Source organism: Chryseobacterium carnipullorum, from assembly GCF_900142785.1.
In the GTDB taxonomy this organism is placed as follows: domain Bacteria; phylum Bacteroidota; class Bacteroidia; order Flavobacteriales; family Weeksellaceae; genus Chryseobacterium; species Chryseobacterium carnipullorum.
On the sequence record NZ_FRCD01000001.1, the window covers coordinates 1 to 115,343 of the forward strand.

A 115,343-nucleotide genomic window follows, 5' to 3' on the forward strand; every position below is an offset into this window, starting at 1 on the left:
AGCTCTAAGATACAAATTCTTGCAATAAAAAACAAGCTATTTTAAACCCAAAATACTAATAATCAGTAAATTATAGGTGGTTTAAGGAGAGACTAAGTAAGGATTTTTCGTTACAAAAATATACATATAATTTTTGTTAAAAAAATAATCACCTCTCTTTGAAATATTAAAATCATTATTTAATGCATTAAAAATAGATAAGTTACTCTCAAAAAAAGCAATAAAAAGAGTAAAATGAACTTATGAAAACTTAAAATATTTTATCGTTAGGCAACTAAAAAAGCACCTCATACTGAAGTGCTTTTATATTGGAATTACAAACTGTAATCTATTTTTTTATCCACCATTGACTGTCTTTCCGGTCAGAACGCTTTACACCATTATTCAGTATATAGGCAAATCCTATCCCAAGGGTCTGTTTAAGCTGAGTTTTCTGGACCTGATTATGATCATAAAGAAGATCTAATGTTATATTGGATGAAATAAACTTATTGACTTTAAAATTCACAGCCGCTCCATACGCAAGAACGAGTCTTTCAGGATGATCCAGATAATTGGAAAAAACAGAGGCTGTATTTGTGATATGAACATTCTCCATCAATTTTACTTTATACAGCGCCGTTCCCAGAAAACCGAACTGTAACAAGGAAGTATCACCATCACTTTTCAATCCGTAGCTTCCTGCAAACTGAAGTTCTTTATCCAGAACAAAGGTCCATCTGGCGTTGGTAGGACGCAGAGTCACCGTCAGATTATCGTTAGGCCTGTACGTGATCCCCATCCCGAGGTTAAGATAACCCGGAGCCATAAAATTGGATGTTTTTTTTGCCGCAGGATTATTTCCATCTTCATATCCGGCAGCAAACTGTGACTGTAAACCAGCCCCTAGAGAGAAATACCAGCTTTGAGAAAATTTTCGCCCATAATTGGTAGAAATATTGATAACATCCTGTGTTTTCCTTACCCCAAGACCTTTCGTATCATTCTGCCCATAATCTATTGCAATAATATTTTCCCAGAGGTCATTGTCTTTTTCATAGGTGATATTGTAATTCACTCCGGCAAGCCATCCTACATTGTTGGCTCCCCCACCAGCCCAGTTTGAAAAGGCTGCCTGATTGATCATTAAACTGTTTTTTCCTAATACCGACCAGTATTTTACCGTATCCACGACTACTGAATCTTTTTTCAATTCTTCTTGTGCACTTGCATAAATCCCCATAGAAAAGGAAAGAATCAATAAAAACTTCTTCATTATTTTACATGATTTTCATTACAAAAATATTAATATAATTTTTTTTAAAGCAAATTCAGGGTTATAAAAACCTTTAAATAAGCAAAATTCATTTCAGACAACCAAAAACAAGCCAGTTTAATACATTCAATGTCAAAATATTAAGTTCTGTACTTTAAAATTGGAACCTTTTGTCTCAAAATAAAGGGTCCTGATCATTATACATCGACAAATTTTCCGAAATTGATCATTGGCTTTTGATTTGACGTACCCTCCACATGTTTAAAAATATAATTTCCAAAAGAGCTGTTTTAACTCCATTGCTGATGCTTTCTGCGATGTGGTTCGGCTACTTTCTGCAGAGGCAGGGCTTTTTCCAAAGCTGTTTTGGGGCCATTATACCGCTATTACCGGAAGGCTTGCTGGGCATCATCACGGCTCCCCTTCTGCATGGAAATATTGATCATATTATAGGAAACTCTATTCCAGTAGCCGTTCTTCTTTTTCTTCTCTATCAGTTCTATCCGCTCGTTGCCAATAAGGTCTTTATGATCGGCTGGCTGGCTACTGGACTTCTTGTATGGATGTTGCCTCCAATAGACATCCTTACGGGCGATTATATGTATACCTGCACCATTGGGGCCAGCGGAGTGGTGTACGTCCTTGCTTTCTTCCTGTTTTTCAGTGGCGTCTTCAAATGGAACATGAAGCTGCTTACGATATCTCTTCTTGTCGTTTTATACTATGGGAGTTTGATCTGGGGGATGTTTCCGGAGGAATTATTCTATAATCTTCAGGAACCGAGTAAAATTTCCTGGCAAGCCCATCTTTCCGGAGCTGTTGTGGGAAGTATTATTGCTTTTGCTTTTAAAAATGTCGGGGAAAAGAAGAAAAAATACATCTGGGAATTTCCCAATTATTATAGTGAGAAGGACGATAAACTGTGGCAGGAATACAAGGAAAATCATCCTGATGACTTCCTGGAGCTTCCTTATAAGAAAAGAGATGACATTTGGGATCACCTGGACGAATTAAGAAGAAAGTAAAAAAAATTTAAGTTCAGAGAGAAAGGAAGGTTCAAAGCTGCCAGTCCATTTTTAATCTCTGAATTTTATAAAGAAGTAATACAATAAAACCAAGCCTCTGACTATCAATTGGAGAATCAATTATCTCCTATGTAAGCTTAAGGCTTCCAGACAATATTCAACTCAGGTTATTTTATTACATTTGAACAAAAAACACACATGATCTCCGAAGAACATCTTTATGCCATCGCTTTGCGCGAATGCAGCCTGATTGGCGACATTAATTTTCATAAGCTAATAAGAACCTTTGGAACTGCGGAGGAAGTCTGGAAAAGGGCAAAAAAAGAATACACTAAAACAGATGGTATCGGCAGAAAAACAGTTTCTGATATCGGAAATGAAGACTATTTGAAATTTGCCGAAAAAGAAATACAGTTCTGCGAAAAAAACAATATTAGGATTTTGCTTCGATACTTTAATGAGCTCCCTCATCTGCTCAACGAATGTGATGACTCCCCTGCAATTCTCTATCAAAAAGGAAATTTTGACGATTCATTACAGAAAATCAGCATTGTAGGAACCCGAAATATGACTTCCTATGGCCAACAGTTTATCGGGGATTTCTTAGAAGCTGCTTCCTCCTCCAAATGCATATCAGTGAGCGGATTAGCTCTTGGTGTAGATAAGGAGGTTCATGAACAATCTATTCACTATAAAATACCGACCGTCGCCGTGCTGGCTCATGGTTTCCATATGCTGTATCCTTCCAAAAATAAAAAGCTCTCCGAAAAGATTCTGGAAGAAGGCGGCGCAATGTTCACCGAATTCAATTCATCCAGAAAGCCCGACCGCGAAAATTTCATTCAAAGAAACAGAATTATAGCTGGAATGTCTCCCTCAACCATCGTTGTTGAGACCGGATTTGGAGGTGGATCTGTAAGCACGGCAGCTTTTGCCAATGATTATAACCGCGAAGTTTTTGCATTGCCGGGTAAGATCACAGATCCTTACAGTCAGGGGTGTAATCAATTGATTTTTCAGAATAAAGCAGCAGCTATTTCTACTGTAAAAGATCTTGTGGATTCATTGGGATTCAATCATTCAAAAGAGAAAGTAGCCGAGTTGTTCCCTTACAGTGAAATAAGTATACAACTTACTGAAAATCAAGAATCCATTTATCAGTCGATCAAAGCCAATCCTCAGGTGTCTCTGGATGATCTGGCGCAGATGGTTTCAGTGCCTTCTTATAAAATTCTTCCTGTAATCTTGGAATTAGAGCTTTTGGGGAAAGTAAAATCATTTTCCGGGAGGCAATTTAGTGCAATTTGATAATTAACGATTTCTTAATATTGCATTATTTGAGACGTAACTTTTAATTTTCAACAAAATTTGACTACTAATTATCAATTTAATAATATTTCGGGACATTATTATTTAATTTTCAGCAATGTTGAAATACAGTATTGTGAATCTTGAAAAAAAAATTAAATTTGTTGACAATAATATTCAACCCTAATATATGGAACAATATAATATTGACCAGAAAATCCAGGAGTTTATTGCCAAGATTGAAGCAAAAAATCCTAATGAACCAGAATTTTTACAAGCCGTAAAAGAAGTAGCTGTGACTGTAATTCCGTTTATTATGACCAAAAAGGAATATACAGGAATGAAGCTTCTAGAGAGAATGGCTGAACCTGAAAGAGTTATAATTTTCAGAGTTCCATGGGTTGATGACAAAGGAGAGATCCAGGTAAACAGAGGATTCAGAATCCAGATGAACTCTGCGATCGGACCATACAAAGGAGGAATTCGTTTCCACCCTACTGTAAACCTTTCAGTTCTTAAATTCCTTGCTTTCGAGCAGGTATTTAAAAACTCATTGACTACTCTTCCAATGGGAGGAGGTAAAGGAGGTTCAGATTTCGACCCACAAGGAAAATCTGATATGGAAGTAATGCGTTTCTGCCAGGCTTTCATGACTGAATTATGCAAGCATATCGGTCCTGAAACAGACGTACCTGCAGGAGACATTGGTGTAGGCGCTAGAGAGATCGGATATCTTTTCGGACAATACAAAAAAGTAAGAAACGAATTTACAGGAGTACTTACAGGAAAAGGTCTTGCCTACGGAGGTTCACTTATCCGTCCTGAAGCTACAGGATACGGGGTGGTATACTTCGCAGAGCAGATGCTTAAGACGATCAATGAAACTTTCAAAGATAAAATTGTAAGTGTTTCAGGTTTCGGAAATGTAGCCTGGGGCGTGATCAAGAAAGCGACTGAGCTTGGCGCTAAAGTAGTAACGATTTCTGGTCCTGACGGATACATCTATGATAAAGACGGTATCAGCGGAGAAAAAATCGATTATTTATTAGAACTGAGATCTTCCGGAAACAACAGAGCCGAAGACTATGCGAAAAAATATCCTTCTGCTGAGTTCCATGCCGGAAAACGTCCTTGGGAAGTTAAATGTGATGTGGCATTCCCTTCTGCTACACAAAACGAACTTGATCTTGAAGATGCTAAAGTTTTGGTAGAAAACGGATGTGTTTGCGTTACTGAAGCAGCTAATATGCCATCTACTTTAGATGCCATCAATTATTTCCTGGATAATAAAATATTATTCTCGCCTGGTAAAGCTTCCAATGCCGGAGGTGTAGCTACTTCAGGTCTTGAGATGACGCAGAACTCTATCCGTCTTAACTGGACTTCTGAAGAAGTTGACGCAAGACTGAAAGAGATCATGATCGGAATCCACAAGGCTTGCAGAGATTATGGTAAAGATGAAAACGGATACGTAAACTACGTGAAAGGCGCAAACATTGCCGGCTTCGTGAAAGTTGCAGAAGCAATGCTAGCTCAGGGTGTAGTATAGAAATAATAAAGGTTGGGAAAGTTCTCAGCCTTTTTTGATAAAGCCTGTTCCCGGGATAATGGGAAAAAAGTAAAAAGTGAAAGGAGAAAGCGCTGTACCTGTACAGCGCTTTTTTTATTTTTAAAGAAGGAAAGATATATTCAAAAATATTGACGAGTATATATATTAAAAGTGATAAAAAATCCTGAGACACTATGCCCCAGGACTCCCTTTCTACTTTGTTCAATATTTACTTCGGCGACTTTGATTTTTTCTTGGCTTTTCTTTCTTCTTTGGTGGCTTCTGAAGGTTTTGCAGCATCTGTCGTAGTTTCAGCATTCACCGTTGCTGTAGCATCAGCTGTAGTGGCAGGAGTTGCAGCACCGTCTACTGTAGCAGTTGCCGTTGTATTTTGTTTCTGAGCATCTGCAGAGCTGCCCGTTGGTGTATTCTGCTGTTGAGTTTGAGTGGTATCGGCTGGTTTTTGAGGTGTTGTCTGTGTTTGTGCCGATACTGCGATTACACCGACTAAAGTAAATACTGCTGTTAAAACTAACTTTTTCATACTATTAATATTTAAATGGTTGTTTAATTTAAACGACGCATTTTTTATTAAATTATATGTAATCGTCTTATTTAACGTACTTTATCATTATTTAAGAGATTTTACAAAGTAGTGTTACTTTGAAATATTCTTCATCATCTTTTCCACGAATTCAAATGCGGCCGGACAGATAACAGTGTTTTTCAACATAAGATCATTGATCTGATAGATCTTTTTACGGTCAGTATGCGGATACTCGCGACAGGCTTTCGGCCTTACTTCATAGATGGAGCAGGTATTGTCATTATTCAGAAAAAAGCAGGGAAGATTCTGGAGTACCTTATCATTATCTTCATCTACCCTCAAAAACTTTGACTCAAAATCAGCCTGTTTCATACGCAGGTGCTTGGAAATGCGTTCAATGTCTTTTTCTGTGTATAAAGGGCCGGTTGTTTTACAGCAATTGGCACACTGCAGGCAATCTACTTCATCAAAAACTTCGTCATGGGTTTCCTGAACTACATAATCGAGGTTTTTGGGAGGCTTCTTTTTCAATCCGTCCAGAAATTTTTTATGTTCTTTATGCTTCTGTAAAGCCTGCTTTCTATAGAGGTCTAAATTCATTTATTCATGATCTGCAGCCGTAGCCGGAAGATCCGTTTTTTGATATTCGTTAATTTTATCGAGATCCAAAATGGTTGTCTGATCATTATTATCAGGATAGTACATGGGGGCAAATTTAGCTCCATAAACAATTTCTTTTGAGACATACGAAGATCGCTGTACCACCGTATTGGAAAAGACTTCATCAAAAGCACGGACCTGAACAATAATTTCAATATCTGTATTTTGAAAATCTTCTTCAGAAAAGCCATAAAATGGTGAGTCTTCTGTGATCTCATGCACCACCGTCCAGTTCAGCGCAAGCGTATTAATTTTGCTTAAGTGCGTCTTTAAGGAATAAAAATTACTTTTCGGAGCTCCATTTTCAATCACTTCAATCGCTGCGGAAACAATCACATCAGCATCAGTTAACGCATTATTTTTGAAAGGCGCAAGCCTGAACATTAGAGCCCTTGAATCTTTAAATGGTGCTATCACTGCAATATCCGAAAATCTTAGGTAAGCTCTGGGACGTGAAAATCTTCCGTAAAAAAGCCCGGTTGCAATAGCAAAGGTAAGCAACCCCAGAAAAGCTTCAAATGTTGCCACCAGACTTGCTGTAAATCCTACCGGCGCAATTCTTCCATAACCCACCGTAGTGAAAGTTTGTGAGCTGAAGAAAAACACATCAATAAACTCATTGAGAGGATCACTTTTATCGATTCCGGTAAGGTGCTCTACTCCAATGAGGTAATAAATCAATGCAAATACGAGATTAATCAGAATATACGCGATCACCAGATAGGAAAGAAAACGGAAAGTCGACAGGTTAAGCATCGTGTGATACCAGCTCAGCCTATTGAATACATTTACGCCTCTTCGCTTGACATTCGGAAGTCCATCTTTGTTAATAAATCTTCCGGATGCATTGCTTCCGAAACCACTGTTTTCGGTATTTTTCTGACGGATCTTCTGTCTGAAGCCTCTTGCCATTTTTATATCATTTAATAATTGTCCGGATCACTAAAAAAACAAATTTGTCTTTAGCTAATCATCTTATTTATACTGCAAAGATAAAATATTGTTTTCATGAAATTTATCAAAAGCTTCTGATAAAGTGCACTACCACAACTTAAAAATAATCATAGATCTAAATTCGACTTATTCTGATTTAGGACCAAGTCTAAATTTTGATGATAAGAACCCCTTCAACAATAGGCTTATATATAGGAAAAGGAAACCAAAAAGGTCTCCTTTTGTCATATCAAAAATATTTTTTATCATATAAAATTTAATAACAAATTCCAGGTGAAATTATTGATTTTAAGGAAGATGATTCTATAAGGGAATACAATCTCCTTATCTGATTTGATTTATATATTTTCCAGAATTAAATTTCCAAAGAGTCTTTCTATTGACGGAGAGGGGGATTTCATTTTTCAGTTTAAAACGGATTGTATAAATAACAGAGAAGGCAACCGTTAACAATCTGCAAATATTAGAACCCCATGACCCTATCACCGTATCATCAAAATTAAAGACCATCCAGATTAGGTTCATGAAAGAGTGAAGGATAACCGGAATCCAAAGATTGAAATCCCATTCTGTATAAAGCCAGGCATATAATATAGAAGCAAGGAAAGTAAGTGTAAAAATTTCTACAAGATCAATAACCTGTGTTCCTTGATAAAGATGCCCGAGTGCAAAAATAAATGAAGCAACAGCCACAGAAGGTAAAAATCCCAATCTGACAAACCTGAATAAGATTCCAAAAATAAATGCCCTGTAGATTGTCTCCTCAAATAATCCTGCCAAAAAACTTTTGGCAAAAAGATTAGCTGGATCTATCTGAGTATTCAGCTTACTGAAAAATATTCCGTATAATGCCATAGGAAGGATAAATAATAATGAAAGTCCTATGCCTTTAGTCAGTCCACGAGGAGCCAACCCTATCACCTGCAAAGTATTTCCGCCGGCTATGATCCGTATAGAAACCAATAATGGGATCACAGACAGAACGTAAACCAGAAAATAAGACAGCAAAGGAAAATGGATATATGCATCAAAAAACTTCATAACTACCTCGAAATGATACGATACCAAGAAATACAAAGCATATGAAAATATAGGGATAAGAAATAATTTAAAGCTGTTTTTCATATTTTACGTTTGAATAATAAAGATAAAAAATTATCACAATGATCAATACACCTCAAGAGCATTTCTCAGTACATTATCATCATTACTTAAAAAGCTTTCAACATCTGTTTCCAATTCAAAATCCGGGGTAATCCCCTGTCTTTGAGTGGAGTTTCTGTCCAAAACAATTCTGTATAAAGGGATTTTCACCTCTATTTTGGTTTCCGGCAGAGTAACTGTGGGAAATGCCCCACCGTTATTACCGTTGTATCCTCCTGAAGGTCTGGTTCCGATAATTTTTACGTTTTCAAATTTTCTTTTTAAAATGGTCACACACATAGTGGATGATGAGGCGGTACCTTCATCAGTAAGAATTTTTATTGATTTTATATTATTATTCTTTAAAGATCTGTACCGGTAACGGTACGCCCTTGTATCTGAATTTATTTTTTTAGATGAAAAAATATTTTCAAAAGTGTACTTTACTTTAGACAAACAAAAGTATAGCTTTCCTTTTGTATTCAAATGTCTGAACAGGTCGCTTTTTCTGTAATCAATATCATATCCAAAAGGCTCTGATACCAGATTCTGGCACAGAAACATCGCAGATCTCATGCTACCACCTAAATTCCCCCTTAAATCAATAATCAGATTTTCCGTATTGTTGTCCTTAAAAAACCTGAACACCTTTGTGAAGAATCTCTTTGATGGACCATCGAAACCTGAAATCTTAAGTATTCCTGTATTTCCGGCCATCTGCAAACTGTTAGTGCCCATAGATACCGCAGAATACGTTTTCTTTTTCTCCGGTGAGGTGGCATCAATTCTTTCCGGAACCGGAACTTTATAAAGATCAAAAGTTCCTGTTCCAGTCAGAACGGTTACGGCATCACTTTTTGCAAAGTATTCTGCCAGAAGAACGGAAAAATTTCTAATAAAAAAATATTCTCCAAAACCGCTTCCTCCTCCATCACTTCCCACCATTTGATTGAGATTACTAAAAATTTTTTCGATGGGAATATTGTTAATGCTAATAATTCTGCTGCCTATCCACTTTTTGTCATTTGCCATGGTGATGAAAAAACCATTATTTATCATTATCTCCAAAGGAACTTTATGTTCAGGGGTAAACCTTGGTTTTGTAACTCCGGTATGAATACAGCCCAGCTTATAAAATATTTTTCCGAGAATAATTCTATACTGAAAAAATGATATTGAATCTGTCTGAATTTCTTCCCTGCCTGCAGAAATGACCTCTGAAATTTCTGAACTGTCCAGATAGTCGCTGTATAAAGGATGTCCCTTTATAACAGTTTCAAAATAGTTCAGATCATTCAGAACAGCTTTCTTTGAATAGTTTTGTGCTGGAATCATTTGCATAACAAAGGTTAAAAAGCAAAATAAAACGGTATTCCTTACAGAAAATTTCAGTCTTTCTGCAACTCTATTACTCATTTTTACAAGTGCAGCTTTGAATGATCTTATTGGCTACTACAGAGCCTCCCCATGTAGGATAGATATTGCTAAGCCTTTTTACTTCCCCCAGATCTTCGGCAAAGTATTTATTGGCAAGGAAAAGCTCTTTACACAGATCCGGATATTTAGATTTAAGAAACTGTGCCATTCCTTCTTTGAATAAAGTGTTCAGGAATAGTGCTCTGGGATTGTTGTTGATTTTTATAGCCTTTTCAAATGCGCTGTTCACTTCTCCGGAATATTGCGGTCCGTTTTTCATAGGATCCATGCTTACAGCTGATAAAAACAGAAAACCCTTTAATGCATAGGCCTCGCTTTTCTCTTTATTATCCTTACTCATATCGATCAGTTGACTGATGTTCTGGGAACAAAAACTGAAAATACTGTTTTTTTCCTCTTCACTTTTACTATCTCTCAGAATCAATAATTTAAAGTAAATAAGGTAATACTTAGCACCCCAGTCATTCTTGTATTTACTGCTAAGCCTCTCCATCATTTGCGATTCTTTACGGAGAGATTCTACAGAATATTCTTTTTCCAGATTTTCAAGAGATTTCAAAACCACCTCCTGGGTTTCTTTTTCAATGGATGAATTTTGAGCATGTACAGCGATACCTGCAAAAATTAAAACCAGTATAAGATAAATTCGTACTTTCATTATTTTAGATTTATTGTTATTGAATTGTTGGTTTTCACAGTAAATGAGGCTTCTTCAAATTTCGGAGGACCGAATGACCCTCTTGCATTTTGAGAAAATCCGTAAGGTTCAAGGGGTATTCCGAGAAAATTTTTATCCAGTTTGGCATTAGTATTTTCGTCCAGGTAAGCAGACACTGAAATCGATTTACCCACTCCCATATTTTTTATTACAAAGTGTTTTTTGCTTCCGCTGTAGCTGGTACTGAATCGGGCAACCGCAGTCTGAAGAAACTTTTCTGAATTATCATACACAGCAATATACAATGTCCCTGTTTTAGACTCAGAAGTGGTAAAAGAAATAGATACATTTTTCTTCTGCTGGGAATTACAAAAGTTAAAAATTAAAATACATAAAAAAATGAGCTGTTTCATATTCTTGTTTTTTTGATATTATACTGATCGATGACCAGGCTGTTTTTATAAATCTTTTACTTTATCTTTTGTTGATCTGGAACCTCCGATGGTGTAAAACACACCCAGGAAATAGAACCTGTCGGATACTGGCAAAATCATCTGTTCCTGGCGCATTCCGTTGCTGTCTAAATCGCCATAGTTATACCCCGCTATATTTTTGAAATTAAAAATATTGGAAACTGATCCATGGATATAAAATTTGTTTGAAAACAGGTAGGTAAGATTCAAGTTTACAGAATTATAAGGTTTTATTCTAGAGTTTTGAAATCCGTCTTTACTATTCGGATTGGTATAAGGTTCTCCACTGGAAAACAAATAGGATAATCCTACCATACTGTTGACCGCATCCAGCCAAAACTGGGTATTAACGGTGAAGTTATGCTTGGAATAAAAAGGCGGTGTGGCCAGTGAAGGATAATTCTGATAATCTCTTTTGGAGTTCAGAAAGGTATAAGATATCCTGTAATCAAAATTATTGAATGTTTTTTTGTCGTAGAAGAATATATCCACGCCTTCTGCATATCCGTACCCGTCATTGTTAAAATTAATCGGCTGTCTTGAGTTCGGTGCATAGACAAACTTGGTCAAGTCACTATATTTTTTCTTGAATGCATCGATGAAGATGGTTCTGTTGTTTTTTTCATAGTAAATGTTCACACCATACTGCTCTGCTCTTTCGCTTTTAAGATTGCTCTTGAAATCGAATACAAGGTCACCATTACGGGGGCTTTGATAGTACTGTCCGTAGTACAGGGAATATTTAATTCCGTTTGGACTCTTGTATTCTCCCCTAATTCTGGGAGAGATCTTAATGTCTTTTGTATAAGAATAATAATCCTGTCTGATACCGGCATTCAAAGTAAATCCTTTTTTGAATTTATAGGAATTTTCAGAAAAGAAGGCAATAATATTGTTATCGATGGATCTATCCAGTCTGTTTTTGGTATTCGTTGCGTCCACATAATCTATGAAATAATGTACATTAATGAATTCTGTCCCGAATGTACTGCTCAGGTTCTTTACAGGTGTGAAAGAAAGCTGGGATTTGATGTGAAGCATGTTATTATCCACCTTGGATTTATCATTTTCAGAGAATATTCCGGCAATATTTCTTTTATTGAAATTATAAGCTATTCCTGAAAAAAACTTCACCTTATCCAGGTTCAGGTTAATGGTTTGATTGGAGTAGATATTTCCTTCATACAATACGGTATTGACCATATTATTTGAAATAGCGATGTCATCTCGCTGATAATCAAAAGTGGTATAATCAAACCTATTATATGATTTTATATATCCGTTTTTAATCTTATAGGTGGCGGCCAGTTCGCTGCCTGCCATATTATAATCTTTGTTCCAGTGGTATCTTGAAGGAAATACAGCTCTGTAAGGCTGGAGATTCAGATATTCCACCTTCGTCATCAGCGTAAGGTTATCACTAATTTTATTCGTCATAGAAACATCTGCCCCAACGCTTTTTACAGAAAGCTCAAGTTCTTTATCTACGTCATTAGATTTTGTATTGAGTGATAAAACGCTAGACAGCGCCTGCCCGTACTCTGAAGAAAACCCGGATGTTGCAAAAGAAACACCACTGAAAATCATTGGTGAAAAACGGCTTCTTGCAGGTATGCTTGGTCCTGCGGTTCCAAAGGGACTGCTCATCAGCATATTGTTAATCATTACTGCGGATTCTGTCTGGTCGCCTCCCCTTACGAATAATCGCCCGTCATTGGGGTTAAGCTGCACTCCGGGATATGATTTGATAACAGCCGCCATTACATCTCCCAGAGAATTGGGGGTCAGGATAAGGTCCATGGGATTTAGTGCAGACAGCTGCCCATCTCCGTTTCTTTTTCCTTTTATGATATTGATTCCTTCTATTCCTGTAGTCCGGCTTTTATACAAGGTAGTCTTGCCCAGATCGATTTCACCTGGTTTCACTTTGTATTCTCCCTCTCCATGGTCATAGCCGTCTTTCTGAAAAATAATTTTAAACTGACCCGGTTTATCCGAATCCGCTTCAAAAGCAAAAATACCTTTCTGATCTGAGGAAGTTCCAAAGAGTGTTCCGTCTATAAAAACATTTACGTTTTCAATGGGTTTGTTATATTCATCCACAACAACTCCTGAAATATGAGTTTGTGCGTAATAATAATTTTGTATAAAAACCGCTATTATCAATAATTTCTTATACATATTTACTGGTTTTTCAGAAGGGTAAACTGTTCTTGGCTTATCGGATATACAACGTAGTACAGTCTGTCGAACAGGTAAGCATTATCATCAATTTTAAAAACCGCAAATTTGCCGTTCTCCATATCTTTTTTTTCAAGTTTAAGGATATCTATGGTCTGGTCTTTATTCAAAAGAATATCATTTGAAAGATATTTATGAAGATAAAACCAGGCTTCCCACTGATTCGGATATTTTTTAATATACTTTTCGAAATGTGAATAGATCAGCCTGATCGCTCTGTCTGAAAAGTCATCGATATTTGCTGTGATGTCCACAGGAATCTCTTCAAAGAAATGAACATGCGGATGAAGTTTATCTTCTGAATAATAGGTAATAAACGGCACGATCGGCGTTTTTGTAAAGTAGGCTATTTTGGCAAGCCCAGTCCGTGAATAAAGATGATCTGCAAGGAAATCTACTTTAATGGTTTTTTCTTTATTGTATACCCCTTTATATCCTGAATTTCCGTCCAAATAGGCATATAATGAATATCCCTTTTTAATTAACTGGGATATTTCTATTACAGTATTGGCTTTTTCTACATTGATAACTTTAAGGCTGTTGGTGACCTGGAACAGCTTGCAAAAACGCTCGTTAATTTCCAGAATTGTTTTTGCCTGTTTGTTGTAGGTATTTTCATCAACAATCAGGGCTATTTTATCAATCCCGTTCAGGATCAGAACGCTGATAGCCGCTTTGCAGAATCCAAGATGGCACGTTATGTAGATCTTAGGTTTGGAATCCATTTCAGTATCAAGGTTTTTTCCTACCTGATCAGAAAACTGCTGGATTTCTGTGAGGTCAAATTCTCTCAGTCTCATGGTTGTTATAATATCCAGATAAAGCTCCCAATGGTCTTCTTTCGGAATTTCGGGCATGAAGCGGCTTAAATTTGCGGACATAAAGTGAAAGTCCTTCGTCTGCTCTTCTTCTCTTTTTTTTATTTCTTTCTGTGCAGTGACTTCTTTTATAGATTTCCTTACTTCGTATACTCGGTTTGTATTATTGCTCATGGTGCAGTGCTTTTTTGATTATCTCTATTGCTTTTGGGTTGTTATTGAGTGTAAAATGCCCAAAATCTTCATACTCTTTAAAATGGCAGGATGGGTATATCTGCAAAATTTTTTTTTTGTACTCTTTTTTCAGTGTCACGTCCTGTTTACCTACGATGATCAGAGGATGTAATCTGTTGTTTACGATCTTAGTCGTGTCTGTGAGATGCTTCAACTGCCTGATGATTGCTTCTCTAAGGTTGTGTCTTTTCACGTAAAATAAAAACATGATAGCCAGGAACGGGTTTTCTTTTCTTTCTTTTTCAGTATAACAATACTCTATCAATTTCACCGAAAACTCATTCAGATCTTTACGTAAGACCTCAGCAAGGGATTTATAATACACTAGATCTTCCTCTTCTACATTGGGAGGTGTTCCTATGAGGATCAGGTTTCTCACTTCGTATATCTCGGCCAGGTGCATGGCTACCTTCCCGCCGTAGCTACAACCTATTAGGAAGGTTTCTTTCTGTTCAAGCTGTTCAAGTTCGATTTTCAAATTTTCAACCAGATTTAAAAAATGGTCTTCAGGCTCTGCCTTGTTATCCAGATATCCCGGGTAATCGACAAAAATTAGCTCATATTCTGCAAATTCTTCTTTAACATGCACAATATCTGTCCAGTAAGAGCTATCCATTCCCATAGGATTCAGAAAAACGATCCTCTGTGTATAATGGCTGTTATATACTTCTTTGATCAGCATTTTTCTTGATGCTATTAATCAGATCGAATATCATCTGACAAACAATCTGAGGAGATTGGTCATTACTATCAGGATAGACTTCTACAATATCACAACCTACTATATCCCTATCTGTCAGAACATTCCGGATCAATTGCTGGCACTCTTCAAAGGTTAACCCATTAATAACTGGTGTAGAGGTATTATTAAAATAAGCAGGATCCAGAACATCAAAATCAAACGTCACGTAGAATTTTTTTCCGGCAGGTAGATTAGCCAATGATAGATTATTTTTCAGGGCCTTTTTTATTTCATGTGCCCATATGATGGTTCGGTTTTCATTTGAAGTCTGACGGTTATTTACAATTCCGCGGATTCCGAATTGAAATGCATGCTTGAGTCCATCATCAAAACATTTGGTCATAAAGTTTCCATGATGATGCACTGTATCAGTATTTTTGATGGTATCATAGCTGGAGGTGTAGGTATCGGTGTGTGCATCAAAATGCAAAACACAAAGATCATCTCCGTATTTATCTATAGCACCTTTAATAAGGGGATAACTTATTGAATGATCTCCTCCGATAAAGAAAGGAACCAGATTACATGTGCTGAAACATGTTCTGGAAATTTCATAAATTTTTTCATACATAAATCCGGGAGATTCATGGGTATTGAAAAATATATTTCCGTAGTCGAAAATTTCGCCGTGTTTAATAGCGGTCATCAGCTGATGATAGTCTTCCTCCGTTCCTCCGAAAACATCAGGTTTTATCTGTGACGTAGCAGAAAGATCCAACCCATATTTTTTGGTATAAGCTCTCAATGAATTAGCTAACTGAGACGATTGAATATTCTCTTTGTTACCAATTCCCAGCGGCACTCCTATGAAGCCAAATGATTTCTTGTCAAGAGGAGCCGCAATACTTTTATACGGCAAATTAAATAAATGCGGTGTATGCGGTGTGATCTGGGTAACGGTGTCTTTATAGTTGTTATCAAGAACAATGTAACTTTTGGCAGCCAGTGTTTTCAGAATTCCCCCCAGGTCTTCATTGATATCTTCAAATCTTTCTTCCAGTTCCCGGTATGGCTTGGGTATTTTCAGGAAATCTATAATTTCAAAAATACGGTCTCCACACAGGAGCTTTTCGCCGGTAATTGAATTGACTAATTTATTTTCTTCTTTATGAACGTATGGATTGGTGTGTAGTGTATTCATGTTAGTATATTTTTGATCTTACAGTTTTGTATAATGTTTTAAGAAGTTTGGTAAAATAAATCATCAGCAAGGTCAGAATTGCAAATTTATAGATCAGCTTAAGGATAGAACAAGCATCCATATTCTCCACTTTGAGAATACTTCCGAAAGTATTGATATAAGTTCCCAGGAAATTAATAATAGCCAGTGCAAGCATAATATTAACTCCCACTTTCAACACTGAATAGATGATCAGTGGCGGGTTATAAGGATTCATATATTTTCTCTCATCCTCAATAAAAAAAGAGGAAAGTGGCCAGATGATCTTTTTCATCCAGAACCGGATACACATCTGGTATTTTTTGCTGAGATTGGGCAGATTGAACAAATCACTGTAAAGCCAGTATCCATCAAACTTGAAAAACGGAAATAAGTTGACAAGCATGGTAATTCCGTTGATAATAAAAACATTGTGAAGTATGTATCTTATATTATCATTAAGATCTATATAGGTATAACAGCAAAACAGAAGAACTCCTAATATAGACTGAAAGAAAATTCCTCCCAGATTAACCACGACCCTTTTGTATCTGCTTAATGCCCACACATTCGTTACATCTGCATAAAAAACAGGAAATATAAGATACAGCCCAAAGCCGATAGAATATGTTTTCTGTTTAAAAAACTGTGTTGCGGTCACATGTCCCAGCTCATGGATAATAAGAATAAAAAATAAACAGAGATAGGTGACAAAATATACCCCCAGCGTATCAGTACAATACTCTCCGCCCATATCATGTTGTGGCAGAAATGCCAGCTTATACAAATTGAACAGAAGAAATAAGACCAGGACCGGCCAGAATATATAAGGCTTTATCAGGAATCGTAAGGCATCTGCTATTTTCTTATAATGTTTCGGAAAAAGAAGATCTACCTTGTACCACATAAAAGACAGGTTGTGCACTTTTTCTTTTTTCAGCAGTGGGGTCACAATATCCGTTATACTTTTTTGAAGCTCTTCCGGAGTTGAGGTAATATCATACTTTTGATAAAGCAGCTTACTGATTTCATCAAAAGTATGGCCTTCCTTCACTTCCAGAAAGATGGTGTAGGTCACTTCATTTATTTCGTAATATTTCTCATTGATAATCAACAGATATCTACCGTTATCCTTTATGATATCAAAATCACTTGTATTCATGTAATCAACAACTAAAATTAAATCTGAATTTTTATTACAGCAATGTGATCCTGAAGTTATATAAGTGATTATCTTATGAATCACAGACCACTCAAAAGCTTCCATTCCGAAGCTATTCTGTCAATACTCTTATTTATATACTTACCTATATGATCAGATCATTATGGTAAAAATGTAAGGCGGGGCTTTCACCCCGCTTTACAATAGCCAGGTCTTAAAGAACTGATGCTTCCAGTCTAACATCTGCTCTGTTTCCATTGCATCTGTCAACATCCAGAGAAACTACTGAAGTTTCGAATCTTTCTTCCAGCTCGATGATAGAGATAGAATTAGTTAAATTCTTGTTTTCCATGAGAATTGAATTTTAAAGGTTAATATTTAATTTTTATTAAAGGTGACTTTCATCAAGTCTTACTAGCTAATTGAAGCTTCCAATCTAACATCTGCTCTGTTATCATTGCATCTGTCCATATCTAAAGAAACAACCGAAGTTTCGAATCTCTCTTCCAGCTCAACGATAGAGATAGAATTAGTTAAATTCTTGTTTTTCATCAGAATTAAATTTTAAGGATTAATATTAGTTTTTTAATCAGAAGACTATGATCATCTTAAAGTGCAGATGCCTCCAGTCTTACGTCTGCTGTGTTACGGCTGCATCTTTCAGCATCCAGAGAAACAACAGAAGTTTCGAATCTTTCTTCCAGCTCAACGATAGAGATAGAATTAGACAAATTCTTGTTTTTCATGAGAATTTAAATTTTAAGGTTAATATTAGTTTTTGATCAGAAGACGATGATCATCTTAAAGTGCAGATGCCTCTAATCTTACGTCTGCTGTGTTACGGCTGCATCTTTCAGCATCCAGAGAAACAACAGAAGTTTCGAATCTTTCTTCCAGCTCAACGATAGAGATAGAATTAGTTAAATTTTTGTTTTCCATGAGAAATTAAATTTAAATGGGGTTAATAATATTCTTGAAGTCAAACATGACTTGTAAAAAGTCCTTCAATTTTAAAATTGATAGCATATCTATATCCGTCCCATGCTAAAAAGCATAGAGAAATACAATTCTTAAAATATAAATGAGGGTGATTTCCGCTTATGGAAATATTGAATTTTGAACTTCCGTCTTCAACTTAATGGGCAAGCTGAATATTTTCCGGAAAGAGATTGCAAGAGTGGCAGTCTAGTTTTCAACCTTCTCTTCTATCAGGTTTCCTTTTTCGATAACCAGATCAGCCAAAGAATTAATATTCATGAATGTCTGCTCATTAAATTCCGAAGGATCTATATTATACTTTTCAGACAATACGGTCGCTATTTCCAGAACAACCAGCGAATCCTGAATGATCCCGGTTTCAGGATCGTCTTCACTCCCGAAAAGGCTTTTTTCGTTGTCAATCTGATCCGATGTCATATCCAGTTTCAGCACATCAATGATAATCTCTTTAATTTCTTTTTTGATTAAATCTGTTTCCATATTCTTAATTTTTTTTTAATATTAAACTTGTCATACATCCACCGAATGCAAATGAATTAGAGATGGCTGTATTGATTTTTTCTTTTACGGCTTTGCGTGGAATCACTACATTTTCAGGGGTATCGATCATCATGTGATCATCCGGCAGTAAATTGGGCGGAACAAATGAATGGTTCATGGCCAGTATCGTAAGGGCTGCTTCCATAGCTCCGGCAGCTCCGAGGCAATGACCGGTCTGGCTTTTGGTGGAACTGATGAAGAGAACATCCTTTTTATCTCCCTGATCCAGCAGTTTGCTGATCCCGAGAAGCTCACTTCCATCGTTGGTAGGTGTTGCGGTACCGTGGGCATTAATATAATCTATATCATTGATGGTGATGCCCCCTCTCTTCAAGGCGCCATCCATACAGTTATACACTGTGCTTCCATCAGATTTTAAAGCTGTAGGATGATGTGCTTCATTCATAAAGTAATAAGACAATACTTCTGCGTAGATCTCTTTTTTATTTTCTATAGCGTGATCGTAATCTTCAAGAACCAAAAATACAGAACCATCTCCCAGCATCAGTCCGTCTCTTGTTTTGGAGAAAGGGGTACAGTATGTTTTAGATAAGGCATGAAGGCAGTTGAATCCAGAAAAAGCGAGTTCTGAAAAAATATCAACTCCTCCTGCTATCACTGTCTTATACTTTCCGGTTCTTATAAGATCCAGCCCTCTCCCTATGGAATTGGCACTGGCCGAGCAGGCTGTAGAAATGGTAGAAGACTGACCTCTGATCCCGAAATGCTTGCATATATCTCCGGTAATTGTCTGCACGGAATGAGATGAGAGGTAAAGCAGTTCGTCGGTAAGTTCAAGAGTAGAGATAAATTCTTTATAATACTCTGTAAAACTATGTCCTGAGCCTATTGAAGAGCCTACAACCAGGGCAGCGTCTTTCAGCTCCGCCTTGGTAAGCCGTGCATCTTTTACGGCTTCATCAATACTGTGTACAGCACAGCTGAATTGAATAGTCTTGTCGTCTTTTGATATTTCATTCAGGTACTCATGATCTATACAGAAGGCTTTATCATTTCTGTAAAACTTATGATTGACATCAAATCTCTTTATATTTCTTGTACAAAGCTCGTTATCCGTGAGAGCATTGATGTGATCTGCCTTATTCTTTCCTAAAGAACTTAGCATTCCTATTCCCGTAACTACAACTCTTTTTTTATTAATTTCGCTCATATGGTCATATCAATAGATTACTTACCCTTCTAATTTTTATCCTGTAATACCTCCGTCCACAATGATTTCCTGTCCGGTAAGGTATTCCGGAGAAGAACTTCCCAGATAGTGTGCTACGTCTGCAATCTCTTCCGGCATTCCCATTCTTTTATAGATGCTGTTGTCTATTCTCATTTTCAGGTATTTTTCCGGAACGTCATTGGTGCTTTCTGTGCTTACAAAGCCTGGTGCTACAGAGTTGATAATAATTCCCATCCCTCCTACTTCTTTTACGATCGATTTAGAGAAACCGATGATCGCTCCTTTAGAGGCTGCGTAAGGTGAATGTCCTGGATTACCCTTTGTTCCTGCAATAGAGGTAATGTTGACAATACGCCCTCCTTTGTTTCGGATAAATATGGGCAGTACTTCCCTCACCGCGTTCACTACAGACATCAGATTCATTGACAGTATTTCCTGGAAATATTCATTGCTGCAGAACATAAAAGGTTTAAGTTTCCCGTGACCCCCTACATTATTGATCAGGGCAGAGAGGGAAGAAAATTCTTCTTTGTTCTCTTTAAAAAGTCTTTTAACATCAGCAGCATCAGCCATATCACATTTGTAGCTTTTTGCCGGTGGGCATTTGTAATTCTCATTAATATATTTAACAAGTTCAAGCGCTTCCTGATCACTACTTTTATATGTAAATAAAACTTCACATCCTTCCTTTGCAAATTTCAGGGCTATACTCTTCCCTATTCCTCTGGAACCACCAGATATCAGTACTTTTTTTGCTGTCATTGGTATTTTTTTAATAGTAAAACTGTATTATTTCCTCCTAATGAATAGTTGTGAACCAGCGTAAAACTGTTTTCGTGGTCCGGTGATACGCCAAGTGAAATATTATGGGGAATATCTTCTATGCTTACATATTCTGAAGGCTTGTAAGGTTCGGTAACAAACGGAGCGATAACATTCAGGTTGCTGAAACCTGACAGCCCTTCTCCCAGGAGCAATTTAATATTGCTGTAATTGAATTTGTAAGGAAGAGGTTTTAATGCCATAAATTCATATTTTTTAATCTGCCAGGGGAGACATGATGTTCCCAGGATATTAATGGAGGCTTCTTTTTTGATTTCATTGTTCTGCAATATCTTCTCTACGTTGAACCTGAGCTCTTCCGCATCTCTTTCGAAAATAGTATACGAAGAGGTAGAGTCCATATAAGAATGATAATCAATTATTTCACCATATATTTTAGCATTTCTCTTCAGAGCGGACTCCAGCGTTTCTATCACTACAAATCCTGCAGATTCGCTGAAAATATTCTTATTGTCTGCATTCATCATATCTTCCTGCATGGAAGCACCGGTAGCTTCTACTGCCTTCTTTTTCTTTTCAAGATTAAAAAGAGTAAGCTCCTTGATCTCATCCACTCCTCCGCAAATCACAATATCACAATGTCCGTTCCTGATGAGGTCAATTCCATATACCATACTTTCTTCTCCGTACACGAAAGAGCTTGGACCTTTTATTTTAAATGCTCTCGAAACATCTCCCAGCACACTGTTTGATGTTGCCTTCGAAAAATTAAACGGGCTAAGCCTGTCCGGACCCTTGGTAAAAAGGGTGGTAAGAAAGTTCTGGATTTCGGCGCTGGGTCCCAGCGTATTGGTAATGATCAGTCCCGTGTTATCCAGCAAATCACTTTCGTACAAATTCGCATCATGCAATGCATTGATGCAGGCTTTCATAGCAATACTTGAAAGCTGATTGGGAAACGGAGCCTTCATAGGCAGATATTTGCTGATATCTATTGCCGGAATCTGACCGAAATAAATATCTCCGATATCATACTTAGTCCAAGAATGATCACTTGAAAATGAAAAAGCCCTCTTGGAAATGCTTTCTGCAAAATCCTGGTTCTCCAATCCTTTTGGAGTAACGGCTCCCCAACCTGTAAAAACGATTCTCTTTTCCAAAATTCAATTATTTTAAAACTAATTCTGCAAGGCAGACTACTTTATCTTCTGAGGTCACTTCACATTCAAAGGTGTAAAACCCCATAATGATGGACTTTAACTTTGATGAAATTCTTAATCTTTGTTCCGGGTATACTTCCTGGTTAAATGTTGTGTTTTTAATTTTTATAGCTCTACCAAGAATGGAACCCGGAACTTTTGAATATTCAAGATTAAGACGAATAAATAATCCGCAAGTCTGAAACATCGTTTCTACCAGTATAACTCCCGGAGTTATCGGGTTTCCTTCAAAATGTCCCTTAAAAAAATAATTATCTTCTTTAAAAAATGCTTCTGAAACCAGATGGGTATTGGGTTCGAATTCAACTATTTTCTCAACCAACAGCATGGGCGGTCTATGCGGCAACAGTTGTGAGGGTGAAGGAAAGTTTTTCATATAATGGTATTGATTTTTTTTATTTTTTATTACAAATAGCACAGGCATACTCATCATCAATGTTAATCTCTTTAAAATACACTGAGCTGATATCTATTTCACTTTGGTAGGCGTTAATAAGTTTTAGTTTTAATAATTTCACCATTGCTTCCAGCTTTACCCAGTCATTCACATTATGCACCGGCATTATATGTCCGTAAAGCCTGTTAATAAACGGGTAACACTTTTGATTGATTTCTCTTTTCCATTCAATATCGATTCCTATCGGTCTCAAAGAAACAGCACAGATAACCAGATGACGTGAATGGGAAATGCTTATATAATATTCAGAGTCTTTAATAAAAGGTTCTCCGTTATTTCCTTTTTCAATCATAATCTTCTTTCCGAAAAAGGAACTCACTAAATCCTCTGCAACTCCTGTTTTTGTTTCCTCACTATAGGTATACAAGAGATAAATATTATTTGGTAAACTGATGACTTTCATTCTGCAGCATGACTTCAATATGATCAAGCATCCCTGAATCTATACGACCGGATAAAATAGAGCTGAAATCGGTGTTGGAAAATGTCCTTTTGGAATTAACCCATAAATTGATCGACAGCCGGTCATTTTTCATTGCCGTATTTACCTTCAGAAGACTTGGAATATTATTAAAAAAGAGGTCCTGAATTTCAAAATCCCAAATCTTAAATGGACTGAAGTAATCTGAATTCCTTCCGATGATATAAAATTTTTCATTCTCAATATACACGAGATCTGAGGTCAGCACTTTGTTGGGATCTCCCATATATTCGCTCCCATTCAGGTATCCGTTAAAAACCGAAGGCGTGTTAATCGTAAGGCTGTAGATGTCCTTCTGATGATATGTGGCAAAAAAAACATCTTTTTCCAGGGAAATATTTTCCAAAGGGACTCCCAGATAATTCGGTTCAAAATCTTCCTTATCCGAGTATCTGATCTTATAGGTAGCTACTCTAGGCCCTGCTTCTGATGTACCATAGGTTTTGTAATAGGAAGGAACAGGAAACTGACCTGTAAACTTCAGAAAACATGTTTTCCCTATGTAACCTCCTCCTATACTTATAAATTCCAAAGTTCTGCATGCATCACCAAGCTTTACATTGTAGGCCAGTAAAGTCCTTAGAAGTGTGGGCGTAATAAAAAAATTGGTTGCATTGTATTTTTCTATATATGAAACTAAATTCAGAGCAATAAATTTATAAGATGACAGAATTAAGTTTCCTCCCGACAAGAGATGAGAAAAGAACTGTGCTACCAAAGCATATGAATAATACAACGGCAGGCATACAATACTGGTATGGCTACTGCTGATCTCCAGAGAACTTACATTAGACCTGATATTCTGCAATATACTATTCGAAGAATGCATAATGTATTTCCTTACTTTTGTGGTTCCGGAACTTGACAATACTACAGAGGTATTTTTAAGCGGCCTGTCCCGGTGATCATTTCTTATAAGTATATCCCCATATGGAGTTTTGTGTAGTTCGTAATCAAAATCAAAGGGAATACAAGAGTTATCCTGTGTAATAATTGAGTAAAAAAACGGAACTCCCTCCAGGTTTTCTTTTGTACATTCAATCAGGAGCACACAGCCGCCTTTCTTCAGGATCAATAAATAAAGAATAATCAAATTTATTGTATTACCCTGATAGTCTATAACAAACAACTTATTTTCAAAATCAGTCTCTGAAAAATTCTTTTCCAAAGATTCAACTTCCAATAATATTTCAAGATAGGTCATCTTTCTATTATTAAAATCAAGAATCCAAGAACCTGAATGGGTCAGCAGGCTGGTATGAATTTCATTCCACAGCGAGCTCATCACTCTGTTTTTAGTAAAACGTTAGTAATAAATTTCTTATAATCACTGCTGAAAGGTTTTTCATCAAGACTCGCTACCTGCGCTTCCAGTTCTTTTTTGTCTTGAATGATATTTTGGGAAAAACCCAGCCCTCTTGGAATATTGCTTTCGATAAGGTATCTCAGGAATACTACTTCATATCTGTTTTCTGCATCTGCACTTTCTACTGCAGAGGTGATCTCTTTATTGAAAGTTGACAGGTACTGTATTTTTTTCAGCGGGCTGATAACAGTTTTTGCTCTGTATGCATTGGCTACAGCACCAAATGAAACATTTAAGCAGTTACCCTTATCCAGGTTTTCAGCTGAAGCAATAAATTTTTTGATTTCTTTTTTATTGCCTTCTCTACAATTAATTAATAGATCTCTGATCATGCGTAGATATTTTAAAATTGGACATCTTTTACTTACAGCGGGTGACTCTTGACATTTGATATTTTCCTTAAAAAATTTTGTTATTAAAAGAAGATTTTCAAACTTTTATCAGAACAACTGTATTGGCTCATACAGTTTTGGGATCACCTTTGCTGATTCGTGTTCTATATTTTTAATTTTCCATGTTGTTGGGATGGGAAAGAAAAAAATATTTGTGTTTTTCTCTGAGACAAACTTAGATAAGATTCGAACTCAAAAAAAACAATAGATGCCGGGATTTATAAATCCACTCTATGAATTTATAAATTATAAAATTTTAAAACACTAATAAACAGTACATTATAAAACAAATGTGAAAATTAAGATATAATTGAATTTTCAATCTCTTTGATGTAAATTGCGGGAGTAGTGCCTGTTTTTTTCTTGAATGCAGCCGAAAAAGCCTGGACATTATTATAGCCTAATTCATCTGCAATGGCAGGAAGTTTATAAGATCTCAGCTTTTTGTCCTCTAATAATCGCTCTGAAACATAATCAATACGAAGGTCATTCAGATAAGTGGTGAAATTTTTTCCCTGATGGGTATTGATTACCTCTGATAAATAGGCAGTATTCGTTTTAAAAGTCTTTGCAAGACTGGCCAGCGTAATCCCCTTTTTCAGGAAAAGGCCCTTGGATTCAAAAGTATTCAGATCTTTCAGGATAGACTGTGTGACATCTTCAGATAATGCATTACCGGTTTTATCTTTTATTTCAGGCATCACTTCTTCTATTATCAGTGGCTGGGTTTCCTCCTGGCTAAATTCATTCTTCTGAATTTCAACTGGTTCCATATGCTTTTTTTCAATGGAATGAATCAGATCCTGAGCGATTTTTCTATACTGTTTCTCGGTTTTCTTGGATTTATAATACAAATAAATGAATAAAATAAGGATCAGTAGGAGAACACTGATAGAAGCGTAAAGGCTTATCTTATTATTATTCAAGTCATTAATAATATTCTCTTTTTCCCTCAGAAGATTGGGTGTATCATATTTCTTAGGAAGTTCTGTAGACAAATATTTAAACTGTTCATCAAGTTTTTTATCAACTTTTAGGAAGCGGTCTATATAATAAAGTTGCTTCTGTGTGTCGTCATTATCTTTATAATAATCTATGAGAAAGGTATATACATCCCTTAAATCAGGGAAAGTAATATTAGTTTTTTCAACATTGGCATCCAGTTTAGTGAAATACTCTACCGTTTTCTTTTTATCATTCAGTCCTTCATATGATTTTCCAAGGCTGTAAAGGACATAATTGGCATTATTATCCTCAATATCTGAGAAATAATCATAGGCTTTGGAAAACTCCCCGATCGCCTGTTCATATTTTTTCTGCTTTAAATAAGAAAATCCTGACAGATATAAATACTGATTGACACTGTATTTGTTTTGATTTTTGGTAGAATAATCCAGCCCTTCTTTAATTAAAACACCTACCGAGTCGAGCTGATCACTTTCTATATAACAGTTGATCAGGTTAACGCGAGTCTGATTATGCTCGCTTTCAGAAAGTTCATTGGAGTCATAATAATGTCTGAACATTTTGGCCGCTTCCACATTTCTCCCGATATGACTGTTGATATAGGCAATATTAAGGTTAGCATAGGCAATTAATTTCTGATCTTTTTGCCTCTGGGCATATTTTAAGCTTACAATATAGTTATCGAGGGCGGCTTTCAGGTTATCATTTTTATAGTACAAATTTCCTTTCATCCGATAGGCAATAGCATCATATGAGCTTTCCCTGGTGTTTTTTGTAACAATAAAAACACTGTCTATGTATTTCATTGCCAGTGGAAAATCTTCATTAAAATGCACCAGGAGGTATCCCTCTGCCATTTGAAGATTATTTTTTTCACTCTTCGCTTTCTGCAAATAATATTTTGCAATGATTTTAGATTCCTGAATTTTGTCTTTTTCATCATAATCATTAAACTTTTTTTTAAGCTCTGCATAACTGAATCCTTTCAAAGAATCGGTCAGTTGTTTTTGAGCATAAAAAAAATTGGCTGAAAGTAATAAAAAGGTAAATATTCGTTTCATCGTTATAGTAGTATCTTGCAAATTTACATATTTCTTCATCAAAAAACGAGGGTTAAAAAAAAAGCAAACAAGACCTGTAAATATTTGTAAATAAACCAATTAAAACATTCTCAAATGTCATGAATTTATAAATCCATCCTATGTCAACATGGTTGATTTAAAAAATATTCCTTTATTTGCAACAGATTACTAAAAAATTATATTCTTATGAAAAAACAAAACGAACAAGAGAAAAAACTATCACTAAAAAAAACACAAATCATGAAGATTAATGACATGAAAATGATTAATGGAGGAAGCGGTGGCAATATGGGTGCTGGTATCAATGACGGATGTGATGAACCACTTCCTACCCCTTTAAGACATACCTTTGTAAGATAATTATATCCTTTTTATGAAGTATTTAATATTTATCATTATTTGTTTTTTTTCTGTTTCTGTACGGGCACAAAAAAATAATCCGGCACCGTCTAAACCTTCTACTGATGATTACTTCGGAACCAGGATTGTAGACGAATACAGAAATCTGGAAAATTTGGAGGATCCCCAGACCCTCAATTGGATGAAAACCCAGACGGTTTATACTAATGCCGCTCTGAACCTCATTCCCAAAAGAAATTATTATTCAGCAAAAATGCTTGAATTTGATCAGAGACAGGGATACGCCACTACCAACCTGAAAATAACAGATAATGATAAATATTTTTATTTAAAAAAGAACAGCAACGAAAAAGTTGCTAAACTCTATTACCGTAAAGAACTCTCAGGAAAAGAAGAATTGCTTTACGACCCTTCTCAATATAAAAAGTCAGAAAAAAATCATGAATTTGTCATTAATTATCTGAATCCAAGCTGGGACGGCACTAAAGTGGCCATCTCAATGGCTGAAAAAGGACAGGAGCTGGCAGAAGTTATTATTCTTGACGTTGAAAAAAAATATATCCATCCGGAAATTATTACCCAGATAGAACCTGTAAGCGCAGGGGGAATCAAATGGCTGGATGACAACAGTGGATTTTTCTATCTTCACTACCCTACTACAGACTCCAAATCACTCGATTTTTATAAAAACACAAGAACCGTTTTATATAAGATCGGGACTGATCCTAAAAATATAACCGACGTTTTCTCTGCAAAAAATAACCCGGAGCTGAACATTACGGAAGACCAGTTTCCTATGATTCTGGAATTTGATAAAGATGACCGATACTACATCGGTATGCTTGTAGATTATAATACCTACAGAAAAACATACATCATCCCTAAAAAAGATCTCTTAAGTGGAAAAAAGAACTGGAAACCTTTTTCAGAATCTGAAGACAAAGCCAAAACATTAGAAGAGCTGAACAATGATATTATTTTTCTATCAAGTTACAATTCTTCTCTTAACATGCTTTGTAAGACCAACATCAGTCATCCTCATTTCAAAAATCCCGAAGTTCTGATCCCTGAAAAAAAGGACGAGATTATTAAAAGCTATAGAATTACCAAAGATGGGATCTACTATACCACTACCAAAAACGGAGTAGAAGCCAAATTATATTTACTGAATAAAGGAAAAGATATCGAAATTAAACTTCCTTATTCATCCGGAAATATTGTTCTGCAGTCTAAAGGGCAGGACTATTCTGATATATGGGTAGTCTGTTCCGGCTGGGCGAATGATAACCAAAGATTCCGATATCACCTAAAAAACAACACCTTTAAACCGGAAGATCTTACACCCGTTACAGAATATCCTGAGTTCAAAGATATTATTGTTAATGAAGTTACGGTAAAATCAAGAGATGGCGAAGAAATTCCAGTGTCACTCATTTATCATAAAAACGTCAAAAAAGACAGTAAAAACCGGGTTTTAATAGAAAGTTACGGATCGTATGGATTTTCCATCAATCCTTTTTTTGCTAAAAAATACCTGTTATGGGTTAACCAGGGCGGAATAGTGGCTATCGCTCATGTAAGAGGAGGCTCAGAAAAAGGAGAAACATGGCGTTTGGCGGGCTATAAGGAAACCAAGCCCAATACCTGGAGGGACCTGATTGACTGTACTGAATTCTTAATTAATGAAAAATATACTTCAAAAGATAAAGTAGCGCTTTGGGGAGCGAGTGCAGGCGGAATTACCGTTGGAAGAGCCATGACAGAAAGACCTGATCTTTTTAAAGTTGTAATCGCTGAAGTAGGGGTAATGAATCCCGTAAGAGATGAGACAACCCCTAATGCGCAACCCAAAGAATTTGGGACGGTAAAGGATCCGAAAGAATTTAAAGCCTTGTTGGAAATGGATGCTTATCATCATCTTGAAAAAGGCGTTCAGTATCCTGCCACTTTTATTACCGGCGGCATCAATGACCAGAGGGTTACCGTATGGGAACCAGTAAAATTTGCAGCAGGATTGATGGCAGCGAATATTTCGGAGCATCCTGTAATGTTGAAAATAGATTATGAAGGTGGCCATGCAGGTAATGTTCCCGCAGCACATCGCTATGCCAATACAGCAGATATGTTTGCTTTCGCCTTGTGGCAGCTGGATCATCCCGATTATCAGCCCCAACAAAATACAAAAAAGTAAATGTCCCGTTTTCCTTACCTTTTTTTTGACGAATTTGTAGTCCGTACTCCCCTATTTTCATCTAATGATTTCCTGAAATACCTAGGAAAAGATGAGATTCCGGAGGCCGTATTAAAAGAGATATATTCCCATCCTGTTTTTCAGGAAGCTATTTATCTGGCTTCTCCTTTTCTATATGGAGAACTGGTTAAATGGCTCAGCCCGGAAAAGATCCTTTCCCAAAAAGAAAACCAGAAAATAAAAGATACCCTTCTGAAATATTTCAGCCGTATGAGTACACGATGCACTCCTTTCGGACTGTTCTCTGGTGTCGGGCCTGGAAAATTTACAACACTATCAGACCAACGGAATAAACAAAATTTATCGGCAGATGACCGGCTGAGAGACACCAAACTGGATATGCATTTTTTAGTATCCCTGGCTCAGCATTTTGTAAAAACTAAGGAGATAAGAGAGCAACTGCTGTTTTATCCTAACAACAGCATCTATAAGATTGGGAATAAAATCCGCTTTATAGAATATCAGTACACCCGCGGAAAAAGGGATTACATTATATCATCTGCTCCTCTTTCAGAAGAATTGAAGCAAATACTGGATTTTTCACAATCCGGAAAAACCATATGCGAGATGACTAAAACTCTCGTTAATGAAGAAATAACATTCGCCGAAGCTGAGGAATTTATCGAAGAACTTATTGACAATCAATTATTGGTAAGTCAGCTCGAACCGAATGTATCAGAAACTGATTTTCTGGAAATATTGATTTCTGTTTTAGTAAAAATAAACGCCGGCAATGCTGCAGATATCCTGAAAAAAATTAAAGATAAGCTGGACCAACTGGACCTCCATTTCGGAAATCCTGTTGAAATGTATTCTGAAATAGAAGAATTAATCAAATCTTTTAATACGGAGTACGATCAGAAATATCTCTTTCAGACAGATCTCTACTTCAAAAATGAATTCTATCTGCCCTCATACTGGAAAAAAGAACTTAAAAAGGGTATTTGTTTATTAAATAAAATTATAATACCTCAATCTGAAACACCTTTTCAAAAATTTAAAAAGGCATTTTCAGAACGGTTTGAAGCAGAGGAAATACCATTAATGTATGTTCTTGATGCTGAAACAGGAATTGGGTACAAACAAGGCGCTTCGGCAAAAGGTCTTCATCCTTATCTGGAAGACCTGAAATTACCCGCTTCCAAAAAAAAGCAAAACAGAAGCATTCATATGAATCCCCTGGTTAGCATTCTGAATGAAAAGCTGCAGGATGCCTTATTATACCATCTCGAAAAAATTGAATTGTCCGATAAAGATTTTGACACCTTTGAGGAAAACTGGGATGATTTACCTGATACTCAATCTTTTTTAACAGAAATAATTTCAGAAGGTCACCAGGAAAAACTATTTATAAACAGCAGTACAGCCAACAGCGGTGCCAATCTTTTAGGAAGATTTCATTCGGAAAAATCTGAAATCCGGAATTTAGCAAAAGCCATTGCCTGTAAGGAAAAGGAGCTGAATCCCGGCTATATTACCGCAGAAATCATTCACCTGCCAGAAGCCAGAATAGGAAATATTATCCGGAGACCTACACTACGGGAATATGAAATCCCATACTTGGCACAATCCGTTCTGCCTTTAGAAAACCAAATTCCGGTGGATGACCTGTATATTTCGCTGAAAAATGACAGAATTGTTTTACGGTCAAAAAGGTTGAATAAAGAGGTAAAACCTTATCTTACCAATGCCCATAATTACTCTTCGGACACACTTCCTGTCTATCATTTTTTATCTGATCTGTATTCGCAGAATATCAGAACCGGACTTTATTTTGATTGGGGCGGACTGGAACATATTTACCGTTTTTTGCCAAGAGTGGAATATGGAAATATCATTCTTTCAAAAGCAAGATGGAAAATAACGGAGAAAGATATTTTACATTTATCTCCATTACTTTCTGATAAAAATCATTTTTTATCGGAATTAAAAAAATTGAGGACCAGAATGAAAATTCCTGCCTGGATTCAGTGGGCACAGTTCGACAATATGCTGACCCTGAATCTGGAAAATTATGATATGGCTCAAATGTTCATACACATTGTCAAAAGCGAAAAATCATTGACTATTGAGGAATTTTTATATCATGAAAGTAATGATCATAAGAGGGAATTCATATTTTCGCTGTATAAGGCTGATGCATAAAAAAATGGAAGAATGACTAAAAGAAAATTTATTCCCGGAACTGAATGGCTGTATCTTAAAATCTATACGGGTGTAAAAACAGCTGATATTATTCTGGAGGAAGCCCTCCTATCTTTGATTGCAGATATTCAGGAAAACAATTACATTTCAAAGTGGTTCTTCATCAGGTATCTGGATCCGAAACCTCATATCCGGCTAAGATTCAGATTACGTAGCACCGAAGATTACAATTCTGTTATCCAATTGGTTAAAGAAGCCCTGCAGCAATACCTTGAAAGCGGTGAAATCATATCCATCCTATTGGATACCTATAACAGAGAAGTAGAGCGATATGGTGAATATACGATGGAAGAGTCTGAAACATTATTTCACAGCAATAGTGAACTCACTTTGCAATGTCTGCATTTTGACGATGAAGAGAAGATCATTATCAGTCTTTTTCTGATTGATACCTTCTTAGCAACACTAGGTCTCAGTATTCAGGAAAAGCTTGACTGGATCAAAGATTTCAATGAAGATTTTAAAGCTGAATTTCATGCAGATAAAGTACTTAACAGCCAACTAGATAAAAAATACAGAGCATTAAAGCCTCAATTTCTGAATTTTCTTTTTTCGGAAGAATACGTAGATGAAAGAGAATTTATTATTCTCAATATTGAAACAGACCGGGCTGTATTGGAAAAAATTCAGTACCACGACAAAAATGAGTCTTTGGGAATGCCTCTCAAAATATTTTTTCAAAGTATTTTTCATATGAATATCAACCGGCTTTTTGTTTCCAATCAAAGGACATTTGAAATGATTGTCTACGACTACCTATTAAGATATTATAAAACCAATTTTTGGCTTTGTCAATAAATTACCTAATGACAGGCTTCAATTAGCCCTAAAAAGCGCAAGCGATCCACTCGTCCTATTTTTTACATCTGATTTTATTTTCCTCTTTTTTAATTTTATTTATGGAAATCTTGTGAATATTTCTTTTAATAGGTTAGTCGTGGAGTTTACTTGACAAACGTACAGATAAAAGGGGTGTAAAGAAATTTAGCGCTTTCGCTGAAAATACAGACTATTAATCATTTACGCTCTGTATACGATTTAGCTTTCTATTACAAATAATTTTTGATAATGAAATTTATCAAGTCTTTATATGAATTTTTAATTTGATTTTACAGTATTTTTGAAAGATGAAAAAATTGGAATCAAGAAAGGACATTGAACATCTTGTTAATTCGTTTTACACCAAAGTAATTAAAGATGAGACCATTGGTTTTTTCTTTAGCGATGTAGCGAAAGTAGACTGGGACAAGCATCTTCCGAAAATGTATTCATTCTGGGAATCCATTTTGTTTGGGCAGATGAGTTACAAAGGAAATCCTATGGGCGTTCATTTTCCAATCAACGAGATCCAGGCTATGGAACAAAAGCATTTTGACCGCTGGCTTGAGCTTTGGAGAACAACGATCGAAGAAAATTTTGCCGGAGAAAATGCTGAAATGGCCATTTACAAATCTGAAAACATCGCAAGGCTGATGGCTTTTAAAATGGAGCTTGCGAGGAGGCTGTAATGCGGTTATGGTTATGTGATCCCGGTTCCAGGATTTTGCTTAAAAATTAATTATGGAACAATGACGGTAAAGATATAGGCCGCCAGATTCACTAATAAAACGGTTCCGTACAGGACATTGGTTTTCCCACGGCTTAACGAGAGCATTACAATAAATACAGATAGTGAAAGCAGGATAATATCTTTTTTGTCAAGTCCCAGGACCAACGGAATATCATACATGATACAAACAGTAGACACAGCAGGAATGGTCAATCCAATACTGGCCAAAGCAGATCCTAATGCCAGATTTAAACTGGACTGTATCTGATTGCTTCTTGCAGCACGTATGGCAGCCACTCCCTCAGGAAGAAGGACCACTCCTGCAATAATAACCCCAACCAAAGATTTAGGAGCTCCTATACTCTGTACCATTCCTTCTATCGTTCCGGAAAGACCTTTGGCCATTAAGACTACAATCACCAGACAAACCACCAGAAAACCAAAGCTTATCAGCGTTTTATTCAATGAAGGGATATAATGTTCCTCCGGATGTTCGTCTGGAACGATAAAGTAACTTCTGTGGCGTACAGTCTGTACCATCAGGAAGACTCCATAGATTACGAGACAGGCGATTGAAATAAATATGAGCTGAGCTTCATTATAGAAAGGTCCGTTGACACTTGAAGTAAAATTAGGAAGAACCAGCGTAAGCACCAGAATTGAAACAATACTCACTAAATAGGTTGTAGCAGAAGTTCTTGCAAAGAACTGTTCATGATATTTAACGCCACCTACGAGGATACAAATCCCCAAAATTCCGTTAAGAATGATCATTACGGCGGCAAAAACCGTATCCCTGGCCAGCGTGATCGCCTGATCTCCGCCAGCGACCATGAGCGAGATGATCAACGCGACTTCAATGATGGTGATACAGAGTGCCAGAATAATGGTTCCAAACGGCTCCCCTACTTTATGCGCTACCACTTCTGCGTGATGCACCGCAGACAGGACACTTCCGGTAAGCAGAAGCCCTGCAATAATGTCATAAACAACTCCGCTACCCATCAGACCGGAAAAATAGTACCCCACTGCCAGAACGGGGAAAATATACGTATAGTGTAAAAATTCTTTTAATTTCATAAAGTGTCAACAAAATACAAAAAATCTATGAAATTTGAAATATCAAAAGAAAATATTAATAATATTTTAATCTAAAAAGCAAACAAACCAGCGGCAGCAAGCGTAAAGTTACCGATGCAAGAAATGACAATATCTCCTCACTTTTTATTCTTCAATCGAAATTGAAACCGAATATTAATTTCCGGCCTTTCTATTTCATCTCCCTGCCCTTTTAGCTTAATGAATCCAAAGGTTAAAATCCAGAAAATCCGTTAGCATATGGAACAAAAGACCGATGGCTATAATTCTGATATTTCCCTTAAAAAAGAGCAGCAAAAAATACACCGCAATGGCATAATAGGAATGTAAAATATGAAACCCTATACTGTTTCTTGAGGGGTCAAAAACAGGATGGGCAAATAAATGGTCAAGATCTACCAGCATCGTAGCAAGCATAAGGAGATAAGCTTTTTTCCAGTTGTTGCGGAAAAAGACCAAGGCTATAAAAACCGGAAAAACCAGATGTAAAAAGTAGTGGGTAAATGTTTTTAGTAATGCAATTTCAGATAAACTCATGAATACTCAATCAATTTTTTAGATTATGAGAACTTTACCATCTTAGAATCAAAGGTAGCTTTCCCTTTTTAGCTTTGATCTTCACCCAGTAGTGTTCTGCCTTATTCCCGTAAAATATAAATTCAATGTCTGAAAGTATTGTTCTCTCTGCTGGCGTCAAAGACTTTAATGAAGAGAGCAGCAACGGATTGTTTTTGATGAAGATATAATTTTCTGTAAGTTCAGGGGATAAAGATATCGGTTTTCTGGTAGATTGTATGACAAGTCCTTTGTTGCTCTTATCAATACGGTTGGGCTGAAAAGGAATCGCTGTGAATTGATCTTGGGCATTGATCCATTTTTTATGCTGAAAGTATGCCCATGCTTTTTCAGGAATCTGACTCTGAAGATCAATAATATAATTAGGCTGGATAATTTTCTGAACGGTCTTTTTCTCAATTTCGTTAAAATTATCGTCGTAGCCATAACTGATGATGGTATCATTCACCTGCTCCAGATCAGCTGTTGCTTTAAAATAATTAATCTGCGCTGAATCGATGAGATTTTTGTCTAAAAACTTAGCATAATTTTTCACATTACGCGCATCTAATTCTATTGCTAAAAAGTGATTTCTTTTCTGAACTTCATCAATAACTGAAGCTAAAATTCCGGTGTCTGCTGTATTCTTAATCTCAATTTCATCTGCTTTCAACTCAATGGAAAAATTTTGAATTTTCTGTCCTGAAATGAAAGAAATACTACCCGTACTATGAGAGATCAACTGATCTGCATTCAATGTATTTTTTTCAGAAGACTGAATGAGAACTTTATTAATAGGGTCAAAAGCCAGAGCGGAAGTTCCTATGATTCCGTTTTCACCTTCTATTTTAATGAAAAGCTGGTCTTTCCGGAAGAGATTTTTCCCTTTGGAGATAAACTGACGGCTCTTTAAAAACGCTGAGAATTTTTGCGGGTCTTTGAGTTCAACCACACTGTACCACTCTGAAAATCGGGTGTCTTTGAGGTGAAAGATCTGTAAAAAATCCGGGATCTTGATTCCGGAGTCTTTTAACGAAATTTCCTTTTTATCTTTTGTTTTGCTTCCCGACCATTTTGATGGATGGGCAATCAAGTTTGAAAGATACTGTCTCGTCAATTTTTTCACATCAATTAAAACAACAACATCTGCATCTTTGGGGACTAAATTTAATGTTTTTTCTTTATGAAAAAACACAAAATAGAACGCTGCTGCGAGTAAAAGAATTAACGGGACAATAAGTTTCTTTTTGTTCATTTACAGGATTTGAGGCTTCTTTTCAGAGTCTTTAATTTTAAAAATTTCATCAAACAGATCAAAGAAATACATCAGGCTGTTTTCCGAAGAATTCTTGATGTTGTAGTCTAATTCTGTTTCTAAGCTTTCTCCTTTTACTTCAGTTTTGAAATAGACTTCTCCTACATTTTTTCTGAACAGATCCAATGTTTTCCTTTCAGAAGGGGTTTTGAATTCTTTTTCCAAACCGATCAGAAGTTTCTGCATATCCAGCCTTCCGGACAATGGATATTTCGACGAATCTTTAGCCCATTGTTTAGAAACATCAGACTGGTTTTGCGGGTTCACATTGTCTGTAGAGCTCGTCAGATAAACAATCCCATCTTTTACGGTCATGTACAGCTGATCCATATATCCCCCTCCTTTCTCATCCTTAAATGAGTAAAAACTTCCGATTTTTGAGAATTTCTTAGACCAATGTTTATTGGTAGCCATGACATTGAAAACACGGTTCCAGTAGCCTTCATTTTCTGTTGCAAAAGCAAATGTGAAATTAGGAACAGCTACATCTTTGGTTTTCTTCACTTCCTTTTCATTATAGTCATCATCATATTCGTAGTCTGTATACTCTACCTTTTTAGATTTTAATTCATTCAGAACAAAGATTCCGTTTCCCGGTGCTATTTTAGTAATGGCTTCTTCATCCAGAACAATTTTCATGGTTTCCATCATCAGTTCCATCTCTTTTTTATATTCACCATCTCCCGTGTCCTGAAGGAGGCTGTACATCATATCAAAGGATTTTGCTCCATTGACATTCATTACGTAGTATCCAATGCTTTTTTCATTAATCAGTTCTGCCAGCTTTTTATTTTTCCTGCCTTTGTAAACGGATGAAATCGTTTTCTGGATCTCAGAATTTTTATGCTGATAATTATTGACCAGCTTTACCTTGTCTTTGTCGAAGTATAAATTGTAGTACGAATTGGAATCATAGGCATTTCTGAAAAACTGTCCAAATTGAAATTGCTTCATCATTTTTCCATAGATTCCATCATTGACCATTCTTCCGTAATCTGTGTAAACGAAAGCATCAGAATTGGGATCTCTGAAATTGAGCATTGCTTTTGGAACTTCAAGTTCAAGGTTTGAACTGAAATACTGATCGAAACGGTCCTCAGCTATCTTCTTTACAATTTTGAAGTTTTCGATATTCATAGAGTCCAGTTCCTTCTGATATGCTGTATCTACTTCAGCTTCTGCATATTCCTCTTCTTTCGGATAAACTTCAGCTTCACCATCGGAATGCTGGGTATCTACATTTTCCTTCGGATATTTATGATTCTTTTCCAGGTATTTGATGTCTTTCTGAATTCTGGTGATTTCCTTATTATTTTCTTTGATGTTATCTTTTAAATATTTGATCTCATCCTTCAGGTTTATGATTTCTTCTTTATAATTAAAGGGTTTTTCCGGCTCTATAACGTATGCACTGTCCACCACTACGGCAGCACTGTCAGCAACAGTGGCTACACTGTCTACAGCTGCATCAGCCCAGATATCTTTATAAGGCTTGGTATAGTTCACCATACTCAAAACAGCACGGTCATTGTTCCAGGCCACAAAGATATTATCATCTATATCCACAAAAGAATAGTTCTTTTTCTTAGAAATTTCCAATCCTTTTTTCTTGGTAGAATTGATGAATTCCTGAAATTTCTCTTTGTTGTCTACAATAAAATGAGTGGTATAGGTTTGTATAGAGTCATTAAAACTGGCATAATGATATTGTGTCGCATCATATTTAATTCCCGTTTTTGAATAGTCATTCCACGAGGATTTTTCTTTGCTTTTTTTACTTAATTCATGCAACAACGGATTAAGCTTTTGCCAATTGATTTTCTGATTCAGCTGCTTGCCGTTGATTTCCATGTAAAAGACGGCATCCACAGGAAGTTTCATGCTTTTTTGTGCAAAAACAAGCATAAAACCAAAAAGTACGAAAGCAATTGTTTGTGTTTTTAAAAGTATAGATTTCATGGTTGAGTGTTAGAATTTATTGAAATAATATTGTGTTTTGTAATTGTTTTTTTTGAAAAATAAGGTCTAAAATATTCGCTTCCAGCTTAACTGCCTTTTTATTCGGAGCCAATACATAAGAGCTGTTGGTTTGAGATTTCACCGTATTTTCAAACTGCATGATGGAGGTATATTTTGCATCATTGAAGACTTCTCGGTCTGCCTTCCCCATCTTATCGTAATCTGCCTTAAAAGTATTCACCTTGTTTCTGGTCAATGATTTCTTTTGAAGGCTCTGACTGTAAATCTGTGTGGGAATCATTTTGCCAAGGATATTTTTAGCTTTCAGCTGCTCTAGTCCGGCGTTGATATTTTCTATCTGTTTAAAATTACAGCTTAGTTTGATGATATAATTATCAAAATCCATTGAAGTTTTTACATTACTGATTCCCGGTGTTGCTTTAAAAATTCGGGCTGCTTCATTGATCTTATTTTCAATTTCAGATTTTTTGGGAACTTTTTTACCATTAATGGTCTCCATTTTAGAGATAGAAGCCAATCTGGTTTTGCTCTTGCTGGCATTAAGAATAATGGTGTACTCACCAGTTCCATCTGCTTTAACATTCACTTTATCCAAAATATCAAAACAGCTGGTCAGCAATAATAAAGGAAGAATTACCGCAAACAGCTTCAGGAAATTTTTCATAATTGAATTTTAAAACACAAAACTACTTAATTCCGTTTGAAAATACTTTATGGACTCTGTTATTTCACTGAAAACAACTATTTTTTCAGATTCTTCCCTTCAGATAATCCTGTCTTACTTCTTCATCAAGCTTTTCGATGGCATATCTCAGACAGGTTCTGGGCATCTCATGATAATGTTTATTTAAAAAACTGATAAGCTCTGTTTCTTTTTTCTGTCCCATTTCCCGAAGGAGCCATCCATTGGCTTTGTGCATCAGATCGTGTGGATGTTTCAGGTTTTTAGTCACGAGTTCTTTCGTCAGTTCAAAAGATCCTTTCTTTACATAATGCATTGTACCGACCACAGCAATTCTCTTATGCCACATATCTTCAGAATCTGAAAGGTCCCTCAATAGCTCCTCTTTCGTATTTTCATAGGCATATCTTCCTAAGATTTTATAGCAGGTAGAATCTACCAAATCCCAGTTATTTACATAGGAAAGATGATCCAGGTAAAACTTCACAACCTCCTCTTTCACTGCCTGATCCTTTGTTTTTTCAAACTTTGAAATCAGCATAAAAAGTGCTGTCAACCTATGTTCGTGATATTTTGAAGACAGCAGAATGCTTAAATCCTGCAAGCTTATTTTGGAGTAATATTCTTTGGCAACCGATCTCTGATCCGGAACTTTTACGCCTAAAAACAGATCGCCTTCGCCATATTCCCCTTTTCCTGTTTTAAAGAACTTTGGAAAGAATTCAGCTTTTTCAGGAATGGACAATACAGCCAGGGCTTCCTGGATTTCTTTGATAATAGCACCCATGGGATATCAATTAATTTATCGAATGTAAATAAATTTTAAGCAGTGATAAATGATCTCTTATTAAGCATTCTCATCCAGAACAACTGCTTCCTGCGCCTCCTCTTCTTTCGCAATCGCTTTCGGATTGGCTACTTTAGCAATCGTAAGTCCCTGAACAATAATAGAGAATACGACCACACAATACGTAATACTTAAAATGATTTCACTGTATTCACTTTTAGGAATAGACATGGCCAAAGCAATGGAAACTCCACCCCGGATTCCCCCCCAGACCAGAACTTTTATCGTCTGCGGACTGAATCTCGTTCTCAATGACATGAATCTTGCAGGCACCCAGATCGAAATCAAACGGGCAAATAAAACGACGGCAATAGCTAATAGTCCAGGAACCATAAAGTGCTTCAGATCTTTGATCATTAATAGCTCAAACCCGATAAACAGGAACAATACGGCATTCAGAATTTCGTCAATCAGTTCCCAGAATTTGATCAGATAATCCTGTGTGACAGACTTCATTTTAAATCTGACATTAAAATTACCCATAAATAAACCTGCAGCTACCATTGTCAATGGTCCAGAAATATGCATCTGTCTGGCGATAAGATATCCTCCCATTACTACAGAAAGGGTTACCAAAACGGAAATAATATAATCATCCACTTCACGCATCAGTCTGGAAGTAATCCACCCCAATACAACACCAAGCAGAATACCTCCGCCGGCTTCTTTCATGAGAAGAAGTCCTATGCTTTCAACCCCCAGATCCACTTCTTTTCCTATTGCAAGCTGTAACACGACCGTAAATACCACGACAGCCATCCCATCGTTGAACAGAGACTCACCTGCTACTTTCGTTTCCAGTGATTTGGAAACATTGGCCTGTTTAAGAATACTCAAAACAGCAACAGGATCGGTAGGAGAAATAAGTGCTCCAAAAACCAGACAGTAGATAAACGGAAGCTGAATTCCTAAAAAGGGCAAGAGATAAAACATTCCGAATCCTACTATAAATGTGGAAATCACCACTCCTGCCGTGGAAAATATAAGCACTGGCCTGAACTGCTCCTTGAGATCATTGATATTAATATGGATTCCTCCCGCAAAGAGAAGAAAATTAAGCATGGCGCCCATCAGCACTTCCGTGAAGTCTATACTGTTCATTAATTTATTAAGATGCCCGAAAGTACGCGGAAGTACTGCTTCTCCAAACATGACAAGAAAAATCGAAACGACAATGGCAATCACCATGATCCCGATTGTACTCGGTAGTTTCAGAAATCTGTAATTCAGATAGGCAAAAATCGATGCTAATACTATTAAGGCTGAAAATGAATAATATAACTCCACTAAGTGTCTTTTTTAATTGATTTTTTATAGGTCTAAATAAAGTATTTTAATATATAGTTTACGTCCGTCTTTGTCCCAGATATCGAACATACCGTCTTTGGCCACTTTTGATCCTCTGGTATAATCTTTCCCGATATTCAGAATATTTAGAAGGATATATTCATCACCTACCGAATTGACGATGTAGGCCGTTTTTTCAGAGGCGCCGTCTCCGGAGTTCTTTATTCCATCCGTAAGGGAACGAAACTGGCTCAGATGATGCATAAAATTGCTTCCGTCTTTCCGGGAATCATATGCTCTGAGCAGGATAAGAAGGATATCCAGGTTGGTAGGGTCTTTATCATACAGAATTTTACCCTGCCTGATGCATTCTTCAAAATTGCTTTCCTTAAAAACATTTGCAAGACTCTTGAAATTATCATCAATCGTCGAAACTTTATCATCCCTGAAATTTCTGCCGTAATATAAATACTGGGCTTCAATACTGTCCAGGGATTTTGGATATCCTTTGTATTTAAAAATCAGTTTCTCATAATTGTAGGGAGAATCAGGATTTTTAAGACTTTTTTCAATGTTTTTTAAATCGATCTTTGATTTCTGACTGAACCCAAAAACCGAAAATAAAACGAATAACAGGAAAAAGTGATATTTCATTAATCGTTGTTGTTTTCTTCTTCCTCGTCGTTGTCAAAATATTCGAAAAGGAAATCATTGTATGGGAATCTGGAGATATGGATCTTCATAACCTCATCATAAATCATTTTCTTCATTTCCGGGAAGTTTTCTTTCGTTAAAGCAGAGATGAAAACAGTTGGATATTTAGATTTACCCATCCAGGTCTTCTTCCATTCCTCTAAAGAAACATTCTTTTTTGTAGAAGGCGTAAGATCATCGTCATCTTTTTTGTCGTAGCTGAAACCATCAATTTTATTGAAAACCATGATCATCGGTTTTTGATGAGCATTGATTTCCATTAAAGTATTATTAACCGATTCTACCTGATCTTCAAAGCTTTCATGGGAAATATCGACTACGTGAATAAGCAGATCTGCTTCACGGACCTCATCCAAAGTAGATTTAAAGGATTCTACAAGCTGTGTAGGAAGTTTTCTGATGAATCCTACCGTATCTGTAAGCAAAAATGGTAAATTTCCAATGACCACTTTTCTTACCGTTGTATCTAAGGTCGCAAAGAGTTTATTTTCTGCAAAAACGTCAGATTTGGAAAGGGCATTCATCAACGTAGATTTTCCCACATTGGTATATCCTACCAAAGCAGCACGCACTACTTTCCCACGGTTATTTCGCTGTGTAGCCATCTGCTTATCAATGACTTTCAGCTTGTCTTTTAACAGGGAAATTCTGTCACGAATAATACGACGGTCAGTTTCAATCTCTGTTTCTCCGGGACCTCTCATCCCGATTCCTCCTTTCTGACGCTCCAGGTGAGTCCACATTCTTGTCAGACGGGGCAAAAGATATTGGTATTGTGCCAGTTCTACCTGAGTTCTCGCGTAAGAAGTCTGAGCTCTCTGGGCGAAAATATCAAGAATAAGATTGGTTCTGTCCAGAATTTTTACTTCTATTTCTTTTTCAAGATTTTTAAGCTGGGAAGGAGACAATTCGTCATCAAAAATAATGGTTCCGATCTCATTCTCCTTTACATATTCTTTTATTTCCTGTGCTTTTCCGCTTCCTATAAAGGTTTTGGAATCCGGCTGAGTTAATTTTTGTGTAAAACGTTTTTGAACCGTTGCCCCTGCTGTAAAGGCCAAAAACTCCAATTCATCCATATATTCCGTAAGCTTATCTTCATCCTGATTTTGGGTAATAACGCCCACCAAAATGGCTTTCTCGTAATTATGTTCTTTCTTATCTAGCATTAATTTCTGTCTATGTTTGTGATTTTCACAAGATACCAATTTTAGAAAAAAAAACAAAATCATTTTTTAATCTTCTTTATTTTTTAATGTTAATTTAAGTTGACAACATTTTTCTTTTGTATAAAAACAACAACCCCATAAAGAAGATTTACGAATAATAAACATTAAAAAGTATAAATTTTATAAAAATTTAACCATTCAACATATGATCACTCATATTAAATACATGATCATTGATGAGATTGTTGCGTTTTTTGATTCGGCCGAAAAAGCAATTCCTTACCTTGAATTTCCCATTGACCTTCTCATCTGTGAGACGAAATTTAATGGCATGGGCGGTCTGGAATTCAGAAAACAGACACATAAAATCCCTGTCTGTATATTCGTAAGCTCCCGTCCGGAATTGGCCGCAGAAGTGTTTGAAACGGATGCACTGGATTTTATCACAAAGCCTCTTAAAACAGAGCGTTTACACCACTCAATACAGAAAGTCTTCAACTTTTTCGAAATGAAAGAGAAAGGTGATTGCTTCAATGCACTTCCTGGTGAAAACTGTATTAAAAAAATAAGGCAATCCTGTTTTTCAGATTAAGCTTATCGATATTCTTTATATGAAAGTCTGCCGAGTGCGAACTTTGTATATGTTTAGATTTGAATAACTGAAAATCAATCCCAGTCTGCAGCAACAAATTTCATAGAATTTCCGCTATCATCCGACAGGGTAAGAAAATGGCCTTCGATAGAATAATTGGTCATTTCATCAAATTTCTGACTGAAGGCGGTTTCAAGTTCCATATTCTGGCAGGCTTTTAATGTGCTGCCTACCCCGGATATTTTTACTTTTCCCCCGCTTTTAAATTCGGAAGTAAAGAATATACTGTTACATCCCATATTTGCTCCTCCCCGAATCTTTCCTTTTTCCATAGTTCCTGTGAGGTTGATTTCTGCTTTATTTTTAACCAACTCTTCCTTGGAGAAATTTTTGAAAGAAATGAGCATCCACTGCCTTTGAAGGGCTGGATTTTTTTCCGGAACTGAAGAGCAGCTGACAATAGCTCCTAAAAGCAAAATGGCAAAAAAAGACAGGCGTATTTTTTTCATGTGCATTATCCTTCCATTTTCGTACCATTCCGGGATAGAATATCGTAAAAATTAGTAAATTAGCGACACAAAAATTATTTTATAAAATGAAAAGACTATTTCTACTGTTCACTTTCTTATTGGGCTTTGCTCAGATGAGGGCGGATGAGGGGATGTGGCTGTTAATGCTCATCAAAAGACTTAACGGGGTCGACATGCAAAAAGAAGGACTGCATTTGACGCCTGAAGAAATTTATTCGGTCAACAATTCAAGTTTAAAGGATGCCATCGTAAGCTTTGGAGGTTTCTGTACCGGGGAAATTGTTTCTGACAAAGGACTTATTTTCACGAACCACCACTGTGGTTATGGTGCTGTGGCTGCCGCTTCTACTCCGGAAAAAGATTATCTGAAAAACGGATTCTGGGCTATGAAGCAGAAAGATGAATTTAATGCGAAAGATCTTTATGTAAGATTTTTAGTTAGAATGGATGATGCTACCCAGAGAATCAATTCTAAGCTAAACAACAATATGACCGGAGCAGAGAGAAAAGCTGTGATTGATGCCGAAACAAAGGCGATCCAGACGGAAAACTCTGAAAACGGAAAATATACAGTAGTGGTAAGAGATTTCTTCAATGGAAATGAATTTTACTATTTCGTGTATCAGGATTACAAAGATATCAGATTGGTAGGTGCACCGCCTTCATCATTAGGTAAATTCGGTGGTGATACAGATAACTGGGAATGGCCAAGACATACGGCTGACTTCACTGTATTCAGAGTTTATGGAGATGCAGCAGGAAACCCTGCAGAATTTGCTCCGAGCAACGTTCCATTGAAGCCTAAGCACTTCCTTCCGGTTTCTCTTAAAGGGATCAAACCTGGAGATTTCTCTATGATCTTGGGATATCCCGGAAGAACTAACCGTTACCTTACTTCTTACGGTATTCAGCAGATGGTGAACAAAGACTATCCGGCCTGGGTAGAAGCGTCTAAACTTGCTATGGACGTAATGAAAAAGTATATGGACAAGGATAAAGCAACTCAGCTTAACTATGCTTCTCAATATGCTTCTGTAGCGAACTACTGGAAAAACAGACAGGGAACTATCGATGCGGTAGATAAAAACGGAACAATCTCTGATAAACAAAAAATCGAGGATACCTACAGAAAATGGTCTGTAATGCCGGGTAACACTGCTTATGATGGTATTTTAGAAGATATTGAAGCTTATTACAAGCAGGTTTCTGAAAGAAATGTTGAAAGAAACTATGCTTCACAGTTCTCAAGAAATGCAAAATATATTACACTTGCTTTACAGGTAGGGTCTGTACTTAAGGCATACTCTGCTCAGGATATGCAGGGAAGACTTGCTATGAAAGCAAAAACTGAAGCTGCTCTTAAAGCCGCTTACGAAAACTTCAACCCATCTCTTGAAGGAGAAATGCTTGCTTCAATGGCCAATCTTTATCAGACAAGAGTAACGAATAAAGAAGTGGCATCTGCTACTATTTTAGGATTGGATGCGAAGACGCTTTCTAATGTAGCTTATTCTTCAATCTTTGCCAATAAGACTTCTGCTACGAATTTCTTACTGAATCCTGATCCATTAAAGCTTGATGCTGATCCACTTTGGAAAATTGCCAACGGAATCGTTGCTGATCAAAAAATGAGCACAGAAAGATATGCGAAAGTTGATGACAACTTCAACAAAAACAACCGTCTGTTCTTAGCTGGATTAATGAAAGCTATGCCTGAGAAAAAATTCTATCCGGATGCTAACTCTACGATGAGATTAACCTATGGAACTGTAGATAAACTTCCGGTTAGACAAGACAGAAATTACTTCGGTGTTACGGATAACTATTATACTGATATGACCGGTCTTGTAGGAAAATACAAGAAAGGTGATGAAGAATTCGACCTTCCACAAAGAGTGATCGATCTTTATAACCTTAAAGATTTCGGACAGTATGCTGATGCTGCAGGATATATGCCTGTGAACTTCCTTTCTAACAATGATATTACGGGTGGTAACTCTGGTTCTCCTGTTATTGACGGAGACGGAAACCTTATCGGTATTGCATTCGACGGAAACAGTGAAGCATTAAGCGGTGATATTGTATTTGAACAAGACTGGCAGAAAACGATCAACGTAGATGTACGTTTCGTTCTTTGGACGATTGACAAATATGCAGGAGCAAGAAGACTGATCGACGAATTAAAGCTTGTAAGAGGAGAAAACACGCCTCCTGATACAAAGACTAAAAATTCAGGAACAACCGAACTTCCTAAGAAAACAAAAAGCAAAAAATAATCTTCTCTAAGATATTTTTAAAACCGTGAATGTATGTTCACGGTTTTTTGTTTGGTATTTAATGTTTAAGAAAAAAGGGAGTTTAGAATACACTCCCTTTCAATTATTTATACTTTCAATTCTGCTTTAAGCCATTGTCCTGTGTTGCCATTTGTAATGGTAATTTCTCCATTATCATGACCAACTGTAACTCCAAGATCATTTACAACCTGCTTAAAATATCCTTTATTAAGATTAGTATCTATATCCCTCTGCCATAAGAACATTGCAAACTGTCCGGAATCATTTTGAAGCATTAAAGTTCCCAATGTACTTCCAAAGCCAAAAGGTTCGATACCAATTCCTTTAACTTCGTTGGCGTTAAAGTATTTTTTCGGAAGCAAATTAATAGATCCATTTAGATAAGCTTTCGTTTTCAGTCCATTAGTCTGCCAGGTATGTACCATATAATTAGCTGTTGTGGCAGCATCAATTGCAGTTGCTCCCAGCTGGTGACTGCCATCTTCCAAAAATCTTGCGTGAAGAACTTGTGGTGTAAAAATAATGGGTACATTCCATTCAGGAGAAATATTTGCAGTCTCAAGAAGATAGTCGAAGTCGGTAATAAATTCGGAAGATTCAATCGAAGGAATTGCATTTTCTTTCGAAGGTATATATCTCCAGGCATTCCCAGCGTAGTTAATATTTCGTTGTGTAGATTTTGTTGTTTCTGTTCCATCTGCAAAAATTTTAAAAGCATGTAAAGAATTTATGTTATTTCCCGTAATAGAAATTCCTGCAACTTTTCTTAAAAAAAATTGCCTGATACGCTCCTGTATGAAACATGTTTCCTGAAATATTGATTCCTCTTACCGATTCATCATTTCCGCTTAGTCCTAATGTAATATAAGAATCAACAACGTGTTCATCATATCCTTCAAAATAATTTCCTGAAATATTAATTCCAAAACTATCGGTAAGCATTAAGCGTCCGGCAGAATATTCAAAACTGCATCCGGAGATATTTCCACCTGTCGTTGTATCTGCAATTTCTGAAGGAATTCCCGCTCCAAGAATTTTTAAATTGGTTACATTAAAAGCATTTGTTGCATTTTCAAATTTAAATGCCTGATAAGTTCCCTGGAAATAAACTGAATTAAGTTTTGTAAAATAACAATCATTTAAATCAAAGCCCAGTTTCATCCCATCAAAACGACAATCTGTAATTCTTAAATAATGGCAGGACTTAGATTTAACAAATGTTTGGGCAGTAGCTTCATTAATGGAAATAAAGTTTTTAATATTTACATTATTGTAGTGCTCATAAATATCTACCATAACGGCTACACCATTAATAAACTGAAGAGATCCGTCAGCATTTTTAGCTTGCTCCTGTCTCAAAAATGTAGCTTCAATATTAAAGATGACAATATCATTATCTCTACTACTTGAAAGCTCACAATTTTTACCATCAATAATCAAATCTCCTCTTTTGATTTCCAAGGTAGAATCTACAATTACCTTTTCCAAACCGTAAAATGCAACTTCATTTACTTTTTTATTGTCTTTAATATCAAAAAGCATCTGGCTTAATTTTGCACTCTCATCGGTCCCGTTACCTTTCACACCCCACCATCTTACATCTGCTACTTCAAATATTCTTTCATATTTAGTTTCCTATGTTTTTAGTTAACACATTGTTTACTGCGCTATCTGCAGCTCTTACTTTTTTCCACGAATATTCCAATCCTGTAAATTCGTCTGTTAATAAAATAATTTCGTCTGTTGTACTCATTTTTAATATTTTTTGATTTAGTTAAGATAATAGACAAACATTTTTCAATTATGCTATCTGTTTTTCTCTTCTGCAAATATCAATCAGCACAGCGACAAAACTCGACGTATTATAATTTCTATTCTTCTCAATTGCAAGTCAAAAAACCGGGAACCAAGGAGAACAGGAAGATAAAAATGATTCTGGAGGAAAAGAAGGAAATATAAAAAGAGTTCAGGAAACCCTGAACTCTTTGGTTTATTGTAAATTAAACCGTTTAGTAAGTATCAAAAGTACAAATTGGGAAAGTAATATCCGCATCATTTACTGTAACATGAGACGGAATATTAGCCGTTATTACATTTCCGGCTTTTCCTGCAATTTTAAAACGAACAGTTCCTCCGGCTGTATTAATGTAGAATATTGTTCCAAGAGACAGTTTACTCATATCACCTGTCTTTACTATAAATGTTCTTGATCCAGCAACAGAATCTACCGTATATCCTGACAGCGCACTTCCTATTCCGGATTCTTTAATAACCATAGTTTTATGGGTGTTAAAATTATAGAATTTCTCTCCGGTATTGAAGTTGAATCCAACCATATTTGAACCAGAAGGATTATCAACAGTTGAATAAGTCTCTTCAGGAATTTCAAGGAATTTCACCTTCTCAATTTTCCCTCTGTCTGCTATGTTAATCATAACCTTCAATCTCGCATTTTCATATGGTCTCTGGATAATTCCTACATACTTTGCCTCTGGAATGAAATACATATTATTTACATAGTCTCCCTCATCCTCGGCTCCTATCTTAATAATTTTCACATCAGAAGTTATTCCTGGTGCAATCCAATAATCCTGTGGTCTAAAATCAAGTAAATCTATCTGAGCCTGCAGCAGGGAATTATCTGTTATAATATTTCTATTTTCATCAAAAAGAACAAACTGTGGATAACGGTGCCACTGTACCCATAAGTTGGTGTTGTTATCATTAATTTTAAAAATCTGACAGAATTGATTATCATAATCAGCATTGGGGAACAAACCTGAAAGTTCATTGAACGGTTCCATGTTCTTTACATAAAAATGACTGTTTGAACCATTGGTCTTTGAGTCTCCGCTTAAGTCTTCGTCCAATAAAACAATAGGCTTTTCACCTACATATTTAATACCATCCTGATCCGTAAAATAAGTAAGGTAATGAATTTGGTTTGAATTAAAATTAAACTCAGAACCCCTGTGGAAAACACCTATTCTTTCCCCTGTTTTAATTTCAATTCTTGGTTCTGAAATAGAAATTCCATAGCATGGAGCTGCCGAAAAGTCAAAACAAAGGGTCTCCCAAGGATCTAAATCATGCCCCCATTCAAATGACTGATTAAGGAAAAGCCAGGAATTACATCCTTTAGAAGCTGCATCTTTTTCAAACTTCACAAACGTTCTTCTGCGGGTAACAGTACTGGCATCAAGCAATCCGGTAAAAGATCCAAATTCGCCACCAATAACACGGTTCGCATTTGCCCAGCCATTATTGCTATTTCTGATTACAAATGCGTCAAGATTAGACTGCATTGATTTTAATTGAATTTCATTCCAAGCAAAACCGGAAAATATGCCGGGTGAATCATTAGCATCGCAAACAATTCCTTTGGTAAAGAAAGAAGCTCCCAGATACATTTTACAGTGCTGTGAACCTTGAAGTAAAATCCCTACATAATTATCCGAAGAAACATTGGTTACCGGTGTTCCTGAAACATTGGTGGTAATCGTATTTTTAAAACTATTCTGAAAAATCAGTGCCGTTTTATCACTTGTCCCTCTATAAAATATCTTATCTATCATAAAGTTTACAGGCTTTTTAAATAAAACCGTATCTGTGATTTTATATCCAACAGGGCTGTTTCCAACTAAAGTAACGGATTGCAGTTCAAGAGAAAATTGCTCACTAGGATTGTTGTGATCCACAGACACAAAATCATAAAGTCTGTTGACAAAATCTGCAGCTTTTAAAAATGCCTGTGTATCATCTGTTGTAGAATCTCCTTTTGCGCCAAAAAGCTCGATATTAATAGGTTTTCCCGCAAGGAAGCTTGTTAGTGCGTAGTATTCTCCCTTTCTTTTTCTATAAATAATACCATCACACAAAGCATCTGTCATGGCTACAGGATTAGCTTCGTGATACCAGTGAGTCACTTTTTGATAGTTTACATTTTCTAAAGAATAACTGTCTACCAGCTGTACCAAATCATCTGCCGAGTCTGTAGAAGAAGGTGAAAAAAAATCGTTCGTAAATTTCATTTTGTTAATGTTTTTTGATTAAAGTGAATGATAGAACAAAGATGATATGGCCATATTCTCTTTTTGTCTAATGCAAATATCGTCCGGCACAGCGACAGAACTCGACGTGTTATTTTATTAAAAGAATAAAAAGGCCAAAAATATTTCTTTTCCGGCCCTATATTCAATAATTGAAATTCCCAAATATTTCAAATAAGAATTTAAACAAATGTATAAAGAGTTGAAAATTTAGGAATTACACATTCCAAAACCCACGGTCTAAGCTTCGGTATTGTATGGCTTCCGAAATATGGTGGGACTGTATATTTTGAGATTCCTCCAGATCAGCTGCAGTCCTTGCAACTTTCAGAATACGGTCGTACGCTCTGGCAGAAAGATTCAATTTTTCCATGGCCAGCTTAATGAGATTAAATGATGTGTCATCCAGACCACAAAATGCTTCAATTTCTTTGGGGCCCATTTGAGCATTATAGCTTATCGCAAGACTTTTATATCTCTCATTCTGAATACTGCGTGCTTTCAAAACACGTTCACGGATATCTGAGCTTTTCTCTCCTTTTCTTTTTTCAGTTAACTGCTCAAATTCTACTTTCTGTACTTCAATGTGTATATCAATTCTGTCTAATAATGGTCCCGAAAGCTTATTCATATACCGCTGCATTTCATAAACGGATGAGGTATTTCCGGGATCGTCCGGGAAAAATCCACTGGGACTGGGGTTCATGGAGGCTACCAGCATGAAGCTTGCGGGATAGTTTACGGTAAATCTAGCTCTGGATATGGTTACTTCCCGGTCTTCAAGAGGCTGTCTCATCACTTCTAAAACTGTTCTTTTGAATTCGGGCATCTCATCCAGAAACAAAACACCATTGTGAGCAAGGGAAATTTCTCCGGGCTGGGGATAGCTTCCACCTTGTAACTTTGAGAAGTAGATGATAAAATCATAAGCTTACATTCGTAATTTCACACAAGTACATGATAATAGAAACTTAAGATAAGTCACTACATAATCTTAATTACAGAATATGGTGATAATCAGTTTTAAAAAGTCAAGAAAAATTGGAAAAAATTCCTTTAGTCTTACCGGGCAAATCTCCAGTGTTAAAAACAATAGCATAATTGAATTTGAATCTCAATTGGAGATGAATTTAACATACCTTTTAGAAAGAAGGTGTGATGTTAGTATGTATTGTGAGCAACCTATTGAAATTGAATATTTTGACGGGAATACCACAAGAAAATATATTCCGGATTTTTATGTTCAATATCATAATGGTGAACAAGAGATCATTGAAGTGAAATACGAAAAAGACCTCTTAGAAAAAAAAGAGCTTTTAGAACCAAAATTCAAAGCAGCCCGTGAATTTTGCAATAGTAATAATATTTCCTTCAAAATTCTGACAGAATCTCAGATTAATACTCCCCAGATGTTTAATTCTAAATTTCTTGCAAATTATAAAACTCCACGATTTAAAACAAACCTTGGAGATATTGAATATATATTAGATACATTGGAAAAATTAGAACAAACAACAATAACCAATCTAATAAATGAATGTTCTTCAGATGATAATAGAAAAGCAGAACTTCTATTTCACCTTTGGTATCTAGTTAGTAATTATTTAATTAACTTTAATGAAGAAGAGAAGCTTTCTATGAATACGTTAATTTGGAAATAAGGATGGATAGAATATTTATAAGCACAGGCGAAAAAGTTTTTTATAATGATAAAGAATGTATCATTATAAAAATTCTCAATATATCAACAGTAACCATTGAGGAAGTTCAAACAAATATTATTCACACAGTAAGATTAGATGAACTAAAACCATTTTATCCCAACCAAACAATATACTTGGAATCTTTACCAGAAAAGGATTGGGAACGAGCAAAAAGTAGATATGAGGTTATATCTCCAATACTATCTAATAGAGGAAATTTGGACATAATTACAAAAACGGCAAAAGAAAACAATATAAGTGTACCTACTATATACAGATGGTTAAAACTCTTTGATGAGACAGGCCTAGTTTCATCTCTTGCTGGAGGAAAGAAAAACGGAGGTATTGGAAAAAGCCGATTAACAAAAAATCAAGAAGAAATTATAAATAACAAAATAAATACTGTTTATCTCAACCAGTCTAGAAAATCTATAACTAAACTAATTAGAGAAATCCAACTAGAATGTGATAATCTAAAAATTACTTGCCCGCACCCTAATACTATTCGATCTCGTGTCAAGGCATTATCAGATGAGGAAAAGATTAGAAAAAGATTAGGAATTAAGGAAGCAAGGTACAAGTTTGAACCTTTAAAAGGGCACTATGAAGATGCCCAATATCCTCTTTCAATCATTCAGATTGATCACACGCTATTAGACATTACTCTAGTTGATGGTCTTGATCGTAGACCTTATAAAAGGCCTTGGCTTACAGTCGCTTTAGATGTTTACAGTAGAATGGTAGTGGGAATTTATTTATCATTTGAATCTCCGGGAGCTTTAGGTACGGGAATGTGTGTTGCAAACTCAATTTTGCCAAAAGAAATGTGGTTAGCAAAACACAATATAACAGCAGACTGGCCATGCTGGGGAATAATGGATACGATTCACGTAGATAATGCTAAAGAATTCCATGGGAATATGCTAAAAAAAGCATGTCAAAATTATGGAATTACCTTACAATACAGACCTGTAGCTACTCCACATTGGGGAGGTCATATCGAAAGATTAATGGGAACATTTGCCAGAGAAATTCATAATTTACCAGGAACTACATTTTCTTCAGTAGCAGAGAGAAAACAGTATGAATCAGAGAAGAATTCTTCATTCACATTAGATGAGCTGGAAAAATGGCTCTTAGTTTTTATAACTAAAATTTATCACCAAAGAAAGCACAGTTCTATTGGAGTATCACCAATTGAGAAGTATAAAAATGGCATATTGGGTAATAATGATGTTTTAGGGCGCGGTATTTCTCCAAGAATAAACGATCATCGAAGTACAAAATTAGATTTCATGCCATATTTTGAAAGATCAGTGCAAGAGTATGGAATAGTTATAGATCACATTTATTATTATGCCGACGTCTTGAGACAATATATACATAGTAGTGATAAAAAAGAAATTAATAAATATATTTTCAAAAGAGATCCCAGAGATATCAGTGTTGTTTATTTCTTAGAGCCCAAGTCCAATACTTATTATGATATTCCTTATCGTAATTCTTCATATCCTCCCTTATCTATATGGGAATATCGCGATATTGTGAGAGATCTAAAAGACTCTAGTGAACAAGTAACAGAAGAAAAAATATTTGAAGCGTATAGAGAACTGAATTATTTGGAGGCAAAAAATAGAAAACGGACAATCAAAACTCGAAATATTAGAAAAGATGACAGCCTGATTAGAACTGATGTAGTAAGTTTTGAGTCGCAAGATGAAGAAAAAGACATAATTGAAACAATATTACCATTTGAAGATTTAGACGATGAAACATTTATCAGAAAAAACTAAAATATTTGTAGAGACGGCAAGTATTGAAGACAGAATCCTTTCCTGCAGAAATAATAAATGGATTGGATACGGACAAGCAACAAAAATAATGTCAAAACTTGATGAAATGATTATTTATCCCAAAAATCATAGGATGCCTAATCTATTGATAGTTGGAGACTCAAATAATGGTAAAACAGCTATATTAGATCGTTTTAAAAAAAAACATGAGTCCTATGTAGATGAAGATATTTCTGTTGTGAATCCTGTAGTATATGTTCAGGCTCCACCTGAGCCTGACGAGAGAAGATTTTACAATGCAATTTTAGAAGTATTATTTGCACCAACCAGAACCTCAGAAAAACTTGATAGCAGATACCTTCGAGTAAAAAGACTATTGGAAAAATTAAAAACAAAAGTTCTTATAATTGATGAGATTCATCATGTTTTAGCCGGAGCACCTACCAAACAAAGAAAATTCCTTAATGTAATTAAACATCTTGCAAATGATTTACAAATATGTATTGTCTGTGCGGGTACAAAATTAGCATTCAATGTTATACAATCCGATCAACAACTTGCTAATAGGTTTGAGCCAAGAGTACTCCCTCGGTGGAATAATGATATTGAGTTAAAAAGATTATTACTAAGTTTTGAAACATTACTTCCATTACAAAAAGAGTCACTATTAATCGAACCTTCAATGGTAAATAAAATTTTATCTATGAGTGATGGTTTGATTGGAGAGATTGCAAAAATATTAGAACTTAGTTCAATTGAAGCATTAAAGTCTGGAGAAGAAAAAATAACAAAAGACATCTTAAATAATATAGATTTTTTATCTCCTGTAGATCGTAAAAAGAAATTTATCACATAAATGGTTTATATTCCTTCTTTAAATAAGACAATAATTCCCATTTGTCTAAAACCTAATCATGATGAATTATTTTCTTCATGGTTATTTAGACTTTCAAATGAATATAATCTTAAACCTTATACTTTTCTTCAGAATTACGTTGGCTTTACAGATTTTAAATCTCTAAGACGAGATCTTGATCTATCCGCAAACTCATTTTTGATTGATTTTTTTACTAATCACACTACTTTAAGAAGGAATAAAATAAAAAAAATGTTTCTTTCCGATTATTCAGGTAAGCTTTTTACTGAAACATCAAAAAAATATTCTACTTATTCAAACATACTACCACTAGGACTATCAAATAGAGAAAATAAAAAACAGTATGGTTTACAATATTGCCCTAACTGTTTAAAAGAAAATGGATATTATAAGAAAAACTGGAGATTAATTACCTCATTAGTATGCCTTAAATGCTATTGTTACCTAAAGGATAGATGTGAAAATTGTGGTAATCCTATAAATTTTTTTAAAATATTCACATCAAAAAATACTTCTGAAATAGATTACACTCATATTGATATTTGTTTCGACTGCAAGAAAAAATTATTTCAGAATTACCAATTCAAGAGAGCTACTGAGGAGCATATAAGCTATCAGAGATATATAAATGGCACCATTAAGAATGGTTATAATAATACTTGTAATTATTCTTTTTTCTATATAAAGCCCCTCTTATATTTTTCCGGATTATTAAAGTCTTCGCGAAAAACTAATAAATTTAGAGAATATATTCTTGATATTCATCGTATTATTTTAAATACAAATGAATCAAGCATAGAATTTTGGTCAATAGAAGAAAGGCTTGAAATTCTTCCTTTAGTAAACAGCTTTCTCCGTTCTGATATTCAAAATGAGCATCTCAGATTTTATAAATTAAGTAAAGGCTATGTTGATAGTGAAAAAATACTACCTTATTGGATTTACAGTAAATTTCTACTTTAATTTTTTCTTTATTTTTAGGGCTAGGCTTTCAGCAGTTCTCTCAGCTGTCTCCAGTTTGTTATGATTGAAAAGATGTCTTAAAGATAATCCTTTACTGACTGATATAATTGACTTCAATTCTTGCGTGTCCCTAATTTTGTCCCAATCCAGATCACCAAATTTACTAATCATATGTATTAGTGATTGTTCAACTAAATTATCACGTTCTCTTTCAAACCTGTAATATTTTTCGGAACATTTTAGCAATGCCATCCTTCCTTTTTTATTATTGGTATTTTTGCTTACAATTAAACAATAATTAAAATCATTGTAATAAATCGACACCATAATTATTGGCGCAATTCTATCACTTTTTATTGGTGTATAACTACTATTTTTAAATGGAGCCGGATCTATAAATATATAGCTACACTCAATATTTTTGGATTCTAGTATAGTCACTGCAGCAAATAATGCCTTAATATAATCAAAAGTATTATTATCGAAAAAGTTAGCCCTAGCGGTATTATTTCTACCATTGTGATTACGAATGTTTTCAGAAATTTCATCGACATTATGAAAAACTCTATCTTCAGCTACATATTGTTTTTTTTGTTCTGTTTTTAATTGCTTTTTGTTTTCAGGTATTTCATAAAACCTTTTACGACCATCATCTAAAAATACATTACGTACATTGAAATTATGATTAGTAGGCCTGTCCGTATGCCTTGGATTCGGATTTGGAATTTCAATTTGTTGAGTATAATTTTCCGGATCTTCTGTTTCTTCATTTAATGTTGAATGATCAGACAAATCTTTCATTTCAAATTTTTCGGATATAAAATTTCGACCTGTAGAATCTAATAGGTTAAAATTTTCAATAGCAAAAACTAAAAATTTATCTTTAGAAATTCTTTTACCTATCACATCAAGTTTAACCAATTCATTAAATGGTATTTTTGAGGTTAAATATGCTTTTCTTTCGGTGTTCCAAGATTGATTTAAGGAAGCATAAAAATCTGAATGTATACGAGCCATTGATTCATATCCTCCTTTAATTAATTTATATTTGGAAATTTCGCTTGCCTCTTGATATCTTATGATTGATGAATTATAAAAAAATAAAGGAATATTATTCTCGGTATAGTACATTTTTTTATCTAATCCATCTTCAAATGTTCCATAAATAAGATGATATATTTGTAAAGTTGATAAATAATAAAAGTATGAAAGAATAACATGTCCCGGAATAATTATTGTTAGATCACCATGCTTTACTGAATAATAACCGGCGCCTTTATAAATCATATCATTCTTTTCAAAGTAAAGTGGAAAGCCTGTTCCTTTTAAAGATCCATGTATTCCGTTAATATGATAATCCTTTAATGGATTAACTTCAATATTTTCAAGCCTTGTGATACCGTTTCTATCACATTTCGGGTTTTCTAAAAAATCGCCGTTATATCCAAAATATGTTCCTAAAGAGTAATGAATTGTTTTTTCTTCAGGAACATAAACCTTAATACTTTTATCACTTCTTGCAAAATCAAAATCTCTATTTTCGATATTTGTTAAGATAATTTCTCTCCTCATTCTTTCCTCTTTCCAACATGTTTTGCCAAGCCATGTAATTGCCCAAAATGAATTCGGTTTATTTACTTCATGAAAGACTAACTCATCAATCTTTATTTTTCTATTATATCTTATCTGAGACTGTGGTAACATTTCACTAATATATTAAAAACAACATAAGTAAATGATAAAATATTGAAAAATATGGGAATGCATATTTTTTATTGAAAAAGGGTAAAAATTAGTTTAAAAAAACGTTTATTTGCAATACAATTAAATGAGACGGAAAATAAAACTCAATTCAGGTCACATCTTAGATTTTTTATTTTGTCTCTTAAAACGATATAATGGCAGAAAAACTCTTATACTCAGCTGATGAAGTTCAAACTATCTTGAAAAAGGCTATTGAAGCTACCTCTAAAGGTATTTTTGAAAAAAGGCTCAGATTATAAAATCCAAGCCTAACTTTTTAACTTACACACTTTGTGGGATAGTGTCTTTTAATAAAATCAATGTGTTTATAGAATCTTTTTTCAAAATAATTTCTAATTGCTATTGTGAGAGATACAGCATGCAATGAGTACAATGAATATTTTCAAAACCTCTATCACTAAAGCTATTATCAGACAATAGAATTTGGTTGAAGTAAACTTATAATCCTTGTGGAACTGTAGCACTTTCGCCAACATTACTTCCTTCAAGATCTTCCTCCAAATCATCATGTACCTTAACCTGTGAATTATTAATGGCAAGACAATATATAGTCCAAGTTCCATTTACAACTACTTCTACACCATTCACAGTCTTATTTTCAGGTGCACCACCTGTATAATCCGCTGTAAGTCTCCAGGTTTCATGCCCCACAGTCCCATCCTTAAATGCATTAACATTAAAAGAATTATATGTGTCAGGATGATTAACAGTTTCACTTTTCATAAATGGCTCACTAAAGCTGGATCCTACAACCACTAAAGTGTAGTCTTTCACAGGAATCTTAGTATTAAAGTTATATACCCAATCGCCATAAACATTTTTTAAGACGTACTTTATATAGTTAATGGGCTTATTATTTTTAACTGTACCTGCCACCTTTATCTCTCCCGTATGGTCGTCCCTTACCAATGAAGATACACTGGCAGAAGATGTCTTCTCAATTTTTCCGATCCTCAGTTTTCCCTCTATATCTAATTCTTGTGTAGGGGCTTTTGTTCCTATACCGATTCTGTGGTTTTCGGCATCGACGCTTAAGGAGCTTGCTGGGGTGCTTACGGTAGAATTGTTAACAGTAGTGGTTGCAGTATAGTTGTCAAAATTAATGGCATCTTTTCCTGTTCCTTCTAAGGAAAGCTTATTGTTCGTTGTAGCTCCTGAAATAGTAGTGGCTTCAGTAAGTGCACCACCCAATTTTACTTTGTTGCCTGACATTGCAAGTCCGTTTTCCGCCGCTGTGTTAGAGTTAATTACTTTCTGCCAAATATCACCGTCAAAATAATAATAGCCTGTCGAAGTGATATTGACGGTTTTAGGATCTGGTGAAGACACAGTAGTTGTAGCATAAACCAGAGTTCCTGTCTGGTTTGCTCCGTACTGCGTATTAGCAGCCTTAATCTGGTCTCCTGTAAGTCTTGGAGCAATTAACCCTTCCGGTTTACTTCCGTCTGTAGTTTTGGCAGTTACATCCAAAGTGGCCTTTGGACTCGTATTATTAATACCTACTTGTGAAAATGCAAATTGGGCGAGAAGAAAGCCGGCTATTATAATAATTTTCTTTTTCATATTTTTTAGTTATTTAAGTTTTAAATGCTTTAAGCACTCTATAATAGTATTATTTTAGCAATGTTAAAATTAGACCTGATGTCTAATATAGCAGAAGCATCTGGCGTAGATGTAATAATTCCCAAAGCACGGTTTTGTTGTGCATGTATACTACAAAAAGCACAGGTAATTTTGTGGTCAAAAAAGAGGTTAATTGTTTTCATTTTTTTAGTAAATATTTTTGCAATTTTACAGTATATATATTCAATATGTCAAAATAAAACTTGTATAAAATGTTATCAATCTACTTCATTATATATTATAAAATGTTATAAAATAAAAAGTAATAATCAGGTTATCAGTGAGTTATTTATTTCTAGGTACTGTCATAGAATTATTTTTGCATAAGCTTTTTTTATAAATTAGAAGTATCTCCAAAATTTGAGATTCAACTTTTGGAGACACATTATTATAATCGAAAAAACACGGTGTTTGTCAATTAATTAAAACAATAACAAACGTGCTTAATTCTTTTGAAATTGATTTTTTTATAAGATCCTATAATTGGGAGGAACAATTTTTAAACTTTGCGATATTATATTCGCATGGAACAATGAAGCTGAAGAAATAATTCCTTCTCCTAATCAATATATGATTGCATGGATGTTATTTTCTCCCCAAATTTTTGTTTTTGCAACGAAACTGTTTTTTTATCAGGCTAAGCAAAGTATTTCTGGTTTCTTATTCTAATTAATTTCGAGTCCGGGATTAATCATAGGTATAAACCAGTTTTGATTTGGTATACCATAAACCATGACTGGCTGGAAATTAGCTTACCAAAAAAAATTTGACGTTGTTTAGAGGATATATTTATTCTGAGCTTATAAACATCAGCATTATTTTATTTTGACAGTGAAATAATACCGAAAATAGCCGAGCCCCTTGATAATGAGCTGAAGAATTAAAAATTTATGGATGCTACAGAATAAATTATACATTTTTAAAGACTACAATTGTTTGTTCTTTTATTCAGAATTTTTTCAGAATTTTATCAAGGCTCTCTGCTTTTGAGATATTAAGTTTTCTTCTTATTTTTGTTTTATATACTCTAATGGTTCCTTCGGAAATTCCCTCCAAGCTGGAAATTTCTTTGGCAGACAAATTGATCAAAAAATAGTTACACAATTTTAGTTCTCTATTGGTTAAAGAGGGATATTGTTTTGAAAGTTTACATAAAAAAGCCTCATTTTCGTGATTACTTTCGCTTATATACAAATTATTTTTTTTATCAATCTGTCTCAGGTTTTGAACTTTAAGATAAAGATCTCTTAAAAGCTGTTCACTATCCACATCATTGGATTGCTTTATCTTACGAAGATCTTTAAGAAAATCTTCTTCAATTTTAGTTTTAAGATAAATATTCTGATGCATACTTTTAATTTTGTTCTTTTGCATATTGACATTATGTTCAAGTATTCTCGATTTTTGTTCAAATATTAATTTATCTTTCTTATTTCTGTTTTTGATGGCAACCAGCATGATGATAGAAATAAGGAGTAGGAGTAAAAAAATAACAGTTATTAGGATATTGATTTTTTCTTGAAAACTAAGCTCGTATTCATATTTGTTGTCAATATACTTAATCGCTTGGTCAGCAACAAAATATGATGTATTACTTATATTTTTGTAGTTCTCTTCATCTAACTGATGATTAAGGCGAATAAGCTTTTCACTGATATGTTTTACAGTTTCTGTATTATTATTTAATTCGAGATAATATCTTAAGATGACTTCATTACATGTAATTATGTTTTCAGTTCCTTTGATTCTTGGCTCAATTTCAATCAAATAATTGATAAGCTCCATCATTTTTCTTTTTTCATTTGTTTTTTTATATAAATCAAATAACGTAACCATAACTCCATTTTTTCTTTTATAAAAAAAGGGTTTGTTTAAATAATATTGAATTTCAGGTCTCAAATACTCCTCACATTCATTATACTTCTTTAGTTTATAGAGATAAAAGCCTAAATGACTGTTAACAAGATGGACAAAATCTTTTTCTTCCTCTGTCTTCAAAGGCTTTCCTTTTAAAATATTAATGGCTATTTCAGCCTCTCTTCGTGCCTGTTCATAATTTCCTAACTTACTGTAGACCAGTCCAAAATTATTGTGCATTGAAGCTATAAAAAGAATTTCGTTTGGGCCAAACAAATGGAGTGCTTTATCAAAATACTTCATAGCAATTTGATAATTACCTTCATTATAATAAAGCCTCCCTTTCACATGATATAGATGCGGCAGAAAATATTTTCTTGGTAATTTTTCTTCTACTTTAATAGCCTTATCTAAAAATTGCATGGCCAGTTTAGGAGAGGAATGTTCTAGGTAAATGGCCAGTTCGAAATTACATTCGCTTATAAGGAATTCATATTCACCATCATTCAGTTTAAGAAGTTCATAGACTTTCGACACCTTGGTATAATTTTCTTTTTTTGAAAGAATATGCATATCAATATATTCACTTGAAAGCTTATAAAGCTTATTCTTGGTTTCACTGTATTTTTTAAGCTCAAGTTTTTTCAAGTTTGTTAGCTTATTAAAACTATGATCTTTTTTTTCAATTTCTTGTTTAAGATTATCAAAATACTTATTTCCATCCTCTCTATTTTTACAGGAAAATAAAAGAAGTATCAGCAGGAATGAAAAGTTTTTCATTTGAAGTAATTTTTTTTAAAATTACTTCAAAAATGAGTTAATATAATAATTTTAACTATGCTAATGAAAAAACACTAATACTTATTTTTTTATCATTATTTTATATAAAAAAAATATATTTTTTTTTATATATTCAATTTTCGATGTATTTATTTTAATTTATTAGTACTGGGTCAGTATTTAAATTTGCTTAGATAACAATATAATAAATTTAGATTTTGATAATCAATATTTTACAAATAAATAGATAACATTTTAATCTTACAATCTGTCAAAAATTCATTATTTCAGCATCACTTCAGAACAATAAAACATTGAAAAAACAAATTGTAATATTCAACAAAAACCGGAACATTAAAGATTTAGTTTTTAAATTTGGAAGACTATGGAAAACAGTAAATTTTCAGAAGTTCAGATCATTAAGAAATCGTCGGCATTTTAGCCATGAATGGTTATATAAGCTTTGGTTGTAAATTCCAGTGACAGTTCCATTGCAAAAATTATTGTTGATGCCAAAGACCAAGTTTATAGAAACAGTAATACTATATTGCTGAAAATGTATTGGGAAATTGGGCAGCTTATTATTGAGGATGAACAAAATGGTGAACTTCGTGCGAAGTATGGAAAATCAGTCTTGAAGAATCTTGCTAATCATCTATCATTGGAATTTGGAAAGGGATTTAATGAAAGAAATCTTAATAACATGCGAGCTTTTTTCATCGCATTTCCAATTTGGAACGCAGTGCGTACCGAATTGAGCTGGACTCACTACCGAATTATTAGTAGAATTGAAAATACTGAACACAGAATACAGTATATAGAACATTCTATTGAAGGAAGCTGGAATACCAGGACACTTCAAAGAAACATTGACAGCCAGTATTTAGGTAGATTATTAAAATTTCCGGAAGCAGAAAACAAAGAAATATCCAATTATATTAAAGACCCCTACATATTTGAATTCTTAGGACTTCCTTCAGACATATCACAAACTGAAACTCAAATAGAATCAGCTTTAATTACGCACCTTCAGCAATTTTTAATGGAGTTAGGGAAAGGATTTGCGTTTGTTGCCAGACAGCAGCATATCGTTACTGATACTTCAGATTTCTATATAGATCTGGTATTTTACAACTATTACCTTAAATGCTTTGTGCTTGTAGATCTTAAAACTCATAAGCTGACTCACGAAGCCATTGGGCAAATGGATATGTATGTAAGAATGTATAATGATCTGAAGAAAGGAGTTGATGACAATCCCACAATAGGAATTATTTTATGTACCGAAAAAGATGAAACGGTAGTGAAATACTCCGTAATGTCAGAAAATGAGAAGCTATTCGCAAGTAAATACAGAACATATCTTCCTGACGAAAAAGAACTGAAAAATTTGATAGAGGCAGACAGAGTGAAATTTGAGCTGGACAATCAAAAAGAATAAAAATACCCAACATAAATACCCGCTTAAAATCTCAAAAAACGATGCCTTTTTACAATCCATACAAAGAACAAACCCTATCTAAAATTCTATCTTTAAGAAAGTAGCACTCCAAATATTTTAATACATTTGTTTAAAACATATTCTGAATGAATTTCGAGCAGATCAACTTACACCTTGAGGCTTACAAAGAACACGACCAAATTCTGGATGCCGCCCAATTTTTAATCCATTCTTTTGATCTGGAGCATGAAAACTTTGCAGGTTTTGGATTCAGGGAAGAGTTGTCTCCTACTTCTATGCTTTTAACGGCAGAAGGCATATTGGGAGGTCCACAGACGGTCATGATTCCGAAGAATTTATTTGATTTTGATCTGACCCTTGTTCTGAATATGGTCGCCCACGAAATGCTTCACGTCCGTCAGAAAGCTCCAGGACAGGTCGTTGAAGACAAAAATGAAAGAGAATTCCAGGCTTATTCTGAAATGCTTTTTCACAAAGTATTTCCACAGATTCCTGAACTATCGGATCATTATAAAAAATTCTTTGGAGGCCAGGCGCTGGAATATTACAGAAGAATGGGTGAAGGATCAGAACTGCAACAGAAATATGCTGTAGAAAAAACAGAAGTAGAACATTTAATCAATTCATTATCATGACAATAAAGCCGGAAATATCCTGGACAGACTTTGAAAAAATAGACATCCGATGCGGAACCATCATTTCCGTGAATGATTTTGAGAAAGCAAGAAATCCTTCTTACCAACTTCAAATTGATTTCGGGGAACTTGGAATTAAAAATTCGTCTGCTCAGATCACTTCCCTTTATCAAAAAGACGAACTGGCAGGAAAGCAGGTCATGGCTGTAGTCAATTTCCCAAGAAAACAGATCGCTAATTTCTTCAGCGAATGCCTGGTTCTGGGCGTTTATGGTGAAGACAAAAAAGAGGTTACTCTTTTGACACCATCCCTTCCCGTGAAAAACGGAATGCAGGTAGGATAAAAACACAAACCCATATGATACAACACATTCCATTAGAAAAAGTTTTATTCCTTGATATTGAGACCGTTCCGGGATCCGGATCATGGGAAGACTTACCAGAAACCGAACAGAAGCTCTGGGAAAAGAAAACAAGATTCCAGAGAAAAGAAGATGTCAGTGCAGCAGAGTTTTATGACCGTGCAGGCATTATGGCCGAGTTTGGAAAGATCATCTGCATCACGATCGGAATGGTAGAAAAGAATGATACCTTAAAAATTAAAAGCTTTTCCGGCCACGATGAAAAAAAGATGCTTCAGGAATTCGGAGAAATTTTCAACAGCCCGAGACTGAATAATATTATTCTTTGTGCTCACAACGGAAAAGAATTTGATTTTCCTTGGATTGCCAGACGTTTCCTGATCAATGGAATGCAGCCTCCTGTTCCGTTCCAGATGTTTGGAAAAAAGCCATGGGAAATTCCGCATATTGATACAATGGAGCTTTGGAAATTCGGAGATTATAAAAGTTTTGTTTCCCTGGAATTGCTGGCTCACGTCTTCGGAATTCCTACACCTAAAGATGATATAGACGGTTCAATGGTTTCATCAATCTACTACATAGAAAAAGACTTGCAGCGAATTGTGGACTATTGTGAAAAAGATGTCTTAACTTTGGCAAATGTTTTCCGGCGGATGCGTCAGGAAAATTTGTTGAAAAGGAATATCAATCTAGATTAAAAAATGAAATTTACAGACGATCAAATTGCTGACATTGGTGAGGAAATCATCAAGGTCTTAAAATCCGTATATGACCCGGAAATCCCGGTAGATATTTACGAACTAGGCCTCATCTATGATGTACAGATCTCCGAAGATGGCGATGTAAAAATTATAATGACCCTTACTACCCCGAACTGCCCGGTTGCAGAAACCCTGCCACAGGAGGTAAAAGATAAGGTAGGAGAAGTAGAAGGTGTAAAAAGTGTAGACTTGGAACTTACTTTCGAACCGAGCTGGAACAAGGATATGATGAGCGAAGAAGCGAAATTTGAACTGGGAATGCTTTAAACTTCTCACTAAAAATAAATGAGGCTGTCAGTATCGACAGCCTTTTATTTTTTACTTAAAATCCATTGACGGTTGAATAAGCTGTCAAAAATATTATGGATGATTTCATCTTAGCAATCAACGATTGAGTAGCTTAAAATCTAAACAGCCGTTGATGGTTTAAAAAAAATGCTTTTAACTCTCTTTCGCTATTTCTTTTCCTTCTCTCCTGCTCCATTCACTCCATGAGCCTACATAAAGATCAGAAATAGGAAAACCCGCATACTCCAATGCCAGAATCGTATGACACGCTGTAACACCAGATCCGCAATGGATGATGAGGTGCTGAGGTTGGTCTTTTAAAAGTTGTGTATATTTTGCCTTCAAAAGTTCAGGTTTCAGGAAATTTCCGTTCTCATCCAGGTTTTCAGAAAAAGGAATATTAATCGCTCCGGGAATGTGTCCGGCTACCAGATCAATAGGTTCAGATTCACCTTTATACCGGTATGCATCCCTTACGTCAACAACTGCTGAAAAATGGCTTAGTAACTCATTTTCAACATCTTCTAATTTTTTAACAGGAAGAAGCCAACCATCTTTCTTAATGACAGAAGATCTTTCAAAGGTTTCTTCACCGGATGAAAACTCTACCCCTTCTTTCTCGGCAGACTGAATTCCACCATCCAGAACCTGAACGTTTTCAAATCCAAAAGATTTCAACATCCACCAGGCCCTTGCTGCTGCATTGGCCCCACTCTTATCATCATATACTACCACATGCGCGTCTTCTGAGATTCCAAGTTCTGACAGTGTTTCAGCAAATTTTTCAACTGCCGGAAGCGGATGTCTTCCGCCAAAAGCAGCATCTTCCCCTATATCGGCCAGATCTTTATCCAGATCGATAAAACGGGCTCCTTTAATGTGTTTCGTAAGATAGGTCTGGTAAATGTCCTTCCCTACTCTGGCATCAAGGATGATGAGGTTGGGATTCTGAAAAATACTTTTTAGTTCGGATGATGAGATTATTGGTGACATTTCGTTTATTTTGGTGTTAAATGATAAGTTTTGGCTAAAGCCGATCGAGTTTTTAATATACGAGAGCGGGTTAAAACCCGCTCCTATTTGATTATGTTCCCGCAGATTTCACGGATGACACAGATTATTATATTATTTAACTTATTTATTTCCTGTATATTCTGTGAAATCTGCGGGAATTTACTACACGTTCATTATTAAAAATGAAAGATATCCTTCGCTCTGTTATAAGAACTTTCGAAATTCAATAAATTCAGTTTATGATCTACTTTTTCTACGCTCATAAAATTGATCACCTGTTCTGTCGGCATGTTTCCTACCAGATCATCTTTTGCCATAGGACAACCTCCTATTCCTTTGATCGCGCTGTCAAATCTTCTGCACCCTTGATCATAAGCAGCTTTGAGCTTTGTATAGGAATCTTCATAGCGGTTGTGGAAATGTCCGCCAAAATTAATCTCAGGGTATTTTGAAGGGATCTTTTCAAATAAAAGAGCAATAGTCTCAGGCGTGGCAACTCCAGTAGTATCAGAAAGCAGAACATCTTTAATCCCAATCTCTGAAAATCTTTTGGCCCAGAAATCTACATCTTCCCACTTCCACATTTCTCCGTAAGGGTTTCCAAATGCCATGGAAAAATAGATGTTCAGCTGTTTTCCTTCACTGGTAGCCAGTTCAAGCATTTTAATGATCTCATCAAAAGCCTCTTCCTGATTTTTGTTGGTATTTCTGTGCTGGAATGTTTCCGAAATAGAAAACGGAAAGCCTAAAATATCTACATTCTTATGTTTTAATGCTTTTTCAGCGCCTCGGTAATTTCCGATGATCGCAGAAACTTTGGTGTTGGATAAAGAGGTATCGATGTTTTCAGCCACTTCATCAGAATCCGCCATCTGTGGAATTGCTTTCGGGGAAACAAAACTCAGACAGTCCAGTACATCAAAGCCAACCTCCATGAGGGAGTTAATGTAATCTATTTTTTTGCTGGTAGGGATAAATTCACCCCAACCCTGCATGGCATCTCTAGGACATTCAGTAAGAAACATTTTTACTTTTTGATTTTCTCAAATATAATAAAACTAAACAAGTTTATCTACGGTACCTACAAATCTAACATTATTTTGATTTTCAAATATTTATATCCGATTTAAAATTTCAATAACTGATATGCGGCTCCTGATAAGCCCAGCAAAACATGAAATGCCCTATTTAAAACAAATTTGTATTCTTCGAAAATGGTTAGGTTAATGATTTTACAATGGTAATCAAGCTCATTATAATCACCACAACCCCCACTACAGCAAACATTTTCTTTGCGGGAAGCCGCGAAGTAAACATTGCCGAAAAAGGCGCCGTAAAAACACCTCCCAGAAGAAGTCCCAGGACAATGTTCCAGTGATGGATTCCAATGGTGAAAATGAAGGTTACAGCACTCACAATGGTCAGTAAAAACTTAGCCATCGTTGAGCTTCCCACAACGTAGCGGGGCGTTCTCCCTTCTTTAATCAATGTTCCGGTAACCAAAGGGCCCCAACCGCCTCCGGCAAAAGAATCAATGAATCCTCCCACTAATCCCAATACCCTGAGATTGGTTCTTTTTTTTAGTCTGATTTGTCCTGATTTTTTATCTTTTCTTTTAAAAGCATTTCTAAGGATATTGATTCCCAAGTACAAGGTGTAGCAAGCGATTACAGGCTTTACAATATGAGCATACTTCTCTCCGAAATGAGACAGCGTAAAGGCTCCGATAAAAGCACCCACTGCCGCCACAGGAAATAAAATCCACACCATTTTTTTGTTGACATTCCCTAATTTATAATGACTGATACTTCCCGCTGCAGACGTAAACGATTCTGCAGAATGAATACTTGCACTCACCACCGGAGGCGGAACGTTCAGAAGCAACAGAATCGTCGTACAGATCACTCCATAACCCATTCCCATAGATCCGGCGACAATCTCTGCCAGAAAGCCAGCCAGCAGCATCCAGTAAAAAATATGCCCATCTTTGCTTAGAAAATGCTGAATATCTCCGGATAGATTGAACTGATAAATGATCAGTGCCAACAATCCGACAAGGATCATAACCCCTATGATTCCCAGATAAATATTAGCTCTCCGGCGTACTGTTTTAGTAATGTTGATCAGTTTTTCCATCTCCAGTTTCACCTCATCAGATGGAACGCTTTTTTCATCCAGATAACTGGTCGTCAACCGGTTTAACTCTTTTACTTTATAGGTGAAATCACCTTTTAACTGATTCCGGATGTTCTGCATATTATCGAGAAGCCCGTCCATATCCTCGTCAGGAATAGTTTCCGTTAGAATTTCACGTAATCTTTTGGCCACCGTTGGGGATTTACCATTAGTTGAGACCGCAATTTTAAGATTTCCCTTCCGGACAATGGACCCTAAATAAAAGTCACATAAGCCCGGTTTGTCAGCAATATTGACGAGTATATTATGCTGGTGGGCCCTGTTGCGGATCCGCTCCGCTAAAGAAATATCATTCACCGCCACAATCGCAAGATCGGCACTGTTAAAATCATTATCTGTATAAGATCGCTCATGCAGGGTAAGATTCGGATAATCCTGTTTGAGTTCTTTAACCTGATGACTGATTTCTTTGGCCACCAGTTTAATACGGGCTTCAGGAGAATTCGCCAAAACAGATTCCAGCTTTTCCAAAGCTATATTGCCACCGCCAATGATGAGCAGTGATAATTCTTCAAGCTTTAAGAATATGGGATATAAAGAGTTACTCATCGTATTTAAAGTTTTAGATCATAGGTGAACGCTACATAATACAGTCCTCCGACTTCAGGTCCTGCTGCATACTGAAAATATCGGCGGTTAAGCAGATTGGTTGCTCCAATTTTCACACTTGCTTTAATCTCCGGAATTCTCCATGTTGCCTGTGCATCAATGGTGTAATAGGAAGGGATATTTCCGGACGCTAACGGACTTTCCCATAAGAAACTGTCCTGCCATCTCGCCGCAACCGTAAATCCGATATTTTTAATGATTTCCCGGTTTCCTATACTTAGATTAACCGCCCATTTAGGGGTGTTGAAAGCCGTAATAAAAAGATCTGAAGTATTGGTTGAAACAAGATCATTATACGAAACGTTGACATTCACATTGTAATTTTTCACCAGATTATAGCGGATTCCCAAAGATGTTCCGAGGCTTTTGTATCTGCTGTTACTGTTCGTATAAACTCTGTATCGGTCCTGCTTACTTCGGTCGAGCATCGCTAAAACAGCATTCTCGCTTCCGATATTTTCATTTTTAGGCACCGCCACTTCTACCTGCCCCAAAAATCCTTCATACACATTGTAATAAAAATCCCAGTCGATGACCAACCTGCTGTTGAATAAGGCTGATTTATAGCCTATTTCGAAAGAGGTCACCTTTTCAGGCTGCAGTTTTGGCAGATTGGCAGCGGTGAGAAGGTTTCTGTTTTTCAATGCAGCCTGACTCTGATTGAAGCCTCCGTCTACATCTTTATTGACAGCAGAAGTAAATTGATCTATAGAAGCCAAAGTGTACGAATTTTCAAGATAACCGAGTCCCCCATTCGCTTTCGACAGGCCACCTACTCTTCTTACATTTCCGTTATTAACAAATGACAAAGCTTCAAATAAAGAAGGGAAACGATATCCATTTTGAAAAGACACTCTGAAATTATGCTGGTTAACCGGAGAATAGACAACACTTACTCTTGGATTTAATTTAGTGTCAAACTCAGGGTTTCTGTCTGCGCGAAGGGCCAGATTCACTTTTAATTTATTCTGGAAAAAAAGCTTGGTAAGCTGGGCAAAAGCGCCGTATTTCTGATAAATAACATTGTTTCCGAAAGTCCCGTCTGATAACGGAATATTTCTCTCGCTGACCGGTCTTTCAAAATCGACAAAATTATTTCCGTCGGGGGTAATGCTGTACAAACGGTAATCTGCCCCGACAAGAAGATTAAAAACCTTCACAAATCTTGACAGGTCGTACGTCATTTCTGTCTGATAAAAGCGGGACTTCTGCTCAAGCTTTGCTCCACCAGTAGCAGGTGTTCCTGCAATTCCGGAATTGGCAGAATCCCAGTTATTAATCCCGATAATCGTATTTTTCAGCTGTTCAAAAGCGGGTGTCCCGGGAAGTACCCTGTTTTTATCGGCTTCCTGTCGCGCCAGAATAAAAGCATCATTCAGATTCACTCCTGAATTCAGTCTGTCCTGCAAGGCAGTCTGAAAGATATTTTTCCAGTTGGTATTGGAAAGATGGGTAAGGTCCAGATTGTCAGCTAAAGGTTTGAGATTATAAGAATCTCCTGTATTCTCTATGGACATATACGCTCTGAATGTCAACTCCTTACCTGTTAATTCTACTTTATGATTCTGAACGGTTGCGTTCTGAAGACGGATCTTATTTCCTCTCTGAAAAGTACCATCAAGTAATCCGTAACGGTAAACGTACGAGGTTCTCCACTGATCTCCAAAACGATAATATAATCCGGCATCAAATTTTATATTCTTCACTTCAGGGCTGATCAGGTCTTTTTCATAATATCCGGTCCTTGAAACATTAAAAGTGGTTGGCTTTCCGTTATAATTCACTTTTACCGAGGTTCGGTTATTCCTTTCATCACCATATTTATTCCAGAGATCTTCGGCCGGATTATTGGTTAAAGAAAAGTTGGAATTGGCAGTGATCAATGAATTGGGATTCTGATCTGTACGGTTGTCCGAGATCCAGTCTACTCCACTGAAATAAGAAGCATTAATCTTTACTGCCAGATTTTTGTTCAGGACTTTTGCAATCCTTACTGCACTTTCGCCAAGAGCAGCTGTTTTGTGGTTGATTTTGTCTACGTGATTCACTCCACCTCTGAAATATAGACTTACCCCTTCCGAGGTAAACGGATCTTTTGTCTGAAGACTCGCCAATCCATTGACGGCATTCATTCCATACAGGGCAGAGGCAGCTCCCGGAGTAATTTCCATGGACTGAATATCCAGCTCTGTGGGACCTATGGCATTTCCAAGCGGAACTCCAAGCGTAGCGGATTGTACATCGACACCGTCTACCAGCTGCATGAATCGAAAGTTATTCGGAGAATTGAATCCTCTTGAGTTGGGAACTTTTAAAGTAAGACTTGAAGTTAAAAGCTGTAACCCCTTCACATTCTCCAATGTTTCGTAGAATGAGGCCGCCGGGCTTTCACGAATGGTTTTAATATCAATTTTTTCAATAGCAATAGGCGATCTCATGATTTTTTCAGGAACACGTGACGCTGAAATAACCACTTCATTGATGATGGTGTTCTGGGGATTTAATTCAATGGCAACTTTACTGGACAGCGATAGTATTTCGGCAGTCTGGCTGGCGAAGCCTTCTTTGGCAATCACAATTCTGAAAGGTATTTTCACCCTTGTTCTCAGATTAAAATTCCCATCCTGATCGGTTGTGGCTTTATCCTGAGTGTTTTCTACCTGAATCTGTACTCCGGCAATTCCTTTATGGGTATCCGTATGTTTGATGATCCCGCTTACTTCAATAAGCTGCTGGGCCTGAACAAATCCGGTGAAGAAAAGGGTAAATACTATAAAATGTATTCTCTGCTTAAAATATTTGTATTGAAAGGTTTTCACTTGTATAAAATTTTAGGATTGAAAAATGGTTTATGCGTCATCAATTAATGAACAGCACATACACATTCGTATTCCTAAAAATTGAGCAGCTTTTTTGTTCCGATAAAAAGAGTTGATCATATTTTTCATTTTATGGTTTGTAGATATCGATATGAGAAATCACCAAAGGTTTCTTCTGAATATCTGCCTTCAGAATAGATTCCGAAAAGCTCATCAAGCGTTTCAAGGATTTCTTCTTCGCCAATGTTTTCTTTAAATTTTGTATTGAGGCGCATTCCCAGTCTGTCACCACCGATATGCAGGTTGTACTTTCCGTAAGCTGTGCCTACCAGTCCGATTTCGGCATTTGGTGACCTTCCGCAGCCGTTCGGGCAGCCGGTCATTCTGATGGTAATATCTTCGTTCTGAAGTCCGTACTTTTCCAGCACAGGTTCTATTTTGGTGACTAAAACCGGCAGGTAGCGCTGTCCTTCCGCCAAAGCGAGTGAACAGGTATTTAATGCAACACAGGCCACAGAATTTTTACGCAGTGCGCTGACCTCATCCGTATATCCGGAAATTCCATGCTCTTTAAGAATCTCCTCAATTTCACCTTTATCCTGTTCATCAATATCAGAAAGAATAAGATTTTGATTGCAGGTAAAGCGGAAATTCACTTTCCCTGTCTCAGCAATTTTTAAAAGCCCTGATTTTAAGGGATAACCTTCTGTATCAAGTATTCTTCCATGCTCTACAAAAACGGTATAAAACCACTTCCCTTCATGATTCTGTACCCAACCATAGCGGTCTTTTCGCTGTTCAAACTTAAACTCCCGCGCAGGTTCAAAGGCAAAACCACACCTTTTTTCGACTTCAGTCCTGTACCCTTCGATACCAAGCTTGTCTATGGTATATTTTAATCTTGATAATTTTCTGTCGCTTCTGTTTCCGAAGTCACGCTGTACGGTGATAATCTCGTATACAGCTTTCAACGCTTTTTCTTCTGTGTCTACAAAACCTAGAAGAGAAGCCAGCCTCGCATACGTTGCATCATTTCCATGAGTGGCACCAAGTCCTCCTCCTGCCGCGATATCATAGCCTACAATTTGATTATTTTCAATGATGGCAATCAGAGCAATATCATTAATAAAAACATCCACGTCATTATTGGGAGGAATAGCAATTCCAATTTTCAGTTTTCTCGGCAGGTATCGGTCCTGATACAGGGGATCTTCTTCTGTTTTTCTGTCAATGATCAATTCATCATCGATCCACAGATCATAATAAGATTTCGTTTTCGGAAGACACATTTCACTGATCTTTCCGGCTAATTCATAGATCTGCTGATGCAATGGTGATTCGGAAGGATTTGAGGTACAGGTGACATTTCTGTTCACGTCACCACAGGCCGCAATGGAATCCAGATGCTGAAGATTGAAGTTCTGGATGGTAGGCCTTACATGGGACTTCAAAATTCCATGCAGCTGAATGGTCTGACGCGTGGTAATTTTGATCACTCCTGTGGAATGATGTTCTGCAATTTCATGAAGGCCTGTCCATTGTGCGGAGGTTAAAAATCCTCCCGGAAGTCTCAGCCGGATCATGTAGGAATACAGCCATTCCAGTTTTTTGGCGACTCTTTCCTCACGTCTGTCCCTGTCATCCTGCTGGTACATTCCATGGAACTTGATGAGGGTTTGGTCATCTTCTCTGATGGCTCCCGTAAAATCATCTGAAAGGCTTTCTTTTAAAGTTCCCCTGAGCCCGTTGCTGCCGGTTTTTATTCTTTCTACCGGCGAAAGGTTATTCTTATCTGTCATATCGTATCCTTTTATGATTTAATACACATCTTTTACATATCTGCCACTGAGTTCCAGTTCTTCCAAGTAGTTTTGAGCTTCTTCCAGACTTTGTTTTCCTTTATCCTGAATAATGTTCAGAATGGTTTTCTCCACATCTTTACTCATGGGTTCTCTGGCTCCGCAAACGTACAATGATGCTCCGCTTTCCAGCCAGTGATAAACTTCCTGGGCCTTTTGCTCCAGTTTGTGCTGTACATATATTTTTTCGGCGGTATCTCTGGAAAAAGCAAGATCCAGATGGGTCAGAGTCCCGGTTTTAAGAAAATCCTGTAGTTCGGCCTGATAAAGGAAATCCGAAACAAAAGTCCGGTCACCGAAGAAAAGCCAGTTCCTGCCTTCTGCTCCTACTGCATCTCTTTCGTAAAGGAAAGATCTGAAAGGCGCAATCCCAGTTCCGGGACCAATCATGATAATATCTTTATCCGGTTGGGGAAGTCTGAAATGTTTGGCTTCCTGAATATAAAATTCAATGGTTTCTCCTTCTTTAAATTCAGCCAAGAAACCGCTGCACAGTCCATTTTGTTTTTTATCATGAATGAAAAACTCAGATTTGGCTACCGTAATATGAATTTCGGTATCCCCGTGTGCTTCCAATGACGAAGAAACAGAATATAAACGTGGGGATTGACCGGTCAGAACCGGGATGATCTGTTCAAATTCATCTGCATTTTTTACCGGATAGATTCTAAGCAATTCCAGAAGGCTTAATCTTACTTCAGGAATAGGATGTCCTGTAATTTCTGCATACTGAGCAACTGTTGCTTTAAGCAGATAACTGATGTTAAGATGTTTGTACAGCAAGTCTTGCACGCTGGCTGTAATTTTTGTTGTTTTAATCTGCTTTTCAGGATCAATTCCGGTCAAGCTAATTATCTCCTCCACGTCATTTTTTGAATTGAAGGCTATAACTCCCAATGCATCGCCAGGATTATAGACAAGAGGCTCTTCCGTTTCTATTTCTATATGGTAGGTTTCTTTGTCGGAATCTATATCGTTGAGGTTGATGATTGTTGAAATCTTTCCCTGATATTTTTTTCGTCCCGTTGATATTTTTGTAGCAACTGTACTGTTCTGGCTGCTTTCTTTGGTTTTGTTAACGACATCCAGGATGTGTTCTGCCCAGGTATGAGCTTCCTTTTCATAATCAATATCACATTTTTTCAGAGGAAGGATTCGCTGCGCCCCGAGCACTTCAAAACGGAAATCGATATCCTCTCCTGTTTTACAGAACAAGGGATAACTGCTGTCTCCAAGAGCTAGAACGCCAAATTTCAAATTATTGATGTTCAAATCATTTTCATGAATATAATCATAAAATTTCTTCGCAAGAATAGGAGGATCGCCTTCTCCCTGGGTACTGATAATGAGAAAGAACAAATCTTCTTTAGCGAGATCTTTCGGTTTGTATTGGTAAAGGTCTGCCAGTTTCACCTGCACTCCTTTTTTCTTAATGATTCCCGCAAGTTCTACCGCGAGTTTCTTGCTGTTTCCGGTTTCTGTTCCATAGGCTAGCGTAATTTTCTTTGGAGAAGTGACTTCTGCATTGACTTCCGGAGAAAAAGATCCGGCTGAAGATGATAATCCCGCAAGACCGGCCAAAAAACCGCTGGCCCAGACCGCTTCGTCTCTTGAAAAACCACCTGATATTTCTTTAAGGGCATTTAATTTAGTTTCAGACAGCATATTCTAATATATTTTGAGGGTTGGACACTAAGCTTCCGTTAGTTACAGATTTAAAGTAAATCCCTTCCTGAATAGGTGTTTCAAGCCATGAAAACTCATCGTGCAGGGTCACTACTTTTCCAATAACCACTAATGACGGAGATACAAAGTCTTTCTTTCCTAAGTTTTCATGAAAATCTTCAAAAGACGAGGTATATATTTTTTGATAAGGCGTAGTCGCCTGCTCGATAACAGCGATCTTTTTGTCTTCAGAGGTACCTAATGCTAAAAATTTATCTACCAGACCATTCAGATTTCCTTTCGACATATAAAAAACAAGCGTATCCTCGGATGTTCCAAGTTCTTTCCAATAGGCATCACTCAGAATTTCTGTTTTATAATAAGTCAGAAAGCGGACGGAGGTAGCATATCCTCTTGCAGTTAAAGGTATTCCGGCATAGGCCGCTGCTCCTGAAGCTGCTGTAATTCCGGGGATTATTTCAAATGTCAGGTGATGCTCTTTTAAAGCTTTCAATTCATCCAAAACATTGGAGAAAAAGGAGATATCTCCACCCTTAAGTCGTACGACTGTCTTTCCCTGAGAAGCATACTCTACTATTAATGCATTGATCCGGGACTGCGGTGTAGAAGCATTTTTACTGCATTCTTTTCCTACATAGATGATGTCGGTGTTTTTATTGGCGTAGCGTTCCAGTATCTCAGGACTTACAAGACGGTCACATAAAATGATATCGGCGGCGGCAATGGCTTTTACAGCTTTTATCGTGATGAGATCAGGGTCGCCGGGTCCTGCACCGACAAGGTAAACCTTTGGTGTGCAATTGAATTCTTTCATTTTTAAATCTTCTTATTAGTGGTCTCTAGAAAAGTCCTTCGATGGACAGGTATCTTTCACCGGTGTCATAATTAATGGTCAGAATAGTAGATCCGGCCGGAATTTCAGGAAGTTTTTTGGCAACTGCAGCTAAAGCGGCTCCGGTAGAGATTCCTACAAAAAGTCCTTCTTTTTTTGCGGCTTCCTTCGTGAATTCATAGGCTTCGTCTTTACTGATCTGAATAATTTCGTCTAAGAGTCCGGTATCAAGAATTGAAGGAACAAATCCGGCTCCCAAGCCCTGCAGAGGATGCGGAGCGGGAGATCCTCCACTTAGTACGGGAGAGAGTTCCGGCTCTACAGCAATCACTTTGATATTGGGGAATTTCTGTTTCAGCACTTGCGCAATCCCGGTAATATGACCTCCTGTTCCTACCCCTGTGATCAGGTAGTCCAGTCCTTCGGGAAAGTCTTTCAGGATTTCCTGAGCGGTGGTTTCAACATGTACTTTCACGTTGGCAGGATTGTCAAACTGTCTGGGAATCCATGAATTTGGAGTTTCTTTCGCCAGTTCTTCCGCTTTTTCAATCGCCCCCTTCATTCCTTTTTCTCGTGGAGTGAGAACGAATTCCGCTCCATAAGATTCCATAATTTTTCGGCGTTCCAAACTCATACTTTCCGGCATCACAAGAATCAGCTTATAGTTTTTTACGGCAGCTACCAGGGCAAGTCCAATCCCTGTATTTCCGCTGGTAGGTTCTATAATAACGCTGTCTTTGTTCAATACTCCTTTGGATTCAGCATCCTCAATCATGCTTAAAGCAATTCTGTCCTTGATGCTTCCGCCGGGATTGGCTTTCTCCAGTTTGATCCAGATTTCATTTTCTGTACCGAAGAGTTTATTAATTTTTACTACCGGGGTATTTCCGATGGTTTCTAGTGTGTTTTGGAACTTCATACCGATTCTATTTTATGTTGTTTTGTTGTTTGTTTTTAAATCACAAAGGTTAAAGATTCGGGAAGCGTTCCGTTATCTTTTATTTTTATTTCACTTTTATTATAGACCAGAGAGCTGGAAGGAACATTCTGTGTGATCCAGACATTTCCTCCAATGATGCTGTCTCTGCCAATGGTGGTATTCCCTCCCAGAATAGTAGCTCCGGAATAGATAATGACATGGTCTTCAATATTGGGGTGCCTTTTTTCATTGGCTTTATCCTTTGAAACATGTAAAGCTCCAAGTGTTACACCCTGATAGAGTTTTACATGATTGCCGATGACGGTCGTTTCCCCGATCACAATTCCGGTTCCGTGATCAATAAAGAAATGTTTTCCAATGACCGCGCCCGGATGAATATCAATTCCGGTTCTGCTGTGGGCATATTCTGAGATTACCCTAGGCAGTATTCTTATCTTTTGAATCCAGAGCTGGTGGGAAATTCTATATACATACGTCGCAAAAAAGCCTGGGTATGAGAGGAGTATTTCTTCCAGAGATTCCGTCGCAGGATCGAATTCTAAAATAGATTCAGCATCCAGAATCAGACTATTGTAAAGCTCTGGCAATACATAAAAGAAATGATCGGCCTGCTTCTCCGCGAAAACCTCATCCTCCGACGTGTTTTTGATCAGGTCAAAAAGAATTTCATGTAGCTCTTCAAACTCGATATAAATCTGGTTTTCAGCATGGATTTCCTGCGAAAGAAACAGAACATTATAGAGGTTATTGACAAAGTTTTCCATATTACCCTTATCAAAGAATCCTCTGGAACTCGTCTGTTTTTTTTCAAGAATTTTCTTAATAAATTGATCTGAAACTTTCATCTTCTATTGAATTATGCATGCTGCAACGGTAGCATTAGAGGTTTCATCGACCAGAATAGCTGATCCTGTTTTTTTATTACTTACAAAATCATCAAATACAAGAGGCTGTGCCGTTCGTATGGTCACTTTTGCAATTTCGTTAAGTTTTATTTCGCCTTCAGCCGCTTCTTTTTCCAATGTATTGACATTGATCTTATAATCTATATGTTTTACAACTGCTTTCAGCTGTCTGCTGTGATGTTGTATCAGATATTTATTGCCCGGCTGCAATGCTTTATGATCGAGCCAGCAAAGTAATACTTCCACTTCTTTTTCAACTGAAGGAAGTTCTTCTGCCGCAGCGAATACATCTCCTCTGCTAATATCGATATCGTCTGTGACCTGAATTAAGACCGGTTGCCCCTCAAAGGCTTGCTGAACCTCGCCTACATTCACTTCTATGGTTGCAATTTCAGTAATCATTCCTGCCGGAAGTACTGCTATTTTATCTCCTTTCTGAAAACTTCCGCTGATGATCTGTCCGGCGTATCCACGGTAATCATGCAGTTCCTCAGTCTGAGGCCGGATGACGTACTGTACCTGGAAGCGGCTGCCGCTGTTTTGCTCCTGATCAAGCTGTATTTCTTCAAGATATTCCAGAAGGGAACTTCCCTGATACCATGCTGTAGCAGATGACAAGGACACAATATTATCTCCTTTCAATGCAGAAATGGGGAAATAGGTAACATCATCTAACCCAAGACCTTCTGCCATTTTAGCGTACTCTGCTTTTATGGTTTCAAAAACATCTTCGGAATAGTCTACCATGTCCATTTTGTTGATCGCAACGGCCACTTTTTTGAGCTTAAGCAATGAAGCAATAATAGAATGCCTTCTCGTCTGTTCAATGACTCCTTTACGGGCATCAATGAGAATGACCATGAGGTCTGAATTAGAAGCTCCGGTAATCATGTTTCGTGTGTACTGGACATGCCCCGGAGCATCTGCAATAATAAATTTTCTTTTTGATGTCGAAAAGTATCTGTAAGCGACATCAATCGTGATTCCCTGTTCTCTTTCTGCACGGAGCCCATCCGTTAAAAGAGCCAGGTCTACCCCATCATCATTTTTGTTTTTAGAGTGTTTTTCCAGAACTTCCAGCTGGTCCTGCAAAATGCTTTTGCTATCGTAAAGCAGTCTTCCGATGAGGGTGCTTTTCCCATCATCTACGCTTCCTGCTGTTATCAATCTTAATATATCCACGAGTTTTTTGTTATAAATGATTAATGATGATTGATTAATGACGAGCAATAAGTAATGGGTAATTTATTGACTATTAATGTTTTACACATTGCATTATTACAAAGTACTCATTGCTCATCCCCTATTAAAAGTAGCCTCCTTTTTTGCGGTCTTCCATGGCGGCTTCGGTTACCCTGTCATCAATTCTGGTTTCACCTCTTTCCGATATCCTGGTGGCCACAATTTCTTCAATCACTCTATCCACTGTAGCGGCTTCTGATTCCACTGCCGCCGTGCAGGTCATATCTCCTACGGTCCTATATCTTATTTTTTTTATGGTAACGATATCGTCTTCTTCCAGTGCAGCGTGTTCAGAATTGGCAATCCACTGTCCGTTGAGGTCTACCACTTCTCTTTCGTGCGAAAAGTAAATGGAAGGCAAGGCTATATTTTCCCGTCGGATATAGTTCCAGACATCAAGTTCTGTCCAGTTGCTGATGGGGAACACCCTTACATTCTCTCCTTTATGAATTTTTCCATTAAAAATATTCCACAGCTCCGGGCGCTGAAGCTTGGGATCCCATTGTCCGAATTCATCACGAACAGAGAATATTCTTTCTTTTGCACGGGCTTTTTCTTCATCTCTTCTAGCCCCGCCGATGCAGGCATCAAACTCGAATTCTTCAATCGTGTCAAGAAGAGTAAAGGTCTGCAGCCAGTTCCGGCTTGGAAATTTGCCTTTAGGCTCTGTCAGTTTTTTTTTGTTAATGGTATCTTCCACTTTTCTTACTACAAGATCTACATCCAATTCGGAAGCAAGCTGATCTCTGAAGCTTAAAACTTCCGGAAAGTTGTGTCCGGTATCCACATGAACAAACTTGAATGGAATTTTTCCATAAGGAAATGCTTTTGCGGCCAGATGCGCCAGTACAATACTGTCTTTCCCCCCACTGAACAGTAAAGCCGGACGTTCAAACTGTCCTGCCACTTCCCGTAAAATGTAGATGGACTCAGCTTCTAACTGATCTAAATAGTTTAAATGATATAATGACATATTTTATTTTTTATTGATGAACATGTAAGCCGCATTCTTTCTTATCAGCATCTTCCCACCACCATCGGCCGGCTCTGAAATCTTCGCCTTCTTTAATCGCTCTTGTACAGGGTTCACATCCGATGCTTACAAATCCTTTTTTGTGAAGGTGATTGTAAGGAAGGTGATTCGTTTTAACATAATCTGTAACCTGTTCTGTGGTCCAGTGAAGGATGGGATGAAATTTGATGATCTGATGATCCGGATCCCATTCCAGCTGCGGCATTTCTTTTCTGCCGGCGGAATGTTCAGACCTTAATCCTGTGATCCAAACCTTATATCCATTAAGTGCTTTTTTCAAAGGAATAACTTTTCGGATATTGCAGCAGGCTTTTCTCTGTTCTACAGATTGATAAAAGGAATCGGGTCCGTTTTCTGAAACAAATTGCTGCAGTGATTCCGGATCCGGATAATAGGCCTTAATATTCTTTTTGAAGAATGCTCTGGAGGAAGTCCAGGTTTCATAGGTTTGCTCAAAAAGTCTTCCTGTATCGAGGGTGAAAATATCAATATTCAGGTTTTTTATGAGATGAGTCACGACCTGATCTTCATAACTGAAGCTGGTAGAAAAGATGACTTCACCAGGGAACCGGCTGGCAAGAATTTCTAAAAAACCATCATTGAAAGCACCTTCAGAGGCCTTTTCAAACAATTCATCGAATTCTATTTTCAGGGTATTTTCCATTTGCAATTGAAATTAACTCCTGCAAATATATATAAATCCTATTTATCCTACCAAATTAGTAGGATATAAAAATTAAAAAAAATTTCAGCTGTTTTTTATAAAAGAAGTAAGGGTCGCTTCCATCATGCTTTTTCTTGTCTTTTCTCTGACGATCATGAGTTCATTTCTGAGATAGCATGTTGCCTCATCGACGCAATCATCGCAAGGTTCATAAAAATTTAAAGATATACATGGAGTCAGGGCAATCGGCCCTTCGAAAATACGGTAAATATCTGCCAACGAAACATCGTCAGGTGACTTCAGGAGATAATATCCACCAGCGGTTCCTTGTTTGCTGTTGACCAACTTGGCTCTTTTTAGTTCAAGAAGGATCTGTTCTAAAAATTTTTTGGAAATATTCTCATCCTGTGCAATAACAGCCGTTGACAAAAATCCCTGATTGTAGTTTCTTGCCAATCTAACCATTGCTTTTAAAGCATATTTGCAACGTTTGGACATCATAATTCACGCAAGTTATGATAATTTATTTGATTAACGAAATTGCGGTTTGAGATTAAAAAAATGAATCTCCTTTAACGACTGAAAATGCACCAGAAAGATATCCTAAATTCCAGATTTGAAAAATTTACATTGTATATTTGTTGGAAATTTATGATCGATGAGTATAATAGAATTCAACCCATTGTGGAAAGAGAAATTACTGAACCGTTTTCTTACGTATGTAAAAATATATTCAACAAGTGATGCTGAAAGCGAAGCAACCCCTTCTACTCCGAGACAGTGGGATATTGCCAACCATATTGCTGAGGAACTCAAAACAATTGGTTTAGAAAATGTTTCCATTGATGAACATGGCTATATTATGGGATATGTTCCTTCTAATGTAGAAAATGATAAGAGGCCAACCATAGGTTTTATTTCGCATTATGATACTTCTCCTGATTTTAGCGGAGAAAACGTAAAACCGCAGATTTGGGAAAACTATGACGGAGGTGATCTTGTTTTAAATGAAACGACAGGATTTACCCTATCATCCTCAAAATTTGAAAGTTTAAAACAATATACCGGGCAAACACTGATTACTACAGACGGAAACACCCTTCTTGGCGCAGATGATAAAGCAGGATGTGCAGAAATTGTAACGGCTGCTGAATATCTTATTGCCCACCCGGAAATCAAGCATGGAAGAATTGCTGTAGGATTTACTCCGGATGAAGAAATCGGAAGAGGTGCCCATAAATTTGATGTCGTTAAATTCGGTGCAGAATGGGCGTATACCATGGATGGTAGTGAAGTTGGAGAACTGGAATATGAAAACTTTAATGCAGCCGGAGCGGTGGTAAAAATCCACGGATTGAGCGTTCACCCGGGTTATGCTTACGGAAAGATGGTCAATGCGGGTCTTTTAGCCGCTGAATTTATCCAAATGCTTCCGGCGAATGAAACTCCGGCTACGACTAAAGATTTTGATGGATTTTATCATTTAATGGATATTACGGCTGATATTTCTGAGGCAAAACTTCACTATATCATTCGTGATCATGATGAGGTAAAGTATGAAGCCAGAAAAAAATTCATGGAGGAGAAAGTCGCTGAATTCAACCAAAAACATGGCGAAGGCACTGCGGAAGTGGAGATTAAAGAGCAATACAGAAATATGAAGCAGCAGTTTGAAGGAAAAATGCATATCATCGATCTTGCTGCAAAAGCGATGAAAGAAGCGAATATTGAGCCTAAAATCAAAGCCATCAGAGGAGGAACAGACGGAGCTCAGTTATCCTATATGGGACTGCCTTGTCCTAATATTTTTGCCGGAGGAATGAATTTCCACGGACCTTACGAATATGTAGCGCTTGAAAGCATGGAAAAAGCAGTTGAAGTGATCCTTAATATTGTAAAAGCTTAATTCTGATGAAAAAACTTTCAGCATTAGCATTTATTTTGATTTTTTCTTTCAGCAGTGCTCAGGTATCTGAATTCCAGAAAGCTGATTCCCGTTATGAAAGAAAAATAAAGTCACTGTACAGGAAATATCCGAAGCCTAATGATGAAAGGACTAAACAGGAGTGGCTTCTTACTGAAGAAAAAATATCCGCCTATAAAAATGCATTAGAAAAAATTTCAGAGGAAGAAAAGAAAATGATAACGGATGTTCCACCTCCTGTGGTACCTAAAATCACCAAGGAAGCAGCGTATGAAACCGGAAAAGCTTCTTTCCAGAAACTTTTAACCGAAGCTGTGGATCTTACTTTTCTGAATTTTGCAGTTAATCCTTATAAGATCAATTTAAAATTTACTTTAGACCCGAAGGGGAATGCTTCTCAGGTAAAGGTAAAGGGTAACAATGAAGATGTGAATGCATTTATAGAGGCCGCTTTTTACCAGATCAGGGACAAAGGAAAATGGAAACCCGCCGAATCGAACGGGCGACCTGTTCTCTCTGTGGTCAACCTTCCTTTACAATTAAATTTCAGTAAATAAAACAGATCAACCCATTGCAGATGCAGTGGGTTGTTTCTTTTGTGTTGGGACTCCTTATTTCTCACACTGATGAAAAATGGTTGTTTTTTTTTGATTATATTTACCTATACATCAAACTATTAACTTACAAAATCAATTGATTATGGGAAAAATGAAAAAACTATTAAGAAAGGACCTCTCTACAATCCTTGGGGCAGGTATCAATGGTTGCCATATGAATGGCGACTCTGCTTACTGCTGGACGGATTGTGAATGTGCATTTGGAAGGGCTTGTGAGATGGATGATGACGGGAATCCGGGAAGATGTGTTTCCGCAGGCGGCGGCGGTGGAAATCCTGGCGGTGGCGGATGTAATCCTCCTTCTATTTGTGAAGAACAACCTTTTTAACAGACATTCATCGGAAGTACCCTCTTCCGATTTTTTTTGTTTTTCAGCTAAAAAAGAGATTCTTGTCAAAGCATCTGTGCTGTTCATCAAATAAAGTTTTATCCGGCTTCTGATCGTTGTTTTTTTGCATGAAATTATTAAAAGCAATTTATGAAACAGCAGTTTTTAGCATTAAGCTCATTTTTATTATGTATCACGTGTTCCGTAGAAACCCGTGCGCAACAAACCCAAACTTTACACATCGGGATAAAAGGGGGTGCCAACTTTACAAAAACCTCAACAGAATCCTCAGCACTGGAAGGGAAATATGGTTTCGGTTATCAGGGGGGAATGATGACCCGAATGGATATTGGAAGTCTTTATGTACAGGGAGAGGCGCTATTCAACAAAAGAAAGACATCGTATGACACGAAGGACGGAACTTCAGCAAAACTAAGCTGGAATTCTGTGGACATTCCGGTGGTCATTGGTTATAAATTCTTCAATACCAAAGATTTTAATGTAAGAGCGTTTGCAGGGGGCGTATACAGCTATGCCTTTAAGAACAATCTTTCCACATCAAAAGCCCTGCAGGAAGGTTTTAAAAGCTTTGACAAATCGAATATCGGAATCACGGGAGGTGTTGGTATAGACTATAAAAATTTCACGGCAGACCTAAGGTATGAAACCGGACTTTCAAGCATCAGCAAGGAATTTAAATCTAAACCACACAGCTTTACATTGGGGATTGGATATTTCTTATTCTAAAAACTTAAATTATCTTTACGTGTTAGAAACTGCGACCTGCAGTTTCTAATTTTTTATAAATTACCTTACCCTTCTTCATGACAAAACCATTTATTTTAAGAGAATATATTTTTGTTAGTCTTTTCTGGCTTGTTTTTGCGGCGGCTGTGTATATCAACTTTCAGGCTAATTCTGACAAACCTTCAGCTGTATTTCAAACCATTACTCTTGTCATTGCTTCTTTTATTTTCACTCATTTTCTTACGACAAGACTCCTTCCTCATGCTTTGCGGGCAAAAAAGATGAAACTATTTCTGATTCAGGCAACAGGCGTTATTCTTTTACTGAGCTTTATCTATTCTTTGATCTTCACATATATTGAAGTCAGCTCCAAGAACGAGCTTCCTCACGATTTTGTTAATCACCTTCCTTTTTTATGGAAAGGATTCTACCTGGCCCTTCCCGCGTCTTTTCTTATCAACGGATCAGCCTGTGGGATCAAATTTTATCAGGAACACGGAAGGATAGAACGGGATCATATCCTGCTGCAACAGGCTCATCTGGAAAACCAGCTTAAATTACTGCAAGATCAGATCAACCCCCATGTGGTTTTCAACATTCTGAATCATATTCATATTCTGATGAAAACAGATACCCAACTTGCCGATTATCTGCTGCTCAAATTTTCTGATATTTTACGCTATCAGCTTTATCATTGCAGTCAAAATCTTGTCCCGCTCGGTCAGGATATTGATCATCTTCAAAATCTTGTGGAAGTGGAAAAATTAAGATGGGGCAATGAGCTTGAGGTGAGTGCAGATTGGAACATAGGAAATAAAAGATTATCTATTGCTCCTCTCCTGCTGGTTCCTTTCATTGAAAATGCCTTCAAGTATGTTTCCAGATTACCCGGACACAAGGGTTATGTAAAGATTTCCTGCATGGAAAAAGACCGTTTTCTTTTCTTTTATGTTGAAAACTGTTATTCGGAACTGGCCCTCCATAAAAAGAAAGAAGGTGCTGGTGGAATCGGGCTGCACAATGTACAAAAACGTTTAAAATTACAGTATCCGGATGCTCATGAGCTTACCATTCAGGCAGACCAAAATGTATACAAAGTCACTTTAACCTTACAATTATCCGACAATAATGAGCAGTAATATTCCCAAAATGAAATGCTTAATTACTGATGATGAGCCTTTGGCCAGATTTCATCTTAAAGAATTAGCCAACCAGATCAACTTTTTATCGGTTGAAGATACTTGTGCAACGGCATTGGAAGCGGGTACAATAGTTAAGGAGAAGGAAATTGATCTTCTTTTTCTGGATATCAATATGCCGTACTTAACCGGCCTTGAATTTCTTGAACAGCTTGAAAATCCTCCTTTATGCATTCTTACGACCGCGTATTCCGAATATGCTTTGGAAGGTTACCGGCTTCAGGTTGTAGATTATCTTCTGAAACCGATTGCTTTTAATCGCTTTTATCAGGCGGTCAACAAGGCGCAGCAGCAGTTTATTGTGTCTGAAAAGATGAAAAAAAATTCTGCTTTTGATGATCCCTATCTGTATGTAAGGCAATCCGATAGTTTTGTCAAAGTGTCCTGGGTAGATATTTTATATATTGAAAGTATGCAGAACTATACGAAGCTTCATTTTAAAGATAGATCTCTGGTGATTCATCAAACAATGAAAGCGATTGAAGAGTCCCTGCCTTCTGAGCATTTTTTCAGGATCCATAAATCTTTCCTGATCAATATTACCCATATTGATATGATCTCCGGCGGACGTCTGTTCATTAATAAAACTGAGCTTCCTATTTCCCGTAGCCGAAAGGAGGAACTGCTCAATCAGGTGGTGTATAAGAAGCTTATTAGCAAATAGAAAGGAAAAGGGAAGCTGGGAAAATGTCGAAAATTAAATGACTTTCTTTTTCATTTCCATCTACAAGTATGCTAATAATCAACAGACTAAAAGCAATTAATTGTCGGATAGTCACTTCCATCTTCCTGCTCCCATCTTCCATCTGTGCTCTTAAGGCAAGTTCCACCTCAATGATACTGCGACATAAAATGTGCTGGCAAATTTCGGGTCTGCTATTTTTTTGTCTTTGAAAATACTTTTGATCTTTCTGTCGTTTTCATTGAAACTTCTCAGCAGAGCTGTTCCGCCTGTTAGACGAAGGCTGAGTTTATCATTCAGCTTTAGTTCCGGTCTTATTCCCGCTGTGATCTGTTGATAACCGAGTAACATGGATTTTCCGTCTTTATTTCTTTCTACGGTCATACCACTGAGGTTGACGACTGCCTTCAGAGCAAATTTGTCTGAAAAAAGGTAACCGGCTTCCATTCCTTCCGGGAAATTGATATTCAATTTAATTTTTCCGTTGGTTTTCCAATCGAAATAAATCCACGGCAAGATCATTGGAACCCCGAAAGCAGTCGTCAGTACAGGACCTCCTCCCAGGGCAAGATTTGGATTAAAATGTCTGATAAACAAAATTCCACCCTGCCCCAGAATATCATCGGAATTTATTTGCTCAAGATCCGTGTATGCACCTACTGATGCGGTCATCATCATACTCCATTTTTTTCCTAAAGGTCTCATATGCTGAATTCCGACCTGGGCATTCAGCATCTGGTCCGGAAAAAGCTGTCTTTCGTAGTCTTTATGCGTCATTTTTGCATAAGATCCACTCAACAGAAGCGACCAGGCTTTTATTCTTCCACTGCTTTCTTTTTTGATTGACAAGGGAATGCTGAGGTTAAGATCTGCTCTTTTAAAATTGCTTTTGGAATTTGTTTTTACACTGTCCTCCGGACGGATATAACTGGAAAAAGGAATGTATTCCGTTTTAAGCTCTCCTGATATTCCGGACTGTGCACTAGCGTAGTATCCGAGCAAACCACAAACTGCCGCCAAAAGATTTCTCTTCATAATTTAAATTTTATGCAAAGAGATCCCTTTGGAGATCGTTTACAAAAATTACTTGATTAAGTGTCGGGATGGTATGACCAAAAGAGAGAATGACAGGATTATATCACCCGAATAACGTCCGATTTTATATTAAACAACTTTTAAATGTTCATGTTATACGGAAGCTTTTTTATTCTTAAATGAACGGTAAGCAAACCAAACGGCAATTAATGCAATGCCTGCACGTAAAATAACCATCGGCATGATGGAGTCTGCTTCTAAAAATCCCGCCAGTCCTGAAAGTAAGAAAGTAACCATCAGCTGCATAAATCCCATCACAGCGGCGGCCGTACCACGTCCTTCTTTAAAAGGCGACAAAGCATGAGCTGAAGTAATAGGGAATAAAATTCCGATAGCTAACAATGACAGATACAGCATCATAATTTCCAGCGCTACTGAAAGATTTTCTGCAGCAATAAGGATATGCAGACTGCATACGATCAACAATATAAGGGTAGCTGCTAATAAAAGCTTTGTGTCGCTTATTCTCTTTATTAATTTAGGCGTAATATATGCCGCAGTTATTAAGGCTAATGAATTAAAGCCAAATATCAAACTGAAAGTCCCACTGGAGAACCCGTGAAGTTTCATAAATAAAAACGGGGCATTAGAAATATAAATGATCAGGGAAGCGAAGGCGATACTTCCAATCATTGTGCTGTTGATAAACTCTTTATTGGAAAGTATTGCTTTGAGGTGATCCTTTAATCCTTTTTCATCTTCAGAATGATCAGAAAGTGTCATTCTTGCATTGGTTTCGGGAACGTATTTATATACCATTAACAGGGTTAAAAGGCCCATTATGCTCAAAAAAGCAAATGAGCTGTTCCATCCCCAGAATTTGAGAAATACACTTCCCAACAGCGGAGCAACAATCGGGGCTATTCCACTGATCTGGGACTGCTGGGAAAAAATGGCTACAGATTTTTGTCTGTCGTACAGGTCAATAACGATGGCCCTTCCGATTACAATACCCGCACTTCCACCAAACGCCTGAAGAAAACGCATCGCCCAAAGCACGTAAATGTTTTCTGTAAAAAATATGGCTGTAGCCCCTACAATGAAGAGGAAAAGGCCACAGTATAGCATGGGTTTACGCCCTGTTCTGTCAGACAAAGGTCCCCAAAGTAACTGTCCGAAGGCAAATCCTGCAAAAAACACAGAAATTGAAATCTGAATATGTCCGATATCGGTTTGGAAAATCTGGGCCATGCTCGGAAAAGCAGGCAGATAAAGGTCTATACTCAGTGATTCCAGGGTGTTGAGCAGTGCCAGAATAAACACTACGATACTTAAGTTTCTCATAAAGGGGTTCAATCATTAAACGACCACACAGATCGTTTTTTCTCCATGCAAAATTCCGGTAAAAAACAAAGCGTTTCAATATAAGAACTGAAGGAACACCAGCACAAACTGAGGATTACATTTTATGATTTTTATGAAAACTTATTATTCTAGAATGAATTTAAAAGAACTTTCTGAAGATTAAGTTTTTCCTTCTTTAAATCCCTCCGGATTCCGGCCAGTCTGCTTTTTAAAGAAACGCGAGAAATAAGAAGCGTCACTGAATCCTAATTTAAAAGCAATTTCTTTAATGGTTAACGCCCCAAAGCTAAGTTCTCTTTTAGCTTCCAAAATAAGTCTCTGAGCAATCATTTTTTTCACTGTCGTTCCTCTGGAAAGGCGTACAATATCATTCAGATGATGAGCACTTACTTTGATCTGATCTGCATAGAAACGGGTCTCTCTCTGGATAATATAATGCTCTTCTATTAAGCTTACCAACTTCTGGATGCGCTGTCTATCATTAATTGAAGGATCCTGTTTCCCTATCTGTTCTGTGATAATGAGGCAGAATGCCTTCAGATAGGCTTTTAATAATTCGATCCTTGATGCGCCTTTATATTCTTCTTCCATAAGTGAGATAATGGTATTGCAGGTTTCTGCGCTTTGAGGATCTAATGAAAAGGGGCAGCTTCCCACAGTAAGAATTGTTTCGATGTCACAGACTTCTTTAAATATTTCCCTGCTCACAGCCAATACATAGCCTTTTTCACCCCTCAGTTTCATATTGAATACCTGTCCGGGTGCGATGATGCAGATCTGATTGTTTTTAAGGAAATGACTTTCAAAATCCAGTTCTAAACTGCTATTTTCCCTGACATGACTGAACCAAATGATCTCAAAGAAATTATGCCTGTGAACATCATTAAAATTTTCCGGATGTCCAGTATCAAGTGTCATCAGCTGAAACTGTTCAGAGGTGAGATGGTGGACGGGGATATTTTTTTCTGATGGATTCATCGGTCAGTTTTTTAGGGTAAACAAAAACCTTAGCAAAGAAATACTGGGATGTCTGTTGATTAGCTTTTTGATTGTTTTTTATAAATGTAGAAAATTTATTTGCTCTATGAAAAGAACCGCCACAATAATGTGGCGGTTCTTTTTTATTCTGGCTTTTAAAGCCATAGACTTCTCATAGCGGAGAAATAAATACCATTAACGGAGCTATTTATCCGTAAATTTCCATTTTGGCTTTCGAATTAATTTCTCAATCCAAATTCCATTATCAACGGTCTGGATTATTTGATTATCATTTTTTTTCTTATCGACATGCTTAATTTTACTCAAACAACCCGATATAATAATTTTTTTCCCGACATTATTTCCCCAATCATTTAACCCTTCAACATAATAGATTTCATCCTTTTCTGTTTCTACAACTGCTCCTAATTTTACATTTCCTGTGACTCCTTTTATGGTAATCTCATCACATTTTTGACAAAAATTTAGATTCATAATTAGTATACTTAAGATTATAACCCATTTAAAACTATTTAGATTCATAATTTATGGTTTTTGTTTTTTATTTGTCGAAGAAGAATTGCTACTAGAAGGAACATTCACTGTTGTAACTGCAGGAATAAACACCTGTCTGTTAAAATCTAGTAGAGGCTTTGAATAATATGATAAATCACTTTCATACACAGACATTGGTTCAGGTTTTCCAGTTTGAGAGTTAGCACACCCATCACAGTGATTTGCGTGCCACCACAAATTAGTTTTTTTATCATAAATTCCAAAATCAAAATTTGTAAATCCTGGTTTCGCTAAGTATTTATAATTTGTTAAGTCTATCCTACTATATTTATCGGGTTGAAATTCAGTAGAATTTTTCGTCCAAAATCTCATAGAAAAAATAACTACATGAGCACCTTTAGGATAATTTGACGGATTTTTTTTGATATCTGCTTCTTTCAGCTTCGCTGCATCCTGCGCTCTTTTTAAACTAGAATATGCTGGTCCTCTTGGAGGAACATTGCCAGGAAAAAATAATTTTCCTGTTATTCCAACATTTAATGCTGTTATTCCAATACATCCAGCTTTAAGTGTTTCCTTTTCATTAGGTGTCATTGGTTTATTTGCCCTTTCCCACATTTTTATATAACTATTCAATGCATAAGTTCTATGAATCTGATTGTTATTATTATTACTACTATTTGATTGCTTTCCGTTCGGATCAACAAATATGATGGGATTTTGATATGTATAAATATATGGATTATTATTTCCACTATTATAGATCCCTTCATTATGTTCACCATCAATATAATGTTCACTATTATAAAAAGGATTGTAGTCTGCCAGTGGATCCACATTCAACCAAAGAGAAAATCTAGGATTGTAGTATCTCGCACCATAATAATAATACCCTGTTTCAGCATCAAGTTCCTTGCCATTAAACTTATAGGGACTGTAGTTACTATTTCTGTGGTTTTCTACAAAGGTTTCACCACTTGGGAAGTATTCGATATTCTGGGTTACTTCGCCGTCTAAACCTGTAATATAGCTGCTGGAACCTAAATGATCCGGATGGAACCAATAGATTTCTTTTTCTTTATCTCCTGCATAATTGTTAACACAACTTCCATTATATCCAGCATTCTGTCCGTAATTTGGCGGTGGAGTGATATTGTACTGCTGCATTACCGTCAGACCGCTCTGTGTAGCTGCCTGCAGAATGGTATTCGATACATTCACAGGATTGATAGGTGGAGTGCTTCCTCCAAACGGAATGATCAGCCAATTACAATCGAAGGCTCCTATATTAGGACTTGTTCCATTTTTGGTGACAATTCGCTGGCTTCCTGCATAATAATGCTTGGTATAGTGCGGCATTGAAACAGCTCCTGTACTATCAAATAAGAGGCTTAAAGTTAATAATCCATTTGGATAAATTGTAGCAGAATGAGAGGTAACCGGATTCTGCGGCCATGAATTTGTCAAATCTCCTTTGTTTAAAAAGATAATCCCTGAATACAATACATCTTTAATAATTCTTTCTCCTCCTGCATCATAGGTATAGATCGCTGCCCCGTCAATCTCGGGTGTAGAAGGGTTAGTATCTACAAATCGAAGTCGGTTTTCTTCATCCCATTGGTATACCGCTTTTGCTTCAGTATAAATACATGATTCCTGTTCGATCGTAGTAGGATTTCCTTTTGCATCATATTTATAGTGCTGGAACTTCACCCCCGGATCATCCGGATTACAACATGTAGATGATGGTACTAAGTTAGGCTCATCTATAATTGTGGTCGGAGCATGCGGATGTGCAGGGTTATCATACTTATAGTTCAGTCTGTAAGAAGTTGGCTCCATTGCGGTCCAGTTGTTGTTGGTCGCTCCGGTAGTCCATTCATGTTTCTGGGTTTTGCTCATGATATTGTGCATATTATCATAAGACATGGCAACGGTATAACGGTGACGTTCTTCCTGAGCCTGCGTATTGATACCTCTCCAGTTTCCTGAAGCAGAAGTAAGGCGGTATAGGTCATCATATCCATAGGCATAGTTGGTTCCTCCTCCTAAAAGACCGTTGACAACAGGTGCATTATTATGAACCTGCATTACATTGGAAACTACGTCATACTGATACACGTTCTGCATGAATGATCTTGTTGTATTTTTAGCATACATTTTCAGCAGTCTTCTGCGGTTGGTCTCATACTCATAAGTCGTTTCCGTATTGTTCCCATTTTTCAGGTATACTCTCTGCTCAAATTTGTCATATCCAATGCTATTGATCATCGGATAAGAGTTTCCATCTTTTAAAGAGGCAACATTATTTAAATTCCCTGCTTTATCATATTTGTATGTTAGCTTTTCGCCATCCGGATAAGTAATTGTTTTTACACGATTCCATGTATCATACTGCCATTCTGTTCCGAACCAATATACCTGCGCTCCCGGAACGGCAACTGAACGTCTTTGGTAAGTAAGCTCACCCAATCTTCCGTATTTCAGATACTGTGTTCCTGTAGCGTCGGTCTGATACCATAATCTTCCTACTGCATTGTTATCCATTGCTGAAGCATCCAATGCATTTCCGTAGTAATATTTTACGTTGTTTTCAGGATATAAAGGGTATCTAACCTCTTTCAATCTTGAATAATCATACTTGTATTCTACCGTTTCATTAGCCGCATTGGTTTTGGAAGTCATATTATTGGCCGGATCATACTTGTACGTAGTAACTCCACTGTCCGGATGCATATAAGAAATTCTTCTTCCCAAATCATCATAAACAGAAGTGGTAATATTATTATTCACATCTTTTACCTGAAGGATTTCTCCAATCGCATCATGGGTAAACTGGGTTTTGATATCACCAGTATTTGAAACTTCATGAACCGAGGTTGTTCTTCCTTTGATATCGGTATAGGTTTTCTTAATACTTCCCAATTCATCCTTGAAGATAGTCTCAAACATATTTCTTCCCTGAACATCCGTACCAAAACCATAAGTGATGGTTGAGAACAGGTTTTCTCCAGGCAGTTTGGTATAAATAACTCTGTCTAATACATCATATTGGTTAAGTGTTGGCTCTATATTGTCTACTGCAGCGTTATACTGAGTATTAGAAGAACTGATATCTTCCAATGTAGGATAGTATGTTTTTAATGCTCTTCCGAACGCATCTTCTTCTACTTTACCTGCTACAATATATTTTAATCCCTGATTATGAATGTCTCCGGTTTTCTTTACCTGAACAGCTCCTCCAAAACCATCTGCAACGGTAATGGTATTGATGGTGTTGTCTGCATATTCCGGATCATAATGCTTGGTTGTCGCAAAAGACTGTGCATTGGTCGCATTAAGAGGGGCATTGGTAATTGGGTTGTACTCAAACTTAATCGTCCATGGGATATTGTTAAACAGTTCGTATGGTCCAGTGATCTCTGTAGTTCTTGCTTTAGCATCATATACATATTTCATTGGCTGAAGGTTCATATCTTCAGTATAAGTAGGTACCCCAAAACGGAAGTCATATTTAGTTTTACTGCTATACCCAAAGGCATCCTGAACTTTTACCGGATATGTTTTTACATTGTCATCATACGTATACTGGTGGAAGAATCGTTGATTCTGCACATTTGCCGGCCCTGTCGATTTGGTTATATTTCCATAAACATCATACTCAAAATCATACACTGAATAATTGGTTCCCTGATTAAGGATGGTCATTTTTGAAAGATCTCCATTAGCGTTATACTCTGCTTTTTTCTCTCTTGTAACGCCCTGTGCCGTATTTTTTACAGATGTTGGCACTATAATATTGGCAGAAGGGTTAATTAAAGTATAGCTTACAGTACTATTCAATACTTCTGATGCTCCAATATCTGAATCTCCAGCATCTACTACTTCTGTTGCATGACCCCACTGGTCAAATTTGTTGATATTAGTATTTGTACTCTTCCAACCTGTATCTCCTTCAGTAAAATTAGAGTTTGTATTAAATAAGGCTACAAAACATGCAAAATTCTGATATGTTTTTTCATCCTCTCCATATTTAATCGTAAAATTAGTATTGGTATCTTTTAGCTGTTTTAAGGTATAGTTACTCACTTTTACAGTCCAGGATTTATTATTTGCATCCAGAAGTACCTCTGAATATAATAATCCTTTTAAGTAATAGTTATTATTATGGAATCTTTGTCTTGTTTTTCTATACACTGCATTGGAAGAAGCCCCTCCTTGTTTGGTATCAATCTGATTAACCGTTACCTGTCTGAAACCATAGAAAGCTCTTTCTCTTCTGCTATAATATGGCTCTTCATAATCCATCGTAACTTTAGTTACATCCGTACTGAATGCATTATCTCCTGCAAATCCGTCATTGGTAATTACGCTTTTTAATACATATTTGCTTTGAGGCATATTATAGGTATTCCCAACTCTTTCGTAAGTCACTTCCCAAGATCCGCCCATTGGAGTGGTTACTTTTTTAAGAAGGTTAGTAGCCCCTATCTGGTTAAGTTGTACCTTAATATTATCTGTATCATCAGAAGTTACAAAATCAGGATATCCATCTCCATTCATGTCTTTGAATGTAGCATGGGATCTTGAACTTGAAGCCCCTTTTGAAACACCTAAAGTCACGTTCAGTTTCAATCCGCTTACTCCTGCAACAATAGGAATAGGAATTAAAATAGTTCCTGCCGCATTTCCACCAACACTGATAGATACATCTTTATGAATGTCATTTCCATTCTGAAAATTCAAATTTAGTGGCGTGGTGGACATTCTATCTCCTAAGTTAAGATATACTGTCGCACTATTTCCTGCATATACAACCTTATCTGCCAGTCCATCTCCATTAATATCAACCAGTTCTTTTGTCGTTGTACTTGTATTCGAGCTGAAATTAACTCCAAATTCAAAACTTCCTCTGAATAAACTGATTCCTCCTCCCAGTCCAAATCCACTTCCTACACCTTCTGGTTTGATATCTGATCCCCAAGAATTATTTCCAGCAAACCCGTTTCCAATATTCAGTTCAAAACTATTTGTATTGAATTTATCCGGAAGACCGTCTCCATTAATATCTAAGAATGTCTGCTTTGAATGCTCAGAAGAAGTTTCTCCATTTGCCCCTACAGACAACTTCGTCGCAGCTACTTTACTGTCAACTGAGCTACTAATTAAATTATCATTAAATGCTCTACTCTCAGATTTTTTTCCTGTTGTTTGTATAAATGCCATTCTTCTGGATTCACCATGTACAAATGAATAGCTTGATGAAAGCCCGGATGAGCTGGCTTTTGAAATCGACTGACTTCCTACGTTTAAAGAACTTCCGGATAAAAACCCTACCGGATATGTGATTTTCACATTGGTTTTATTGAAGTCATCCGGGAATCCGTCTCCATTGTAGTCTAATACATTTCGGATAGATTTGGCCTCAGAAAAAATTGTTTGAGACACGTTCACTCCAGCAAAGCCAACACTCACTCCCGCACCAACGCTTACGCTTTGGTTTTTCAACTGGATATTTGGTGCATTCAATTCAGATCCGGCAGCTTGGCTTAACGAATTATTATTGAAATTAGAATCTATACTATGTATTCCCAAACGTGACGCATTGATCACATTTTGAGAAATGTATATGCTTGGATCAACATCTATCAGTCTTCCTTTGTCTGTATTATTAACATTGGAATTGATTGTTAAGAAATAATTTTTCGCTAGTGATCCATCATTATCTACGATGGTAACATTTCCGTCAGGATCAATTGTTGGATTATTAATTGTAGGGTTTGTACCAGGATCTGTACCATATGCATTACTAAATTTCAACCGTGTTTCATCCACTTTCATTTCAGCAACAGTCCCGCCATTAGCAAAGTTATTGTTAATGTCATATGCTTCTACAATGGTATTTTTAGCTAAATTATTTCCATTGACGATCAATCCTCCCCAACCACGATATAGCATTCCAAATCTGCTGTCATATTCATTTGAGTTTAATGCAGACGTAGGAGCTAGCGGCCCTAATACAGGCTTATGTGGCGGTGAATTTGTAAAGCTTGTTATCACACTTTCGCTACCTCCATTTTCAATATATAATTTTGTAAAAGCAGAAGGCGCTCCACCTGGAGAAAATGTTAAAACGTATGTATAGGTTCCCGGATTTAGCATTGTTTCCGAATACACAGGCATCCCTGACTGTCCGGATAAAGTTCCGTTAGGGAAAAATGTATTAATACCGAGTGTTGCCGATGTTCCTGCAACATAATTTCCTAGTTCAAACTTCAGCTTTGTAGCCTGACTAATTACAATTGTTCCTGTTTGCTGTACTGTATTTGAACCCGATAATTGTACAATTAAATTGTTCGGATTATCTATATAATTAAGAGCATTATGTATTAAAGTCCCAGTAATACTGGTTATAGTATTTATAAAGTCTCTATCGTCGCTGCTTACTGTTGTTTCTAAATATATATTCTCATTTAAATCCTGAGATACTATAGTATATGGTGTTCCAAAAGCTGTAGTTGCAACCCCATTAACTACATTATAAACTGTTTTAGTTAATAATTTATTTTTAATTTTTGCTGAAATAACAACTTTTCCACTTTTTCCATTAAAATTAGGAAGAGAAGATGCCTTTACAGAAATTTTCTTTCCGATATCTGCTGATTGAGCAGTGTAAGTTGCAAAACTTCCTCTGTCATTATACATGCTGTACTCTACCTGCAAATATGTTTTTTCACCCGTTGACGTTTCAGTAAATTCAGGGATTAACTTAAATTTCGCCCAATCTATTTGGGTATCTGTAAACACTTTCACAGAAACTTTATCATTTGGACTTAAATTCACCTGTGAACCAATAACACTGTTATTATAGGTAGAGGCAGACGCTATTGTCATTGGAAACTGAGCGTAATTCACATCATTGATGGTCAGAAATACTTTAGCATCATCTGACAATGGAATCGTCTTGTCTAAATATAAATTTAAAGTTCCAGCATTTCCAACAACGAAAGAACTGGTACCAGAATTCACAAAATCTTCCTGAGAGCTATATATCGACAGATTTCTATTATCACTATCAACAGCTGGTATATTTGGCGTTGAATAAGTAATTTCAGGATTCCATGTAAGTTGATCCAGGGTTCCATTATATTTGGAAGATACTCTGAAGTAAAGCTTTTCTCCTTTACTGATATTAATGTTCTGATCTGCAAAAGAATGTAAGCTATAGTCTCCAGCATTAATGTTATTGACTAATGGATCATTATTTTTATATTGGAAAGAGACCGCAACACCGTCTGCTTTGCTACAGTCCTCTTCCGGATTACATGATATCTGATTCAGCTTAAAAGCATTTTTAACTTTGATAGAACCAGACTTTGGAGCTACCCATACACGAACAACATCATGTAATGGATTCTGTTCCAACATCATTTTTTTCTCTGCTTTATCCTGATCATCAAATAGTGAAATGGAAGGTTGTGCTCCACTGGAAGTAACATTAATAGGATATGGTGTCAAACCACTATTGGGATCAAATGAAGGAACATTTCCAGCAAGGCTGTTAAAGTACACTTTCCCATTTTTCACAAAGTCTACCAATCCATCGTTATTGAAATCCATAAAATACGATGACGTTGTATTGGTACTGTTAGAATAATCGAACCCAAGACTTCCTCCACCGAAATTAGCATCAATTCCAACTCCCCAAGATGAATTTTTAGACTTACCGATATCCTGCAAATTCCCAACACTCACCTGAGGACCAAATGCCTGAATTCCATTTGTTGCGGTTGACAAGTTTTTAGAATAAGAAATAACTCCATTATTCTGATATACTCTGTCTGCCAGATTATCCCCATCTATATCTATTAAAGTAATTTTACTTTCCGAAGATGAATTGCTGATGGAACCATGCGCCCCAACAGTTCCTTTTCTGAAACTGAATAAACCAGTATCACTTGTAGATGGAGAGGATAAATTATATGCTCCTACGCTAATTCCAAAATTGGTTCCTGTAGATTTACCCTGACTTCCTGAAAGCATGGTATATCCTTGAAATAATTGCCCTGAAGAAAGCAAGCCTGGAAAACTGGCAGGATCCGGTGCCGCCCAAGGCTGAGGTGCCCCAAACATATTGGCTCCATCGGGAGCTTCATTATATTCTATTTCATTAGTATAAAAAACAGCACCTGCTGCATCTTTCTCCGTTATTTTTTTTAATAAGGATTTCCTGAAAGTTTTATCATCATTTTTATACCCGAACTCATAACTCCTTACATTTTCATCACCATATTTGATTTCAACTTTGCTTAGTCTCTTTGATTCTATCTGAAGAAAACCTAGTCTTCCATTAATCTGAACATCTTCTCTACCAGGAGTTGTTGTAAATAGAACTTTATATTTTTTTGCCGGATTTTGTGTATTATGTAATGTGTAATCAATTTGAGAAATATGCAATTCCTGACCTCCATTTCCTGGGTTTCCTGTGTAGGTTGATTTATCATATGTATACAGCACATAATTTCCATTGGTGTCGATCGTTTTATACAAAGCCCAATGTCCTATATTCCCAGCTGCGTCTTTAAGAATAGCATTATCTTTTATTCCGGCCTCATCTCCTCCAAAATAGGACTTTGTGCCATCTTTAGAGGTTACTATCCATATATAGTCTTTAGGGTTGGTTCCTTTTCTTATGATTCTGTTATAAGCACCTTCAATTCTTGGATAAAATTGTCTGTCTGACTGTCTTGCCTTTTCAAAGCCCTCATTCCTGTTAGGCATGGCAAAAACTCCGGGACTTACCTCAAAGGTCAACTGTTCTCCTCCTATTGAATACAATTCAGTTTCAGTCCCTGAATTGTAGGTAGGAACGCCCCATCTTGTATCAATAGTTATGGCAGGAACAGACATATCCCAGCCAAGCCCCATCCAGCCGTTTCCTCCTTCACTGCTATAGCTTACTCCTAAAGAAGGCTGCATTCCAGCTCTACCTGCAGGAAGTTTAATTGGGAAATTGGTGGTAACACTTCCCATACTGTTAGGTGATGGTGGAGCAATGCTTACAATTCCCTCAGAAGGGTTCGCCGCTTTGATGTCTTTAATAGAGTTGGGAGCATAGCTTCCTGTTTCCGGAGATTCGGGAACTTTTAAAACTCCATTGACCATGTCTGTAAAGTGGGTCGTTTTTGACACCAAAACATTTTGCTGTAGATTGACACTGTCTTTGTCTAAAGCAATCCATTTTTTCTCTGTTCTGTCAAAATAAAAAGTTTTGATATCCTGTTCCGTATATCCGGTTGGTATTTTACTTTTATCATATCCTAAAGATACTTTTGCCGGAGCCGAAAAATGATCTCCATGGGGAAGGAAACGATACCCTGCATTTTCAGAGGTTACGTTGACCATTTCAGGAGTAATCGCAGGCATATCTATGTCTCTAAGTGCTGTGATTGAAAAGTTTTCTGAACTTTTAAGGACTCCTTTTGGGATGTTTAATTCAGCGGAACCCAGATTAAGTTTTTCAGAATTACTGATACTTCCAACAAATTTTGAAACAGACAAAGCATTGTATTTTACGCCGATACTATTTTCAAGATTCTGTTTTTTATTAGAAATTCCTATCCTAAGGTTTTTTACCTTATAGCTATAGTCTGCAAGATAAGGCAAGGTAAAAATTACCGTGTTTTTTCCTTGTTGGATAGATTGATCTGCAATAGGTTCCGACTGGTGGATCCAGGTCGTATTTTTTTGGATATTTTTTCCGCCAACAGCCAGATCATCATTGATTACCTTGCTAACTTCCTTATAGCTGTCAACTCCATACAAATCATATTCTAATGTATATTGATACGCAGAATTAATTTTTTCATCAACTGAAATATTAAAGATATTATCATAGATCTGATCAATAGGATGTTCTGAACTTGTTCCTATGATACCTTCTTTAATATCAGAAATATAGTATCGCTTTTCATTTAGTGATAAAGGAGCCGAAGCATTATACTTGATCGTTTTAGCAGGTGAAACCAAAATATTATGGACTGATTTCTCTTTGCTTCCGTCAATAGTATTTCCGGAAATACCATCAGGCTCTTTAGAGATATCTTTTTTCTCTTCACCCGTAATACGTTCAGAAATTTCTTTCTTAATATTTTTTTTTGAAGCGTAATTAATTTCCATTATGGGGGTCACGTTGTCATGCCTATTCAAATAAGATGAATTAGCATAAGCATGAACCTGAGACCAACAAGTGAAAAATATAATTGAATTAAGAAGTTTTGTTTTCTTTCTTAACACGCTTAATAAAGATTTTTCCATTCGTTTATATGTGTTTTTTTATCTCTAAGACACTCTGGTTTTACCTGTAGAGCGTCTTAGAGATTTAATATTAATTTTTTACAATTAGTTTAAATACTTTTATTTCAGACGAAGTTTTTACAATAATTAAATACACGCCTTCGGCTGATAGGGTATCTTTTATTTCATAGTAATCTTTGCCTTTGTCCTGTATGGTTCTTACCAATCTTCCAGATCCGTCATGTATTTTTATGTCTACCGTTTCTATTTTATCTGAAATAATTCTAATGGTAAAAGGCTGTCCTTTTGATACCGGATTAGGATAAATGACAATTCCATTTTCTTTTTTCCTTGTCACTTTTACCGTATCTTTTTTAGTACAGTTATCTGACGTTTTTACTGTTACCGTGTATTCTCCCGGCTCATAAACATTGATCGAAGCAGAACTGCTTGTAAATCCGTTATCAGAAGTCCATGTATAGACTGCATTAGGGTCTGTAATTTGTGTTGATGCATCAAACTGTGCAGAATTTCCTGAAGAAAGTGCGACATCCGGACCAAGATCTAAATTAATAGTGCTGAAGTCATTAACCGTAAAATCATATCCGGTAACATTATTATCAGCATCCGTAATATTCAGGTGATAATTGCCAATTGTTAAATTAGGAAATGATACCTGTGAGGTCTGAACGGTTATATTTTGTGATGTTCCGTTACCTGTAAGGACAACATTAAACGGCGCTTTTCCTCCTTTAATATTTAAATTAAGAGTTCCGCTCGTCGTAGTACACGTAGGCTGAGTAATCTGATAAGTAGATAAAATTTTATTTCCTAAAGCAAATGAGAAAACATCGGTCCCGGACAGGTCCTGATCAAAAACAACATCTTTAAAATGCACCCCCTGGTTATTATCAAGATGATCCATTGCGTAAGCCTCAATATTGGCCGAATTAAAATTCCCCTGTCCTGTTCTGTCTACAAGAAGCCACAGTTTTTTATCTGCCGGAATCTGAGATATAATATCTTTAATAGAGAAAACGACCTCCGTTGGAATGGTCTGTGAATTTTCTGTTGTAAATCTCGCTTTCCATTTTCTTTTTAATAGTCTATACCCAAAAGTATCAACGTCAAGCTCTAACGGTTTTTTATTATCACCCCAAATCAAAAAACTCTGATCTGGAAATTGTGCATCGTTTGATTTATTATCTATCGTCAATTTTTTCGCTGCAATCACAAGTCTCTTTTGTTCTGACGAACTGGTAGCCTGTTTCTGATAAAGATCTGAATATCCGTCTCTTGCAATACCTGTGATATTGGCAGGATAATCATTAAAATCATCCTGCTTCCAGATTTTTTTGTTTTTGGAGCTTAGATATTCTGTATAAGGCATTGTAATAGCGTATTTTACAGCCAGATAAGAATTCACCCTATTGCGCTCGTTAAGCGTAAGGATTTTTCTGTATGCAAAAAATTCAGGAAGTTTTCCTGTAAAGTTTTTCCATTGATGGTTTCCTTCATCTTTCCCGATATACATCGATGAAAGCCCTGTCTTACCTATTACTTTGGTAATTTTAGTGGAAGGGTTTCCAAACTTGGAATACAAACTGAAAGAGGCCAAAGTATCTATTATGCTTGTATTGATATAATTAATCTGTTCGTTATTGTATCTGAAAACATTTTTAGTACTGTAAAACAGCTCTTTCTCATCTGTATTCTCAGTTGTAAATAATGCAGATTCCTGTGTTGAATTCTTATTCTGATAAGCCGTAAAAAAGTTCAGTTTATCTATCGTTTCTATGACAAAAGGAAACTTCAAAAAATCATCTACACCATCAAAATTTAAACATTCATTATAATTGAGTAATGAATATGTTGGTTGATTAGCTCCCGTTAAAGCTTGTATCTGATGCTGATTGCCGCTATAATCCTGGTACAACAGCGAAGGGGTCTGAAGTGAATTGGTCTTATACCATACACTTGTGCCTCCTACGCCTCCAGGAGACTGTGCATTTGAAATGCAGGCAAGTAAAACGCTGAGGATCGTAACTATTTTTTTCATGTATGTAAGCGTTTTTTATTTGATGATAAGTTTTTTGGTTTCCTTATATTCAGCGGTCTCTATAGAAACCATATAGATTCCCTGAGAATAGGATCTCGTGTCTATAGTTTTTATGAAATCTCCTTTTGGAAATTTAGTCGAACTTTGTTCCGATGATATCAGCTTACCTGAAGCATCATAAACAGAAATTTTAATGGAAGACTCGCTCTTTAAGAAAAATCTAATGTTTACTTCTTCTTTAGCAGGATTTGGGAATAATGTAAAATGTTCAGATGCCGAACTGGTGGTGTTAGACGCTGACAGAACTTCCAAACCTACTCTTTCCTGAGCTCTATATCTCATAACAGAAATAAGGTCAAAACATGGGGTGATAAAAGCGCGGAATCCCGCACCCTGCTCAACATGAAAACCCGGAAGTAAAAGAATATCTCTGGATGCAATATATTCAACACCCTGCACAGGAGCTATAACTTTATTACTTGCAACGATCTGTTTAGCCAAAATGGTTTGACTTGTCGTAATATCATTGGCCGGGCTTACCAATGTTTTCAGATCTTCTTTATAACAGAAATCTACATTGGACACAACTATCGAAAAGGTCTGACTTCCACCAGGTAATAAAGGTGTCGCATTTGTTTTAGGAGAAACAATGATTTTATAAGTTGCTATTTCAGGGTTTTTAACATCTACTCTTTCTATGGTATCTACATCATTGGTTGAGGTTTTTGTTGCGGCTCCCGTTAAATTGCTCATTCCACCTAATTTCCAAGGATAGTATGTACTTTCTGTTCCGTTAGAGTTTATCTTTACAATTTTTAAATCTAAATCATTAACTACGTTCGGATTAGTAAGATCTACCACATTATTAACCAGATTTCCCTGAGGATCTGTCCACGAAATAGTGGCAGACAATGGCTGACTTGTTTCGTAAGGAACTACATACAAAGTATATTTATTTCCCTGGTTTAGTGTAACTTCTTTTATTAATGTTGATTTTTTTTCATTATTAATAATTCCTTCAATATTATTGTAAATGGCTTCAGAAGCTCTTTTTGCATCTGCCAATCCCCAACCATATATATAATCCGGTCCTTCAGTCCCTTTATCATTGGCTGTATGTGCTAACAATGCACGTACCGTGGAAGAAAGCATATAACTTTGTGTAGGACTTACAGATTTGTAATACTGCTGAAGTAAAGTAATAATACCTGAAACAACGGCTGCTGCCGAAGAAGTTCCTCTGTAAGTACCGTAAGCAGCATCGTAGGTTTCAATGGATGAATAAATATTTTCGCCCGGAGCACAGATATCCGGCTTTATTCTTCCGTCATCTGTAGGCCCATAGCTGCTGAATGCTGAAATATCAAAGGCTTCATCAGAATTCATATTTACATTTTTCTTCGCTGAAGCAACAACCAGAACATTTTTCGCGATGCCTGCTCCTTCCAGTAGGTCATATCCATTTTTAGCAGATACCTGTGGAACGATCGCGGGATCAATCTCTCTGGCATTACCCGCTGCTTTTACAATTTGCAAATACGGTTTTAAGTACATCAGATTATCCCATGATTGCGCTGTTAGATTATATTTTCCAAACTGATAGTTTTGAAGATACATAGGATCGAAACCGTAGCTGTTATTGGCCACTAATATTCCGGTTGTCCCATTATATGCCTGTGAAAGCATTTCCGGAACATCATCTACCCAGTCATAAGCATTGATTTTTGCTTCGTAAGCAATTCCTCTAGCCTCAGCTTCACCATTATTTCCTGCCAGCGTTCCTGCTATATTGGTACTATGTCGTGAAATCGTCTGATTTTGTAAATTATCGTAGCTGTTTATTTTTCCGGCTAATAACTCGTGGGTCGTTCTGGGTTTTGAATAATCCCACTGACCAATGATCATATTATTTCCGGTTATATTAAGTCCCAGTCCTCCTCCGGAATAGAGATTATTAGCTTTTGTCATTTTCGCTGCTCCGGCATTAAGAGTCGTATAATATATGGGGCGACCATTCTCATCAGCCCCGATAAGCTGTTTTTCATTGCCGTTTTCAGAAATAAATTCCTTGTGGCCTAAGCTTTTAAGCCTTTGAATCTCATTTCTTTGCTTTTGCGCCTGCTCTTGTACTTTATTTCGAAAAGCCTGGATCTCTCGTTCCTGCGGGTCTGTTTTTAATTCATCTTTGGTCTGACCGTAAGATGAAAAAAAGAACATCACAGCGATACCTAATATAGATTTATGGTAGATTTTCTGCATCCGGAAAAAATTTAATGGGTGTTTGTGTTTTACAGAGATATATTAGGATGACATTAATCTGTATTCCCAGATTAATGCCATCACTTATCATTCTATTTCTTGAGTGATTCTATTGTTTTCTTGAGTTCTTTGTTTTCTTCTCTCACTTGCTTTACATCTTTGTTAAGCTGGATAACATACAAAGTCAATTCTTCTATTTTTTGTAAAAGTTTAATCTGAAATGATCCTACATCTACACCTTCCTGTTCCATTTCATTTGCAGAAGCTATTTCTGGCAAATGCTTTTTCGCCTTGATATGTTTTTCAATATCTTCAAGCTTTGGAATATTATAATCTTCTTCGAATACAAAATCAGCTGTTGGAGTTAGAGTTACTTTTACTTCTTTTGCTTCAAGCTTCCCATTCATCATAACATTTCCAAAAGCATTTTTATATTCTAGTGTTTTTGTTACTGTCCCTGAAATAGGCTCATCAGCATACGTCCAGCCTTGATAAGATGATGGATCAATACCTGTAGCACCAAACGCTTTTACTCTAAAATTTATGCAATATGTTTTATCATCAATGAAAATAACAATTTTATCATTTTCTTTAGCAAGCTTAACAGTCGGAGCATATCCACCATATGAACTTGCATTTGATGCAAAATAAAACTCATTTTGCCAGACATACCAATTTATATTAAGTCCTATACTTTTTTGTTGTCCATAAGCAAATCCTTCAATATTTATCGTAGGCATTTCTCCTCCAAATCCATTAGCTGGAAAAGGAATATTTGTTTTAATTTTTATCCCATTATTAATGGGATTGCATTGTGGACCCACCCAAAGTACATTATCATAAATTTGAGCTTTCATAATAATACATAGAAATAGTGTTAAAAATAGTAATCTTGTTTTCATTGTATTTATGTTTTTGATTTTAACCAAATTATATGATTATATTTTGGCTGTCATTTCTGATTAATAGATTATATTAACACTCAAATAATTCATTGAGCTAGAGTACCATTCTTTTTGAGTTCTTTATTCTCTTCCTCCAACTTTTTAACATCTTTATTAAGCTGAATAACGTACAAGGTCAATTCTTCTATTTTTTCAAGAAGTTTAGCGTCCATTTCACCTAAATTGACTCCATTTTTCACGACCTCTTCTGCTGACGGAATATTTGGGAGGTGACCTTTCTCTTCGATATGCTTTTCAACTTCAGACAACGACAAAAGTTTATAGTTTTTATTGAAAACATAATCTGCCCAACCGTTGGCAGAGGCAATCTCTATTTTTACTTGCTCGGATTTTATTCCTTTTTTAACATACAAAAGAAAATTAGGATCATTATCCGGTTGAGCTGTGCCTATTGTTATCTTGCCACTAGAAAAAATGGTCATCTTGTTGCTTCCATTCGTAATAAAACTAAAAGGATGATTGGTATAAGTACCCGTAATTCCGCCTGCAGGAGCGCCATAATAACCATAATTATGGGCCCACAACCCCGCTATAACATTACTGCTGGAAGCTAGAATTTTAGAATGTATATCTCCACGAATTTGCAACACTTTATTCCAGCCTTCTGAATTTTCTATATTCGAAGTCCCTATTCCCACATTGCCATTAAAAACAGTCTTCTTGTCTAAAGGGTAAAAATCAGCAATAGTATCATCCCAAGCTTTACCTACAAACAGTCTATCTATTTTATCTTTAGGACCAACTGCTGAAAATCCGCCTAAGTTTACTGTTCCATCGGAACTCATAAAATTATATCCCCTGCTCCAATAAGTGTCATATCCTTTAATCCCAACCCCCCAAACTGGCAATTCAGGATTAATTAATATTCTTCCCTTAACATCTAATGGTGCTTTTGGATCAGCTGTACCTATTCCCACATTGCCATTATCCAATAATTGAATCCCTACCCCTGCAGATGTTTGAAGCTTTATTCCTCCATACCAGTTAATATCTAAGCCATCTGAATTAGCTACAGGATAATGACCTAAATAATAATGCACAGGATCTCCATTTCCGTATAACTTATTAAAAGGAATATCTTGTGAGAAAAGAGAGGTACAGAGAATCAGTCCAAAAATTGATAATGTTTTTTTCATAGTATAGATGTGTTTATTTTTAGAAATACGAATTATAGATAACAACTCCATTTATAACAGAATTCAACAATAACAACGTTGTTGGGTTTATCTTCTCTCTATATTCATTAAGTTCCTTACTCATCAAAAAGGCTACTATCTGAAAAGATTGATTATTTATGAAAACAGCCTATTCATTCAAAGATTCTTTGAACAATAAATTTACCCGTCAGTAGTTACTAAAAGTTGGTTAATTTGTAATGGAAATTGTTTCCTGTGAAAAAGGAAAAGTAAAATTTCTAGACAGAAATTAGTATATTTTTTTTCATGGTTGCGTGTGTTTGTGTTTTTTGTTTAAAGTCGATACAAATATATAAAACTTCTCCTTTCACAGAAAAATTATTTCAATAATTAATATTCAACACATAGCAAATGATGTAGAAATATTATTATGTTAATAAAACAAACTCAACAAAACAAAAACTGCCGCATTTTATGCGGCAGTTTTTTACAATATTCATAATTTTTGAAATATGAATTATCCATTCTGCTGGTTGCTTAAAAAAGCATCCCAACCCTGTGCGGTAAGCGGAACCAATTGATTGGATCCTCTTGCTACCATATGATTCCCTTCTTCAATTTCTACCGCATGACCGATAATGGTAAAATCAGGATGGTTTTTAATTTTATCAAAATCATTCGGAGAAATGGTGAACAGTAATTCATAATCTTCTCCTCCGCTTAATGCAGTCATTACTGGGTTAAGATTCATTTCATCCGCTGTTGAGATGGTAAGATTATCCATTGGGATCTTCTCTTCATACAGTCTGAATCCGGTTTTCGACTGGTCTGAAAGATGCAGGATCTCAGAGGCTAATCCATCAGAAATATCGATCATCGAAGTCGGTTTGACATCCAGCTCTTCTAAGATTCTTTTAACGTCCGTTCTCGCTTCAGGTTTAAGCTGTCTTTCCAGGATATAGTCATACCCTTCCATTTCCGGCTGCATATTGGGGTCAGCAAGGAAAACGGCGTGCTCCCTTTCAAGAATCTGGAGTCCCATATAGGCACCACCAAGATCTCCGGTTACAACCAGAAGGTCATTAGGCTTTGCGCCGCTTCTTTTTACAATATTCTCATCGCTTTCAATTCCAACAGCAGTAATACTCATGACAAGTCCTGCATTAGAACTTGTGGTATCACCCCCTATCAGATCCACCTTATACCTTGCACAAGCAGCCTGGATTCCAGAATAAATTTCTTCAAGAGCTTCCACCGGAAAACGGTTGGAAACGGCAAGAGAGACTAAAATCTGTGTTGGAACCGCATTCATTGCTGCAACATCACTAAGGTTGACCACCACAGCTTTGTATCCTAAATGTTTCAACGGAACATAGCCCAGGTTAAAGTGAACTCCTTCTGCAAGGACATCCGTTGTCAGTACAACTTTTTTATTTCCAGGATTGATCACCGCGGCATCATCACCTACTCCAAGTTCCGAAGACTCGTTGGACAGAGGAAAATGCTCTGTTAAATGTTTTATAAGACCAAACTCTCCTAATTTCGAGATCGGGGTCAGTTCCTGTGATTTATCTTCAAACATAATTTTTTTTTGTATTAAGGTCCGTGTACAATCTATTCATGACTTACCATCATGTCTACCGTATTCTCCTTTAGACTATTTAGTGAATTCTGCGGGATCAACATTATCCGGACGGAAAGGAAGTTTTTTGAAATCTTCTCTCGTCATCACGATGGTTTCAGGGCTTTTGTATTTGTTCATGGCTTCTACCACATCGTCCGGCGGCGTTGTCATTTTTCTCAGCATCATGTCGATCCACACTCCGGTAGCCTCCGCAGTAGCACAATGTACTCCGTCCGGCGTGTAGAATTTATGAACAAATCTGTAGATTGAGGAATCCTCCGAACATCCGTCTATCTCCAGACTTACAATAACGGTTTGGTCTGCGTAGATTTCTTTGAAGAACGAATATCTTTCATGCATGATGACCGGGCCTATTCCCCATCGGCTTAACTGAGTAACCCCCATTTTTTCTTTGGTCATAAAGGCCATTCTGGACTGGGCACAGTACTGTACATATGATGAGTTGGCTAAGTGCTTGTTTGCGTCAAGGTCACTCCAACGTACTTCAAATTTATGGTAAAAAATCATTTAAAAATCGTTTTTAGTATGATTAAATTATATTCTTCAAAATTACTCAAATAAGATGGTTTATAAAAATTGTACTTTTGAAAAAATAATCTTCCGCATAGGATTACAAATACATGAAACAGATCATCATTATCGGAGGCGGTGCTGCAGGCTTTTTCTGTGCATCGAATCTCGACGAAAAAAAATACAATATCACCATCTTAGAACAGAACTCAGATGTACTTCAGAAGGTAAAAATCTCAGGTGGAGGACGTTGCAATGTAACGCATGCCTGCTTTGACCCAAGAGAATTGGTTCAGTTTTATCCACGTGGCCATAAAGAATTACTAAGCGTTTTCACCAAATTTCAGCCCGGAGACACTATGGAATGGTTTGACCACCGCAATGTTCCTCTGAAAATTGAAAATGACAACAGAACTTTCCCAGAAAGCAATTCTTCACAGACGATTATCAATACATTCCTGAATGAAATCCAAAATAAGAACGTAGAGGTCAAAACAAAATGTTCTGTTAAAGCGATTGAAAAAAAGGATGAAAAATATCTTGTCATGACCAGTTTGGGAGATTTTGAAGCAGATTATATTATTTACACCACAGGAAGTTCTCCAAAATCATTGAAAATAGTTGAAAATCTGGGACATAAAATTATTGATCTGGTGCCTTCCCTTTTTACATTCAATATTAAAGATGAGTTGTTACAGGATATTCCAGGAACCAGCTTTGAAAACGCAGAGATTTCGATTCCATCTCTAAAAACAGAAGAAAGCGGACCTTTACTGATCACGCATTGGGGTCTTTCCGGACCTGCTGTGCTAAAAATTTCAGCGTGGGAGGCATTAAGTCTGTCCAAATTAAAATATAATTTTGAGATTGAGGTCAACTTTATTTCCAGGTCTATCGATGAAGCCGAAGAAAGCTTTCAGAATTTTAAGCAGTCTAATCCTAAGAAAACAATTGGACAGGCAAAAATCTTTGACATCACCAACAGGTTCTGGCAGAAAATAGTATCCGTTTCGAAAGTTGATCTGAATAAACAGATCTCCAATATTTCAGGAAAAGAAATGCAGATGATTCTCGAAAACCTGTGCAGAAAAAAACTGAAAGTTTCGGGAAAATCGACCTTCAAAGATGAGTTTGTGACTGCCGGAGGGGTTGATTTAAAGGAAATTAACTTCAAAAACATGTCATCAAAACTTCTTCCTAATTTTTATATTGCCGGGGAAGTTCTGAATATTGATGCGGTAACGGGCGGTTTTAATTTTCAGGCATGCTGGAGTGAAGCCTGGCTTATTGCACAGGATCTCAACGGATTGTAAAAAAGTATTATTTTTACTGAAAACTATAAACATGAAAAAAATCTTAATATTCGTTTTACTCCTAGGAGGGCAATTTGCTTTTTGTCAAGCGCAGGAAACTCAAGCACAACCTGTAGAAGATCATTTAACAGATCAGTATAATCCTGCAGACGATAAATTTGAACCATATCCTGGAGGGATGATGAAATTTCGAAAAGATCTCGCTGACAAAATAAATATAACCCGGATAAAGGATATAAATTTGAGAAAAGGGACACTCTTTTCGAAAGCAAAAATTATAGTTAAAGCCAATGGCAGAATAGAAAATATTCTAGTAACAGGAGATGATCCCGACTTCAATAAGGAAGTAGAAAGAGCAATCAAATCTCTAAAAACTAAATTGAAACCGGCAGAACGCAATGGAGTACCTGTGCGTTCATATTATTCGGTTCCTTTTACCTTAACAATGAATAATTAAAGTGCTATCAGTCAAAAAAAACATTTCTTCTTTCTTTAAAACCATCATCATCATAGGATTTGGATATTTCTTTTGGCTAATGCTTAAAATCACGCTAGAATATATTCCCCTCAATCCGAATGTGAGCTTTCTGATGATTAAACAGACAGAAGTCCAGGACAGACCGGAATATCTGTCTTTTTTTTACACGCACGTCTATACCAGTATTTTTGTCCTGTTTTTCGGATTTCTGGCGATTCTCAGGAAGGATTTCGGGATTAAAAACTTTCACAGAAATATTGGAAAAGTCTATATTTTTTTAATTCTGATTCTGGCTGCACCATCCGGGATCTACATGGGATTTTTTGCTAACGGAGGAAAGCTTTCCAAAATATCATTCGTTATTTTAGGCTCTCTCTGGTGGTTTTCTACCTATAAAGCCTATCAATCTGCAAGACAGAAAAGATTTAAAGAACACAAGCAGTGGATGTGGCGAAGCTTTGCCCTTACTTTATCTGCCCTTACCTTACGAATCTGGAAAGTAATTATTGTATATTTATTCCACCCCAATCCTATGGATGTCTATCAGATTATTGCATGGCTGGGCTGGATTCCCAATATCCTTTTAATTGAATACCTAATAACAAAAAAACTTATATGAAAATTCTAAATTACACCCTCGTTTCTTTACTGACAGTTTCTCTGCTCAGCTGTAAGAAAGACGGAAAAATGAACGAATCAGGAAAAGATTCTGTGATCGCAAAAAAAGACTCTGTGGTAGTTCCTGAGATTTATAAAGAATATTATGGAATTTATATGGGGGATTTTGCCGGTAAGGAAATGATTACCGCTGAAGACGGCGAGCAATATGAGGATTTTGTCAATAAGAGACTTTCTCTGAAGATCAATAGGATAACCAAAGACAGTGTCTACGGACAAAGTATTGTCAATGGGAACCAACGTCCTTTCAGAGGAATTTTTAACGAAAGTACGAAATCATTTGTTCTGGATGAACCGGGAAATGATAAGACAGATGGAAGATTTGAAATCAAATTAAGTGGTGACAGTATCACCGGAAAATGGAATGCTTTTAATAAAACAGCCGTCAAATCGCCTTTAAAAACCATTAAACTATCCAAAAAAGAATTCGTTTATAATCCGAATTTTATGCTGGATGAAAACTCAGACCTTGTGGACTGGTCTAATCCTAAAAGCTTTGTTGAAAAATATAAAGACGAAGAAACAGGTAAAACAGAAAGCTATACTACTTCGAAAAACAGAGCCGCATCTGATGCAATTTTTAAAATAAATGCCTCCAAGCAAAAACTGACAGAAAAAGAACTTAAAAATTTAAGAAAACTGGATCTGGAAATCATTAAAAATTCGGTTTTTGCCAGACATGGCTATTCTTTCAAAAAGGAAACCTACCGGTATTTCTTTGAGCAAACAGATTGGTATATTCCTGTTTCCAATAATGTAGACAAGGAACTTTCTCCGATGGAAAAAGAAAATGTAGCGTTACTTAACCGCTTCATCAAATATGCCGAAGATAAATATGACAGTTTCGGGAGGTAATAATTGAGCCTGAAAAAGTACATTTTACGCGCTCACTTCTTCTGTTTTTCAGGATTTAATTTTACTGCTAGAAACAGCAGAAGGCAACCGGCCGCATAGCACAGGATATCAATCCACGAAAAAGAATTTCCAATCACAATATACATCAGGCTTCCAGGACGGAAGCCTAATTTTTCTGCAACCGTAAAATATTGGGCAAATTCTACCAGGCAGGAAAAAATCAAAATTCCAAGGATAAGCTTTTCATCATTCGTCTTGACAAAACTTTTCGCAAAAGTATAAAGGAGCATAACGACGATAACATCTCCAAGATAAGCTCTTACAAAAAAGAGGTCAGCCAGTTTTGTGGCAATCAGGACTTCAATAAGAAAAATAAAGAGGGTAAGAAGAAGATATTTAAGGTTGAAGGTTAATTTCATCTTTATAGGTATATTTTAGCCGGAGCCTGTGTTTATTGAATTGATCGTACAAAATTACATTTTTAAGCCATAAAAAAATCGGTATCCAAAGAATACCGATCCTATTATTCTAAAGCCAATATATTACTTCTTTACTTTAATTGTACATCCAATAGCTACCGTTTTGTTCATTTTTACCGGCTCCCCTTTGATGAGTGCATTCACAGCATCCTGCACATAGTATTCGGAAACATCATTTGGATTGTCGTAGTTATTGTCGATGGCGCCAATATATTTCACGATATTCTTTCCGTTTTCTTTTTGCAGGACGAAAACATGAGGGGTTTTAGTAGCTCCGTATAGTGGATAAATTTTCTGCCCTTCATCTACCAGATAAGGAAATGTAAAACCTTTCTGTTTTGCTCTTTCAATCATTTGCTTATACCCATCTTCAGGTTGAACATTCGGATCATTGGGATTAACAGCAATAACCGGATAGCCCTGATCTTTGAACTTTTTATCAAGTTCTGCTATTCTGTCCTCATATTTTTTAGCATACGGACAGTGGTTGCAGGTAAAAACGACTATAAAGCCTTTTGCACTCTTAAAATCACTTAAAGAAACCATTTTTCCGTCAATGTTTTTTAGCTTAAAATCAGCAGCGGCGTCTCCTACTTCGTAGCCTTTTGCTGAAGCAGGATTTACTTTTTGAGAACCTTCCTTCTCATGCCCAACTGAGGTAAAGCTTAGCAATCCAAGCCCGGCAATGAATGCCGTCATTAAAACTTTCAGATTTTTCATATTTATTTTATTGTAAATTATGGATAATTGTTTTTTCAAGGTCTTCTTTACTCATTTCTCCGTCATTGAAATCTACTTTTTCACCGTTCTTATAAAAAATAGTTACAGGAATATTTCCATCCCAGTCTTTTTCAAATCTCGGAATCCATGTATTCATTCTTTTGACATCATCCAGCAGAATCACTTCAGCGGTCAGGTTTTTATTTTTGATAAACTTAATGACTCTTTCTTTATCCACCAGCCTATCCAGTGAAACCAGGATCATTTTAAATTTTGGGTTATCCCTGAACTTATGATTAATCTCCATAAAATGGGGCAGTTCTTTTACGCACGGTGCACAGGTAGTAGCCCAGAAATTCACCACCAGTAATTTCTCATTCTCCTTCTGAATGCGCTTTTCAAGGTCTTCATATTTCATGGTCGGAACTTCTGTCTGCTGGGCAGTAAAAGCTGTAACGCAAAGGAATACAGTCAATAAGATTAATAAATTCTTCATATTCAAAAATAGTCATTAATGATCATTTAAATCCGGGATGATCGCATCTGCTTTTTTGTTGGATAAAATGCGAGAGAAATAGTTAAATATCTTTTTGATAGACTCTCTGAAATCAAATGCTGTCATAGCTAAGAATGCGGTAAAGAAAGCATTGATTGATTTTCTGATGATAATTTTAACATTATTTTTTAATCACAACCCATTGAATTAAAAGAAATTAAATGTAAATTAGCATACAATCAAAACAAAATATTATGAAAAAATCAAATTTTCAGCCTAAAAAGCTGACTAAAAAAGAGCTTAAGAAAATTAGCGGAGGAGCTAGACCTATTTGCCCACTGGTGGTGAGCTGCTTTGATCCTGCAACAGGTGAAGAACAATACGGAGTGCATGGAATCCAGGATGGACCGTGCTGCTAAATAGTGATCACCATTAATCCAAAATGTATGAAAAATTCAAACATTCAAAGCAGAAAGCTCACCAAAAAAGAGCTAAGGGAGATCAACGGAGGTGCTTCATGTGCTGAAGGCCTGTGCAAACTCAGAGGAGTACCCAGCCATTTTATGATTATCGGACCGAGAGGCAAAGATGGGTACTGCTGTTAATTATTAACAACACGAAAAAGAAAAAATGATTGGATTACCCTCCAATCATTTTTTTTATTGAATTCAGCTTCATTAAAGCTTCAATAGGTGTTAAAGTATTGATATCTATTTTCGTGAGCTCCTCACGGATATTTTCCAAAACCGGATCATCCAGCTGGAAGAAAGAAAGTTGCATATTTTCTTCCGTTACTCTCTTAATACTTTCAGAAGTGCTGGTGGTCTGCGAACGGCTTGCTTCCAGGGTTTTCAGGATCTCATTGGCTCTGTTCACCACCTTAGCCGGCATTCCTGCCAGTTTAGCGACATGAATACCGAAACTGTGTTCGCTCCCTCCCGGAACCAGCTTTCTTAAGAAGATGATGTTCCCTTTGTTTTCCTGGATGGAAACGTGGAAATTTTTCACCCTTTCAAAATTCACGGTCATTTCATTCAGCTCGTGGTAATGCGTGGCAAACAGCGTTTTCGCCT

At 36.5% G+C, this 115,343-nt stretch carries 100 protein-coding genes and 1 pseudogene (1 of these 101 running past the window's edge); 30 read left to right on the forward strand and 71 right to left on the reverse strand.

Going from position 1 to position 115,343, the window contains the following annotated elements; all coding sequences use genetic code 11:
* Positions 1-328: 328 nt before the first annotated feature.
* Entirely contained in the window at positions 329-1,255 is a 927-nt protein-coding gene (locus tag BUC06_RS00005) for a DUF3078 domain-containing protein (RefSeq protein WP_073328089.1), read from the reverse strand.
* A gap of 257 nt (positions 1,256-1,512) precedes the next feature.
* Here BUC06_RS00005 and BUC06_RS00010 point away from each other — a divergent pair, with 257 nt between their 5' ends.
* From BUC06_RS00010 to gdhA, 3 genes are all read left to right on the forward strand, one after another.
* Complete coding sequence (locus BUC06_RS00010) at positions 1,513-2,280, forward strand: rhomboid family intramembrane serine protease (RefSeq protein ID WP_073328093.1); 768 nt, start codon at positions 1,513-1,515, stop codon at positions 2,278-2,280.
* Positions 2,281-2,478: 198 nt separating this feature from the next.
* Entirely contained in the window at positions 2,479-3,588 is a 1,110-nt protein-coding gene (dprA, locus tag BUC06_RS00015) for a DNA-processing protein DprA (RefSeq protein ID WP_073328096.1), read from the forward strand.
* 190 nt (positions 3,589-3,778) lie between these two features.
* On the forward strand, positions 3,779-5,137 hold the full coding sequence (gene gdhA / locus BUC06_RS00020) for an NADP-specific glutamate dehydrogenase (RefSeq protein WP_034739395.1): 1,359 nt from the start codon (positions 3,779-3,781) through the stop codon (positions 5,135-5,137).
* A 229-nt stretch (positions 5,138-5,366) separates the two neighbouring features.
* Here the strand turns inward: gdhA and BUC06_RS00025 are convergent, their stop codons facing one another.
* From BUC06_RS00025 to BUC06_RS00125, 24 genes are all read right to left on the reverse strand, one after another.
* Positions 5,367-5,681, reverse strand: a complete 315-nt coding sequence (locus tag BUC06_RS00025) for a hypothetical protein (RefSeq protein ID WP_073328098.1) — start codon at positions 5,679-5,681, stop codon at positions 5,367-5,369.
* 114 nt (positions 5,682-5,795) lie between these two features.
* Positions 5,796-6,284, reverse strand: coding sequence for a YkgJ family cysteine cluster protein (locus BUC06_RS00030; protein ID WP_073328101.1), 489 nt, complete (start codon positions 6,282-6,284; stop codon positions 5,796-5,798).
* Positions 6,285-7,256: an ion channel gene (locus BUC06_RS00035; RefSeq protein ID WP_073328103.1), complete on the reverse strand. Its 972-nt coding sequence runs from the start codon at positions 7,254-7,256 to the stop codon at positions 6,285-6,287.
* 366 nt (positions 7,257-7,622) lie between these two features.
* On the reverse strand, positions 7,623-8,423 hold the full coding sequence (locus BUC06_RS00040; RefSeq protein ID WP_083563848.1) for a CPBP family intramembrane glutamic endopeptidase: 801 nt from the start codon (positions 8,421-8,423) through the stop codon (positions 7,623-7,625).
* A gap of 42 nt (positions 8,424-8,465) precedes the next feature.
* Positions 8,466-9,857: a S41 family peptidase gene (locus BUC06_RS00045; RefSeq protein ID WP_083563851.1), complete on the reverse strand. Its 1,392-nt coding sequence runs from the start codon at positions 9,855-9,857 to the stop codon at positions 8,466-8,468.
* Complete coding sequence (locus BUC06_RS00050; protein ID WP_073328111.1) at positions 9,850-10,536, reverse strand: hypothetical protein; 687 nt, start codon at positions 10,534-10,536, stop codon at positions 9,850-9,852. Before BUC06_RS00050 ends, BUC06_RS00045 begins: the two co-directional genes overlap by 8 nt.
* Positions 10,536-10,949 (reverse strand): DUF2141 domain-containing protein, encoded by a 414-nt coding sequence (locus BUC06_RS00055; RefSeq protein ID WP_073328114.1) that lies wholly within the window; start codon positions 10,947-10,949, stop codon positions 10,536-10,538. The genes BUC06_RS00050 and BUC06_RS00055 overlap by 1 nt, the downstream gene beginning before the upstream one ends.
* Positions 10,950-10,994: 45 nt before the next feature.
* The gene (locus tag BUC06_RS00060) at positions 10,995-13,190 is read right to left on the reverse strand and encodes a TonB-dependent receptor (RefSeq protein ID WP_073328116.1); all 2,196 of its coding nucleotides are present in this window, start codon (positions 13,188-13,190) and stop codon (positions 10,995-10,997) included.
* A gap of 2 nt (positions 13,191-13,192) precedes the next feature.
* The gene (locus BUC06_RS00065) at positions 13,193-14,242 is read right to left on the reverse strand and encodes an LpxL/LpxP family acyltransferase (protein ID WP_073328120.1); all 1,050 of its coding nucleotides are present in this window, start codon (positions 14,240-14,242) and stop codon (positions 13,193-13,195) included.
* Positions 14,232-14,984: an alpha/beta fold hydrolase gene (locus BUC06_RS00070; protein WP_073328123.1), complete on the reverse strand. Its 753-nt coding sequence runs from the start codon at positions 14,982-14,984 to the stop codon at positions 14,232-14,234. The genes BUC06_RS00065 and BUC06_RS00070 overlap by 11 nt, the downstream gene beginning before the upstream one ends.
* Positions 14,962-16,185 (reverse strand): arginase family protein, encoded by a 1,224-nt coding sequence (locus BUC06_RS00075; protein ID WP_073328125.1) that lies wholly within the window; start codon positions 16,183-16,185, stop codon positions 14,962-14,964. Before BUC06_RS00075 ends, BUC06_RS00070 begins: the two co-directional genes overlap by 23 nt.
* A 1-nt stretch (position 16,186) precedes the next feature.
* Positions 16,187-17,365 (reverse strand): M50 family metallopeptidase, encoded by a 1,179-nt coding sequence (locus BUC06_RS00080; protein ID WP_139263236.1) that lies wholly within the window; start codon positions 17,363-17,365, stop codon positions 16,187-16,189.
* 214 nt (positions 17,366-17,579) lie between these two features.
* Positions 17,580-17,717 carry a hypothetical protein gene (locus BUC06_RS23685; protein WP_164466338.1) on the reverse strand — a complete coding sequence of 46 codons (138 nt, stop codon included), beginning with the start codon at positions 17,715-17,717 and terminating at the stop codon, positions 17,580-17,582.
* A 256-nt stretch (positions 17,718-17,973) separates the two neighbouring features.
* Positions 17,974-18,111, reverse strand: a complete 138-nt coding sequence (locus BUC06_RS23690; RefSeq protein WP_164466339.1) for a hypothetical protein — start codon at positions 18,109-18,111, stop codon at positions 17,974-17,976.
* 55 nt (positions 18,112-18,166) lie between these two features.
* On the reverse strand, positions 18,167-18,304 hold the full coding sequence (locus BUC06_RS23695) for a hypothetical protein (protein WP_164466340.1): 138 nt from the start codon (positions 18,302-18,304) through the stop codon (positions 18,167-18,169).
* A gap of 246 nt (positions 18,305-18,550) precedes the next feature.
* Positions 18,551-18,844 carry an acyl carrier protein gene (locus BUC06_RS00085; protein WP_073328130.1) on the reverse strand — a complete coding sequence of 98 codons (294 nt, stop codon included), beginning with the start codon at positions 18,842-18,844 and terminating at the stop codon, positions 18,551-18,553.
* A gap of 4 nt (positions 18,845-18,848) precedes the next feature.
* Positions 18,849-20,075 (reverse strand): beta-ketoacyl-[acyl-carrier-protein] synthase family protein, encoded by a 1,227-nt coding sequence (locus BUC06_RS00090; RefSeq protein ID WP_073328133.1) that lies wholly within the window; start codon positions 20,073-20,075, stop codon positions 18,849-18,851.
* A gap of 36 nt (positions 20,076-20,111) precedes the next feature.
* On the reverse strand, positions 20,112-20,858 hold the full coding sequence (locus BUC06_RS00095) for an SDR family oxidoreductase (protein ID WP_073328135.1): 747 nt from the start codon (positions 20,856-20,858) through the stop codon (positions 20,112-20,114).
* A complete protein-coding gene (locus BUC06_RS00100) occupies positions 20,855-22,039 on the reverse strand; it encodes a beta-ketoacyl synthase N-terminal-like domain-containing protein (protein ID WP_073328138.1) in 1,185 nt (394 codons plus the stop codon). The genes BUC06_RS00095 and BUC06_RS00100 overlap by 4 nt, the downstream gene beginning before the upstream one ends.
* A gap of 7 nt (positions 22,040-22,046) precedes the next feature.
* Positions 22,047-22,475 carry a 3-hydroxyacyl-ACP dehydratase FabZ family protein gene (locus tag BUC06_RS00105; protein ID WP_167367390.1) on the reverse strand — a complete coding sequence of 143 codons (429 nt, stop codon included), beginning with the start codon at positions 22,473-22,475 and terminating at the stop codon, positions 22,047-22,049.
* A 19-nt stretch (positions 22,476-22,494) separates the two neighbouring features.
* The gene (locus BUC06_RS00110) at positions 22,495-22,959 is read right to left on the reverse strand and encodes a 4'-phosphopantetheinyl transferase family protein (protein WP_073328141.1); all 465 of its coding nucleotides are present in this window, start codon (positions 22,957-22,959) and stop codon (positions 22,495-22,497) included.
* The gene (locus BUC06_RS00115; protein ID WP_073328144.1) at positions 22,934-24,322 is read right to left on the reverse strand and encodes an AMP-binding protein; all 1,389 of its coding nucleotides are present in this window, start codon (positions 24,320-24,322) and stop codon (positions 22,934-22,936) included. The genes BUC06_RS00110 and BUC06_RS00115 overlap by 26 nt, the downstream gene beginning before the upstream one ends.
* Positions 24,322-24,735 (reverse strand): hypothetical protein, encoded by a 414-nt coding sequence (locus tag BUC06_RS00120; RefSeq protein ID WP_073328146.1) that lies wholly within the window; start codon positions 24,733-24,735, stop codon positions 24,322-24,324. Before BUC06_RS00120 ends, BUC06_RS00115 begins: the two co-directional genes overlap by 1 nt.
* A gap of 359 nt (positions 24,736-25,094) precedes the next feature.
* Positions 25,095-26,822 carry a helix-turn-helix domain-containing protein gene (locus BUC06_RS00125; RefSeq protein WP_073328149.1) on the reverse strand — a complete coding sequence of 576 codons (1,728 nt, stop codon included), beginning with the start codon at positions 26,820-26,822 and terminating at the stop codon, positions 25,095-25,097.
* A 394-nt stretch (positions 26,823-27,216) separates the two neighbouring features.
* Here BUC06_RS00125 and BUC06_RS00130 point away from each other — a divergent pair, with 394 nt between their 5' ends.
* From BUC06_RS00130 to BUC06_RS00145, 4 genes are all read left to right on the forward strand, one after another.
* Positions 27,217-29,394: a prolyl oligopeptidase family serine peptidase gene (locus BUC06_RS00130; protein WP_073328151.1), complete on the forward strand. Its 2,178-nt coding sequence runs from the start codon at positions 27,217-27,219 to the stop codon at positions 29,392-29,394.
* Entirely contained in the window at positions 29,395-31,599 is a 2,205-nt protein-coding gene (locus BUC06_RS00135; protein WP_073328154.1) for a lantibiotic dehydratase family protein, read from the forward strand.
* 12 nt (positions 31,600-31,611) lie between these two features.
* On the forward strand, positions 31,612-32,457 hold the full coding sequence (locus BUC06_RS00140; RefSeq protein ID WP_073328156.1) for a thiopeptide-type bacteriocin biosynthesis protein: 846 nt from the start codon (positions 31,612-31,614) through the stop codon (positions 32,455-32,457).
* Between the two features lie 329 nt (positions 32,458-32,786).
* Positions 32,787-33,167 carry a group III truncated hemoglobin gene (locus BUC06_RS00145; RefSeq protein WP_073328159.1) on the forward strand — a complete coding sequence of 127 codons (381 nt, stop codon included), beginning with the start codon at positions 32,787-32,789 and terminating at the stop codon, positions 33,165-33,167.
* A 50-nt stretch (positions 33,168-33,217) separates the two neighbouring features.
* Here the strand turns inward: BUC06_RS00145 and BUC06_RS00150 are convergent, their stop codons facing one another.
* The 9 genes from BUC06_RS00150 to hflX form a co-directional block, all read right to left on the reverse strand.
* On the reverse strand, positions 33,218-34,288 hold the full coding sequence (locus BUC06_RS00150) for a calcium:cation antiporter (protein ID WP_073328162.1): 1,071 nt from the start codon (positions 34,286-34,288) through the stop codon (positions 33,218-33,220).
* Positions 34,289-34,504: 216 nt separating this feature from the next.
* Positions 34,505-34,843 (reverse strand): DUF6122 family protein, encoded by a 339-nt coding sequence (locus BUC06_RS00155; protein WP_073328164.1) that lies wholly within the window; start codon positions 34,841-34,843, stop codon positions 34,505-34,507.
* Positions 34,844-34,877: 34 nt separating this feature from the next.
* Positions 34,878-36,116, reverse strand: a complete 1,239-nt coding sequence (locus tag BUC06_RS00160) for a hypothetical protein (protein WP_073328167.1) — start codon at positions 36,114-36,116, stop codon at positions 34,878-34,880.
* Positions 36,117-38,135: a hypothetical protein gene (locus BUC06_RS00165; protein ID WP_073328168.1), complete on the reverse strand. Its 2,019-nt coding sequence runs from the start codon at positions 38,133-38,135 to the stop codon at positions 36,117-36,119. It abuts the gene before it with no gap.
* Between the two features lie 16 nt (positions 38,136-38,151).
* Entirely contained in the window at positions 38,152-38,820 is a 669-nt protein-coding gene (locus BUC06_RS00170) for a hypothetical protein (protein ID WP_073328171.1), read from the reverse strand.
* 85 nt (positions 38,821-38,905) lie between these two features.
* A complete protein-coding gene (locus tag BUC06_RS00175) occupies positions 38,906-39,625 on the reverse strand; it encodes a DNA alkylation repair protein (RefSeq protein WP_073328173.1) in 720 nt (239 codons plus the stop codon).
* A gap of 60 nt (positions 39,626-39,685) precedes the next feature.
* On the reverse strand, positions 39,686-40,972 hold the full coding sequence (locus BUC06_RS00180; protein WP_073328176.1) for a cation:proton antiporter: 1,287 nt from the start codon (positions 40,970-40,972) through the stop codon (positions 39,686-39,688).
* A 24-nt stretch (positions 40,973-40,996) separates the two neighbouring features.
* Entirely contained in the window at positions 40,997-41,626 is a 630-nt protein-coding gene (locus BUC06_RS00185) for a DUF4919 domain-containing protein (RefSeq protein ID WP_073328177.1), read from the reverse strand.
* Positions 41,626-42,855, reverse strand: a complete 1,230-nt coding sequence (gene hflX / locus BUC06_RS00190; protein ID WP_073328180.1) for a GTPase HflX — start codon at positions 42,853-42,855, stop codon at positions 41,626-41,628. Before hflX ends, BUC06_RS00185 begins: the two co-directional genes overlap by 1 nt.
* A gap of 205 nt (positions 42,856-43,060) precedes the next feature.
* Between hflX and BUC06_RS00195 the strand changes: the two genes are divergently transcribed.
* Positions 43,061-43,447 carry a response regulator gene (locus BUC06_RS00195; RefSeq protein ID WP_073328182.1) on the forward strand — a complete coding sequence of 129 codons (387 nt, stop codon included), beginning with the start codon at positions 43,061-43,063 and terminating at the stop codon, positions 43,445-43,447.
* A gap of 74 nt (positions 43,448-43,521) precedes the next feature.
* Here the strand turns inward: BUC06_RS00195 and BUC06_RS00200 are convergent, their stop codons facing one another.
* Positions 43,522-43,956: an META domain-containing protein gene (locus BUC06_RS00200; protein ID WP_073328184.1), complete on the reverse strand. Its 435-nt coding sequence runs from the start codon at positions 43,954-43,956 to the stop codon at positions 43,522-43,524.
* Positions 43,957-44,042: 86 nt separating this feature from the next.
* On the opposite strand from BUC06_RS00200, the gene BUC06_RS00205 reads away from it, so the two are divergent.
* The gene (locus BUC06_RS00205) at positions 44,043-46,253 is read left to right on the forward strand and encodes a S46 family peptidase (RefSeq protein ID WP_073328187.1); all 2,211 of its coding nucleotides are present in this window, start codon (positions 44,043-44,045) and stop codon (positions 46,251-46,253) included.
* A gap of 107 nt (positions 46,254-46,360) precedes the next feature.
* Here the strand turns inward: BUC06_RS00205 and BUC06_RS00210 are convergent, their stop codons facing one another.
* From BUC06_RS00210 to BUC06_RS00225, 5 genes and pseudogenes are all read right to left on the reverse strand, one after another.
* On the reverse strand, positions 46,361-46,762 hold the full coding sequence (locus tag BUC06_RS00210) for a hypothetical protein (RefSeq protein WP_073328189.1): 402 nt from the start codon (positions 46,760-46,762) through the stop codon (positions 46,361-46,363).
* A gap of 244 nt (positions 46,763-47,006) precedes the next feature.
* A complete protein-coding gene (locus BUC06_RS00215; protein WP_073328192.1) occupies positions 47,007-47,858 on the reverse strand; it encodes a hypothetical protein in 852 nt (283 codons plus the stop codon).
* A gap of 43 nt (positions 47,859-47,901) precedes the next feature.
* Positions 47,902-48,027 (reverse strand): hypothetical protein, encoded by a 126-nt coding sequence (locus tag BUC06_RS24260; RefSeq protein ID WP_262487903.1) that lies wholly within the window; start codon positions 48,025-48,027, stop codon positions 47,902-47,904.
* A gap of 256 nt (positions 48,028-48,283) precedes the next feature.
* A complete protein-coding gene (locus BUC06_RS00220; RefSeq protein WP_073328194.1) occupies positions 48,284-50,305 on the reverse strand; it encodes a hypothetical protein in 2,022 nt (673 codons plus the stop codon).
* A gap of 235 nt (positions 50,306-50,540) precedes the next feature.
* Positions 50,541-51,218 (reverse strand): annotated as a pseudogene (locus BUC06_RS00225) (ATP-binding protein); the annotation flags it as partial.
* Between the two features lie 112 nt (positions 51,219-51,330).
* Here BUC06_RS00225 and BUC06_RS00230 point away from each other — a divergent pair.
* From BUC06_RS00230 to BUC06_RS00245, 4 genes are read left to right on the forward strand one after another with little or no spacing between them, the layout of a single operon-like run.
* On the forward strand, positions 51,331-51,984 hold the full coding sequence (locus BUC06_RS00230; protein WP_073328199.1) for a heteromeric transposase endonuclease subunit TnsA: 654 nt from the start codon (positions 51,331-51,333) through the stop codon (positions 51,982-51,984).
* Positions 51,985-51,986: 2 nt separating this feature from the next.
* On the forward strand, positions 51,987-53,819 hold the full coding sequence (locus BUC06_RS00235; RefSeq protein WP_073328202.1) for a helix-turn-helix domain-containing protein: 1,833 nt from the start codon (positions 51,987-51,989) through the stop codon (positions 53,817-53,819).
* Complete coding sequence (locus tag BUC06_RS00240; protein ID WP_073328204.1) at positions 53,794-54,675, forward strand: TniB family NTP-binding protein; 882 nt, start codon at positions 53,794-53,796, stop codon at positions 54,673-54,675. The genes BUC06_RS00235 and BUC06_RS00240 overlap by 26 nt, the downstream gene beginning before the upstream one ends.
* Complete coding sequence (locus BUC06_RS00245) at positions 54,676-55,659, forward strand: TniQ family protein (protein WP_073328207.1); 984 nt, start codon at positions 54,676-54,678, stop codon at positions 55,657-55,659.
* On the opposite strand, the gene BUC06_RS00250 is transcribed toward BUC06_RS00245, so the two are convergent.
* The 3 genes from BUC06_RS00250 to BUC06_RS00265 all read right to left on the reverse strand — a co-directional run bounded on the left by BUC06_RS00250 (position 55,651) and on the right by BUC06_RS00265 (position 61,683).
* Positions 55,651-57,363, reverse strand: a complete 1,713-nt coding sequence (locus BUC06_RS00250; protein ID WP_073328209.1) for a hypothetical protein — start codon at positions 57,361-57,363, stop codon at positions 55,651-55,653. The genes BUC06_RS00245 and BUC06_RS00250 overlap by 9 nt on opposite strands.
* Before the next feature lie 498 nt (positions 57,364-57,861).
* Positions 57,862-58,986 (reverse strand): hypothetical protein, encoded by a 1,125-nt coding sequence (locus tag BUC06_RS00255; protein ID WP_073328212.1) that lies wholly within the window; start codon positions 58,984-58,986, stop codon positions 57,862-57,864.
* Between the two features lie 1,008 nt (positions 58,987-59,994).
* Positions 59,995-61,683, reverse strand: a complete 1,689-nt coding sequence (locus BUC06_RS00265; protein WP_073328217.1) for a LuxR C-terminal-related transcriptional regulator — start codon at positions 61,681-61,683, stop codon at positions 59,995-59,997.
* 463 nt (positions 61,684-62,146) lie between these two features.
* On the opposite strand from BUC06_RS00265, the gene BUC06_RS00270 reads away from it, so the two are divergent.
* The 5 genes from BUC06_RS00270 to BUC06_RS00290 all read left to right on the forward strand — a co-directional run bounded on the left by BUC06_RS00270 (position 62,147) and on the right by BUC06_RS00290 (position 65,170).
* Positions 62,147-63,124 carry a PDDEXK nuclease domain-containing protein gene (locus BUC06_RS00270; protein WP_073328220.1) on the forward strand — a complete coding sequence of 326 codons (978 nt, stop codon included), beginning with the start codon at positions 62,147-62,149 and terminating at the stop codon, positions 63,122-63,124.
* A gap of 146 nt (positions 63,125-63,270) precedes the next feature.
* Positions 63,271-63,780: a hypothetical protein gene (locus tag BUC06_RS00275; RefSeq protein ID WP_073328222.1), complete on the forward strand. Its 510-nt coding sequence runs from the start codon at positions 63,271-63,273 to the stop codon at positions 63,778-63,780.
* Complete coding sequence (locus BUC06_RS00280) at positions 63,777-64,124, forward strand: tRNA-binding protein (protein WP_073328224.1); 348 nt, start codon at positions 63,777-63,779, stop codon at positions 64,122-64,124. Before BUC06_RS00275 ends, BUC06_RS00280 begins: the two co-directional genes overlap by 4 nt.
* Before the next feature lie 14 nt (positions 64,125-64,138).
* Positions 64,139-64,840 carry a 3'-5' exonuclease gene (locus tag BUC06_RS00285; RefSeq protein WP_073328227.1) on the forward strand — a complete coding sequence of 234 codons (702 nt, stop codon included), beginning with the start codon at positions 64,139-64,141 and terminating at the stop codon, positions 64,838-64,840.
* Between the two features lie 3 nt (positions 64,841-64,843).
* Complete coding sequence (locus BUC06_RS00290) at positions 64,844-65,170, forward strand: SUF system Fe-S cluster assembly protein (protein ID WP_073328229.1); 327 nt, start codon at positions 64,844-64,846, stop codon at positions 65,168-65,170.
* Between the two features lie 174 nt (positions 65,171-65,344).
* Here BUC06_RS00290 and BUC06_RS00295 read toward each other — a convergent pair whose 3' ends face one another.
* The 13 genes from BUC06_RS00295 to BUC06_RS00355 form a co-directional block, all read right to left on the reverse strand.
* Positions 65,345-66,184 (reverse strand): sulfurtransferase, encoded by an 840-nt coding sequence (locus tag BUC06_RS00295; protein ID WP_073328232.1) that lies wholly within the window; start codon positions 66,182-66,184, stop codon positions 65,345-65,347.
* A 197-nt stretch (positions 66,185-66,381) separates the two neighbouring features.
* Positions 66,382-67,230, reverse strand: a complete 849-nt coding sequence (locus BUC06_RS00300) for a hydroxymethylglutaryl-CoA lyase (protein ID WP_073328234.1) — start codon at positions 67,228-67,230, stop codon at positions 66,382-66,384.
* A gap of 193 nt (positions 67,231-67,423) precedes the next feature.
* Positions 67,424-68,950, reverse strand: coding sequence for a TSUP family transporter (locus BUC06_RS00305; protein WP_073328237.1), 1,527 nt, complete (start codon positions 68,948-68,950; stop codon positions 67,424-67,426).
* 5 nt (positions 68,951-68,955) lie between these two features.
* The gene (locus tag BUC06_RS00310; protein WP_073328239.1) at positions 68,956-71,829 is read right to left on the reverse strand and encodes a TonB-dependent receptor; all 2,874 of its coding nucleotides are present in this window, start codon (positions 71,827-71,829) and stop codon (positions 68,956-68,958) included.
* A 125-nt stretch (positions 71,830-71,954) separates the two neighbouring features.
* A complete protein-coding gene (locus BUC06_RS00315; RefSeq protein ID WP_073328241.1) occupies positions 71,955-73,628 on the reverse strand; it encodes an NADPH-dependent assimilatory sulfite reductase hemoprotein subunit in 1,674 nt (557 codons plus the stop codon).
* Between the two features lie 18 nt (positions 73,629-73,646).
* Positions 73,647-75,353, reverse strand: a complete 1,707-nt coding sequence (locus tag BUC06_RS00320) for a diflavin oxidoreductase (protein ID WP_073328244.1) — start codon at positions 75,351-75,353, stop codon at positions 73,647-73,649.
* Entirely contained in the window at positions 75,343-76,188 is an 846-nt protein-coding gene (cobA, locus tag BUC06_RS00325; protein WP_073328246.1) for a uroporphyrinogen-III C-methyltransferase, read from the reverse strand. The genes BUC06_RS00320 and cobA overlap by 11 nt, the downstream gene beginning before the upstream one ends.
* Positions 76,189-76,213: 25 nt before the next feature.
* A complete protein-coding gene (gene cysK, locus BUC06_RS00330) occupies positions 76,214-77,125 on the reverse strand; it encodes a cysteine synthase A (RefSeq protein WP_073328249.1) in 912 nt (303 codons plus the stop codon).
* Positions 77,126-77,160: 35 nt separating this feature from the next.
* Positions 77,161-77,991, reverse strand: a complete 831-nt coding sequence (gene epsC, locus BUC06_RS00335) for a serine O-acetyltransferase EpsC (protein WP_073328252.1) — start codon at positions 77,989-77,991, stop codon at positions 77,161-77,163.
* A gap of 3 nt (positions 77,992-77,994) precedes the next feature.
* Positions 77,995-79,233 carry a sulfate adenylyltransferase subunit 1 gene (locus BUC06_RS00340; protein WP_073328254.1) on the reverse strand — a complete coding sequence of 413 codons (1,239 nt, stop codon included), beginning with the start codon at positions 79,231-79,233 and terminating at the stop codon, positions 77,995-77,997.
* A 124-nt stretch (positions 79,234-79,357) separates the two neighbouring features.
* Complete coding sequence (gene cysD / locus BUC06_RS00345; RefSeq protein ID WP_073328257.1) at positions 79,358-80,266, reverse strand: sulfate adenylyltransferase subunit CysD; 909 nt, start codon at positions 80,264-80,266, stop codon at positions 79,358-79,360.
* A gap of 10 nt (positions 80,267-80,276) precedes the next feature.
* Positions 80,277-80,990 carry a phosphoadenylyl-sulfate reductase gene (locus BUC06_RS00350; RefSeq protein WP_083563863.1) on the reverse strand — a complete coding sequence of 238 codons (714 nt, stop codon included), beginning with the start codon at positions 80,988-80,990 and terminating at the stop codon, positions 80,277-80,279.
* Positions 80,991-81,074: 84 nt separating this feature from the next.
* Positions 81,075-81,491: an RrF2 family transcriptional regulator gene (locus tag BUC06_RS00355; RefSeq protein ID WP_073328259.1), complete on the reverse strand. Its 417-nt coding sequence runs from the start codon at positions 81,489-81,491 to the stop codon at positions 81,075-81,077.
* Between the two features lie 157 nt (positions 81,492-81,648).
* On the opposite strand from BUC06_RS00355, the gene pepT reads away from it, so the two are divergent.
* The 6 genes from pepT to BUC06_RS00385 all read left to right on the forward strand — a co-directional run bounded on the left by pepT (position 81,649) and on the right by BUC06_RS00385 (position 86,469).
* Entirely contained in the window at positions 81,649-82,896 is a 1,248-nt protein-coding gene (gene pepT, locus BUC06_RS00360; RefSeq protein ID WP_073328262.1) for a peptidase T, read from the forward strand.
* A gap of 5 nt (positions 82,897-82,901) precedes the next feature.
* Positions 82,902-83,471, forward strand: a complete 570-nt coding sequence (locus BUC06_RS00365; protein WP_073328265.1) for an energy transducer TonB — start codon at positions 82,902-82,904, stop codon at positions 83,469-83,471.
* Between the two features lie 151 nt (positions 83,472-83,622).
* Positions 83,623-83,859: a hypothetical protein gene (locus BUC06_RS23460; RefSeq protein WP_123877360.1), complete on the forward strand. Its 237-nt coding sequence runs from the start codon at positions 83,623-83,625 to the stop codon at positions 83,857-83,859.
* 150 nt (positions 83,860-84,009) lie between these two features.
* Positions 84,010-84,606, forward strand: coding sequence for a porin family protein (locus tag BUC06_RS00375; RefSeq protein ID WP_073328270.1), 597 nt, complete (start codon positions 84,010-84,012; stop codon positions 84,604-84,606).
* Positions 84,607-84,683: 77 nt separating this feature from the next.
* On the forward strand, positions 84,684-85,745 hold the full coding sequence (locus BUC06_RS00380) for a sensor histidine kinase (RefSeq protein WP_073328272.1): 1,062 nt from the start codon (positions 84,684-84,686) through the stop codon (positions 85,743-85,745).
* Positions 85,735-86,469 carry a LytR/AlgR family response regulator transcription factor gene (locus tag BUC06_RS00385; protein WP_083563865.1) on the forward strand — a complete coding sequence of 245 codons (735 nt, stop codon included), beginning with the start codon at positions 85,735-85,737 and terminating at the stop codon, positions 86,467-86,469. The genes BUC06_RS00380 and BUC06_RS00385 overlap by 11 nt, the downstream gene beginning before the upstream one ends.
* Before the next feature lie 150 nt (positions 86,470-86,619).
* On the opposite strand, the gene BUC06_RS00390 is transcribed toward BUC06_RS00385, so the two are convergent.
* From BUC06_RS00390 to BUC06_RS00440, 11 genes are all read right to left on the reverse strand, one after another.
* Positions 86,620-87,522, reverse strand: a complete 903-nt coding sequence (locus tag BUC06_RS00390) for a DUF6268 family outer membrane beta-barrel protein (RefSeq protein ID WP_073328275.1) — start codon at positions 87,520-87,522, stop codon at positions 86,620-86,622.
* A gap of 153 nt (positions 87,523-87,675) precedes the next feature.
* Positions 87,676-88,866 (reverse strand): multidrug effflux MFS transporter, encoded by a 1,191-nt coding sequence (locus BUC06_RS00395; RefSeq protein WP_073328276.1) that lies wholly within the window; start codon positions 88,864-88,866, stop codon positions 87,676-87,678.
* Between the two features lie 180 nt (positions 88,867-89,046).
* The gene (locus BUC06_RS00400) at positions 89,047-89,865 is read right to left on the reverse strand and encodes a helix-turn-helix domain-containing protein (protein WP_073328279.1); all 819 of its coding nucleotides are present in this window, start codon (positions 89,863-89,865) and stop codon (positions 89,047-89,049) included.
* A 204-nt stretch (positions 89,866-90,069) separates the two neighbouring features.
* Positions 90,070-90,408 carry a hypothetical protein gene (locus BUC06_RS00405; RefSeq protein ID WP_139263238.1) on the reverse strand — a complete coding sequence of 113 codons (339 nt, stop codon included), beginning with the start codon at positions 90,406-90,408 and terminating at the stop codon, positions 90,070-90,072.
* 3 nt (positions 90,409-90,411) lie between these two features.
* Complete coding sequence (locus BUC06_RS00410; protein ID WP_073328284.1) at positions 90,412-100,560, reverse strand: SpvB/TcaC N-terminal domain-containing protein; 10,149 nt, start codon at positions 100,558-100,560, stop codon at positions 90,412-90,414.
* A gap of 208 nt (positions 100,561-100,768) precedes the next feature.
* Positions 100,769-102,736 carry a DUF8202 domain-containing protein gene (locus tag BUC06_RS00415; RefSeq protein ID WP_073328286.1) on the reverse strand — a complete coding sequence of 656 codons (1,968 nt, stop codon included), beginning with the start codon at positions 102,734-102,736 and terminating at the stop codon, positions 100,769-100,771.
* A gap of 15 nt (positions 102,737-102,751) precedes the next feature.
* Entirely contained in the window at positions 102,752-104,995 is a 2,244-nt protein-coding gene (locus BUC06_RS00420) for a S8 family serine peptidase (RefSeq protein ID WP_073328289.1), read from the reverse strand.
* Positions 104,996-105,087: 92 nt separating this feature from the next.
* The gene (locus BUC06_RS24030) at positions 105,088-105,897 is read right to left on the reverse strand and encodes a hypothetical protein (RefSeq protein WP_228423594.1); all 810 of its coding nucleotides are present in this window, start codon (positions 105,895-105,897) and stop codon (positions 105,088-105,090) included.
* A gap of 89 nt (positions 105,898-105,986) precedes the next feature.
* Positions 105,987-107,096 (reverse strand): hypothetical protein, encoded by a 1,110-nt coding sequence (locus tag BUC06_RS00430; protein WP_073328293.1) that lies wholly within the window; start codon positions 107,094-107,096, stop codon positions 105,987-105,989.
* Positions 107,097-107,613: 517 nt separating this feature from the next.
* Positions 107,614-108,678, reverse strand: coding sequence for a thiamine-phosphate kinase (gene thiL, locus BUC06_RS00435; RefSeq protein WP_073328295.1), 1,065 nt, complete (start codon positions 108,676-108,678; stop codon positions 107,614-107,616).
* Between the two features lie 75 nt (positions 108,679-108,753).
* On the reverse strand, positions 108,754-109,248 hold the full coding sequence (locus tag BUC06_RS00440; protein WP_034724345.1) for an acyl-CoA thioesterase: 495 nt from the start codon (positions 109,246-109,248) through the stop codon (positions 108,754-108,756).
* A gap of 113 nt (positions 109,249-109,361) precedes the next feature.
* On the opposite strand from BUC06_RS00440, the gene BUC06_RS00445 reads away from it, so the two are divergent.
* The 4 genes from BUC06_RS00445 to BUC06_RS00460 all read left to right on the forward strand — a co-directional run bounded on the left by BUC06_RS00445 (position 109,362) and on the right by BUC06_RS00460 (position 112,575).
* A complete protein-coding gene (locus BUC06_RS00445) occupies positions 109,362-110,564 on the forward strand; it encodes a BaiN/RdsA family NAD(P)/FAD-dependent oxidoreductase (protein ID WP_073328297.1) in 1,203 nt (400 codons plus the stop codon).
* Positions 110,565-110,595: 31 nt separating this feature from the next.
* Positions 110,596-111,021, forward strand: coding sequence for an energy transducer TonB (locus tag BUC06_RS00450; RefSeq protein ID WP_073328299.1), 426 nt, complete (start codon positions 110,596-110,598; stop codon positions 111,019-111,021).
* 79 nt (positions 111,022-111,100) lie between these two features.
* The gene (locus tag BUC06_RS00455) at positions 111,101-111,661 is read left to right on the forward strand and encodes a DUF2306 domain-containing protein (RefSeq protein WP_083563892.1); all 561 of its coding nucleotides are present in this window, start codon (positions 111,101-111,103) and stop codon (positions 111,659-111,661) included.
* Positions 111,658-112,575 carry a YARHG domain-containing protein gene (locus BUC06_RS00460; RefSeq protein WP_073328303.1) on the forward strand — a complete coding sequence of 306 codons (918 nt, stop codon included), beginning with the start codon at positions 111,658-111,660 and terminating at the stop codon, positions 112,573-112,575. The genes BUC06_RS00455 and BUC06_RS00460 overlap by 4 nt, the downstream gene beginning before the upstream one ends.
* 32 nt (positions 112,576-112,607) lie before the next feature.
* Here the strand turns inward: BUC06_RS00460 and BUC06_RS00465 are convergent, their stop codons facing one another.
* From BUC06_RS00465 to BUC06_RS00475, 3 genes are all read right to left on the reverse strand, one after another.
* Positions 112,608-112,994 (reverse strand): ribosomal maturation YjgA family protein, encoded by a 387-nt coding sequence (locus tag BUC06_RS00465; RefSeq protein ID WP_083563869.1) that lies wholly within the window; start codon positions 112,992-112,994, stop codon positions 112,608-112,610.
* Positions 112,995-113,117: 123 nt separating this feature from the next.
* The gene (locus BUC06_RS00470; protein WP_073328308.1) at positions 113,118-113,774 is read right to left on the reverse strand and encodes a thioredoxin family protein; all 657 of its coding nucleotides are present in this window, start codon (positions 113,772-113,774) and stop codon (positions 113,118-113,120) included.
* A gap of 7 nt (positions 113,775-113,781) precedes the next feature.
* Positions 113,782-114,270 carry a TlpA family protein disulfide reductase gene (locus tag BUC06_RS00475; protein WP_073328311.1) on the reverse strand — a complete coding sequence of 163 codons (489 nt, stop codon included), beginning with the start codon at positions 114,268-114,270 and terminating at the stop codon, positions 113,782-113,784.
* 254 nt (positions 114,271-114,524) lie between these two features.
* On the opposite strand from BUC06_RS00475, the gene BUC06_RS23470 reads away from it, so the two are divergent.
* Positions 114,525-114,689 carry a bacteriocin gene (locus BUC06_RS23470; protein ID WP_139263240.1) on the forward strand — a complete coding sequence of 55 codons (165 nt, stop codon included), beginning with the start codon at positions 114,525-114,527 and terminating at the stop codon, positions 114,687-114,689.
* Positions 114,690-114,716: 27 nt separating this feature from the next.
* Positions 114,717-114,875 (forward strand): hypothetical protein, encoded by a 159-nt coding sequence (locus tag BUC06_RS23700; protein ID WP_167367391.1) that lies wholly within the window; start codon positions 114,717-114,719, stop codon positions 114,873-114,875.
* A gap of 34 nt (positions 114,876-114,909) precedes the next feature.
* On the opposite strand, the gene mutS is transcribed toward BUC06_RS23700, so the two are convergent.
* Positions 114,910-115,343: the 3' portion of a DNA mismatch repair protein MutS gene (gene mutS, locus BUC06_RS00480; RefSeq protein WP_073328313.1), read on the reverse strand. 2,155 nt of this gene lie beyond the right edge of the window; 434 of the gene's 2,589 nt are visible here — the last part of the coding sequence; the start codon falls outside the window, past its right edge; its stop codon occupies positions 114,910-114,912.

Excerpts from the sequence above, each read along its gene's own strand:
- BUC06_RS00005 (WP_073328089.1), bottom strand. The coding sequence starts at position 1,255 with ATGAAGAAGTTTTTATTGATTCTTTCCTTTTCTATGGGGATTTATGCA.
- BUC06_RS00010 (WP_073328093.1), top strand. The coding sequence starts at position 1,513 with ATGTTTAAAAATATAATTTCCAAAAGAGCTGTTTTAACTCCATTGCTG.
- dprA (WP_073328096.1), top strand. The coding sequence starts at position 2,479 with ATGATCTCCGAAGAACATCTTTATGCCATCGCTTTGCGCGAATGCAGC.
- gdhA (WP_034739395.1), top strand. The coding sequence starts at position 3,779 with ATGGAACAATATAATATTGACCAGAAAATCCAGGAGTTTATTGCCAAG.
- BUC06_RS00025 (WP_073328098.1), bottom strand. The coding sequence starts at position 5,681 with ATGAAAAAGTTAGTTTTAACAGCAGTATTTACTTTAGTCGGTGTAATC.
- BUC06_RS00030 (WP_073328101.1), bottom strand. The coding sequence starts at position 6,284 with ATGAATTTAGACCTCTATAGAAAGCAGGCTTTACAGAAGCATAAAGAA.
- BUC06_RS00035 (WP_073328103.1), bottom strand. The coding sequence starts at position 7,256 with ATGGCAAGAGGCTTCAGACAGAAGATCCGTCAGAAAAATACCGAAAAC.
- BUC06_RS00040 (WP_083563848.1), bottom strand. The coding sequence starts at position 8,423 with ATGAAAAACAGCTTTAAATTATTTCTTATCCCTATATTTTCATATGCT.
- BUC06_RS00045 (WP_083563851.1), bottom strand. The coding sequence starts at position 9,857 with ATGAGTAATAGAGTTGCAGAAAGACTGAAATTTTCTGTAAGGAATACC.
- BUC06_RS00050 (WP_073328111.1), bottom strand. The coding sequence starts at position 10,536 with ATGAAAGTACGAATTTATCTTATACTGGTTTTAATTTTTGCAGGTATC.
- BUC06_RS00055 (WP_073328114.1), bottom strand. The coding sequence starts at position 10,949 with ATGAAACAGCTCATTTTTTTATGTATTTTAATTTTTAACTTTTGTAAT.
- BUC06_RS00060 (WP_073328116.1), bottom strand. The coding sequence starts at position 13,190 with ATGTATAAGAAATTATTGATAATAGCGGTTTTTATACAAAATTATTAT.
- BUC06_RS00065 (WP_073328120.1), bottom strand. The coding sequence starts at position 14,242 with ATGAGCAATAATACAAACCGAGTATACGAAGTAAGGAAATCTATAAAA.
- BUC06_RS00070 (WP_073328123.1), bottom strand. The coding sequence starts at position 14,984 with ATGCTGATCAAAGAAGTATATAACAGCCATTATACACAGAGGATCGTT.
- BUC06_RS00075 (WP_073328125.1), bottom strand. The coding sequence starts at position 16,185 with ATGAATACACTACACACCAATCCATACGTTCATAAAGAAGAAAATAAA.
- BUC06_RS00080 (WP_139263236.1), bottom strand. The coding sequence starts at position 17,365 with ATGAATACAAGTGATTTTGATATCATAAAGGATAACGGTAGATATCTG.
- BUC06_RS23685 (WP_164466338.1), bottom strand. The coding sequence starts at position 17,717 with ATGGAAAACAAGAATTTAACTAATTCTATCTCTATCATCGAGCTGGAA.
- BUC06_RS23690 (WP_164466339.1), bottom strand. The coding sequence starts at position 18,111 with ATGAAAAACAAGAATTTGTCTAATTCTATCTCTATCGTTGAGCTGGAA.
- BUC06_RS23695 (WP_164466340.1), bottom strand. The coding sequence starts at position 18,304 with ATGGAAAACAAAAATTTAACTAATTCTATCTCTATCGTTGAGCTGGAA.
- BUC06_RS00085 (WP_073328130.1), bottom strand. The coding sequence starts at position 18,844 with ATGGAAACAGATTTAATCAAAAAAGAAATTAAAGAGATTATCATTGAT.
- BUC06_RS00090 (WP_073328133.1), bottom strand. The coding sequence starts at position 20,075 with ATGAGCGAAATTAATAAAAAAAGAGTTGTAGTTACGGGAATAGGAATG.
- BUC06_RS00095 (WP_073328135.1), bottom strand. The coding sequence starts at position 20,858 with ATGACAGCAAAAAAAGTACTGATATCTGGTGGTTCCAGAGGAATAGGG.
- BUC06_RS00105 (WP_167367390.1), bottom strand. The coding sequence starts at position 22,475 with ATGAAAAACTTTCCTTCACCCTCACAACTGTTGCCGCATAGACCGCCC.
- BUC06_RS00110 (WP_073328141.1), bottom strand. The coding sequence starts at position 22,959 with ATGAAAGTCATCAGTTTACCAAATAATATTTATCTCTTGTATACCTAT.
- BUC06_RS00115 (WP_073328144.1), bottom strand. The coding sequence starts at position 24,322 with ATGAGCTCGCTGTGGAATGAAATTCATACCAGCCTGCTGACCCATTCA.
- BUC06_RS00120 (WP_073328146.1), bottom strand. The coding sequence starts at position 24,735 with ATGATCAGAGATCTATTAATTAATTGTAGAGAAGGCAATAAAAAAGAA.
- BUC06_RS00125 (WP_073328149.1), bottom strand. The coding sequence starts at position 26,822 with ATGAAACGAATATTTACCTTTTTATTACTTTCAGCCAATTTTTTTTAT.
- BUC06_RS00130 (WP_073328151.1), top strand. The coding sequence starts at position 27,217 with ATGAAGTATTTAATATTTATCATTATTTGTTTTTTTTCTGTTTCTGTA.
- BUC06_RS00135 (WP_073328154.1), top strand. The coding sequence starts at position 29,395 with ATGTCCCGTTTTCCTTACCTTTTTTTTGACGAATTTGTAGTCCGTACT.
- BUC06_RS00140 (WP_073328156.1), top strand. The coding sequence starts at position 31,612 with ATGACTAAAAGAAAATTTATTCCCGGAACTGAATGGCTGTATCTTAAA.
- BUC06_RS00145 (WP_073328159.1), top strand. The coding sequence starts at position 32,787 with ATGAAAAAATTGGAATCAAGAAAGGACATTGAACATCTTGTTAATTCG.
- BUC06_RS00150 (WP_073328162.1), bottom strand. The coding sequence starts at position 34,288 with ATGAAATTAAAAGAATTTTTACACTATACGTATATTTTCCCCGTTCTG.
- BUC06_RS00155 (WP_073328164.1), bottom strand. The coding sequence starts at position 34,843 with ATGAGTTTATCTGAAATTGCATTACTAAAAACATTTACCCACTACTTT.
- BUC06_RS00160 (WP_073328167.1), bottom strand. The coding sequence starts at position 36,116 with ATGAACAAAAAGAAACTTATTGTCCCGTTAATTCTTTTACTCGCAGCA.
- BUC06_RS00165 (WP_073328168.1), bottom strand. The coding sequence starts at position 38,135 with ATGAAATCTATACTTTTAAAAACACAAACAATTGCTTTCGTACTTTTT.
- BUC06_RS00170 (WP_073328171.1), bottom strand. The coding sequence starts at position 38,820 with ATGAAAAATTTCCTGAAGCTGTTTGCGGTAATTCTTCCTTTATTATTG.
- BUC06_RS00175 (WP_073328173.1), bottom strand. The coding sequence starts at position 39,625 with ATGGGTGCTATTATCAAAGAAATCCAGGAAGCCCTGGCTGTATTGTCC.
- BUC06_RS00185 (WP_073328177.1), bottom strand. The coding sequence starts at position 41,626 with ATGAAATATCACTTTTTCCTGTTATTCGTTTTATTTTCGGTTTTTGGG.
- hflX (WP_073328180.1), bottom strand. The coding sequence starts at position 42,855 with ATGCTAGATAAGAAAGAACATAATTACGAGAAAGCCATTTTGGTGGGC.
- BUC06_RS00195 (WP_073328182.1), top strand. The coding sequence starts at position 43,061 with ATGATCACTCATATTAAATACATGATCATTGATGAGATTGTTGCGTTT.
- BUC06_RS00200 (WP_073328184.1), bottom strand. The coding sequence starts at position 43,956 with ATGAAAAAAATACGCCTGTCTTTTTTTGCCATTTTGCTTTTAGGAGCT.
- BUC06_RS00205 (WP_073328187.1), top strand. The coding sequence starts at position 44,043 with ATGAAAAGACTATTTCTACTGTTCACTTTCTTATTGGGCTTTGCTCAG.
- BUC06_RS24260 (WP_262487903.1), bottom strand. The coding sequence starts at position 48,027 with ATGAGTACAACAGACGAAATTATTTTATTAACAGACGAATTTACAGGA.
- BUC06_RS00220 (WP_073328194.1), bottom strand. The coding sequence starts at position 50,305 with ATGAAATTTACGAACGATTTTTTTTCACCTTCTTCTACAGACTCGGCA.
- BUC06_RS00230 (WP_073328199.1), top strand. The coding sequence starts at position 51,331 with ATGGTGATAATCAGTTTTAAAAAGTCAAGAAAAATTGGAAAAAATTCC.
- BUC06_RS00235 (WP_073328202.1), top strand. The coding sequence starts at position 51,987 with ATGGATAGAATATTTATAAGCACAGGCGAAAAAGTTTTTTATAATGAT.
- BUC06_RS00240 (WP_073328204.1), top strand. The coding sequence starts at position 53,794 with ATGAAACATTTATCAGAAAAAACTAAAATATTTGTAGAGACGGCAAGT.
- BUC06_RS00245 (WP_073328207.1), top strand. The coding sequence starts at position 54,676 with ATGGTTTATATTCCTTCTTTAAATAAGACAATAATTCCCATTTGTCTA.
- BUC06_RS00250 (WP_073328209.1), bottom strand. The coding sequence starts at position 57,363 with ATGTTACCACAGTCTCAGATAAGATATAATAGAAAAATAAAGATTGAT.
- BUC06_RS00255 (WP_073328212.1), bottom strand. The coding sequence starts at position 58,986 with ATGAAAAAGAAAATTATTATAATAGCCGGCTTTCTTCTCGCCCAATTT.
- BUC06_RS00265 (WP_073328217.1), bottom strand. The coding sequence starts at position 61,683 with ATGAAAAACTTTTCATTCCTGCTGATACTTCTTTTATTTTCCTGTAAA.
- BUC06_RS00275 (WP_073328222.1), top strand. The coding sequence starts at position 63,271 with ATGAATTTCGAGCAGATCAACTTACACCTTGAGGCTTACAAAGAACAC.
- BUC06_RS00280 (WP_073328224.1), top strand. The coding sequence starts at position 63,777 with ATGACAATAAAGCCGGAAATATCCTGGACAGACTTTGAAAAAATAGAC.
- BUC06_RS00285 (WP_073328227.1), top strand. The coding sequence starts at position 64,139 with ATGATACAACACATTCCATTAGAAAAAGTTTTATTCCTTGATATTGAG.
- BUC06_RS00290 (WP_073328229.1), top strand. The coding sequence starts at position 64,844 with ATGAAATTTACAGACGATCAAATTGCTGACATTGGTGAGGAAATCATC.
- BUC06_RS00295 (WP_073328232.1), bottom strand. The coding sequence starts at position 66,184 with ATGTCACCAATAATCTCATCATCCGAACTAAAAAGTATTTTTCAGAAT.
- BUC06_RS00300 (WP_073328234.1), bottom strand. The coding sequence starts at position 67,230 with ATGTTTCTTACTGAATGTCCTAGAGATGCCATGCAGGGTTGGGGTGAA.
- BUC06_RS00305 (WP_073328237.1), bottom strand. The coding sequence starts at position 68,950 with ATGAGTAACTCTTTATATCCCATATTCTTAAAGCTTGAAGAATTATCA.
- BUC06_RS00315 (WP_073328241.1), bottom strand. The coding sequence starts at position 73,628 with ATGACAGATAAGAATAACCTTTCGCCGGTAGAAAGAATAAAAACCGGC.
- BUC06_RS00320 (WP_073328244.1), bottom strand. The coding sequence starts at position 75,353 with ATGCTGTCTGAAACTAAATTAAATGCCCTTAAAGAAATATCAGGTGGT.
- cobA (WP_073328246.1), bottom strand. The coding sequence starts at position 76,188 with ATGAAAGAATTCAATTGCACACCAAAGGTTTACCTTGTCGGTGCAGGA.
- cysK (WP_073328249.1), bottom strand. The coding sequence starts at position 77,125 with ATGAAGTTCCAAAACACACTAGAAACCATCGGAAATACCCCGGTAGTA.
- epsC (WP_073328252.1), bottom strand. The coding sequence starts at position 77,991 with ATGAAAGTTTCAGATCAATTTATTAAGAAAATTCTTGAAAAAAAACAG.
- cysD (WP_073328257.1), bottom strand. The coding sequence starts at position 80,266 with ATGTCATTATATCATTTAAACTATTTAGATCAGTTAGAAGCTGAGTCC.
- BUC06_RS00350 (WP_083563863.1), bottom strand. The coding sequence starts at position 80,990 with ATGGAAAATACCCTGAAAATAGAATTCGATGAATTGTTTGAAAAGGCC.
- BUC06_RS00355 (WP_073328259.1), bottom strand. The coding sequence starts at position 81,491 with ATGATGTCCAAACGTTGCAAATATGCTTTAAAAGCAATGGTTAGATTG.
- pepT (WP_073328262.1), top strand. The coding sequence starts at position 81,649 with ATGAGTATAATAGAATTCAACCCATTGTGGAAAGAGAAATTACTGAAC.
- BUC06_RS00365 (WP_073328265.1), top strand. The coding sequence starts at position 82,902 with ATGAAAAAACTTTCAGCATTAGCATTTATTTTGATTTTTTCTTTCAGC.
- BUC06_RS23460 (WP_123877360.1), top strand. The coding sequence starts at position 83,623 with ATGAAAAAACTATTAAGAAAGGACCTCTCTACAATCCTTGGGGCAGGT.
- BUC06_RS00375 (WP_073328270.1), top strand. The coding sequence starts at position 84,010 with ATGAAACAGCAGTTTTTAGCATTAAGCTCATTTTTATTATGTATCACG.
- BUC06_RS00380 (WP_073328272.1), top strand. The coding sequence starts at position 84,684 with ATGACAAAACCATTTATTTTAAGAGAATATATTTTTGTTAGTCTTTTC.
- BUC06_RS00385 (WP_083563865.1), top strand. The coding sequence starts at position 85,735 with ATGAGCAGTAATATTCCCAAAATGAAATGCTTAATTACTGATGATGAG.
- BUC06_RS00390 (WP_073328275.1), bottom strand. The coding sequence starts at position 87,522 with ATGAAGAGAAATCTTTTGGCGGCAGTTTGTGGTTTGCTCGGATACTAC.
- BUC06_RS00395 (WP_073328276.1), bottom strand. The coding sequence starts at position 88,866 with ATGAGAAACTTAAGTATCGTAGTGTTTATTCTGGCACTGCTCAACACC.
- BUC06_RS00400 (WP_073328279.1), bottom strand. The coding sequence starts at position 89,865 with ATGAATCCATCAGAAAAAAATATCCCCGTCCACCATCTCACCTCTGAA.
- BUC06_RS00405 (WP_139263238.1), bottom strand. The coding sequence starts at position 90,408 with ATGAATCTAAATAGTTTTAAATGGGTTATAATCTTAAGTATACTAATT.
- BUC06_RS00410 (WP_073328284.1), bottom strand. The coding sequence starts at position 100,560 with ATGGAAATTAATTACGCTTCAAAAAAAAATATTAAGAAAGAAATTTCT.
- BUC06_RS00415 (WP_073328286.1), bottom strand. The coding sequence starts at position 102,736 with ATGAAAAAAATAGTTACGATCCTCAGCGTTTTACTTGCCTGCATTTCA.
- BUC06_RS00420 (WP_073328289.1), bottom strand. The coding sequence starts at position 104,995 with ATGCAGAAAATCTACCATAAATCTATATTAGGTATCGCTGTGATGTTC.
- BUC06_RS24030 (WP_228423594.1), bottom strand. The coding sequence starts at position 105,897 with ATGAAAACAAGATTACTATTTTTAACACTATTTCTATGTATTATTATG.
- BUC06_RS00430 (WP_073328293.1), bottom strand. The coding sequence starts at position 107,096 with ATGAAAAAAACATTATCAATTTTTGGACTGATTCTCTGTACCTCTCTT.
- thiL (WP_073328295.1), bottom strand. The coding sequence starts at position 108,678 with ATGTTTGAAGATAAATCACAGGAACTGACCCCGATCTCGAAATTAGGA.
- BUC06_RS00440 (WP_034724345.1), bottom strand. The coding sequence starts at position 109,248 with ATGATTTTTTACCATAAATTTGAAGTACGTTGGAGTGACCTTGACGCA.
- BUC06_RS00445 (WP_073328297.1), top strand. The coding sequence starts at position 109,362 with ATGAAACAGATCATCATTATCGGAGGCGGTGCTGCAGGCTTTTTCTGT.
- BUC06_RS00450 (WP_073328299.1), top strand. The coding sequence starts at position 110,596 with ATGAAAAAAATCTTAATATTCGTTTTACTCCTAGGAGGGCAATTTGCT.
- BUC06_RS00455 (WP_083563892.1), top strand. The coding sequence starts at position 111,101 with ATGCTTAAAATCACGCTAGAATATATTCCCCTCAATCCGAATGTGAGC.
- BUC06_RS00460 (WP_073328303.1), top strand. The coding sequence starts at position 111,658 with ATGAAAATTCTAAATTACACCCTCGTTTCTTTACTGACAGTTTCTCTG.
- BUC06_RS00465 (WP_083563869.1), bottom strand. The coding sequence starts at position 112,994 with ATGAAATTAACCTTCAACCTTAAATATCTTCTTCTTACCCTCTTTATT.
- BUC06_RS00470 (WP_073328308.1), bottom strand. The coding sequence starts at position 113,774 with ATGAAAAATCTGAAAGTTTTAATGACGGCATTCATTGCCGGGCTTGGA.
- BUC06_RS00475 (WP_073328311.1), bottom strand. The coding sequence starts at position 114,270 with ATGAAGAATTTATTAATCTTATTGACTGTATTCCTTTGCGTTACAGCT.
- BUC06_RS23470 (WP_139263240.1), top strand. The coding sequence starts at position 114,525 with ATGAAAAAATCAAATTTTCAGCCTAAAAAGCTGACTAAAAAAGAGCTT.
- BUC06_RS23700 (WP_167367391.1), top strand. The coding sequence starts at position 114,717 with ATGAAAAATTCAAACATTCAAAGCAGAAAGCTCACCAAAAAAGAGCTA.